The following is a 115,343-nucleotide window of genomic DNA, read 5'->3' as shown; positions in this document are numbered from 1 at the left end:
CGGCGCGCCGGCCCTGTTGCGTCGTCGCTGCCTGCCGCGACTTGGTGGTGAGCTTGCTCAGAGTCTCGGCCTTCGGCTTCGAGATTCGCTGGCGTCCCTCGGCGGCAACCCAGCGTTCCACCGTACGACGTGAGACTCCGAGATCGCGCGCAGCTGCGGCAGTGTTCACCCCGCCCCGAGTGCCCGGGCCGTACGCGGCGAGGAGCATCCCACGCATGTCAGGGGTGGTGCCGGCCTTGCCGGAGACATCGGCACCACGCCTGCCCGTCAAGCCCTGGAACAGTGAGCTGCGTCGGCGTTCGTCTGCTTCCAGGTTCTCTTTGAAGCCAGCATGCTTGCGCCCGGCCATTGGCTATTCCCCCTTGCCTGTCGTGGCATCCCAGTTCATCGTCAGCGCTTCCTTGCCCTTGTAGCGGCCACCGACGAGGAACTCGAGATGATCGCCGAGTCGAGCGGAGCCCTCCCACTTGTATTGGCCGAACCCTCGACCGAGCTGCTTGTCCTCCCCAGGCCAGGACGCGATCGGATCCGGATCGTTGCTGGTGTAGAGAACCGTGTCGTTCGTGATGGCCACCGGCCACCGGTCGGAGACGGTGCCGATCTTGACGATGCGACGAGTGATGTTCGCCCGCGCTTTGGCGATGATGTGATGGCGTCGCTCAGGCGAGAAACCTGCTCGTCCGGTCATATGAACCGAGGACCCCATCTGGCCGATCGTGCGCGTGTAGACGCCCTTGAGCAGATCTCTGGCCAACTGAGCGTCGACGTCGTCGACGTCCAAAGCTGTTCGTGCGTCCCGGATTCGCTCGTACCACGGATCGAGTACTCGGCCATGTTCGTTCCACACGTAGGCCTCGACAGGTTCGAGCTCGTAGCCGAGTTCTCCGGCGACCTGCAGACTCGGTGTGGTCACCCACAGCAGGCCCGGCCGGCCGCCGAGAGGCATCAATGGATGTGGGATGCGCCAGTCCCCTGCCTCGGGAACCTCTACCCGCCAATAGCCCGGCAGCTTCTTGTCGAACGCTCGCCCGTCTGGATGATGAGTGGCCGATCCGATCGGCATCTCCAAACCGGCGATTCCCGCAGCATGCGAGCCTCCTCGGTCGTACGCGTGGACGTAGATCATCGATGTCTCGTCGCTGGTCGGTTTGCGGGACCATGCGTAATCGTCCTCGAGGGAGCTGATGGTGGCCGGGCCGACGGGAGTCTGTGCCCCGAACATCCGCTCGCGGTCCTTGAATCGAGTCGAGATCATCAGGTCGAAACCTGTGGACTGCGGGGTGATCACCCACGGCATCTTCAACGCGCTGGCGAACAGCGACAATCGACGCGCGAGTTTGCTCGGGGACGGTCGGTCTCCGAGAATAGGGATATCGCGTGGATCGGCGTTCATGCCGGCAGCCAGGACGACCCACACACCGCGGTGCTCGCCCTGGGTGCGCCACACACGGGTCCACGCACCGAGCCGGTCACCGGGCTTGCCCAGGGTCCAACCGTCGGCGATTGCATCTGTGACGAACGCTGTGCCGGCAGTGGCCTCGCCGACGTCTTTGCGTCGCTGCGACGGATCGTCGCTCAGCGTGCTCAGATCCACCCCGAACTTCTCGGTCATCGCCGCGGTCACCCAGATCTGTCCCGGTTCGCTCTGCCACGACGAAGTCTGAGTGCCCAGACGCAGCTCCTGCACCAGCGCGGCGACATGACCGACGTGAGAGATGTTCTGTGGCAAATTGATTCGACTTCCGTCGGGCATCCAAATGCCATCGACGTCCAGGACGGCGGCAGGGGCAGCGAACGGGTTGGCCGCGGTCTTCGCGGGAGCTGAACGCCGAGGCTGCGTGGTCTCGAGCGGCGCACTGGGTTGCGCAACCGTAGGAGCACTCGACTCGGCGGCCTCGGAAGCAGCTCGACGAGCAGGTTCGTTCGACGGCCGCGGGCCAGTGGAGGCGGGTGCAGGCGGCTTCGCTGCGGCTGCGGTATCGGCAACCAGTGCAGCGCGGGAGGCAGCTGTGCTTCCGAACCAGCACTGCGCGTGCAGAACGTGGCCATCGAAGCGAAGGCCCGAGCCCACTCCGCACTTCACGCACGGGACGCTCGGCGAAATATGTTCTGCCACAGCGATATGGCCCTCGGCATCGGGGTAGCTTCCCACTGGAATGTCCTCCTGTTCGGAGTTGTCAGACGTAGCTTCCGCGTCGTTGGCACGAGAGCTGCCCGTCGTCGATGAGGTGTCGCTGTTCGATACCGAGAACAACGTCGCGAGGTCGGCCACTGCGGAGGTCGAACCCGGAACGTCGCTCGGTGTCGTACCGTCCGGTGCATCGTCGGGTCCGCCATCAGCGTCGAAGATGCCGATCTGACCGTCGTCGGGGCCGTCGCCGAGGATCGCCCACAGACGGAGAGCGGTCATCCGCTGCCGCCGTTCCTCACAATGGATGGTGCGTTGGACGGTGTAACGGGGTGTCTTGCCTGCGCGTTCCTCGGCGATCAGAACTCCCTCGTCGTAGAGGGCCCGCAGCGCCGTGCCTCGATCGATCTGTGGAGCATCGGACATCGTCGATGCCGCGGCTTTCAGAACCTGTTCGAGGGCAGTCGATTCGATCAACAGCTGCGCTTCACCGTCGCGTGGTCCGGGGTCGGTGAGCACGTACCCCAACCGGATCCCGCGTGCGTCTTCGCGGTACTTCTTGACGTCCTGATAGTCCGAGACCAACGTCCGTCGCCACCCCAACCGGCCGGCGAGCGGGCGGTCGGGTGCTTCACCGGTACGAACGTCGTCGACGTAGGCCAACCCGGTACGCAGTGCGTGCGCAAGGAGCTCGCGCACCCGCGCCCCGGTACGTGAAGGCAGATCGGGATCGGCCGCAGCGACGACCGCGTCGTGCAATCCGCCGTCGACGACGTCGAGAACTTGCTCGACCTCATCGGCATCGAGCGCGCCGACATCGAGCAGAAAAGCGGTGAACGCCTGCCACCCTGCCCACACTGCACCGACCGCTTCGGCCTGGCGCACGGTCTCACCCTGCTCACGTAAGCCCTCGGCGTAGTGCGCGCCCTCGTTGAAGACCTTTTCCCGCAGTTCCTCGAGGCGGGGGCACAACCACTGCAGGAACGAGGCCATCAGCAGGGCGCGTCCATGTCGAGACTGCTCACTGTCGAGTCGAATCAGCTCGTCGAGTTCGATCTCGTCGGACTGCAACGGCACCACCAACATGCGCTGAGCGCCGGACCCTGGTCGAGGCATGACCTCGGAGGTCACCATCGCGGACGATCGGGGGGCGGTGCCGTCGAGGATGCTCAACCCGTCGCGACTGGAACGGCTCCGTTGTTCGCCGTTGTGGACCATGCGCGCGAACTCTTCGAGCGCTTTCTGTGCAGCCCCCCAGTCTCGTGTGGGAGCGACATCATCGGCCCAGTACAGCGCATCTTTCGACGAATTCAGTTTGATGCGAAGCGCATTGAGAGTGTCACCGTTACCTGACATCGACGATGCCGGCCGCCGACGATCCCACAGCTCACCGAAGTGATGCATCGCGATCGACGCGATCGAGGTCTTGTACGAACCGGGCGAACCAATGAGCGAAAGAACCCAGGGGTTGGGTCCCAAGGCCGCGCGAAAGACGTGCCCGAGCAACGGAGCAGCGATTCGCACCGGCAGACGCGTCAGCATCGATCCCGAATCGACCATGAAGGCATCACGCAATCGAGGTGCATCGGCGATCGGGCACGGCAGGTCGTAACGCGAGAGCGGTCCACTGAGCAGAACCGGCGCAACACGGGCACCGGCAGCACTGATAGCGCCACCCGCGTGCACGTAGAACCACTCGTCGTTTCGGTCCTTACGCCAACCGGTGGAACGGAATCGAACCGTCCGGGCAATCGTCACTCCACCCGCCACTTTCAGGGCGTCGCGAAGTTTGGCGATTCCAGAGGGTTTGGAGTCGTACGTCGGCGGCCCGGGAAGAGAATCCGCCCAGGTGCAGTCCCGATAGTCCTGTGCGTCCACCCGCATACGCATGAACTCGCCCGTATCGGGATGGGTGTACCCGATGACGACAGCGGAAAGCTGTTCGGGCGACGGCGGATTGGCTTCCCGCTGCCCGACGATATCTTCGCGTCCGAGCAGGGTCGGTGCGTCGACGTCGAGGCCGTCGTCCTGCGATTCGAGGTATTCCATCTCCACGATCCGAGCATCGATGCTGAGCACCATTTTGGCGGTCTGCTCGCCATCTCGGTTGGTGACGATTTCGACGAGGCTTCCCTCTACGACCCGATACGTCGGTGCAGATATCTGAGCGCCGCGGGTGGCCGCCCCGACCAGGTGCAGTCGGGGTCCGTCAGGGAGCGGATGTGTCGATTCACCGGCGTCGATGTGGCTGGATCCGGTCGCCGGCGGCACCGCGTCGTGCTCGTCCTCGTCGTGCAGCAGCGGTGGAATCGGAGTGCGCGAAATATCGTGTGCGGCACGGGCAGCCGTGCGGGCAGTACGCCACACAGCGGTAGCGGCATCGACCGCTTCTTGCGACCACTTCGTGCCCTCAGCGGCAGCGAAACTACGCACCGCATCGACGGCTTCGCTCAACGGCTCGAACAGGCGCTCCGCCTCGACGGCCCAGCGCCCAGCGAGGCGGATCTCGTCTGCGCACTCATCCTGGTGACCTGATACTCGCCCGCGCTCGGCACGCGCAGCCGCTTCCTGAGCCGCCTTTTCGACCTCGGCGGCCTTGCCGCGCAGCTTGGCCAGCGCAGCATGTGCCGCAACCTCACCGACATGGACGGGAATCAACCCGTTCCACATATCGTCCGGATCCCACAGCTGGGCCTCGACGTGATCTGTGAAGTCTGATTTGTCATCTGTTGTGCCGGGTAGCAGCAGTTGTACCTCGGCATCAACTGCGCCGAGCAGCGACGCCAGTTCGATGCCGCGCTCGTATCCTGCGGCGTCACGATCGAGCACAACGCGCACTGCGGCACCGGCGAACACCTCGGCGAGCTGTGGCGGAAAGTTCAGGCCACCCTGGGCATTCGTGGTCGCGCACAGACCGAGACGCATCGCGGTCTCGACATCCTTTTCGCCCTCGAGCAGCCACACCGGCTGGCCGGCCGACAGCGCCGCTTGCAGCTGCGGCATCGCGAACAGGACCGGAGTGAACACCGCAGGCTTACGTTTGACGTACGTGCGATTCGGACCGACGAACAACTGCCGGAATCGTTTGTGTTTGACGCCGCACGAGGTGCACTCCTCGCGGATGACCTCCTGCACCAATACGCTGTCGGCATCGGTGTAGGGATAGCGCGCAACTTCCGACCAAGAGTGCTCGACCTCGGGCTCCGGCATCGGACCGGCAATCCGAGCAGGCAGACGCCCCAGACGCCCACGTCGTTTGCCCGCTGCCCGTTGCTGCGGGGATCTACCGACACGCGGTGCGCTCGGATCCCGACTCGGCAAGGGTTCGTCGAACAGATCGGACACACCGATATCGAGACGCTCGGCGATTTCTGCGGCCGTCGCTGAGCAGCCATGGCACCGCAGCAGCACCATTCCAGAACCGTGGTGGCCCGGAGTCCAGGTGACAGACAGCGAAGCGTGACGGTCGTCGTGAACGGGGCATCTCGCCTGAAACTGGGTACTCGATGTGGCTTTGAAGCCGCCGAGCTGCTCGAGGCGTGGACGGATGTTGTCCATCGACCACATGTGGCCGCGGTTGGGAGTCGGTGACGTCACGACTCACCGCCGACACGTAGATGTACGACGCGCGCTGGGTTCGGAGCGCAAATCACGGCGAGGCAGGGGTACTGAGCTATGATGTCAATACACCTCCTGTCGTGTTCGTGGTTGTTCCCGGTGGGTGGTTGGAGCGGAGCGATTCGCTCACTTGTGAATCCGGAAGACCCCCCTTCTCGCCGCCAAGCACGAGGGGGGTTTTTCACTGTCTAGGGGTAGGTCATCACGCGCCCAGCTTGTACTGTGCGGGATCGATTCGATCTTGGATGTAATGCGGCATGGGTAGATCATGGTGCAGCGCCATGACATAGACGTAGTAGTCGCTGAGGTCGAGGCCAAGGGCGTCGGCCTCGTTTTTGTAATGCGCATACTGCGTGTCGGGCGTGCGCACCATTGCGGGTATGCGAGGGCCCTTCGACTCTCTCCCAGGTTTGCTTCCAGCCATGCGATCACATTAAACGGATTCGGTAACAGAAACAGGGAGGCCGCGACATCCGGTGTGTCGCCTGCCTGTCGTGCCACGTTCACATGTTCCTCCGCACCTCGTCCGTACCCGCCCTCGCACCACACATGACAGGTAGATCCGTCTCGATCTACCTCTGTGACAGAAGTGGCGAAATCTCTCGACATTGTCTCTGCGGCACCGGACACGACGAACACCCCAGCTCGTCGAACCGACCCGCTGCGCAAGCCCCTTCATCGATATACGCGTGACCTTGGCTCTTTTATGTGGGGAGCATGGGGAGCATGGAGATAAGGGCAGCTCAAAGGCAAAAAAACGCTCCCCACCGGAGTGGGGAGCATGGTGGGGAGCACGGTGGGGAGCCAGGAGCAAGACGCTCTGGCCCGGCGGATCAAGAGATCAGATAGTCCTCAACGACCGCAGCAATCAGCGCGCTTCGTGAGGGGATGAGCGGACTTGCTTCTACCTGCTCGTCTATCCATCGGGTCTGGGCTACCCACAGATGTGGACGCACCTCCACTCCCCCGCTCGCGACCTTCGGGCGGGCCAGACGCGGCATGCCACCGCGTGGCGATTCGACGGCGCGAGGGGCGAAGAGGCGAACCAAGGTTTCCGGGGTGTGCGCGGCGAAGGCATCCTCGACGATCTCGCCGTAGGACTTCTTCTCCCGCTGAGATCGCGTCTTCCAGGCCTCTTTGACCGTCGCGGGAACGTAGACCGCGATCGGGCGCACATCTTCATCACCGACAATCGCAGCCAACGGCTCCGCTGTAGCGGTGTCGGCCCCGGTTTCGGGTGTGGTGGCTACGTCCTCGGTTGCGGCAGTGCTGCCCCCGGAGGGCGAGGCAGATGTAGCAACCTCGGTCGGAGGCTCTGGTGCAGGTGCTGCAGGAGCATCCGGTGCAGATGTCACGTCCGGAGCCTGTACGTGCGGCTCGTCGACGGCTCTTTCGGCAGCCACGTCGGTCGAGCGTGGTTCCACTGCGGCAGGCCTGGCGAGGGAACCCGTTCCATTGCGAGGGAAAATGTTGGCGAGGCCAGATCCACGGGGAGCGGGCTTGTCGAATTGGTCCGCCAGGCTGGGTCGCTTCTTGCGATCAGTGGTGCTCATGCGGGTGCTACCTCTTCTGCGTGATCGGCTTCGGCAGCAAGCTCGGCCAAGCGTTGCAAGACCTCAGCTGCTAGGGCCTCGTAGTCATCCGCCAACCCGGTTGCATCCCGAGAGAGCAGAAGGCTGGGTGGTTTCACCTTGTCCCTCAGCGCTTTCAACCGAGCCTTCTTTGCGCTAGCAGTAGCGCCTTCGAGTTCGTGAGCTAGGAGCCCATGCCGCCGCGCGTCGGCAGCGGCGCTCTCCATGTAGCGGATTGTCGTGCCGAAGATGGGGGCAATGGTGTCAGGAATGGCTTGCGTAATACTTTCCCTCACCTGGTCCTGGAGCCGTTGTGACCTACTGCCGACCGCAAACAGAAGCATGCCAGCCAATCTCAGTTGCGGATTGTGCTCCCGGGCACGCGCGAAGCGCTCGGCGACGCGGTCGAGGCCGTCGAGGCTGCCATCGTCGGCGCGAGTAGGGATGAGAACGGACGACGTGCAGTACAGCACCGCATCACCGATGATCACGTCGCCTGGCGGGGTATCGAAGAGAACAATGTCGTAGTCGGGAACGATCGGGGCAAGGACTTTGTGGAGGATCTGCCCCAGCGATTCGCCCCCGCGGCTGAGCCTGGAGAGCATCATGCCAGCAACGTCGACGAGCGCAGGACCAGCGGGAATGACGTCTAGACCGGGTCGGACGTCTTTGATGATCGGGGGTTGTCCGCCTGACATCAACGACATCAGAAGTTCTTCACCGGACTGCTTTTCGTAACCGAAATCGCGGGCCAGGTTGCCCTGAGGGTCGAACTCCCCGACGAGAACACGGTAGCCGGCAGCGGCGAACAGGCCTGCGAGGTTGGCAACAACCGTCGTCTTGCCCACTCCCCCTTTACCTTGGGTGACTGCGAGGGAATTTGATATTGCCATCGATAGAACCTTCCTTCCAGAGTCCTGGATCCGCGTGCATCTATTCGAGCGCTGCCGTGGAGAAGCGTGACCGGGAGGCGTTCACGGTGCCGAATCGGTACGTGCGAGCGGCTCGACTTGTCCCGCACGCTCTTGTGCGGGCGGATGCGCAGGTTGTCGTGCGTGGTTGTGTGCGCGAGAGTACGCCCAGTCACGCACGTCAGTCAACACGGTCTAAGTCGCGTAACACCATGCGTATCAATGCTCGCACTCTTACGCGGCAAAACACGCGCAATAAAACATGTAGTGCTGCGCCCTAGTAACAGCGTACCAATACGCACGTTAAGTCGCATATCAACACCCTTGTTAACACGTGAAGAAACACGGGCATTGATGTGCTGACCAAAACGGTATTTAACCCGCGTGTTGACGTGCGGAGTTCTACCCGGTATTGCATGCGTAGTATTACGCGTATTAACCAACGGTGTAACAAGCGTATTTGTACGCCCTCAAACACGCGGTTTAGTACGCGATGAAACCAACGCTTTACTGCGCGAGGAGTACTACGAAGTGCTACGCCCATTGTGTTGGGATGATTGCCCGGTAGACGGTAACGGAGGTAGGGGAGCAGAGCACTGGGATGATGAACGGGATCGAGAGTGGGTAGTTATGTCGGATCAACAAAGCGTCGATATGTGCGAATCAGCGTGCGATTCGAGCTGCGATCATGGCCGCGACTCCCAATCCGCAGGCTCTGCTGGCTTCGCGAAGGCTCAAGCGAAGTGTTGAGGGGAGAGGTATCGGTAGGGGAGTGCGAGGATTGCTACGTAGTTCGACGCGAGCCTGGCACGAATTTCACATAAGACGCCAGGTCAACGGGGGACTGTTCGCGTTCCAATCAGCGTAGATCCGAATAGCTCTGACGCAGTCGGCGGCGGGGATCGCCAGGCTCTCCGCGGGTCGTTCGCTGTTCGGCTATCCGTTGTTCCAGACCGATCTTCGACGCCATTTGGGTGGCCCACAGCAGGGTGGCGTCAGGGACTGATTCTGAGAGTTCAACGGTGAGATCTACAAGGGTGTCTTCGAGCAGTGTCTCGGCGGCTCGGTAGAGGCTCCACAGGTGGCTCAATTCCCAACTAAGAATGAGGGGATTTCCGAACATCATGCGCTCACAGGAACGTTGAATGCGCCGGACTTGAGGGTTGCTCAGAGCTGTCGGATCGTGCGGGTCGGCCCAGGTCGCAAGGTAGCTGCTCTGCTCGCATGTCCACGGCAACAGCAGGAGCGCATCAGTCGCGAAAGTCCAGCTCTGCGTGTCGAGAACGTGTTGTGACTGTTTGAGGGCGCGGCCCAGGGCTCGCTGGCAGGTCGTGGTGTAGTCGGCGAGCGCTAGCCGACATCGCTCCAGTTGTGCCAGGTCGTGCACTGTGTGGAACTGGTCCTGTCCACGAGTGAATTCGGTGGCAACGAGCGCGGCCTCGGTGTCCCACCAGCGAAACTGGGACTGACGATGGAACTCGCGGTGCCATCGTAGGTCGTCGAGCGTTCGGGCTGCGACGCCGCTGCCTGGCGCGGTGGCGGTGTCGGAGAAGCTCATCGTTCAATGGTTGCAGGTAAATGGTGGTGTGTCACCACCCCTCTGGCATCAGTTCTATGACTGTGCCCACGGCCGAAGAGGTAGATGTGGTGGTTTTCCTGGTGAGCTCTGCATGGCGATCGGTTCAAGATCGTCGGTGAACGACGCTGCGTTGAAGAAACATTGGCGGCAGATTGTGGACACACATGAAAGCCATCAAATCAAATAGCACTGAGTCACGAGAACCACATCAGTCCGACATGAGTGTCAAACGATAACAAAATCGTGTTGTGATCACGTGGCAGTGATCATAATCCAACTTGTCTTGGAGTCAAGAGGCAGCGCCGAGTGCAGTTCGGTTGAGAGTCAGTCAACGGCCCGTAGAAGTTGCAGAGGACATTGCTTGCGGCACGGACCGTCAGGGGTCGGTGCCGCGCCGCGTTTGCTTCGGAACTGAACGAGTGCGCGATCGACTACCTTGTTACTGAAATGTTATGTACCGCGTGTTGATCACCACTGTTGTTGAGGTGGAGATAGCCTTTGTCCTGGTGGGGAGGGGATGGGGTCCTCTTGCGGGACGAACACGGGGTTCGTTTTGCAGGGTTCGGTTCGGATCGACGCTGTTCGCGGTGTCCGGGAGACCCGGTATATCTCGTACGTCGCACTCAAGCCTGCGACTCAGGTACACGGGGACATCGGAAGGATCGTGAGTGAGGACCGACAGCGCTGAGAGTGCGAACGTGCCGACATCTCCGCCTGCGCGACAGTCGCTCGGGGCAGCCTTCATGCCACCGCCGCCGGCCGGATCGATAAGTGCTATGTCAGCGGAGGTGGTGCAGTTGAGTTCAAACGAGGAGGAGACATCCTCTGGTGCAGCTGAATTGGGGCACGACGACACGATTGTGCCGTCGACGGTTCATCTTGCTGTCGGGGTTGCACACGGTCTGGCGAAGGAGAGCAAACGGACAGGGAGAACCCACGGCGAGGTGGTCATCACTGCTATCGAGGATGTCCACAGCGATCTCGAAAGCCTTCTGTTTCCGGGAGGCAAGGTCGGCGGAGGTCTGTTCCGCGCCAGGGGAGTAGGTGGGAAGCCGTCTGAGGGTAAGGCGGAGAAGAAGGGAGTCACGGTCGGGTTGTACGCCGATGACTGGGTGATCATCGATCAACTGAAAGACCAGTTCAAGGCCCGTTCCCGCAGCCACCTCATCGGAACTGCCCTCAAAGCACATCTCGGCCTCGACGCCACGACACAAACGGAAAGTGACTGAGCTATGCCCATGTTCGGCAATCTCAAAGAAAAGACATCGACCGCCACAGTGGGGGAGCCGCGCAGCGCAAGAGAGGCATCTCCTAAGCCGGGCCATGACTTCACCGAAGTCGTATCCACCACCAAAGTGCGCCGTCGACGGTCGTACTGGATCGCGGGAGTCGCCTTGATGACCGTCGCAATCGTAGGAGCGGTCTTTTTGGTGAACGCCATGCGCGCCACCACGACAATTCTGGTGCTCGCCCGCGACGTGCCACAGGGGGAGACGATCACCACCGACGACCTCAAAACCGCAGAGGTCAACAGCGATGCGACCATCGCGACCGTTCCTGCCACAGACAAAGCATCGGTCGTGGGCCAGAGCGCAGCAGTTCCGCTCCTGAGCGGATCGGCACTGAACCCATCGTCGTTCACCAACGCCGTAATCCCCAGCGGGGACAACACTTTGGTCGGCATCACCGTCGCAATCGGCAAACTTCCCGCAGAGCCACTGCTCGCAGGCGACAACGTCCGGATCGTCGACACTCCCCGAGATCAAGACGATTCCCCGGTGCAGGGTCCGGTCACCGCGAACGCACAGGTCGTTGCCGTGAAGGACATCCCCGAGACCGGACAGACGACAGTGGACGTTCTGGTCAAGAAAGACGAGGCCAGCTGGATCGCCGCCCGAGCCGCCACCAACCGCGTCGCCATCGTCCTCGACTCCCGGGAGCGCTGAGCCATGCTCGTCACCCTGACCTCGATCTCCGGCTCGCCAGGCGTCTCGACGACCGGCCTGGGCATCGCTCTCACCGCAGACTCCCGCAAGCTGCTGTACATCGAGGCCGATCCGATCGGATCGTCCCCGACGCTGGCCGGGTACTTTCACGCGCGCCGCCGGCACGACCGATCGATCATCCAACTGGTCGAGCCGAACAGGCACGGCCGAATAGGCCCAGCCTTCCAGCACCAAATAGTTAGAATCGGGCCGTTCGATCCAGAGGAGCCGACCAAGGCGCAAGGATGGTTCGTCCCCGGCCTGGTCAATGCAGCTCAAACGGAATCGATGAAGTCGACGTGGGGCCCGTTGGGGGCACATCTGGCGTTGTTGTCGAAACAGGGCGGCGGTGACCTGCTCGTCGACGCCGGTCGCCTCAATCTACGGTCCGGACATCAAGACCTGATCCGTCACAGTGACGTTATCGCCATAATGCTCAGACCGACCAGGACCGCAGTGGCAGCGGTTCGTGCTGGCTTGGGCCCACTACAGCAGCATCTGGAGAATACGAAGTCGCCGGCCAGCATCGGCCTCATTGTCAGGGGTACCGAGCCCTACAGCGCAGCCGAGACCGCCGCGGCGACCGGCCTCGACGTCATCGCAGTCCTTCCCGAATCACCGGTACACGCGCAAGTTTTTTCCGAAGGTGCCTCGCTCAGTAATTGGCGGCGACGTCGATCAAGCTATCTACGCGCAATCGACGGAACCTGGCAAAAGATCGAGCGCTTCCACGAAACGCACCAGCCCGTATGGATCGCCAACTCGCCATACAGCTCACAGCCCGCGTAACGAGCCGACAAGGCCAAAGGGAGAACACCCGCATGACCAACAACGCCCCCGACTTCGACTACGACGAGCGACCAGCCCTACCCGACCTACCGATGTTTGCCGCCGATCCGATCATCCTCGACGATGGCGACAACGAGATAACTCGTTACAGGAGCGGGCAATACGGCTCCTCATCTGCAGGTCTGCTCGCCGCAGCCGGCAAGGACGGTCGCCACTCCCACCCGGAACCCGAGCGACTCGAGACGGTCCCGTTCACATCGCCATCACCATTTCCAGCTGAGCGGTCGGACGTCGCGAGGACCAACCACCAATTGGTCAAGCAACTGACCAAAGAAGCATCCGAAATCCTCTCTCTCCGTAAGACCCAACGAGCAGATCAGGCCCTCAACCCTGAGCTGGGCGTCACTGCCATGACCCCGGACGAGGAGCGTGAGTCGGGCAGGCAGATCGTCATAGATCTCGTCAGCAAAGAAGTGCAGTCCGCGATCGACACCGGTCACGAACAGCTGAGCGTCCAAGAGGAACAGACGCTGGTCAAAGCGGTCTTCGACACGCTGTTCGGACTCGGCCCACTTCAGCCGCTCGTCGACGACCCGAACGTCGAGAACATCCTCATCAACGGCGACAGCGTCATTGTGATGTACCCCGACGGGAGTCTGCAGGCACGACCGCCGATCGCGGACAGCGACGAAGAGCTCTACGACTGGCTCACCAACCTCGCGCAGCGCGCACCCGGTGGTGGACGACCGTTCTCGCAGGTCAACCCCAACCTCCGCCTCAATCTGCCCGGCGACATCCGCTTGTCCGCGATGGGCTACTCGGTCCGCCATCCCAGTATCGCCATCCGCATGCACCGCCACAAGGATGTGACCATCGACAAGATGGTCGAAATGGGTGTTATGCCCCAACTGTTGTCCGAGATCCTCAGCGCCGCAGTCATCGGTGGTGCCTCCATCGTGATCTCCGGGCCCATGGGATCAGGTAAAACAACCAACCTTCGTGCGCTCGCCAACTGCCTTCCCCTGCAAACACGGATCGGCACAGCAGAGACAGAGTACGAACTGTTCCTCGACAAACTCGACGGTCGCAGACCGTATGTTGTTGCAGCCGAGGCAATCACCGGCGGCGGCGAACGAAACGAGCTGACCGGAGCGCTACGCGGCGCGACGACGCTGTCCGACATCCTTTACCAGTTCGTGCGAATGCAGCTCGACCGTGTCATCGTCGGAGAGGTAGCCGGCGGCGAGATCATCGACATGTTCAAAGCAATGCAGATGGCCAAAGGCTCCCTGAGTACCACGCACGCCGAGCATGCCGCCGGCGCGATCGACCGCCTCGTCACCTGCGCCCTCGAAGCAGGAGTGCCGGTCGAGTACGCCTACCGCCAAGTGGCACACCACATCAATCTGATCATTCAGCTGCAGACGGACTACGAATTTACCGACACCGGCGAGAGGCGTCAGGTCCGATTCGTCAGCGAGGTCATCCATATCGAGGCCGGCGAAAACGCCATGCCCGCAGTAACCAAAATTTACGAAGGAAAGCCGGGCGGGACCGGCGAATACGGAACTTTGCCCCCAGCTTTGCTCCGCAAGCTCTACGCAGGCGGTTTCAGTCCGAACCAAATCCCCATCAACACGATCACAGGTGGTGGGCTCTGATGTACACGTTCACGGCCGTCGGTATCGTCCTTGTCTTTGCCGCCGGGATGTGGTTTTTTGCCAACGGAATTCGCGATCGCCGCGACCCGACTGCGCCGACACGCCACCGCACCTCACGTGCGCGGATTGCCCGGCGGACAAAATTACTCCTCGCCATCGGAACTGCCGTCGGCCTTGCTGCATGGCTCCTCAGTGGATGGTTCGTACTCTTCCCCATCATTCCGATCGCAGCAGTAGGCGTCCCCTACCTACTCGGATCGTCAGCCGCCGCCGACGACATCGAACGCCTCAATGCCCTCGAAGAATGGGTGCGCAACCTGACTGGAGTGCTCGCAGCAGGATCCGGCCTCGAACAGGCCATCATCGCAACGCACAGGGGAATGCCTCAAGCATTGCGTCCGGAAATTACGAGCCTCATCACGCGCCTGCGTGGCAATGTGTCGATCGACGAAGCGTTGCTTCGGTTCGCAGACGATCTCGACGATTCCACCGGCGACTACGTGGTCGGTGCACTGCGGCAGGCAGCTCGCCTGCGCGGCTCCGGACTCACCGCAGCCTTGAAGCGACTTTCAGAATCGGTGGCAGAGAACGTGCGCAACCGCAGAACGGCCGAAGCGGAACGGCAAGGGCCCCGCACGACCGCTCGCGGGGTCACCGTCATCACCGTCGTTGTCATCGTTGGGTTGTTCCTGTTCACCAACTACATGGACCCGTACAAACAGCCCCTCCTCCAGCCCGTTCTGTTCCTCGAATTCATCGGTTTCGGCCTGGTGCTCGGGTGGATGAAGCGATACACCTTGCCAGTGAAATACCCCAGGTTCATCGGCACCAAGGACCGCGACGCAGCAAACACCGCACGTGAGAGGAGCGCAGTATGAACAACTTCGAGCTCTGGGCGATCGCCCTTGCCGCTCTCGCCGCTCTCGGCTTGATCCTCCTCGTTCTCCGCATACTGCCGGCCGACCCAGCACTCGGCGATGCCATGGAACGACTGTCCGGTGCAGCCCCGGACCCGTACACCGTCGACACCCGCGGCGGTGACGACCTCACCGGTTCGGATGCCCTGTCCTACAAGGTCGGTGCCCGCTTCTACCCGCGGCTGCGATCGCAGGCGTGGTTCAGGATCCCGACCGCGGACCTGGCGATCCTCCGAGAAACTCCACAAAAGTTCATCGGAGACAAAATCCTTTCCGCTGCAATAGGTCTGATCATCGCGCCGATTTCGATCGCACTCCTGGCGCTGTTCGGCATGGCAGTGCCCCTGACTTTTCCCGTAGCCGGTTCCCTCGTCCTGGCGCTGGTGGGATTCTTCGCGCCCGACGCCGACGTCAAGACTCGCGCCGCTAGTGCCCGACTCGAATTCACCCGAGCATTGGCGGCGTTCATCGACTTCGTTTCGTTGAACCGAAGTGGCGGCGTCGCTGCATTCCAAAGTCTCGAACGCGCTGCCGCAGTGGGCGATAGCTGGGTGTTTCTACGTCTGGATGCCGAGCTTCAGAAAGCGTCCCTCGCCGGACAGGCACCATGGGCTGCTCTGTCCAATCTTGCAGCCGAACTGGCGCTGCCGGAGTTGGGAGATCTCGCGGACATCATGACCTATACCGGCGACCAGGGAGCGAGCGTGGCCGACACTCTTGCCGCGCGGGCCGGAGCGCTCCGCAGTGCCCTGCTCTCGAAAGAACAAGGCGAAGCAGGAGCCAAAACGAAGAAGATGGACGCACCTCTCGGCACCTTGGCCGTGCTGTTCATGATCATGCTGATCGTGCCGGCCGGAGTGAACATCATGGGCGGCGTCTAGACCGAACAACCCGAATGCGTTGTCATTCAACGATCAACTACCAAGTTTGAGCTGTGCAAACACCGATCCGTGCACTTCACCTGCTCGAAGTGTCCGGTCTTGGCGATAGTCTGACCGGCATCCAGAACCGTCATAACCAGGGCTTTTACATATCGAAGGGAAACGTCACATGGCAGCATCGCGCACAATCGCAAACCGGATCGCAGCAACCACCGCAACACTGTTCGCATTGGCACTGTTCTCCTATACCCGGATGACCGAGCGCGCCGGCGGACGCAAAAGCGACAAGGGCTACAGCATGGAGACCGTCGTCATCACCGCCGGCCTCGTCATCCTCGCCATCGCTATCGTCGCCGGAATCACCGTGGTTGCACAGCGCTACCTCAACCGAATCCAGTAACCCCACCACTCGCCCAACGAGACAGGGGAGGACCAGCGTTGCTCACCGACACACATGTACCACTACGCGAATGGCTCACCCGCATACGTCGAGACGACCGCGGCGCAGCCCTCGAAACAGTCGTGGTATTCGGCGTCGTCCTACTGCTCTTCCTCATCGCAATCCAGGCAGCTCTCTACGCTCACGCACGGACCGTAGCGATTTCGACCGGTGAAGAAGCTCTACGACAAGCGCGATCGCAATTCGGCAGCGCTGCGGCCGGAACAGCGGCGGGCTACGCCTTCGCATCCACCGCCGGCCCGACGACCCTTCGAGCACCCGTCATTGTCGTCAACCGAGGCTTGCGAGAAGCAACTGTCCAGATCACCGGACAACCCATCCGCCTCATCCCCTTCTTCTCCCTCGACATCAATGTCAGCGAGACGCTTCCCGTTGAACGAGTCACTGCCCCAGGAACCAGATGAACACCGCGAACAAACTGCGCCAGCTGGCAGCCGCAGCCAGAGCCGACGACCGAGGATCGGCCCTGCAGACTGTCATCGTCGCCCCCGCCACACTGTTCCTGATCGCACTGATCGTCACCTTCGGCGTTCTCGCGCAAGCGCACCAGAAAGTAGTCCACGCCGCGAACGAGGCCGCGCGTACCGCCTCCATCGCGCGAACGGCGTTCTCCGCAGCCCCCGATGCGCAAGCAGCCGCGCGAAACGACCTGGCAGCACGAGGGCTCACCTGTTCCGCTCTCAACGTCAACACCGACCTCGGCGGATTCAGAACTCGCCCCGGCGTCACGGCTTCCGTCTCGGCCACCGTCACGTGCGTCATCTCCCTCGACGCACTCGGATTCCCGCAAGTCATGGGCTCACGGACCATCACAGCAACCGCGACTTCACCCGTCGACACCTACCGGGAGCGCGCCTGATGACCGAAGCACTACGCCGGGCGGTGGCCGCCTGCACACGGCGAGACGCGCACAACGACGCCGGAACCATCGCCATGTGGAGCGTCATCACAGCCATGGCGTTGCTGATCATGATGGGTCTCGTCGTCGACGGCGGCGGCAAAGTTTACGCCAAGCAGCGCGCCGAGCAAGTCGCTGAAGAAGCAGCCCGCGGGGCAGGACAAGCCATCATCGAACCACTCGCAGTCCGCGGTACCAACGTCGTCGTCAACCCGCTGACAGCCCAAGCCAAAGCCACCAAATACCTTGCCGCAGCAGGAATCCCCGGCGTCGTCGTGCAGACCGGACCGACAACACTGCTGATCACCACCACAACGACCTACCAACCCCGTGTCCTCGGTTTGATCGGCGTCGGGCCACAGCAGATCATCGGAACAGCCACCGTCAACCTGAACCGCACCAACCTCGGAATCCCCGGCACACCATGACCAATCGACCGCAGAGCAGACGAGTCGCAGAACTCCACGAGAAGACGGAGGACGTGATTCGACAGCTCGCGGCGCAACGCTGCACGACCCCGGCCACCCTGCAGCCATCGGAAAGGACACCCGCATGACCACCATCCGACGGCGCTTGACTGGTTTGCTCTACCTGATCGTCCTACTCGTCCTCGTCGTCGGAATTCCGCTCGCACTGTGGACATTCCGCGGCAACCCAATACCGACGACGCTGCCCGATCTCGACCAGATCAAAACAGCTCTGACCACCCAAGACGACGGATCACTCTTCCTCGGATTCGTGACCTGGATCGGCTGGCTCGCCTGGGCCACCTTCACCTTCAGCACCGTCATCGAACTCGTCGCAGCACTACGCGGCATCAAAGCACCTCAACTCCGAGGCCTCGGCTTCCAGCAGCGAAGCGCCTCCGTTCTCATAGGCGGAGCGCTCATGCTGGTAACAGCGGGCACCGCCACAGCCCAACCCCTCACCGCCACAGCACTACCGCTCTTCGACGCCCCTGCCCACTCGGCACCGATCCAAGTAACGCAACAAAGCCAACCGCATCCAGCAGAAGCCCCCGCCCGCCCCATCAACGGGGAAACCATCACGGTGCAGCAGGGCGACAGCCTATGGAAACTCGCAGAACGCCACCTTGGCGATGGCTTTCGATACACCGAGATCAAGCAACTCAACGCCGACGTCCTGACCGTCGACGGATGGCTGCAACCAGGATGGAAACTTCAGCTCCCCGCCGCCGCACCCACAACCGTCGACGGGGCCTACACAGTTCGAGAAGGCGACAGTCTCTGGAGCATCGCCGAGCAACATCTGGGTGACGGACACCGCTACAAAGAAATCATCAACGCCGACGGAACTGCACCGTCGACAATCATCCACGTCGGCCAGCAGCTCACCGTCAACGATCAAACCGCCGAGACCGTCACGCCCGAACCGGGTCCGGTTGCTTCCCCCGACCCGGCCCCGGTTGCTGCCGCTCCTGTACCTGCTGCTGTGCCCGAACCGACCGTCGCTCCTGAACCGGCCCCGGTCGCTGCCGCTCCCGAACCGGCTCCGGCTGCCGCTCCTGAACCGGCCCCCGCAGCAGCGCCTGAACTGTCCTCCGCTGCACCTCTCCTGGGTGGCACCGACGTTCCGGAACAAGCGGAGATGGTTCCGGGCGGTGACGAACAGGCTCAGGCAGAAGCGCAGGCCGCTGCCGCCGCCGCTGCGAAGATTTTCGGCATCGAACTCAACAGCGCTTCGTCACAGCTACCTGCTCCGACAGCGGCGGCTCCTGAGCCAGCGCCTGCTCCAGCAGCCCCTGAGCAGGCAGAGGCCCCCGCCCCGTCGGCGGTTCCTGAGCCAGCGCCTGCTCCGGTGGCCGCCCCTGAGCCAGCAGAGGCTCCCGCCCCGGTGGCAGCTTCCGAACCTGCTGCTGAGTCCGCGGGCGCAGATGTTGTGGCACCCGGGCCGGCACCCGCTCAAATGCCTGCTCCAGCGCAGACGTCGTCACCCAGTCCTGCTGCAGCTCCCGCCCCGACTCAGCCAGCCACCCAGATCCCACTGAATACATCGACGACAGACCCGGTATATATCGCCGCCACTGCGCAGCCAAGCGATGTCTCCGAGGATCAGAACAGCACATTGTGGCTCGGTATCTCAGCCCTAGCGGCCATCGGACTGGCTGGGGCCTTCGGGCTGCGCCGGCACCGTCAACAGCACGATCGCCGCAGAGGCGAGACCCTCCCTCAAACCTGGGGCGCTGCAGCAGTTGTGGAAGAACAGATTCATTCTGCAGCGGACAACAACGTCCTCACGCGGCTCGACGAAGCACTGAGGACTATCGCCGAACACGCTCGGACACAGGGCAACGCACTGCCGGCATTACTCGGCGCATTCATCGGTCCCGATGCGGTGGAGCTAGTAATCCTTGATGACTCCGTACTGCCGGACCAGTGGCTCAGATCAGAGACCGGCACCTGGACCCTCCCCGCCGACGTCCGGATCGCCCCAGCACCCACCACAATCAGCCCGTACCCCACGCTCGTGACACTCGGTTCCACAGACGACCGAACCCAAGTTCTTCTCAACCTGGAAGAACTCGGCTACCTCGGCGTCTCAGCTTCACCAGAGCACGCCCGCGGCACTCTCCAGGCCCTGGCCCTCGAACTCGTCGAATCCCCGCTCGCCGACAATCTGCACCTGACGCTGATCGGTTTCGGACAGGAGCTCCCCGAACTGTTCGGCAACGGTCGAATCGAGCACACCGACCAACCAGGCGAAGTGCTGGCCAGACTCGCCCGACAAGCCGAACGTGACCAAGACACCCTCGTCGAACAACACATCGACAGCATTGCAGCGGCCCGTTCGATCTACGACACAAGCGAAATGACCGCCCCCGAAGTAGTTCTCATCGCGAGTCAGTTGACGGCCGACCAACAGCAATCACTCGATCAGATCCTGGCCGCCACACCGCGCGTGGCGTTCGCTGCCGCCAGCACCGCCAGCACCGCCAGCGAGAACACCCAGGCCGCGTGGACACTCGACATCGTCGACCGCAACACCGCAAGCCTTGTCAAACGAGACACCGACGGCGGCTTCGCATTCCAGCCAGCATTTCTCGAGCCGGACCAATATGAAGGCATTACCGCCTACCTCGCGACCGCCACACAGCCAGCTATCCCCACAGAGTCGTCCATGCACGACCCCTGGGCTGCAGCCGAAATCGACGCACACCTCACCGACGCCGAAAGCGCTGAGACCTTCCTCGACTCCGTCACCACGATCGACCCCACCGACCAGCTGCTGCTGAACGGAACTACCGCATCGGAGACCGCCCCCGACGTCACAAACGTTCCGACCTACAGCCCGGACGCCGCGCAGTGGACATCCCCAGAAGCGATCAGGTACGACGACCAGGCCCCACCCATCGCTCCTGTCGCTGGTGACGTACCGGCCCCGGGACATCTCTGGCTCCATCTTCTCGGGAAACCAGCAGTCACCACCCCGACCGGGGAGCCACCCAAGGACGGCCGTGAAGTACTCCTAACCGAGATCGCCGCTCTTCTCTCCATCCACCCGGGAATCAAACACGACTCCATCGACAAAAAGATCTGGCCTGCAGACAATTTCGACAAACTCCCTCTGGAGGATCAGCCGAAAAAGAAGGCGACACGACGCCAGAACTACCTCTCGAGACTGCGAAATTGGTTGGGAGAGACAGAGAACGGTGAGCAGGCATTTCCGAAGCACGGCGACCGCACCGGCCGCACCGGCTACCGACTGCACCCCGATGTCCGATCGGACTGGGACTACTGGCAACAACTGATCGACACCACTCCGGCCGCCGCCACCGATGCGGAATTGCGGACGGCTGCAGAACTGGTAAACGATCAACCATTCGCCGGGACACGGTCAGACCGTTACGGGTGGGCACGAAACCTACAGCAGCACATGATCTCGACCCTCGCGGATGCCCTCGAAGAGCTCGCCACCAGACAAATAAAGACCGGAGATCTTTCCGCCGCGCTCACCACCGCAAACCGCGGCGTCACCGTCGAACCGTTCCGAGAAGGTCTCTGGAGACTGGCGATCATCGCTACCCACGGGAGCGACGAGATCAGCAAGACCCAGGAGCTGATCGACCAACTGCTCGCGAACCTCGCCGACATCGATGTCGACCCAGAACCCGAAACCGACGAACTCTTGCGCGCCCTCGCGCAATTCCACAATGGCGGCAACGCCCTCTACCGGATCGGAGCAATAGCCAGTTGATAGCAGTCGCGTCAATCGAGGTGTCTGAAGTGTCCGGTAAGCACGTTACGGTCCAAACAGCCGCACCATTATCGTTATCGCAGTACAACGCACAGAACAACGTAGGGGGTCCACGATGATCAGCACACGACGTCGCACAGGCGCGGCAATCCTCGCAGTAGCAGCCGCTGCAAGCATCAGCGTCGCATGCGGGAGCGGTGACATTGAGGCGACCCCCGTAACGACCACCACGCAGCCGGTCCTCACGGGACCAGAGGGCGTCGAAAAGTCCCCGGAACAACAGGCGACCGAGCAGGCAACAGCAAAGGTGAATGAGTTCTTCGCCGTTCTCGCGAAGGTCGAGAGCGATCCTGCTGTAGACATCAACATGCTGGACTCTGTTGCGAGTGGAAAGATCCTCGATCAGTTGAAGGCAAACGTGAACCTGCGCCGATCTCAAGGAATTGTCTCCACGGGTGCTGCGACTGTCGCAGATGCATTCGTGACGGAACTGCAGGCACCAAAGGATGCTGACGGGAACCCAATTAAGGAAGAAGCGTCGGCAACATTGCGAGTCTGCATCGACAGCTCGAACTATGACCAGATCCGTCCGGACGGCACGAGTGTGCTCCCTCCTGACCGAGTCCGGCGGGAGCTGGGCAAGCCGACTCTGGAGAACGTGGCGTGGCCAGATTCATCAGGCTGGCGCATTGTTTCCGATGCAGTGACTTCTTCGGGTACCCCATGCGACGCACCATGATCGACGGTTTGGCAAGTAGGCAACTGGAATCCATAAGGGCGGTGGGTCATGCGTAAGCCGCTTGGGGTTATCGCATCAGTGCTTCTAGTTGGAGTGTTCAACGCGAACCCAGTATTTGCGCAGCCGGGGATCGGCACCGGAACTGGCGGTGCCTTCGGCGGAGGCTTGGGTGGTTCGACAGTTGTGGTCGAAGGTACGTACACGAGTGTGCCGTCAGGGGGTGGAACGACTGGATCCGCGCCAGCTGCTGTGGGCGGGGGAGGTGGTGGGAGCGCCGCGCCGTCCGGACCGCCGCTCGAGTTCGTTCCGTCGACTGACGCCGCCAATATGACGCTTGTTCGAAATGCTGATAGTGGTGCCCCGATGGCAGTGAACGTCGTTAATGATGACGGCACAACATGGTCCTGCGAAGCGGCCGGTCCGTGTGTTCAAATTCCGGACGTTGGGGTGCCGGCTACGCCTCCGGTGGTCGACGTTATGACCGTTGTCGGCCAAGCGGTTACGGCAATGCAGTTGGATCCGCCCGGAATAGGCATCACCCCGAACCCCGCAAACACAGGTGCTGTCGGCCTGGTTGGTCTACCCGGCTGGTTCTGGGTCGCTGACCCACGGGAATCGACAGTCGGCCCCGTGACCAGAACTGCAGCAGGACCGGGTGTCATAGTTTCTGCTACAGGGGTCAATACGTCCGTGGTCGTCAATTGGGGGGACGGATCCGTGCCGTCGGTGTGCCCAGGTGCGTTACTGCCCTTCACGCCGTATACCGATGTTGCACAAGGGCTTCCAAGTCCGACGTGCGGCAATATCGTTTATCACAAGACGTCCACTACCGAGCCCGGTGGGACATTCAAGGTCTCCGCGACATCGAATTGGCTCGTCACGTGGACAGCGACGACACCCAACGGGACGGTCGGTGGAGTCATACCCACGCCGCTGACTTCGCGTACTGAAGTTCGGATTGGTGAACTGCAGGTCCTGGTCACAAATTAGAGCCGTGCGCCCCCGCTCCTCGGGTGCGAAATTGAGTCACTCCAGGCTTACCGGTTTGTAGGCTGGTGGAATGCCTGAACGGTTGACTGTCAACGTCACGATGCCACCGGAATTGGCTGGGGGGCAAGTGCAGGCCTACCTGGAAGAGTTGGGGTTCGAGGTCGCCCACACGTCCGCGCCCGATGTGTGGGCGTTAACCGAGCCGGCTGCCAGCATGGACTGTGTCGATTTTATGACCGTTCGCACCCTGTCGGGTTCGGAAGCGGACGTCGATGACGAGCTCGTCGACCTCCCGCAAGACCCTTACGTCTCCAGGCTGGACCATGGGCGAGTCGTTGAGGAGCGCCTTCGCGCGATCAGACAGATGAGCGCGGGTGCGGTGGGATCGTTCCTGTACGGACTCCAGCTACCTGTCATCACCGCCAGCGATCGAGCCTTGTCCGCGGCAGTACAGGACGCGAGTAGGGAGTTGGCCGGAACTTCGGACGACGATGACGAGCATCCGTTCGACCGGCATGCTGTCCACGTTGTTCGCTATGGCAACGCCACGCACCGTCGGATCAGGTTTCCTGGTTTCGTGTTACGTCTGAATCAGGACCCCGAACTTCTCGACGACATACGACGCGGGCCGATCGACGTCGATGAGACCATTTTCGCGTCGGGATCGTCGATCCTGAGCAGTGTCTTGATTCCCGCGAGCCATCTCGGTCCGTTGTTGGCCGCACGGTCTCCATGGGTATGGGCGTTTCAAGCGAACAGGGTGTCGGGTGCGGTGATTTTCACTCTCGGCACAGATATTGTCGGGAGGTCTCCTGTTCCGTACGAAGCGCATCAGGTACTTCCCCGATCACCAGTGGGTCGCCTTCCCCAGCGGCAGGAGCCGCCGGCACCGGAGGCGTGGGGTGCGGCCGTCGCTTGGTGGGTTGCTCAGATGAACTCTGTTCTCGGGCATCTCCTGAACCCATGCCTGTTCGCAGATGCTGACGGTGACTACCTCCCCTATGCGCAGCAGAACCGGTTGATGGAATTTGCGGATCTTCTGCAACGAGTTACCTCGACGCTGCTATCGCTGCACGACGACTACGCAGCCGGAGTTCTGATGTGGTCAGCAATGGACCTGATCGAGGCGACCTGGCTTTCATGGGATCTCACGGCACTGTGCAAGCCCTCGGTTGCGGCGAAAGCGCTGCAGCAAGTTCGAGAACGTATGCCTGCTGATGTTCAGTCCGTCCTGCTTCCGTACGCGGCTTTTGGTGTGGAAGCGTTGACCGAAGTGGGGGACGGGTTCTTCATCAAGAATTACCGTAGGTCGGAGAAGGTAATTCTGAAGCTGCCCGGTGGAGCGGACAAATCCCTGTCACTCGATGACGCAGTGAGTCAGTTCATGCGTTTGCGCAGGAACACTACACACGGGTTCGACAAACCTGATCCCGTCCGTGACCGACTTTTCGCGCAACACAACGGCCGGCTGCCGGCGACACTGATGTACCTGCCGCTGCTGTACTTGATGTACATCATGTCCGATCCTGATGACCTGAGACGTCGTCTGCTCCGTCGATCCGCTCGAAGACGCAGGACGCAGTGAGAGGTGTTCACACACGTTGCCGGTGGTGTGCTGAGACAATATTGCGGTGAGTGTCATGGTGCGCCGGCTGATGGGTGCGGTGTGGCCGACGAGGTTCGGCGCAGCCGAAATTGATGTCGAAAAGGGGGCGCTAGCAGTGGAATCGAACGACCGGGGTGGGCGCGAAAATGCTTCACCGGACTCCGCTGCTGGCGAAGAGATGGCGTCCGAGCTCAACCCGGTGAGTGTCGAGCTGAATCCGGCGGCAATCGAGATGGTGCACGCGAGCATCGAACGGACGCTGGATTCTCAGGAACGCCGAGTGACGAGCATCGATCAGCGCGGGGGTGTGCTGCTGGGATTCGCGGGCATTCTGGTGGGGATCGTGTTGCGCAATCCCGCGGGGATCGGTGTGTGGGAGGTTGCGGGTGCTGCCCTGGCCGGTGCGGCGGCAATCATGGCGGCATTCGTGATTGCACCCAATACCGCGTCGGGGCTCAATCCGGAAGTGGTGTTGGAGGAGTATTCGACAGTCGATGAGACGACGGGCCGGTTCGAGATCGCGTCGACACTGGTGTCGATTTATCAGGTGACAGAGATGCGGCTTCGGAGCAAGCTGATGCGGTTGCGGATCACGACGGGTCTGTTGGCTGGATCTGTGCTGGTGTTGCTCGTGACGGCTATCATTCGGATGTAGGAGGACATCATGGCTACGGTGAACGAGCAGCAGAAACCTGATCGACCGGTGGGCTCGGCGAGCCCGGCGACGGCGTCGCGGCGTCGCAAGGTGGCCTTGCGTCCCAATCCTCGGCTGGTGGGCAACTACGAGGGCAGTTCCCGCACGATCGACGAAGTGCGACGCCAGATAGAGAAGCAGCAGGGGGCGTCGGCGTGACGGCCTCGAAAGATCAGAATCCGCCGGCGGGGTCGTCGGCTCCACGTGCCAGCGCGCGCCCTGTGGTGGTGGTCCCGACATCGGCTGCGGGTGATCGCACCATTGTTCGGGCAGCACCCAACGAGAGAGCTATCCGCAGCATCACTGCGGGGGCTGCACCTCAAAATGTGCGGTCCGCTGTCCGCCGCGAGCACTAATTTCGCGCGCACGCCTTTGCGCTGTGTCGTAGATGATCCAAAATTGGGCTAGCAGACGGTGCCAAACGTGTTCGTCCAGGTCGCCGATCTGCAGCGTCGACTGTGTCTGCTCCCGATCACGCTTGGCCGTTACCTGGGCAGCTGTGGTGATCGATGCAGCAGCGGGGGAGGGCTTACGATGCGGCCACCGACCCGCGTCGAGTGCTCGATGTAGTAGTCGAGCATCGGGTGAAACTCGGCAGGGTAATCCCTTAGCCAAAAGCTTGCACGGTGTTCGACGAATTTCGACGCAAACCCCGCGACACTCAGACAGCGGTGGTGTGGGCAACCGGACCGCATGTATGGATCTCATAGCGATACTCCATTGCCGCGTGTCCGAACGGCGAGGACCAAACGTGGCACAACCAGCCATTGCTTACGACTTTGCGACGGACTCCTGTCACGGGCGGCGAAGTAGCCCTGCAGGTGTGGAAGCGTACGCGGGGTCGTTGAACACGGCGCTGTCTTCGCCGACATGCTCCGCAACGCCAGCGGGGGGTGGCCCGAGGATTTCAGTTTTGATGCAGCCTTTGGTCGAGTCGAGCCAGGTACGGGAATCGGCCCCAAGTCGAAATGGATGGGCCATGTCGTTGGAAATGATGTTGCGCATGATGTTGTACACCGCCGAATTGGGTTGCCGGGCCAGGAGCTGATTCATCAGCGATTGCCGGGTGGGCACCAGGTATTGCGGTTTCTTTCCTGTTGGGGACATGCACTCGAGCATCACGTTGGTCGATGCAATCAACTTCACGAGCTGGATAGCCGTTGCTCGCTTTTCCTGGGCGATGGCCACATTGACGGAAAGTGCGTCGGTATAAAGCGGTATCCCCACTTTTTCGATAGGTTCGGAGCTCAGCGGCATGACTGAATAGGTCGAGGCGTCGACGTTGTCGATGAAGTGGAAGATTTCGGTCAAGCCTACGAAGGCTCGACCGATCCGCTGGTTCCATTTCGTGATTCGGTCGTAGCCCGAGTCGGGATATGTCGCCTGGGCGTACCCGGCGATGTTTCGCAGCACCTGCATGTCGGCGAGGCCTTGCTGATCGAGTCCTGGACAGGGGGGAAGGGCGGGAGTGAGCGGAAACTGGCCCGACTCCTCCATGACGGCCTGCTCGTACATGCACGCGACGGTCGTTCCCCCAGTAAAATCCAACAGCATGCCTTGACCCTGCGCGGGCCAGACTGCTTTCGGATCCCCGTCGCCGAGGATTTTGTGTAATTCTTCGACAGTCATCCCCGGCGCACCCAGTGCTGCGTCAGTGAGACGGCGAATCAAAATTTGCATGCACCCTAAATACGGTATTCCTTGATACTCCGAGGATTCCGTTTTCAGCGATGCGAGAGACCACGGGTAAAAGTCTGCGGTGCCGTCGATATCGAACTCGACACAGAACTGACGCATGTGATCAGCGAAGATGCAGTCGTAGGCAAAAACGTCCACAGTGGACGGCGGATCGCCTTTGTAACAGTCGTAGGTGTAGACGAAATTGAGAGCGACATCCGGTTGGACGCTGTGCCACGCGGCTCTGATGGTGGACTCGAACCATTTCGGTTCGGGCGTGTACGGGTACAAGGCGACGTTCAACGTGGATGCGTCGCTGGCTGGAGGTGGCTGGTTGGTGGGGCCGGAATCCTTGTTCAAACTGCGTCCGAACTCGGTACTGGTCACTGCACACTTCCCGTCATCACACTGTCTGCAGGGGAACGGCGATTGCCTCATACAGTCGCATGATTTTCCGAAAGTGGCAAGGATCACATTTACTTACCCTCGATCCACGGACTGAGGTGACCCACTGTGGTCGATGACCGAATTGTGGGGTCGGGACTGGTTGGGCGTGTTTCGTCCGCTGGTCTACCCAGCATTTCCACGATTGTCGTTGCTCGGGCCGAGTCGGCGGGTCGGGTGAGGATCAGGCGGGTGTGGGTGGGCTGATGCCAATGATGTTGCGCCATAATTGAAGCCACGCATCGAGCCACGGCCAGTGTCGCGGCAGGTGCAGTGTGGGTGTGCGTTGTGGCCGCACGAAACGCGCGGCAATGTTGACGATTTGCGCCGTAGCGTTATTCCGCGAGCTTTCGCGTGACGCCCGCCGGAGACGGTTCCGGCGGCGCGCAGCAGGTTGTGGGCGATCGCTGCGCACTGCACCCAGGCAGAGCTCGCGCCAAACGATCCTGACGGCATGTGCGCGAGCGGTCCGTCGATCAGATCCGAGAACACAGTCTCGATGACCGCGTGTGCACGGTGGACGACATCTGCGGTCGTCGTCGGCAGGGTGCTGTTGGTAAAAAACGGGTGATACCGCCACACCGGAAACAATGCATCGCGGTAGCGGGCGTCTTTGACCCGCCGCACGATCAACCGTGCAGAAACAGGATACGCGGTGGAAGAGAAAGCGGTGAACGATGTTTCGGCGACCTCGGCGTCGGAGATCCAGCCGTCGGTGTCGGGGTCGCGGACCGCTCCCGGGTAGCGCACGGGCGTCCACGCGGTGTCAGGGATGGAGGCGATCGCTCGTTGGACGATTCGGTTCTTGATCAGTACGAACGAGAACTTGATGCAGGCGCGTACGACGCGGCTGTTGCCGTAGGCGGAGTCGCCGCGGACCATGATTTTCCCGCTGGCGAGACTGGATGTCGCAGCTCAGCCCTAGTCATCCGGGCGAGCACGGGTGGCCCATTCTAAGTCGACTCTCAGCCCGGTCGCCTGCCCTCCGTACGATCAAGGGGGTGCTGACCGATCCACTGCCGAATTCCGGCTCACTTGAGCGCTATGAGGCTTTGCCCACGATTCTCCAGCTGAGGAGCTACCTCTCGGAGATCCAGGCGGAGCCGACCGAGTGGATCTCGGTTCTACGGAATCGAGGGAGCGGAATCAAGTACAGCTCGCTTCAACCTCTTCTGGTGGCGACATCGGACCAGCGCAAATTCCTCGCCACTACCGATTGGTCCATCAACGACCTCGGCGAGCCCAGTTACAGCTCTGATCGCCTCCCGGCCTTCCGCGACGGCTTGACCTCCAACCCTGATGGCTACGACCTTCATCTGTTCGTCAACGTGTCCTGGGTGCCATCGGCAACCACAGAACCCGTTATCGAATTCACGCCGTCGTTCGTATGGTGGTTGGGCCTGATCACGCGATCGAACGAGACAATGTATCGAACTAATCACGCGGGCCGCGATGAGGAGGTCGTCGAGATCGTCAGACCGAATCCTGGTGAATACGAGGTTCGAGTCAATGCACGGCACCTCCGAAAGTATCTCGCGGCCCGGAGCATGAGCCTGGTGATCCAGCACGCCCATTCTCGGGCTGACGACAGCGTGCATGAAGCTCGGATCGACCTTGAGATTCGCACCAAAGACGCAGCGTTCGCCTACACGGCGTGGGACGCGTATCGGGGGCCTGGTTTCGTAGCGCAGTTGGTTGGGAAACAGGCAGTTTTGCCGTTCGCGTCCGCTGGCGAGCACCCCGACGATCTGCAAAGGCCTGAGCGGTTTCAATCGTTCATCGTTGACATCGACCCCTCGACCGGCGACGAGGTTCGTTTGAGTTGCGAGCGCGATGAAGCGAACTACCTCACCCCAGTCTTCTTCGACACGGATGTTCTGACCCGATACCGCGACAACCCAGACCGCTACACGGTGCTGCGGACCGATGTCTCGTGCCACGGTCGGTGGGCCATCGATGTCGACATCAACGGTGCCAACCTCGTCCAGGTGTGGCTGGGACACCTCATCCGGCTACCCGAGACCGAGCGAGAGCACTGGCTCACACACAACGTCCCGCCGAACGGTGGAATAACCATCACACGTAGCGTGCGGGACCTAGCGGGCCAGTGGGTAGAGGACGAACGCCCTGACCCTGCTCGGCTGAGACGAGCTAAGGCAGAACTCATCGAGGCGTTCACTGGCTACTTCGGTGAGTCGTTGTACAAGCAACTCGGCCCGGCTGACCTCCGTGCGTTCGATGCCTTGGCATTGTGTACCAATCCAACCGAAGGCCAAAGCGACAACGGTGTCATGGTTCTGTCGAAAGGGATCGTGGATGCACTCGATGTCAAGACTCTTCGAGAGTCCTCGGGCGCGGACACGAATAGTCCTTCGCTTGCCTGCCTACAGCTACTCGTCGAGAACTTGGGTGCCGACCCGAATGGTCTCGTCGGACCCCTACGCCAGCTTCAGGGAATCCGATCGGCAGGCTCGGCCCACATGAAGGGCACGAAATTTACGACTGCGCTGTCGGCCGCAGGACTGAATTCTCTTCAGCCGGACAAACAATTCGAGACAATCGTAGATCGGGTTACGATGGCTCTGCAGGGCTTGTCCGAGCTGTTCCGAAGGACGCCCCCGCAAGTGTGATGGTGCCGGTCATTTTGTTCCAGTCTCGCTCTGATCATGGGTTCGCATTGATCTCACCCCACGCGTCTAACGCGTGTTGGTAGGTCGCCACAGCACCCGATTCAGTCGGAGCATCGCAGAGCGCGATCGCAGCCCTGGCAAGCGACGCGAGCGCAAGATCTCCCAGATCCAAGATCGCGTCGTCGCCATGACTGAGCAGAGTAAGCATCGTGGTAGCCATCATCTTCGGATGTTCCAGGACTTCAGCGGGCTGAGGCTGGCCCAACTCGATCAAGGCCAGCGCTTCGAGAAACATCGGTACAGCGAACGCCACCCTCGGATTGATTGCGCTCATAGCGTGAAGGTTAGCAATCGGCCGAATACCGGATGTTCTGGAGAATCTCTGAGACGGTGGAGGTATGACATCGAAACGTACCTCCGCCGGCGACAAACGCGCCCGCAAGGTCCAGCAACGTCGAAAGCGACTTGCACAGCAAGGGGTCTCACGTGAGCAGCACGCTGCGCTGGTGCTCGAGCGCAGCGGTGATCCCTCGTTCGTGCAACGGCGCACCAACGCCGACGGTGGGCGCACTCTGTCGTGGAGCAAGGACATGGTGGGTGGTGCGGAGCTCAACGACTCTCTCGAAGAGCAGCGACAGGCGTTTCGGGACAAGTTCGGCCGAGATCTCGGGCCGAACGATCCATTGTTCTTCGACCCAGCTGCTGACACGCCGCAGGAGATCAGTGAGGAGAACTTGTTGGCGGACGTGGACTCCCTGATCGACAAGGCCCGCGAAGCAGGGGAGAACCCCGCCTACTTCCAAGCATGGCGCGACACCGGGTTCTTGCTCACCGAACACAACATGCATCTGTTCTCCGCGTCGGATATCGACGAATGGAACGCGGCGCTCGAACGGCATTGGGACGAAGCGGCATTCGGGCCGTTCGACGATGCATCTTAGGACCTACGGCATGTTCGGGCGGCTGCAGCGAGTCCGAGAGCGGTGGTGAAATTCCCACGCCGCTGACCGCGCGCACTGAAGTCGGATGGGCGAACTTCGGGTTTTGGTCACCAGTTAGTGCTGTGTCGCGTCGAACGGCAATTGCACCCTCGCACTATTTGCGCTCTAATTATGTACATGACTACTTTGCCGGTCGCGGATGCGCGTGCGCGTCTGTCCAAGATTGTGGACGATGCAGAACAAACCCACGCCCGGTATGAGATCACCCGTAATGGGCACCGGGCTGCTGTGTTGCTCGCTGCCGACGATTTCGATGCGCTGCAGGAGACCATTGCAGTGCTATCGGATCAGGAACTGCTGACATCTCATCTTCGGGGCGTGGCGGAGCTGCCTGAGGGTGACAGTCTCGATGCGAAGGAGTTGGCCGAGGTCATGCGGGTCGCTGGCCGGTCTACCCGCGCGTGAGTGAGCCTGAAGCGCCGTATCGGCTTGTGATTGCTCGATCAGCGTCTCGCGCTATCAGTCACACTCTTCCCGAGAAGGTCGCCGCTGCGGTGTACGAGTTCATCACCGGAGCATTGCTGGAGAATCCGCAGCGGGTCGGGAAGCCCCTGGCCCCGCCGCTTTCGCCCGCCTACAGCGCCCGCAGAGGCACCTACCGGGTTCTCTATCTGATCGACGCCGGGCAGCGCATCGTGCAGGTCACCGCGATCTCACACCGGTCAGATGCCTACCGCTGAGAAGATTGCGTAGCTACCGGATTATGTTGCGGAGATCAAGCCTCGTAGGCGTAAGGCTTCCACCAATGGTGGGTGGGTCGCGGTCTCCATCCAACCAGATTTTCGGTCCGCCTTGCTGCCGAGTGAGTCGGATACTGCGCTTCGCAGAATTCGGAGGGCATCTTCGATCGCCTCGCGATCGGCGTGATCGCGATCGAACCAACTCATGTCCGCGCCGATGACTCGTTCGTACTGCACCAGGGCACCATCCTTGTTCACTCCCGCTGTCTCCATCAGATCTAGTGAACCGATCGAGAAGACCAGAGCCCGAGTGATCGTTGTCGGCATTCCGCGCCGGTTTGCTTGGTAGACGGTCGGATCGACAATCCGGCCCATTGCCGGAATCCACAACACTAGGTGTCCTGTCCACCATGTGTCCGACTCCCATTTCGGTGTGCGGCTTCCCAGCTCCACCCACTGCTCGTCCGACCACGCCACCTGCCCGTACACGACCAACGGCTCAGCCTCGATCCCGTAGTCACGCAATGCCGGAATCAGGCAACGCACCGCAGCAATGCAGGTGCCGGAAAAACCGCCCTCGGTGTAGGCCTGCCAAATCTGGCAATGCCGGTCGATGATCTGCACTTCTGCCGGTGCAGTCACGCCAGGATTCGCAGGGGGACGGATCCCCGCTACCGGTGGTGTGACGTACCCGGCCCGCTGCGCCCATTCTGGCAATGCAGCGGCTCCCGGACCGCTACGCGATCGCCCTGACCCCTTGCCTGCACCCTTGCGTTTCTTGCTCACCGGTGACATTTAGACGCTCCCAACCCACCTCGACTCTCTGCCCCGTCGCAGGAGTTTCGCGTCCCGACCGTACCGGCCAGGTACGACACTTCCCGCACGCTAACGATCACATCCCTGTATTCAGGTTGACATGGTTGACATGACGCGAACAGCCGGGGATGATCAGGGTATGTCCACTGTCGAGAAGGATTTCGAGGTCATGGCGCACCGGCTGGTCGAGGCCAGTGGCGCGCCGGACGAGCGTGATCTGGCGTATGCAATAGCGGGCCTCGGCGGCATCGTCAACGGCCTCAAGGCGCGTCGCGCGTGGAGTGAGCACGTAGGGGAAATCTTGACCCCCAGTCAGGCCCTCGACGTTGCGGGTTGGACGCGTGCTGCCTTGAGCAAGGCTGTGAAAGAGAACCGCGTTCTTCGGTTGACCGGCAGCAACGGCAAATACGGCTACGCCGCCGCAGGCTTCACCGATGCCCAACCGGCGAAGCCGATTCTCGGCATCCAAGAGGTGCTGCGTGTGTGGGCGGGGCAGGACCCGCGTGGATGGTTGGCGGTCGCGTGGCTGACTACCGAACAGCCAGAGCTCGACGGCCGTACACCTCGGCAAGCACTTCTCGACGGGGACGTTCCTACGGCTGCTCGCGCTGCCCGGGCTGCGGTCAGTCGGCTTGCGGCGTGAGCGCTGAACGCGCCGTCGTTCATCTGTTCGAGCCCAAGCCCGTCGGTGAATTGGCGGAGCGATTTCCGTCGTGCGTCTACCCGGCTGGGGCCGAGCTGTTTCGATCGCATCAGGCCAGTCTGGGACCGTGGTGGTACTCATCGAATGGCGGCGGCAGGTTCGACCTCGAAGCCCCTGATGGGACTTGCTACCTGGCCGAAGACGAAGTGGTCACTCTCCTGGAGATTTTCGGTGGCCAACAGGTCGTGCCGAGATACGAGGTCGATGCGCGTGCAGCGTCGACGATCACGTTGGATGCTGATATCAGGCTCGCTGATCTGACTGCGAACACCGGTGTCGCGCTCGGAGTCACGGCAGAAATCTTTACTACCGCCGACTATCCGCTGACGCAGCGGTGGGCGGCCGCGTTACGGGAGGCCGGGTTCGAGGGTCTGCGGTACTGGGCCCGCCACGACCTCGAACATGCCCGGCGGTGCATTGCACTGTTCGGGCAAGCGGGGGTGGCAGGCGAGGAGCATCGTCATACCGTCCAGGCCACGGTCACCCTGTCTGAGCGAGCGGACCTGCTGGAGCGGTGGCGTGAAGAAACTGGTGTCGCGATCTTGGACGTACCAGATCTGTTGTAGCGATCGTGGTCAACCGCCCGCAAGGTATTGCTAACGAAACTTACAGTAAGTACTGTAAGTCTCATGAAGATCAGCGCACGTCCTCTGCTCGACAATTCCGTCGACGCCGAACTGTTCGTCGGCCGGCGAGACGAACTCGCCGCGATATGGGACGGATTGAACGCTGAGCTCAACGTTCTGGTGACGGGGGACCGCGGCACAGGCCGAACGTCGCTGCTTAGACAGCTGCAGCTCGACAGCCGAGAGCCGTTCACCGGTGCCCGCCGCGAAGGCGACTTCCCGATGAGCTTCGTTCGGGTCGAGGGGATCTCGGACGGCCGTGACGTGCTCGCCCGCGTCGTAGAACAGGTCACCGGCGAACCGGCAGTCGACAGTGACGGGCCCGACGTCTTGCTGCGGCGATTGAGTGACTTTCGCCTGCAGTTCATCGACGCCACGCTTCGGAGGTGGGCAGCAGAAAGCGACGACGGCACTGCTCCGCTTGGGACGCGGCTGTATCCGGTGATCATCGTCGACGACGTCACCGCATCGGCCGGGCACGCACTGTTCGGGCGGTACCGCGATGAGGTGTGGGCGACGGGATACCTGTGGGCGGTGTCGGTGCGTGAAAGTGACCGTCAAGGTCTCCTGACTCCGCCTGCAGATGCATTCTTCGAGAAGATCGTCGACGTACCCCCGCTCTCGAGAACGGAAAGCATCAAGTTGATCACTCGCCGCGCGGGAATCGACATGGAACCGCAAGCCAGCACCCTCGCTGATGCGGTAGGGCGAAACCCCCGAGATCTGGTAAGTGCTCTGCGGGGATTCCTGCAGGACCCCGGGTCGTACGAGGACAACTACCTGGCCCTCGCCGATAGAGACAATGCGCTCTGGGCTTTGGGTCGCCCAGCGTCGATGCTGGCGGCCGAAATGAAGGTGCGGGGCCCGGTCAGCGCATCGGATGAAGACTTGCTGGCCGCGTTGGGGTGGACGCGTCCTCGTGCTGTACAAGTCTTCAAGCAACTTTACGAGAAGGGGCTGGTCCGGAGCAGCGAAGTCTCGTCAGGTCCCGGGCGGCCGCGGCGGGTGTACGAGTTGACTCCGCCGGCGGAATGGCTGCGGACCGAACACGCTGATCCGGAGGACCAGAAATGAGTGACGCCCTACTGCGTCAATTGCGGGACTCGAAGGCCTTCGACCCGTCGCCGGATCCGGATCGTATGTGGCAGGTCCATGTGCCGTTCGACGTCCTCACTGGCCCCGTGAGTGGTGACTACGAGCAGCGCTTCATGGACGCTGTTCGGCGGCGTGAGCGTGTGGCTCTGATCGGTGCCAGTGGCTCGGGTAAGTCCTCGATCACCGAGTACGTGATGGACGCTCTTCACTCCGAAAACGTTGCAGCACTGAGGATCAGGATGGGATTTCAGACCGACTCCCTCGTCTCCGATCCGGCTGAATTCCCGCGTCTGTTGGTCAACACCATCGCCAAACAGCTCGACGAGAACCGGGCAGTCCAGAAGATTGCTCGGGAAATGCGTGGAGGTTCCCCACATCGACCGGTCAAATTCTCGGTTGGTCTCCCATGGTTGGCCGGCAATCTCGCGATCGAGCTCGGCAGCGTGGTGAACGAACCATCGCAAGGTGAGGATGTCGTGGATCAGGCCATCAGGGTCCTGGAACTGATTTCGCGCAGTGGCTTGATTCCGACGCTCGTGCTCGATGACACGGACCAGTGGATACGTCGTCCAGGTATCGGCGTCGATCCGGAGCCGCGGATCGCAATGTTCTTCGGCTTGACTCTGAGGATGATCGCCGAGCGACTTCCGGCAGCATGTGTCGTCGCCGTCCATAACGACTACATCGACAGCCCCCACTACAAACAGGCTCGCGAATACCTGAACACGCGAATCACCCTGCCCGCCTTAGCTAATTCAGCCGCGCTGGGGTCGATCATCGGTAGGCGGGCCCGCCAGGCCGCGGGAAATCCGAATCTCGGCGCGGTCGACGTCATCGACGCTGACGCCCTCCAGCATCTCTTCGACCACTACGGGGCCGGTCGCAGTGTCCGCCGGGAGCTGGTCGTATTGCAGGATGCGTTGGTACGAGCGTGTTCTGCAGTAAGTGAGACCATCGCCGCAGCTCACGTCGTCGCTGCGATCGCTGCAGGCTAGGACACGACTACCGTCGTAGGTAGTTCGCAAAATGCATCGCCTGAACTGCAATTCGGGTTTACCAACCCCTTTGCAGCTTCAGTAGTAGGTGTGAAACTGCTTGGCCCTGTCCACCGCATCGAGGACCTCAGCGTCGAGGCCTTGAGCTTCTCGTTCGATCGCGTTTACCCGTCGCTTCATGCCTGCTCTGGCGAGCCACGGCGACCACATCAGTCGACTGAGCTGCGCTGCTGTCGACGGTCGCGTAATTCCCCAGGGGTCGTTGTCACGTAATTCCCCAGGTCCGGAGCTGCTGTGGTGAGGATATCGGTGACGGGCTCGGTTGTCAGGTGGTCTTGGTGCCGGGTCGTTTGCGGGGTCGATACGACGGTCCGTCCATGAGGACTTGGTGGCTGGTGTTGATGAGCCTGTCGAGGAGGGATTCGGCGACGACGGGGTTGGGGAAGAGTGGGTACCAGTCTTTCGGGGCTCTGTTGCTGGTCAGGATCAGGGGTTTGCCGGCGATGGCGCGGTCGGAGACCAGGTCGTAGAGGTCATCGGATTGTGTGGTGGTGTGCTCTCGCATCGCGAAGTCGTCGATGATGAGCACGTTGGGACGGGTGTATTCGCGCATGCGTTGTCCTATGGTGCGGTCGGCGTGGCCGCCCGCGAGGTCGGCGAGCATGCGTGAGCATTTGACGAACCGGATGTCCCCTCCGCGTCGGGCTACCTGATGGCCGAGCGCCTGTGCGACATGGGTTTTCCCGACACCGACGGGCCCGTAGAGGATGACCGATTCCCCGGCGTCGAGCCACCGCAACGCGGCGAGGTCGCGGAGCATCGCAGCAGGGAGTTTCGGGCTGACGGTGAAGTCGAAGTCCTCGAAAGTGTTGGCCTGCTCGAACTTCGCTCGGCGCACTCGTCGGGTGAGGGCGGCGGATTCTCGGCGTGCGATTTCGTCTTCGCAGAGCACTTGCAGGAACTCGAGGTGTCCGAGTTGCCCGTCTCGGGTTTGCGCGAGCCGAGCGTCGAGGGTGTCGAGCATGCCGGTGAGTTTCAATGTCTTGAGTGCGGTCCGCAGGGATGGGTCGTGAATGGTCATAGTGATGTCCTTGGATTCGAATGTGGTTGTGGTGCAGCGTGAATAGATGCTGTCGAGTTCAGGCGCTCTGTTGAGTGTCGAACGCGTCGGGTCCGCGGAGTAGGGCCGGCGGCGCAGGTACCGAGGGGTGATCGTCGGTCTGCTCTCCTCGTTCGGTGCCGGCGACGAGGAGTCCTTTGATGGTGCGGTAGTGCACGTCGTCGAGTTCGAGTGCCCGGGTGCAGGCCGCATCGAGTCGGGTGTCGGGGTATTTCTCGCGGAGTCGGATGATCGCCTGGATGGCGCGCAGGCGGTGGATGGCGTTGACCGTCGACAGCTCCTCGATGACTTTCGTTGCCCCGGAACCGATCTGCTCGGCTTGGCTGCGGCACCACGTGACGGTGCGCAACGTGTGTGCGACTTTGTGCGGTGGGTAGTGCTCGAAATTCGTCGACCGCCCACTCAGATGAAGAACGTGAGTGGCAGCGACAGTATCGTCGTGAAAGACCTGGACCATGTCTCCGGCGGTGCGGACGGTGACCTTCTGCCCGAGCAGTCGCCACGGCACCGAGTAGAACGCTGCGCCTGCTTTGACGTGGCAGTCCGGTGCGACAGTGCCGATCGAATATCGGACGGTCTCGAACGGGCGCACGGGGAGCGGGGCGAGGGCGGATTGTTCGATCGCCTCGAACATCGCCGACGGCGTCACGCCGTCGAGCCCGCGGTGTCGATGTTGCCCGTATACCTCGCTTGCCCAATGCAATGCCGCGGTCTGCATCTGTACGAGTGAGGTGAAGTCGCGGCCCGCCCAGAACGAGTCACGAATGTAGGGCATGGGCCGCTCGACGCGGGGTTTGTCCTTGGGTTTGCGGGCCCGGGCGGGATCGATGAGGGTGCCGTAGAAGCTCGCCAGCTCCTGATAGGCGGGGTTGATCATCGGGTCATAGAGATCGGGTCGCTCCACACCGGTTTTGAGGTTGTCGCACACCAGCCGGGCCGGGACGCCGCCGAAGAACTCGAATGCAGCGACGTGCGAGGCGTTCCACGATGTCTGGTCCATCCGGAAGACAGGTTGGACGAACATCTTTCGTGAGCACGCGAGGATCATCACGAATGCCCACACGGTCACTCGTCGGCCGAGGTTCGGGTCGAACCACATGCCGAGTTTGCCGTAGTCGATCTGTGCTTCGCTGCCCGGTTCGACGGCCCCGCGTGGGACGGTGACTTTCTCTTCGAGCCGTTGCTCGGCGAATGCCGTTGCGATGTAACGTCGTACGGTCGATTCGGAGACATCGACGTGGTGATCATCGCGAAGACGCTGCGCGATGGTAGCGACGGTGACCGGCACATCGAGTTGTTCGGTGATCCACTCGTGGTGCGGTGCGATGTGTTCCCACGTCAAGGCGCGGGCCGCGGGATCGGTCAATGCGGGGAACCACTGGCCGATGCGTTCACGCCAGAGCTGTTCGTCGAACACCTCTGCCGGTGCCGGTTCGATACCGTCGCGCACTGCTGGTTGGAGGTACTTGCGGATGGTTTTGCGGTCGATGCCCAGCGCCTGATGGATCTCGACTTGGGATCGGCCGGCGTTCCAGTGTCGGAACATCTCGATGAGATCGTTCACGGTGAATGACTTCCTTGCCACCTCAGGCCCCTTCCACGAGCCCTTGGCAGGACCACGTGTCAGGAGCGAACCTGAGCAGCACCCGAACCCCGCACCGACACGCCCCAGGGTGGGGAATTACGTGACAGCGGGTGAGGAATTACGTGACGGACAACCCCTCACACCTGGGGAATTACATGACCGCTGACACGCTGCTGACAAGCGCACACATCGCCCCAGCGCAGTGTTGATTCCCCCGGCTTCTTCCTGACCGTCTTTCTGCTTTACGTCGTCGTCGCTCGTCAGGCGCGCCACAGTGGCCAGTTGGATGTACAAACGCAGTGGCCGTCGCGGAACCCGTGCAATGATCGCGGCCGTCTCAAGCTCGCGGACACTGTCCTTGAAGTGCTGAAACGACGGATCAGTGGACGACGACCCTGCCCATCGGGTGCGTTCGGTGCTCGCCAAGTGCCGGAGAACCTCGCTACGCAGTTGACGGCGTTGCTGACTGCCGATCAGGTACTGGCCCGCAAAGGATCCGATACCGAGAGCTCCGATAATCGAGGCCACACCACTGATATCCATTTCGTAACAGTATTCGGATCCAGAACTTGGGGTCGGTTGACGCAACGTGAGTGGTGAAAAAGGAGAGATTTTTCCGTACCTATTGCGCCTCACGCGGCAGCAGATGTTCCGACTCCCGAATATTTGCCGGTGCTCGAAGTGTCCACCTCCGCAGGCATAATCGTGGACTGTTGGAGCCGATCGACTTTGGAATGGCGAAATTCCTCGCCTAGGGACGGTAGTGCTTCGGTCGCCGACAGATGGTCGGATCCGCGCGTGCGAATCGGAGTAGAAGGCAGTCCTATGTGGCGATGGACCGGAGAGAGTGTGACATGACGGTTGCCGATCAGAAGGTTTCGGAGCGGGAGAATGCCGAGCATCGCGCGCGTCCTCCGCAGAAACGTGCGCAACGGACCCGTGACGCGTTGATTACCGGTGCGGCTCGAACCATCGCATGTGGGGGAAGCGGCGTCACGGTCAACGACCTGATACAGGCTGCAGGGGTGACCAAAGGGGGCATGTACTTCCACTTCCCATCGAAGGACGCTGTTGTTCATGCAGTGGTCGACCAGGCTGCTCGACAATGCGAGTTCCTCCGGGCGCATCGCCCGTCTACAGGAGACACTGTGGCCGATGTTCAGGACTTGCTCGGCGGCTACTTCACTCATGCGAAACGGTATTGGTCTCTGAGGGCAGCAGCGGTGTTGTGGACCGACCTCCACTACGAGGACGTCGCACGGGCCGCGACCTACCACCCTCTCAGGGCCGCGGTCCTGGCCCTTCTGACCAGCAACGGCAGGCTGCCGACGATATCGGTGGACACTGCCGATGCTGTCATGGCCATCGTGTGCGGCGTGACGACCACCGCCGGGCCGGGGGGCTTCGGTGACGGCGGCGATCTCGACACCGTCCTGCGGTTGACGGGGCCCGTGATCGCGGCTGCCGGTGCAGTGGCGGTATGAACAGCGGTGGCGGGGACTCCGGGAAGCCTTGATCTCCGCCGGTTACCCGCGGCCGGTAGTGGGCGACGAGCCGGGCCAGCTCACGTTGTCGTGGGGCACCGGTGTCGGCGTACGAGAGATGTGTGTGAGCCCTTCAGGGGTGGTCGCCCGGACACCGGACGCGGTCTTTGCCTTGGGCCTGTTACGTCAGTCGGCAGCAGACTGGGTATCGCCGCTGCACCCGCTGATCGCAGAGCCGATCGTGCGCACATCCGAATCGCCCTTTCGGGTAGTCGAGCCGGTGACCAACATCGTTCGGAGCGCGTCGGTGATCCGGCGTTCGATGACGTGCCAGGTGAGTTTCCTGGGCTGTCAGTGTGCGGCGTTGTACGCCTCTTCGATGTCGGTGGGGATGCGGCCTCGATCGCCGATCTCGTGACCGTTGTCCGCCGCCCACTGCCGAATTGCGCGAGTCTGCGCCGGGTCACGCTTGGCCGGTGTCCCGGCTGTCGAAGGCGTCGACGCGGTTGCGGGGAAGGGTTTACGTTTGCGTCCGCCAACCCGCGCGGCGTGCTTGATGTAGTAGTCGAGCTTTCTGTGAAACTCGCTGGCGTTCTTTGCTTTCAAGTCGATCACGTACTCGACGCCCTGGACCGCGAACTCGATCGTTTCACCGGAGTCGTCGATGACCGATCCGTCGATGTCGTCGACCAATTGAATCGTTTCTAGCTTGGCCACAGTGAAGAAACCCTCTCGCAAAAATGTATGGAAGACAGCTAAGTGAGCGTATAACGGGTCTGCGTGGTCGTGACAACTGTGGGTGCGGCGCGCGTGGTTCGGATGCAGGATCGAGAGAGTGCGATTATGGGCAGCGCTCCATTCGTGGTCGGCGATGAAGCCCAAGTTACTAGTCGGGCGATGACGTCGACGCCGTCGAATGTCTGGTTGTGCTGTTCTGACGACCGTTCGATCAGGGAAATGAGGCGGACCAGCCCTTCCGCGTATCGGGCCAGGGTCCGCGGCGAGAGGTCGTAAAATCGGTACACCCATATCGTCCCGGAAGTGGCCTCGTTGAGAACGCGCGCGGCCGTGCGCGGATCGATGACAACGCTGCCGCCTACATCAGAGGGGTCGTATTCGCCCGTGTCGGCGGGTCCTTCGACATTCTGCGCGTAGTAGCCCACAACGTTGGTCGCGTCTGTGTAGCGGTACCTCTTCGCTTTCAGTGCGCGGAGCAGGAAGCCCTCGTAGATGTAGTTGTCACCACGCTTGGTGGGGTAGACCGTGCCGTCGTTGTATCCCTGATACGCACTACGCTGATCATCAGCGACATCGACGCCGCCGAACCCCCTGATCAGGATTAACGGTCGGCATTTTATTTCGCCCATCTGAACCTCCACGAGTGTTCGTCGCAGCAGGCACATGCCCCCGCTGTAACTCGTCGTCCTTGACTCAAATCGACGGGTGGAGATACCTGAGGTGCAACCGCGAACCCGCTGAGCTGGTCGTTGCGGCCAGGCCGCTTCTGATGGTCCTCGTGTTGGGGGGCGATGTCACTGGTAGTTAGGGCTGACAACCGTTTGAACGGCAGACCCGTTGGCCTGCGGATGAGAATTCGAGCTGTTCGTGGTGTCCGGTCCTGACGCTAGTGTGCATCGACAGAGACAGCCAACAGGGGCCTTGGCCTATCGGTGGGGGTGAATGATCATGCGAGACAAGAGCGGTGGAGATGTGAACGTCGACGGAAGCGGGGACGCCGTAGGACACGTCGTGGACAGGTTCGCCGCGGTGATGACCGAATTCGACGTCGATACTGCCGGCGTGGGTGTGCCGTGTATCGATTCGGTGTGGCAGGGGGAGTTGCGGGGATGAGGGGCCGGCAGCTCGTCGTTGTTGACGTCCACACCACGGGGCCGTCGTTCGAGGCTCACGAGGCCTTCGAGCTCGCCGCGATCGACGGTGCATCCGGGAGGGTGTGGGATCTCGCGCTGCCTTTGACATCGGCACAGCTCGAACGGGCGGATTCAACATTCCTGCAGCTCAGCGGATACCACCGTCGACGGCTGGTGGAAAAGGCGCAGCATGACGCGTTGACCATTGGAACGGAGCTCGCGGCGCTCAGTGATGTGTTGGCTGGAAACACGCTCGGCGGCGCAGATCCGGAGATCCATGCGGCATTTTTGAGCAAGGTCTTTCACCGGCATGGTGTCCGGTCGCGTTGGCACCACCTGCCCGCAGATATCGCGGCGTTGACCGCCGGTGCCCATGGGATCCCCGCAACCAACATTCCGCGGCTGGAGGTGTGCTGCGAATTGTGGAATGTGCAGCTCGCGGAATTTCCTTCGGCGCTGGATCGGGCGCACGCTGTCGCCGATTGCTTCGCGGCGTTCGACCGCAGAAGCGGACGGGAATCGGTGTCGGCAACGCTCAGAGGCGAGTAGGTGTTGAAGCAGCCGCTTATTGCGCTGGGCCACACCTGAGCCCCGCAGTTCTGTCTCGGTAGTCACGCTATCGCAGGCGGCGAATCCAGACGAATGGTATTCTACGAGTTAATACTCGTATTTGATGGCAGCGGCCGTCACCGTTGGACGTGGGGATCTGATGGATCTGTTCATCGATGTCATAGCCTCAATCGCTTCCTGGTGTGCTCCGATGGTTCTGCTCGTGGCTGCCGCAATCCTCTTGGTGGAATCCGGCTTGCTCGTCGGGTTTCTCCTCCCGGGTACTGGCACGGTTCTGGCGGTCGGTGCTCTCGTGGGGCTGGGCGAACTTGATCCCGTCGTGACGGCGATCGTCCTGATCGCTTCGTCGACAGCAGGGGCTCAGCTGGCCTTTCGGTCCATCAGGCGTGGATCGTGTCGCGCTGATATCGCCGGCGCAGGCCGCTTTGCGCGCCTGATCAACAGGGTGCTTGCTCGGGCACGTCAGTTGTTTTCGGGGGATGCGCGCGTCGGGACAGTGACCACGCATTTCGTCGGAGGCGCGAGGACCTTGGGGCCACGTCTCGCTGCGGGTTCCTCGTTGTCGTTCTCGAGGTTCGCGGTGTTGAATATCGTCGCCGCAACCGTGTGGGTCACTCTTCTGTTGACCACGGGAAGCGTGTTGGGAGCCAACCCCGCGTGGATCCCCTGGGCCACTGGCGCTTTCGTCGTGGCCGTAGTTGGAGTCATCGCAATTCGGGCATTTCGGCGCAGTGACGCTCCGGTTCCCGGCGGCACAATTCCCGCCCGTCGATCTGATCGACGGGGCGGGAATGCGGCTGTGCCGTGCAGTTGTGCCCGTGTCATTCGCGGCCGGCTGATACCCAACTCATGTCGGGTGCTCGGGTTCCGGTGACGGCGTCGGCGAGGGTGTCGAGGACGGCGAGCTGGTCCGCGGTGAGTTCGATGTGCACCGAGCCCGCGTTTTCGGTGACCCGATCCGCATTCCGAGTGCCGGGTATCGGAACGACGGGCAGCGCGAACTGTGTACCTTTCACCCGTAGCCACGCCAATGCGATCTGGGCGGGCGTGGATCCGTGCTGTGACGCGATGTCTGTCAATGGGGCGAGGGCGTCGGTGTTCGTTTCGAATGCGTCGAGTTGAAAGCGGGGTAGATACCGCCGAAAGTCGTTGTCGCCGAGCTGTTCCTGTTTCACTTTTCCGGTGAGCATTCCGCGTCCCAGTGGGGAGTAGGGAACGAATCCGATGCCGAGTCGAGCTGCGGTCGGGACGATGGCGTTCTCGACGTCGCGGCTGAACAAGCTCCATTCGGACTGGACCGCGGCGAGCGGATGGGTCCGGTGCGCTCGTTCTAGTTCGGGGGCGGTTACTTCCGATACTCCGATGTGCCGGACTTTTCCGTCGGCGATGAGCTCGGCCATCGCTCCGATGGTGTCGTCGATCGGGATGTGTGGGTCGACCCGGTGAAGGTAGTAGAGGTCGACGACGTCCACGTCGAGGCGACGCAGGCTGTTGTCGATGCACTGGCGGACGTAAGCCCTGTCTCCGCGGCTTCTGCGGCCGGGTTCGGTTACGGAGGTATCGATACCGAATTTGGTGGCGACGGTGACCTCGTCGCGACGGTCGGCGAGGAGTCTGCCGATCAGTTCCTCGTTGGTCCCGAGGCCGTACACATCTGCGGTGTCGATGAAGTCGATGCCGAGGTTGACGGCGTGATGCAGGGTCTTCAGTGCTTGGTCGGGGTCGGATTCGCCGTACATCGAGGTCAATGCCATGCCGCCGAATCCGAGTGCGGATACTTCGAGGCCTGTTCCGAGGTTCACGTGTGGGAAGTCGGTCATGATGCTGTCTCCTTGGAGGCGCTCGTTTCGGGTCGACCGCGTTCGACTGCCTGTGTGTCCGCGGGTCCGGCCACTGCGGTGAGGTAGGTCCGTATGGCTGCAGGGTTCTGCAGCGAGCCGGTCATGCCCACTATGCGGTCGGGACGCACGACAGCGACACCGCCCTGTCCGAGCTCGCTCGAAACGATCTCGTGGGTGTCGATCACGGTGGGAGTTGCGCTCAGAAGTGTGGTGGGGGAGTGGACCACGACCACGACGTGCAGCCGCGACCCCCACGAGTCGAGGATGGCATGTAAGGCCCGGAGTTCGTCGATACTGGTGATGGTGGCCAGCGCCAGGACTCGTCGGTCATCGAGGAGGTCGGGCAGCAACTTGTCGACCTCTCCGTCGAACTGGACGGGATGCGGGGGCAGGAACTTGCCCGGCGAGATGGTTCGACCGCGCCCGCCCCCGCGGGCCACTGACGGGCCGTAGGCCGTATCGATCTGCGCCAGTTGAGGAACGACACGCCGGGTGAGGAGCCCTGTCGCCGAGAGGATTCCGAGGATTCGGTCGCGGATCCACCGCGAAACGGCAGCACGAGTTGTCCACAGTTTCGTCTGAAGATCGGTCATCGCGGCGACCGATTCTGCGACGGGTCGTCGTTCGAGTTCATATGTTTCGAGTAGTGCTGCATCGGCTCCGTCGACCGCTACTGCTGCAAGTTTCCACGCGAGATTCGCCGCGTCCTGTATTCCGGTGTTCATACCTTGACCTCCCGCAGGACTGTGAATATGTGCAGCGTCGCCGGCAAGGATGAATCGGCCCGACACGTAGCGCGAGGACAGTCTCCGGTGTACTCGAAAGTCGCTCTGCCAAAGCACATTACTGACCCGGAAGCGGCCGAGGCCGCGTTGGCCGAGCATGATGTTGGCGCGATCGGTGATCTGAGTCGGCGGTATGAGCGCAGGGGAAGCGGACTGACGGTGTCCGAGAAATACCCGGTGTCCACCACCTGGGAGCGGGACGACGACCGTCACCCCGTCCGGGTGGAGATGGTACTGAGCCTCCCCGACCGACCCATCGGTTTCTAGGGTGCCGTCCACCAGCAGAAAAGCGTCGTCGTAGCTGTCGCCGTCGAAGTCGATGGCCGCTGTTTTCCGCACGGTGCTGTGTGCACCGTCGGTGCCCACGATCCACTCTGCTGTTGTGGTGAAGCGGATTCCGCTCGGACCGACCAATGACGCCCTCGCCCCGTCGCTGGGCCCGGCAGGGTCCGGATCGAGGGCACCGAGGAACTTGTGCCGCCAGCGGACCGTACCTCCCAGCGCCTGGTAGAGCTCGAGGAGAGCTGCCTCGACGAGGGGCTGCGGAAGGGACAGTGGTTTGTGCAGGCCGGGCTGGTCGAGGCCGGTGAAGTCGACGTGGCCGATCTGTGACCCTTTCGACCAGTACGACGCTCGGTCGAGAGTGACGCCGGCATCGAATACCGCGGGATCGACACCGAGGATGCGCAGGCTCTCCTGGGCGGCACTCCAGAGTACGAGGGCTTTCGGTTCGGTCGAGGGCCCCGACTTGCCGTCGATAATCATGTGGTCGACGTTCCTGCGGGCGAGCTCGCAAGCAAGCGTCAGACCTGTGGGGCCCGCGCCGACGATGAGGACGGTGTGCTCGGTCATGTCCGGACTCCTGACGGGCGAGGCGGGGCGAGGCTGGATTGTTCGGCCGAGATCACGTCCTCGTATCCGGTGGACGGCGCGTCGCGGGGTAGGGGAGAGGCCGCTGCGTGCGGGTCTGCTGCCGCGGGGTCGACGAGGAAGTCCTTGCGTCTGATGAGGGTGAATGCCGCGATCGCACCGATGAGGGTGACGATTCCCGCGATCGTCGTGACCTGATGCAGCGCCGAGATGAACGCGATTTCTGCTGCCACCCCAACGTCCTGCCCGGTCTCTTGCAGCGCCGCGACGGCCCCGGAGGCCACGGCGTCGACGGTGGCGTCGAGCTGGGCCGGAGTCAGGGCGGATCCGTACGCGGTGTCGAGTTCGGATTCGATGGTGCGATGAGCCAAAGCTCCGAGTACCGCCACGCCCAATGCCGCACCGACCTGCTGGAATGTCTCGTTGATCCCAGCTCCCATCCCTGAGTCTTCGGCCCGAACGAGAGCCACTGCCGCGCTCGCACGGGGTGGATTGTGTAGTCCCATACCGAGTCCCGCGATCACAAACCCCGGTAACAACGCCGTCCAGCTGTCACCGACGTCCGCGAATCGAAACAACAGAAACCCGATTCCTGTGCACAACAGCGAGATTCCGATCAGAATCGATGTCGAGATCCGGGCGCTCAGTATTCCGCCCACGGCACCGGATATCAGCAGGACGCCGGTAAGCGGCAGGAACCTCAATCCGGTCTCGATAGCCGAGTAGCCCAGCACGCCTTGCATCCACAGCACCGAGAACAAGATGGTGGCCGTGACGGCGAAGTTGATCGCAAACGTTGCCGCGGACAGGCCGTTGAAGGAACGGTTTCCGAACAGGACCATGTCGAGCATGGGATTGCGGACGCGGCGCTCGACCACAGCGAAGCCGAGGAGGGCGAGCACACCGACCGCCAACGCTACCGCGGTACGTGGGTCGGTCCATCCCACGACGGGTGCCCGGATGATTGCAAAGATCAACGCGAACAGACCTGCGGAGAACAGTGCCAGACCGAGGGGGTCGAGACCGCGGCGCGCGGTCGATGTCTGGTGGTCCCGGACTTTCAGAGCGACGACGGCCAGAATGATCAGTCCCACAGGGATATTGAGGTAGAACACCCATCGCCAGTCCACTTCGGTGAGGATGCCTCCGATCAACGGTCCCGCAGCGATGGCGATGCCCGAGGTGGCCCCGAAGATGCCGAAGGCGGTTCCTCGTTGGCGGCCGTGGAACGTCGCTGCGATCATCGCTGGGCCGACGGCGTACATGATGGCCGCGCCGAGGCCTTGAACTCCACGTGCTGCGTTGAGCAGAGTTGCTGACCCAGCGAGACCGCAAGCCACGGACGCGAGGGTGAAGGCCAGCGCGCCGACGGCGAAGATCCGGGTGCGGCCCAGTCTGTCCGCGATCGAGCCGGCGGTGAGCAGAAACGCGGCCAGTGCCAGGGCGTAGGCGTCGATCACCCATTGCAACTGCTCGAAGCTGGCCGAGAGGTCTCGTTGTATCGCGGGCAGTGCGACGTTGACGACGGTGAGGTCCAAGAACAGCATGAATGTTCCGAGGCAGACCGCTGTCAGCGTCCACCAGCGTTCGGGGGCCGACTGCAGCGGTTCGGGGGTGCTCATGCGGACTCCTCGAGGAGCGCGTCCGCGGTGGGTTGCGCGGCCGGCTGCTGGCGTCCGAACCAGGCGTCGATTGCCTCGATGGCTCCCGCGGTGTCGGTGAAGTGATGTATCTGCATTCCGTGCGCTCGGGCGGCTTGGCAATTGCGTAGGTCGTCGTCGACGAACAGGCATCGAGCGGCAGGGACGCCGAGTCGTTCGGTCGTCCGGCGGTAGATTTCGGGTTCGGGTTTGCGGACACCTTCGTTCGCGGAGACGACCTCGACGCTGAACAGGCCTGTGGGGACGATTCCTCGCCACTCGGGTTCCCATTCTCGGACGTTGTTGGTCAACAGTCCCAGAGTTCGTCCTTCGGATTTCAGCGTGTGCAAGTAGTCGAGAAGTTCCGAGTTGGGGACCCGGCCGGAGAACCATGCCGGCCGGAACTGTGACAGGTCGATAGCGCGTCCGGTCATGGTTTCCAGTGCCGATCCGACTCGGTCGAGGAAGGCCGCTTCGGTGATTTCGCCGCGTTCGAGCGGGGCCATGATCGTTTCGTCCGGGTCATCGTGCGCGGTGAACAGGGCACCCATCAGGTCCTCCGGTTGCACGGACATGTACTCGGTGAACGCCGCGATGGTGTCGGCGATGGGGTTGGTCAGGACGCCGCCGTAGTCGACGACGAGAACGAGGGGACCGGTGTCGATACTGTTGTCGGACATCGTCATCCCACCTCGACCTGCGAGCGGACGATGACGACGTCACCCTGGACGAGTTCGAAAGATGCGACGATCCCAGTCCCGGACTCGGTGGGTGCGGTGTCGATCAAGCGGCAGTAGACAGGAAGCTCGTGTTCGGCGAAGTCGAGGAACTGGATGTCGTAGCGCACCGGGGAACCGACCGACGATTCCGGCAGTGAGTGGGTGTCGAGGACGGCGCACACCGATGCCTGCCTGCACGCTTCGGTCAAGAGCATCCCCGAGACGTGGTCGACCTTGTGATCGGAGAGCGACGGGTGGTTGTTGTCGACGACGACCTCGTACGTCGTGTCGGGGTGTTCGGTGCCGGTGGAGGCGATGACGACGTTCTTCGAGTCCCGCCGGGCAACGCGTGCAGGCGGAAGCGGAACGGCGGCAGAGGTATACGGCTGATCGGGGGTGTTCTTCGCTGCCCGCCCGGCCGCGCGCATCTCGGCGAACATCTGCTTGGGCATGAAGCTCAGGGATCCGACGAATTCGCCGACAGGCACGCCGTCGAGAACGGTCTGGTACCTACCGACTGCCCCGGTCAGGTACCCCTCGACGTGGAACCGCTTCTCGAATTCGACTCGGATGACCAACCGGCCCGGTGTTTCCCCGACCTGGAGGGCAGCGAGGTCGGTCACCGACACCGAGGCCTTGCGGAAGACGAACGCCCAGTCCTTGGGTACTCCGTAGAACTGGTGACTGATCAGGATCGAGGCCTGCCTGCATGCCTCCACGAGGATCATGGGGTCGTACCGGTCGTCGAGTCGGTCGCTGTAGAGGGCATGCCCTCGCGGTAGCTGCGCGGCGACGACGAATCGGTTCTCGCCCGTCGCAGCAGCGTCGGTGAGGAAGACCTCGCTGACAGCTGCGCGGTGGACGAGGCTTCGCGGCACAGTGCGATCGAATGTCAGTTCACTGGCGATATCGAACGGTGGTGTGGTGACAGTCATTTCTTCCCCCAGGAAGGTGGTCGCAGATTTTCTGCTTTGTGCGAAACGCACCGATCGGTACGTGGTTTCAAGTACAGCGCCACGTTTTCGATAAGTCAATTCTTTTCACGTTAATTCCAAATGTTCGGAAAGTGATTCCCGTAACAATATAATTTCAGTTCGAGCGCAGATATACCGCCAGTAATTCGAGCACTATTGTGAGCCTGTGCACACGGTTAAGTGCACAGGCTCGCAATAGTGCGTTCAGCTATTTGATGCCGATCTGATGCGGTCAGTGGGGTTGTCGGGCGTCGAGCCACTGGTCGAGCGAGTCGAAGACGATGGCGGCGTTCCGTGCGTGGCCCATGTAATGGCCTGCGTGAGGAATCGTGATCGCCTTTCTGTCCGATGTTCCGGTGAACGATGCAATATGTTCGTCACCGAATTGCACGCGTGCGTCGTCCTGTCCGTAGAGGCCGAGAACTGGAATGTCTATGCTCGACATTTTGGCCAGGTCGAGAAGAATTCCGGGGCCTTGTGAAAGCATGTCGCCGCACGGGTGTTGGTTCTGATAGGGCGCTGCTGTATCGATTACTTGTTGTTCGGTATCGGCATAGTTTCCTGTCACGAATTCAGTGGTTCCTTGGTCGTAAAAGGTGTAGCCCTTGGCGGCGGGATTGTTTTCCGATGCCGAGCCTCCGGTGAGGCAGCGTGGTGTGGCGGCGAAGAATCTGACGTAGGCCTCGGGTGTCAGTCCGCGATCGGCCCAGTCCATGACGACGAGAGCGTCGACGTCGTCGAAGGTGTAGGCCTCGATCTGGACGATCTGCCCGCCGTTCGACTGGCCGGCGAGGGTGATGTGCCCGAAGGTGGGGGCCGTTCCGGATGCATCCCATTGATAGGTGCCGGTACGCAGCGCTTGGACGATCTGATGGGCCATCGTTGCTTGGGACCCCACGCACATGGCCCCGCCTGCCGGAGCGTCGCTCGTGTCGTATCCGAGTCTGTCGATCGTCAGTGAGGTCTGTCCGCGAGCGGCCATTTCGTAGGTGTGGTGGTATCCCTCGACTGGAAGACGCCAGTACCATTCGCCGGCTGCGATGCCGTGTTCGTAGAGGGTGATGGCGTTGCCGAAACCCTCTGCGGGAGCGGTGAGATGGCCACGGATGGTGTAGGTTCCGCCGTCGGCGGTGCACGGGACGGCTGTGTCGTTGGTGTTGCGGACTGTGAAGGACACCGGTACGTCGATCACGTCCGATCGGGTCGGCTGCGCGGAGGCGATGGCCGTTCCACCGAGAAAGATGGCGGTCGACGCGACGGTTATCGCAATCGCGGCGAGGAGCCGTGAGAGGGGGTGATGGCGGCTGTCGAGCATGGGGTACTCCGATCGGGGCGGGGATGTGGTGGCTGGGAGCGTGCGAGTGCAGTGCTCATACAGGGGTTTTGGGTCTTCCAGGGTCGACTTCGGTACCAGGTGTATCGACGCGTGGAGCATCGGTGATGCCGATGAGCTGGTGCAGGCGTGCCAGTGGGCGCGGTGCCCACCAGTTCCAGCGGCCGGTCAGGGCCATGATGGAGGGGACGAGGATCGCTCGGATGACGGTGGCGTCGATCAGGACCGCCAGTGCCATGCCGATTCCGAGTTGCTGAAGGAAGGTCACCCCGGAAGTGGCGTAGGTGGCGAAGGATGCGGCCAGGATGAGAGCTGCTGCGGTGACGACGGGTGCGGAGCGTGAGATGCCATCGATGATGGATTGGCGATTGTCTCCGGTACGGTCGAATTCTTCTTTGATGCGCGAGAGCAGGAAGACTTCGTAGTCCATCGACAGGCCGTAGGCGATGCAGAACATCAGGATGGGGATGCTCGGCTCGATGGCACCGGTAGGGGTGAAACCCAGCAGCCCAGCAAGATTGCCGTTCTGAAAACCCCACACCAGGACACCGAACATGACCGTCAGTGACAGCAGATTCAGAATGGTGGCTTTGATGGGGGCGATGATCGATCCGGTCATCACGAACAGAATGGCGAAGGTGATCAGTGCAATGAGCACGGCCACGAGCGGGAGCCGGGCGGTGACGCCGTCGGTGTAGTCGTCGAGCATCGCGGGTGAGCCGCCGACGAGTACCTGGCCGGGAGGCTCCACCGACCGTACCGCGGAGACGAATCCGGCTCTGTCGTCCAGTGATTCGCGAGTCGGTACCACCGAGAGGTAGCTGCCTGCGGTGTCGGGAGTGAAACGGACGGCGCCGTTCGGTGGAGCAGTGAGCGCCCTGTCGGGTTCGACGGTGCCCAGTGCGCTGTCCACTCGTAGCACCTGGGGCAGTGCTGCGAGATCGGAGGCGTACCGAGCGAGGCCGTCCGGTGCGATGGTCGGTGCGACGAGCAGAATTGCGTCTGCATCCTCGCTGGCGTAGTCGTCGCGGATGGTGTCGTACAGGGCGCGGACCGGAACCGACTGCGGCAGGATGCGATCGTCCGGTGCGCCGAACCGAACGCCTAGTACCGGCGCTCCGAGCAGTATCAAGATCACCACACCGGCGATCGCGAACACTGCAGGTCGGCCGGTCGTGGCCACGGTGATCCGCCGCCACACGGTACTTCCGTCGGTGTCCGGTTCCTTGCGCCGTAAGGCGCGGTGCCCGAGCAGCACCAATGCGGCCGGGAGTACGACCGTAGCGGCGAGCACGGCGGTGGCGACGACGGCTATCCCGGCGTAGGCGAACGAGGCCAGGAACGGGAACGGGAAGACCAGCAGAACGGCCAGTGACGCGGCGACGGTGGCGCCGGAGAACATGATGGTGCGTCCGGCTGCCTGCGCTGCTCGCTGCACGGCCAACGTCAGGTCAGCGGTGCGGCGGGCTTCCTCTCGGAAGCGGTAGATCAGGAACAGTCCGTAATCGACGCCGAGTGCAATGCCCATCACCAGCGCGATGTTCGCCGCGAAGGTCGATACTTCGGTGAAGGCTGCCACCACGCGCATGATGGCCAGGGTGCCGACGACGGAGAACAGTCCGGTTGCGAAGACCACTGCGGCGAGACGGAGCCGCCGTAGGACGGCCCACAACAGTGCGATCACCAGCGGGGCGATGATCAGCTCTGCTCGGAGAAAGTCGGTCCTGGATTGTTCTGCGACGGAGCGGAACACCTCGTCGCTGCCGCCGAGAGCGATGTCGATGTTCGAGGTAGCCGACCGGCTGAGTGCCTCGTCGAGAGCGGGAAGGACCTGTTGCCGGATTTCGGTGGCGTCGCCCGGTGCCCACGCCTGGATCAGCGCCGAGCTGCCGTCCCCGGCGGCGAGGGTCGGAACCTCTTCGGTCCAGTAGGACCATGTGTCGTCGATGCCGGGGAAGGTGTCGACGAACTCGGTCAGACGTAACCCGTCCGCGGCGACGGCCGAGCTGTCGACGTCGCCGGTCTTCGCGGTGACGAGGATGGTGATGTTGGGTGTGCCGGTCTGAAAGGTGTCGTTGAGCAGCGCCTCGGCTGCCGCAGACGGGGCGTTGGTCGCCTCGAACCTGTTCAGGGACAGTGCATTCATCGCACCGGCAGCGACTGCTGCGAGCACGAGGAAGAGGACGCCGGCCACTACGAGGGTGAGGCCGGGTCGAGTTGTGGCGAATCGGGTGGGCATCGCGGGTCCCCCTGCTACCGTGGATACGAGCGATTGCTCGTGATTTGCGAGAATACGAGCGAAAGCTCGTCTTGTCTACCGGAAAGCCTGGAGTTCACATGCCGAATACCTCGACGCCAACTACCTCTCCTGCACCCAAGCGTCAGGATCGCGGACTCAAGCGCATCGCTGCGATCCTCGACGGTGCGGAGGAGTTGTTCGGAGAAGTCGGGTTCGACGCAGCGACCACGAACGCTATCGCCAGCAAATCGGGCATGTCACCGGGTTCGCTGTACCAGTTCTTCAGAAACAAGGAAGACATCGCCGCAGCATTGGCGGAACGCTACGTCGTGGAGTTGACCGACGCCCAATCGGCCGCGGTCGATCCGCGACCGGACGGCTTCGTGGAATCTCTACCGCAGTTCATCGACCGGGCCGTCGACAATATGGTCGCCTTCAATGCGGCCAATCCGGCTTTCCTGCAACTGTTCTCGCGAGCAGATACCCAGCCTGCCCTGTATACCGCAGTCGTACCATTGCAGAGCGAACTCTCCCAGAGGGTCGCCCAGACCTTGGCCGCACTCGCACCGACCCTGTCCAGCGAACGCATCGACCTCCACGCGCTGGTGGCCTTGCAGATCACCCGCGGAATGATGCCCGTCATCGCCGCAGAAAAAACTAACAAGAAGGACCAGCTCGTGACCGAGCTCAAGGCGGCACTGATTCGTTACCTGTCCGAGGCACTCGCCTCACCCTGACGGAACAGAGACCCGCGCCGCCGCAGGCCGTGCGTACTCCCAGTCTGAAAAAAGCTGCAGCAGTAGCTGTTTTGACGTTTTTCAGTTGTGCTGCCAGCAATCACTGCTTTTCGTACACTATGGGATCCGCGCCGATCGATACTTCGATGCGTGGTGGAGCATTCGGTCGAGGCTCAACGCCCCGCGTCGTATGCTCGGTCAGCGATCGGCGACCTTAGGCGCGCACCCGGCGGCGGACCATGCGACCGGCGTGCATCGCCGCAACTTTGGTCCAATCAGGGTGTGCAATTAGCCGTCACAGCTGGACCGATGACCGCCGGACTCACGCAGGTTCCGGTGTTGCCGCGCCGGTCACCGCATGACCTGGGGGACGGTTCGCTGTTTTTCGTTCTTTGGGTGTGTCGATCAATGCGTTATGTGCAGCATCGCGTACCCAGCCTGTGATTCTGTCGAGGGTTTCGGATGGCAGGTGCCATCGTTGCCAATACAGGGGAATGGTGACGTTGTGGTCGGGGTCGAGGTGAACGAGTGTCCCGTCGGCGAGGTCGCGTGCGATTTGTCCTTCCGGTAGCACGCCCCACCCGAGTCCGAGTCGAGCTGCAGTCAGGAATTCGCGGTTCGATGGGAGGTAGTGGATCGGGGGCTCACGGTGCGCCTTGATCTTGCGTAGATAGGCGTGTTGCAGGTCGTCCTTTTTGTCGAATCGCAGCATCGGGAGGCGGCTGGGATCGCAACCGTCGGAGTCGGCGTCGCGAATGAGTGAGGGTGCGCACGCGGGCCAATAGACCATGGCTCCGAGCGGTTCGACCGTACAGCCAGGTGCTGCGGTGCGTGAGGTCGTCACGGCGGCCATGACCGCGCCTTGACGCAGTAGAGCGTCTGTATGGTCCTGATCTTCGATGTGGAGGTCCAGCAGTATCCGTCGGTCGACGGCTATCGCTTTCATCACCGGTTGGAACCACGTCGAGACCGAATCGGCATTGATAGCAAGTGAAAAGCGCAGCGGTGCAGCAGTATTCGTTGTCGTTGAGCCGCCGCGTAGCTCAGCGTCGGCGTCGACGGTGAGGACTTCGATCTGCCGCGCGAGTCGGAGCAGGGCTTGCCCGTTTCTGGTGGGTAGTACCGGCCTGGTTCGCTGTAGCAGCGCGGCCCCCGACGCTCGTTCGAGCGCGGTAATGCGTTGGCTGACTGCAGAAGACGAGATGTGCAACGCCGTTGCAGCTCCCTCGAACGACCCTGAATCGCAGATCGCGGCAAGTGTGGCGAGCTGATCGTGGTTGTACATCCACAAATACTAAACCTAGATCAGCGATACTTAGGAAACGTGCATCGATGCTGGAGCGGTCGTACCGTTCTTGCCGTGAACAACCCCGTTCTGGCCTATCTCCCCGTCGCTATCGTCTTCGGAATAATCCCAGGTCCTGACGTCATGTTGGCGGTCAAGCACTCGCTTACCGGCGGTGTGCGTCACGGCATCGCCGTAGCTTTGGGTGCGGCGACGGGGTCGATGGCCTGGGGCATCGCTGCGGCCGTGGGGTTGGCGTCCTTGCTCACCAGCGTCCCCGGGGCATTCGACGCGGTACGTATCGCAGGTGCCGCCTACCTGGTGTTTCTAGGAATTCAGAGTATCTGGCAGCGCAAGGGCAGCTTCACCGACGTCGATGCCGCGACTTACAACGCGCACCAGCCGAAGTGGTCGCGAGCGTTCATGACCGGTTTCGTCGCGGACCTGTTGAATCCGAAAATGGGTGCGTTCTACCTGGCGGTGCTGCCGCAGTTCATTCCGCGCGACGGGAACGTTTTCGTTTGGTCCATGCTGCTCATGTCGATCGAGTTCGTGGTGGCGCTGATATGTCTGTCCTCGTACGCACTTCTTGCCTCGTCCGCTCGCCGGTTCTTGGAGAAGGGCCGCTTGGGGGCGTGGCTCGAGCGTGGACTGGGTGTTGTTCTGGTGGGATTCGGCGTCCGGCTGGCCTTCGAGTAAACACCCCCGCCGTCCGAGCCCTTCTCCCTTCGCTCTTTCAACTACTCGACCCGAGCCCGACCTGACTTGATTGTGTAACGACGCCTTGGCCCGGGTCCGCGCCCCGGGCCGTCCAATCCCGCCAGGTCTTGGCTTTGCCGTGCCCTAACCCGAACTTTCCTGTACCGAAACCGAACCATCACGCACACAGAGGGGTACCGATCAATGAGCGAAAAGCTCTGGGGTGGAAGATTCTCCACCGATATCACCGACGATGTACTTCGCTACACAGAGACAGCATCGGTAGACAGCAGAATGCTCGAACACGACCTGTGGCAGAACATCGCTCATGTTCTGATGCTCGGTCGCGCGGGAATCAACACCGAACCCGACACCAAAGCGCTTCTCGCTGGGCTGCTCGACATGGAGAGCAGCCGAGCCGACGGTGGATTGCAGCTCGACGTCCGACAAGAAGATGTGCACCTCAACACCGAATTCATGCTCATCGAACGGATCGGACCCGTCGGCGGCCGCATGCACACCGCACGGTCCCGAAACGATCAGGTGCAGACCGACGCACGCATGGTCACCCGCGAGTGGCTGCTCGATGCCAGCGAAGAACTGCTCATGTTCGTGCAGGATCTGCTCGGGTGCCCCGAGTCGGAACGAGAAGCAGTTCTACCCGGCTACACGCATTCGCAGGCAGCGCAACCGATTTCGGTAGCATTTTGGAAGGCTGCGCACGCACAGGCCTTGCTGCGTGATGCCTCCCGACTGATGGATGCCTGGAAGCGCATCAACATCAATCCGCTCGGCGCGTGTGCGCTCGCCGGAACTACATTCGCCCTGGACCGCGATTACACCTCCCGGCTTCTCGGGTTCGATGCACCGATGGTCAATGCGCTCGATGCGACGTCGACGAGGGACTGGACAGTCGAAGTAGCGGGCGCAGCTGCCAGCGGTGCTGTGAATCTATCTCGCATGCAGGAAGAGATCGTCACCTGGAGCTCGAACGAATACGCTCTCGCCGAAGTGCACGATTCGTTCGCGACCGGTAGCTCGATCATGCCGCAGAAGAAGAATCCGGTGGTTGCAGAACTGGCGCGAGGGAAGTCCGGTCGCGCGGTGGGTGCGCTGGTGCAACTGCTGGTGATGGAGAAGTCGGTCGGTCTCGGGTACAGCTGCGACCTGCAGGAGGACAAACCGGTTTACTGGGGCGCCCTCGATACGTACCTCGACACCATTCGCCTGTGCCGACGCCAGAACCTGCACACCGCGTTCGACGGTGCTCGCGGCAGAGCCCTGTGCTGGGACAACTTCTCGACCGCGACAGAGATCGCCAACATCTTGGTCTCTCGGTTCGACGTTCCTTTCCGCACAGCCCACCGCATCACCGGTGACCTCGTCAACGCCGCCCTCGCAGCCGGTCACACCCTGCGCAACGTCGCGTTCACCACCACTTTCCTCCGCGAGGAACACGACATCGACATCAGTGAGGTCGACATGAAGCAGATATGCGATCCGCTCCACACACTGCGCAGCTACATCTCTGCCGGATCCACCGGACCGACGCGGGTCTCCGAACAGCAGGAGCAAGGCCTGGCCGACGTGACCGACAGACTCGCCGAAATCCGGCAAGCCAGAACCCGCCTCTGGGAGGCGAAGGCGGAATGCCTACGAGCAGCGCGATCCGTCGTCGGCGGCGTGAGCGTGCCCGAACTCGCGATGGAGGTCGGGGTATGAGCATCGTCCTGGCATATTCCGGCGGATTGGACACATCCGTTGCCGTGCACTGGCTCAAAGAGCGCTATCAGACCGAGGTCATCGCGTACTGCGCGAACCTCGGCCAAATCGAGGACCTCGAGGCCGTCTCGAAGCGCGCAACCGCGGCCGGCGCGTCGGAAGTTATCGTCGAAGACGTCCGAGACCTGTTCCTCCACGACTATGCAATCCCGGCTCTCGCCGCCGGCGCTGCATACGAGGGAAAATATCTTCTGGCTGCACCGTTGTCTCGACCGTTGATCGCCGAGCGGCTGGTCAGCATCGCTCGCGAACGCGGTGCATCCGCAGTCGCTCACGGTGCCACGGGCAAGGGAAACGATCAGGTCCGGTTCTACACCTCCGTGCGGGCGTTGGCTCCCGAGCTCGACATCCTCGCACCTGTCATCGATTGGGAAATGACCTCCCGCGGTAGCGAAATTGCCTACGCCGATCGTCACGGTATCGATGTGGGTGTCAGCAAGACGACGCCGTACAGCATCGACACCAATATCTGGGGCACCAGCATCGAGTGCGGGGATCTCGACCTCATCGACCACGCTCCACCGCCCGATGCATGGCAGATCACGACCGCGCCGGTGCAGGCACCGGATCGTCCAACAACGATCACGATCGAGTTCGAAGCAGGCATCCCCGTCGCTCTCGACGGCCGCAAGCTCGACCTGATCGACCTGGTCAGCGAACTCGGGGACACAGCGGCCGCGAACGGTATCGGGCGTACCGAAATTCTCGAGAGCCGCATCGTCGGATTCAAGAGCCGCGGAATCTACGAAGCACCCGCTGCAACAGTTCTTCTCGCTGCACGAACCGATCTCGAAGCACTCGTACTGGACCGAGAGACGCTCCACCACAAGCGGTCCATCGCCGACCAGTACGCAGAGTTGGTCTACTACGGCTACTGGTTCACCGATCTGCGTGCAGCACTCGATGCTTACTGCGCCCGTCTGGCTCACCGCGTGACGGGCACAGTGACCGTCGAGCTGTACAAGGGCTCCGCTCGATGCATCGGCCGGACGTCCCCGAAATACGGCCGATACAGCTCGGCTCTGGCCGATTACGAAGAGGCAGACACCTTTCTACACGAAGCAGGTGCCGGATTCGCGTACTGCTGGGCTCTCCCACTCACCGAAGGAGTTGTCACTCGATGAAAGACACCCGCTCTGTTCTGCTCATCTCCGACGGATCACGGTGGGGCGAACTCGCCCACGACTTTCTCCGCCGCAGATTCGCCGACGTCGACTGGTTTGCCTGGGACTACGGCGATCCAGTAACTCGATCGTTCGATCAGTGGCACGGGTGCGACCTGCTTCTGTCCTTCAAATCGGACTTCATCCTGTCCGAGGCCACACTCGATCGAGTGCGGGAACTGGCCGTGAACTTCCACCCGGCGACCCCGAACTACCGAGGGATCGGCGGATATCGCTACGCGATCGACGACAACCAGACGCAATTCGGGGCCACCTGCCACATCATCACCCCGAAGGTAGATGGCGGTCCGATCATCGCAGTCGACCGATTCGACATCGTCCCAGGCGAATCCGAGACGAGCTTGAGCGAACGCACCGCCGCCGCCGCACTGGCTCAATTCCATCGAATCGTCACCACAATATGCAACGGCACCGCTATCAGCGCCGATCACAGCGAACAATGGGGACAACGTCTCTACACACGCCGCGCCCTCGACGCAGACCGCCGAAAGCGTGGGGAGCTGGTCGAAGCGTGAGAACACTGCACTCACCCTCCGCCACCCACGAGCCCCACGATCGGCCCAGGTCGCCCGAAGCCCATGGCGGTACTGCAGTTCGCAACGGCCCCTTGGCGATCATCGAATTCGACGGTGAAGGACACAACACGTTCTCCACAGACAAGATGCGCGGCATCACCGAGTTGGTCTGGCAGCTAGGGGACACCCCGGATGTCGAGGGGCTGGTTCTGTACGGGGGAGACGGTCGATCCTTCGGTGTCGGCGGTGACTTCAACGAAGTCAAGGACTTCACGGGAGGCTCCGAGGTCAACCGATGGATCGACGCCTGCGTGGACATGTATCGAGCAGTTCTGTCGATCTCGAAACCGACCGTGGCAGTCATCGACAAATACTGCATCGGCATCGGTCTTCAGTTGGCACTGTGCGCCGACTGGCGCATCGGAACGTCGACGTCGGACCTCCGTATGCCCGAGCTCAAGTTGGGTATCTCCTGCATACTCGGAGCTCCGCTCCTGCAACGCCGAGTAGGGCCTGCCGTGGCGAATCGAATGATCATCGGGTGCGATCGATGGCTCGGTACCACCGCACTCTCCGACGGCCTCCTCGATGAACTCGTTGCAGCCCATAGTGACCCGCTCGCTGCAGGATGCACCCGAGCACAGGCACTGGCCGAGTACCAATCGGTGCCGTTTGCCCGCACCAAGGCGTTCGTCAACCACGATCTGCTGCTCGACATGGAACGAGCCCGTATTGCAGCAATAGCCGGCCACCGAGCGGGGTTCGCTGCAGGCGATGCGGCCCAACAGAAGATGCGCACAATTGTCGGAGACAACCCATGACCCCAACCGATCATGGGTGGGTCGTCTTTTCGCACAGCGGCCGCATCCGCCGTGTTGGCGGACATACCGGCCCCGTTCTGAACCGCAACGACGGAACAGTCATGATCACGACGCCGCTGCACGGCGAATGCCGAGTCTTTCTCTCCCGCACCGATGATGCACGGACATGGGCGGTGGGAGCGCAATTCGCGGCGACCGCCGCGAGTGTCGGTCACCGCGCAGGAACCACCACGGCACTTCGCCCCGGGACGACTCTGGTCTGCTCCGCCGACGGAGAGTTGTCGGTGCACCGCGCTGTCCCCCGATCGTCGCCGTCGGGCGGTGTCCCAGGGTGTTCGCTCGAACAGGCCATGGGGTGGCTCGACCATGGATTACGCACTGCAGCAACGGAAATCGCATCGTCGGGTCGTCCCATTCGCTTACTGCTCTCCGGTGGTGTCGACTCCGGACTCCTCGCCTCCTACTTGTGGAGGGCCGGTGCCGACGTCCGTGCACTGACCCTCCGCACACCCTGGGGTGACGAAATCGACGGTGCCTCTCGAACAGCGCGCCACGTCGGTCTGCCGCTCGACGTCATCGACGTCACCGCACAGGAATCGACAGCGGCGATCTACCCGTGCATGCAGCACACTCAATCCGATGATGCAGAAGTCATCACCGTGCATCTGCTGGTGACAGTGGCCTTCGAGTTGGCGCGAGCATGTGGTGCCGACCTCGTGACCGGACTCGGCAGCGATCTGCTCAACGCCGGAAGCGATTTCGGTATGGGCGCAGTCGCCGGCGATCTGAACGAACGTATCGACGACGCCAGCGCATCAGGAATGATGGTGACCGGCCAATTCACCCCAGGGCCGCGCATGTACCACCCGTACTGGAGTCCTGCTCTACTGCACCTTCAACAGAGTGTCCCCGCTCAGCTGAAGACCGTCGACGGCATCGAAAAGTACTACCTCCGCGAGCTCGCGGCCTACCAACTGCCCCGTGAGACTGCGTTCGGGAGAAAAGTCGCAATCCACCAAGGGGCGGGTTTGTCAGCAGGGTTGGACGGCGCGCTCGGAGAACAACTGGCTGCCGTCTGTGCCCAAATCCGGGCACAGACCCTCGATGAGGTCCCTCTGGGAAACCACGATGTTGCGGTCGGCGGTGAGCAGCGGTGACGGCCACCGATCCCGGAGATCTCGCGGCAGTGGCCACCCGGGATGGATTCGCTCTGGTCGGCGACGTCGACTTCGGCAGAAGCGACTTCGAGGTCTTCGTGCAGGGGCTCGGGACTCTCGCCACACATCGGTTCGGCACCGGAAGCGCAGGTCTGCTCGATCTCGACGCAAGCCCGCTACCGGACCGCGTCGTCACCGGGCGCAGTGCCCTGCCTCTGCACACCGACGGCACACTTGTCGGGACCTGTCCCAAATACATTGCGCTGTATTGCAATGCAGTCGATCAGCCCACAGGATCCGGACGCACAGAACTCTGTCTGCAATCGGATCTACTCGATGCAACACTCCCACCGGACCTGAGCACGGTGACCGACGTGGATTGGGAGTACTACGTCACCGACCAATCCCACTTTCCCGACGTCGCGCACCGCTGGCTGTCGATTCCACCTGCAGTGCGATCAGCAACGGGGACAACGCGGTTGAACGTGGCACTCCCGTTCACCGAGGAACGGACCACCCCCGCAGGATGGTCGGTCCGTCTGGCGGGCTCGACCGAAGAAGACAGCCGGGCCGTCTTCGCACGGCTCGACTCCTACCTGCGGGGCAGTACCAGCTTCTACTCGCACGACTGGGCCCCGGGTGATCTTCTCGTCCTCGACAACGAACAGGTTCTGCACGGGCGGACAACGATCGAACCGGGCAGCGTCAGACACTTGTTCCGAGGACAGATCAATGTCTGACGCGCGAGGGTTCCTCGCCGCACTGAACAGCATGCCCCAACAGGATCAGGACGCACTTCACCAGGGACGACGCCATACGACGTTCGGGGAGCTGTCGGCCGCGGCGATGGCATGGCGTGATGCACTGGCACCGGTGATCGACGAAGGCGACGTGGTCGTCGTCGATCATCACCCCGGGGCCGCAGACTTCGTTGCAGCACTACTGGGAACGATGGCCGCCGGCGGCGTGCACCTGGCGAGCCGGACGCGGCATCCAGCATGGGACCGACTGAGCGCACTGGGCCGCCGCTGGCACGCCATTACCGACCACGACATCGACCCCGACCTGCCCGAACTGGCCTCCGTGTTCGATGCAGCAACCCGAAAGCTCCGATACTGCAACCCAACGCGTCAATGCGACGTGACCGAGCACGACACCGTGCGAGGAAGAATCCTCGAAACATCCGGATCGAGTGGTGAGCCGAAATGGGTGTACTGGACCGAGGAATCGCTGTTCGCCGACCGCACCGACTGGTGCCAGCAGCTCGGTCTGACAGCCGACGATGTGATCATCAACATCCACCCCCTCGATTTCGCGCACGGGATGGACGTTCACGTTCTCGCGGGCTTGCTCTCGGGAGCACCCACGGTGCACCTCGACGCCGGTCTCCCGGCCTCTGCCCACGCGAGAGCGATTTGCGACTGGAACGGTACCTATATGAGCGCCCTTCCCTCGCACTACGACGCGATCGCAGCGTCACCGGCGGCATCGGAGCGAATGGGTGAACACCTGACCACCGCACTGACGGGCGGGGCTCTCCTGACGCCGACCACTGCGCGACTGATCCACCAGCGGTGCGGGGTCCACCTACGCAGGCTCTACGGGGCCACCGAGTGCGGCATCATGTGCGCAGATCTGCGGCCACAGTTGCAGAGCGCGGCCGAACTGCGGCCCCTACCCGGGGTGGAGATGCGAGTGCGCCCCATCCACGGAATCGACGCAGATACCTATCGAGTGGGCGAGCCCGAATTCCGCCGAGCGCACCGAGCCGAAGGCTACTGGGGACACCCGGACCGTACACAGAGCGCATTCACGGACGGCTGGTATCGAAGCGGGGACGCGGTGATGGTCCACGACAACGGTGCCATCAACGTCCTGGGCCGCATCGATGACGTATGGACAAACAACCACGGTCAACTCTGTTCGGCAGGCGTCCTGGTCGACGAGATCACCGCACTCGACGAGGTCGACGAGGTCGTCGTCTTCGCCCCAACGGCCACAGGAGCAGACACACCGACGACAGTACTGTGCCGCCTGGCACCCACCGGGGCAGACCTCGGACGAATCCACCTTCGCGTCACCGAAGTGATGAACAGCTGCGGTCTCATCGGAAAGATCACTCTGATGTCCGACTGGCCGAAAACGTCTGTCGGCAAGCCCGACCGGCGCGCATTGCTGGCATGGTGCAGAGCGTCCTGAGTTCGACATCACACGGATCAGAAAGGGCAGACATGAGCGCCGCGTCCCCACAAGGGTTTCACTGCTGGACAACCCATTTAGGACTGGCAGACGAAGGTAAAGACGACTTCTCCATGGTCATCTCCGACAGGCCGTGCACCTCGTCGGTCGTTTTCACGAAGTCACTGTTCGCGGGCCCCTGCGTCACCTTGAGCAAGACCTCGATCGAGCAGACCAGTCCGCGCGGGGTCCTCGTGTTGGCGAAGAACGCCAACGTCGCGACCGGCGCGGAAGGGCTCCGCAACGCCAGCGAGATACGCGCATCCGTCGCACGAACCGTAGGAATCGAACCCGATGCCCTGATAATGGCCTCCACCGGAGTCATCGGAGTGCAATATCCGATGGACACCATCCGCGCCGGACTCGACGGGCTCGGCCAGGGAACACCACTCGACGCGCACGCGGTGGCCCGAGCGATCATGACCACCGACACCCGCGCCAAGGTCTCCGAACGAGCCGTCGGCACCAGCACCATCGTTGGAATCGCGAAGGGCGTCGGGATGATAGAACCGGACATGGCGACCATGCTGTCGTTTGTCTTCACCGACGCCGACGTCCCCCAGGACACGCTCAACCGAATCTTTCGTGACGTTGTCGACCGCACCTACAACTCGGTCTCGATCGACACCGACACCTCCACCAGCGACACAGCGGCGGTCTTCGCCAATGGTGCCGCCGGCCCGGTACCCGATACCGAGTTCGAGCAGGCTCTCGAGGAAGTGTGCACGGATCTGGTGAAAATGATTGCCAGCGACGGCGAAGGTGCGACCAAGCTGATCGTCACTACGGTCTCGGGTGCATCGAGCGAGCGCCAAGCGCGCGTGGTCGGGAAGTCGATCATCAACTCTCCCTTGGTCAAGACGATGATCCACGGTGAAGACCCCAACTGGGGTCGAGTTCTCATGGCTATCGGAAAATGTAGCAACGAGGTGGACATAGAACCCGACAGAATCCGAGTCGCATTCGCGGACATCGATGTGTATCCGAGCTCGTCACTCGACCAGCACGACACCGTCGAGGTGGTTCGTGAACACCTTGCAACTGCCACCGTCGAGATCAACGTAGACCTCGGAATCGGCACCGACACCTGGAGAGTGTTCGGTTGCGACCTCACCGATGAATACATTCGAATAAACGCGGACTACACCACATAGAGATCACTCCAATCACTTCACCAACAGGCCGCAGTAACGTGGAGTGGGCATCCGGCCTCGACGCCTCGACCTGTCGAAGCCGTTACAGCACGTCGCCTGTGGCCGTTGATGTTGCCGGTTCTGCCGGACTCTGGACATGAGCAAATTAAAGACCGAACACGATTCGCGCCGGGGGGCGAAAATGGCTGCAACCGATAGAGAACCTTCAAAAAGGTTCCGAGACAATGCCCATAACGACCGCAATGCCACAACTCTGATCAAAACTTCCGACCACGCATCTAGCGAAGAGCGTAGTCACGAGCTGTACACCGTGTACGGAACCGCGTGTCACGCGCCTGAACGACAGTGTATGACACGACTCACTGCGCGAATAGTCGATGGGGACAGCTTAGCGTCGATTCGGTGCGGACCAGGAGAAATTACTCGTCGACAGGTTGATCTCGAAGCCGATCCACGATTCTCCGTGAGGATTCAATACGTCTTATCGGGCGAAGTAATTCTGTCGCAGAACGGCGTCCAAATATCGCTGAAGAGTGGAGGCATTGGCCTATACTATAGCGATTACAGTTATACAATGACTGTAACCCGTGCCAGCTGTTTAGCGGTAGTCACGTTACGGCAGAGGGTGGGCTCAAGAGAAGACTTCGACGCCGCCTCGGGTCGAGGTCTTCGCGTTGTGCCAAACGCTGAAGGTACGGGGAAAATACTCTCAGATACTTTACATTCTACTTCGAGAGAAATTGGAATGCTGAACACGTTCACGGCTCATAATGTCATCTCAGCCGTTCGATTACTGGCGTGGGAAGGAATGCACCCGCCCCATGGCCACGCACCGCCTGACCAGCAATCCGGCCTCGTAGCGACGGCGCGCTTGATGATCGAGAAGAATCTTTCTGATCCCACGCTCAATCCCGACCTACTCGCGCGCAAACTACATGTATCGGTTCGTCAGCTGCATCGCGCTTTCGAGCGAGAGGAGCGAACTCTGTCCGCTTATATAGCATATGAGCGCATTGAAAGGTGCGCTGCCGATTTGATCGACCCAAGCTTACAACAGATACCGATAGGCGACATCAGTGCGCGGTGGGGGCTTAGTGACCAGTCGAGACTTTCTCGGCTATTTCGCGAGTTGAAGGGTTGCTCGCCTTCGGAATTCAGAAGGTTTTACGCGGAACCCAGCTAATTCGAGAACACATCCACCGATCAATTCCGAGTGGTCAAGACCGGAACGAAGGTTCTCGTACCGGCGCGCCGCGTCGACGTGATCGAACTCGCTGGGCAACAAGTACACGACCGGGTGACGGATTCATCAAGACAAAATTCTTGACCTTGCTCGAGGTAGTGACGGTCCGGCTATCCGTCCACGGTAGCTACCACGCAACTCCGTCACGTCCGCGCGCACTCGCGCCGATCGGGGCATCGCCTTCACGGCATAAGACGATTGATCTGCGGGTTCTCGCGGTAGACGTGGCTGTAGTCGTTGTCGACTTTGGAGGGCCCGACTCCGAGGACTTGATCGTTGGCCGGTTGCGGCTTCCATGGTCTCCTCACGGCCGGCGCAGATGGGTGCCTACCTGCACTGGACCCCGTAGGGGACTTCGACCCCACTTGTCGCACGGTGCCAAAGTTTTGTCGCTTCGCGACGAAGAGCTGTGGAGGTATTTCCGCAATTAATTTCGATAAGTAGCGTCGAAGACATCATCAAGTCGCCGACCTTGCAGGTCGCAATGGTTCATTCGACATGTCGACTTGAGATACAGAAATGATGGGGAGAACCGAAGAAGGAGACTGTGATGATCTCGGCAGATCAATATGCGCGCGATAGCTATGAACGTGAGTTGAAAGCTCACTGGGACGCTAAAACAACCGATGACATCAATCTCCTACTGGGCGCTGATGATGATCTTTACCACCATCACTACGCGATTGGCGATTTCGACCGCTCTATTCTGGATTCCGTAGGTGAGGAGCGAGAGAACGCGATTTTGCGAGAGTTGCATCGAATGGAGAATGATCAAGTCGGACTGATCCTCGACGCCCTCGGTCCTTTGCCGCCCAACTCTCGCGGCATGGATGCCGGGTCAGGTCGCGGGGGAACATCTTTTCGTCTCGCTGGAGCGACGGAGAGCCGAATCGACGGCGTCAATTTTTGCGAACATCACGTCGCGTTCGCCGAGCAGATCGCACGCAAACGCGGTTGGGATAGCCGCGTTCAATTCCACCTCGGGAACATGCTGCAGGCACCATTTCCTGATCACACTTTCGATTTCGTGGTCTCAAACGAGACGACGATGTACGCCGACGCGTACGAAGCAATGGCCGAGTTCTCCCGCCTACTGCGACGGGGCGGTCGCTACGTAATGACCACCTGGTGCCGCAACGACGCAGTCGACCCACGCTCGGACGCGACAAGGCAGATCGATGAACATTACGTATGCCGAATGCACCGCCGAAGCACTTACTTCAAGGCCTTCGCGGCAAACGGCCTGATTCCGTACCGCGTGGCTCAGTACACACACGAAGCTATGCCGTACTGGGAGCTACGCAACAACAGCAAACTCCGCACCGGCGTTGAGGATGCGTTCCTCAGCGGCTACAGCGACGGTTCACTGAACTACCTAGTGATTGCGGCCGAACGCATCTGAGACATCCACCCGGAAACCACAAACTTGAAGGAGCCTGAAATGCCGAACCTCGACGTGGCAGTCCTCGGCCAGCATGACGTACAGCAGCGCCGCTACTGGGATGCCAAAAAATCCGACGATATCAACCTGCTGCTGGGCACTGAAGACGGCTTGTACCACCACCACTACGGAATCGGTGACTACGATCACTCTGTACTCGCTGCACCTGCGGAGCTGCGGGAGTCACTGATCCTGCGCGAACTTCACCGGATGGAGTCGCTGGAAATCAACCTTATCGTCGATGCATTAGGGGAGGTCTCACCGAGCTCTCGTGTCATGGACGCGGGATCGGGGCGAGGCGGAACGACCTTCACAATCGCTGATCGATTCGGCTGCCGGGTAGACGGGGTGAACTACTGCGCTCACCATGTCGAGTTCGCAGAGAAGTTGGCCCGTGAACGCGGGAGCTCGGACCGTGTGCAATTCCACTTCGCAAACATGGTTCAGGCCCCCTTCGAGGACAACACCTTCGATTACATCGTCTCCAACGAAACCACGATGTGTGTCGACCTAGGGGAGGCGTTCACCGAGTTCGCCCGGTTGCTGCGCCCCGGCGGCCGCTATGTCGCAGTCACCTGGTGCCGCAACGACGTAGTTGCTGAGCGTTCCGAGGCATCACGGTTGATCGACGAAGAATATCAGTGCGCTATGCACACCCGCAGTACTTATTTCCAAACTCTGGCAGCAAATGGTCTGGTGCCGTATCACGTTCAGCGATACACCGACGAAGCCATCCCGTACTGGGACCTGCGCAACCAGGCAGCGTTGCGCACAGGTGTCGAGGAACCATTCCTCCAGGGCTTCCGCGAACGCAGCATCGACTACTTGGTTATCGCGTGCGAGCGTCTGTAGCGGTGGCCTGAGATATCCGAGTTATCCACGCGCCAGCGATCCTCGGCATCGGCGCGCCACTTCGTCCTTCTACAAACAATCGAAGGGATTCCGGTATGGCCGGAACGGCTGATTTACCTTTAGAAATGCGACGCAACGGCCTGAACCCGACCGAAGAGCTCGCCCAGGTCCGTGACCGCGACGGTGTTATCCCAGTAGGAGAACTCTACGGGGCCCCGGCTTTTCTCGTCTGCCGTTACGAAGACGTCCGGCGAATCTTCGCAGACTCAAACCGGTTCAGCAACGCCCACACGCCAATGTTCGCAATACCCAGCGGCGGCGATGTGATTGAAGATGAACTAGCCGCCATGCGCGCCGGTAACCTCATCGGACTCGATCCCCCCGACCACACCCGCTTGCGTCATATCCTTGCTGCGGAGTTCTCAGTGCACCGGCTCAGTCGCCTGCAGCCGCGCATCGCAGAGATAGTGGACAGTGCATTGGATGGTCTCGAGCAAGCCGGGCAACCCGCCGACCTTATGGACCGTTACGCGCTACCAGTCTCTTTGCTCGTACTGTGTGAGCTGTTGGGAGTGCCCTATGCCGATCGCGACGAATTGCGAGATCGAACAGCACGCCTCCTGGATCTGTCGGCATCTGCAGAACAACGAGCGGTTGCCCAGCGAGAAGACCGTCGATACATGGCCACCCTGGTTACCCGTGCGCAGGAACAACCCGGTGACGACTTGTTGGGAATTCTGGCGCGCAAGATTGGCGACAACCTCAGCACCGACGAACTTATCAGCATCATCAGTCTGATCATGCTCGGTGGACACGAGACCACAGCAAGCATGATCGGCCTCAGTGTACTGGCCCTTTTGCATCACCCGGAACAAGCCGCCATGATGATCGAGGACCCGAACTGCGTCAATTCCGGAATTGAGGAATTATTGCGGTGGTTGTCGGTCGCCCATTCGCAGCCACCGCGCATGGCAGTAACCGAGGTGCAAATCGCCGGGGTGACCATTCCGGCAGGATCTTTCGTCATCCCGTCCCTATTGGCCGCTAATCGCGACAGCAATCTGACGGACAGACCCGACGACCTCGATATCACCAGGGGAGTAGCCGGTCACCTCGCCTTCGGGCATGGCGTCCATTTCTGTCTTGGGCATTCACTCGCTCGGATGACCCTGCGCACGGCCGTGCCGGCGGTACTGAGGCGCTTTCCCGACCTAGCCCTCTCACCCTCGCACGACGTTCGGCTCCGCTCCGCCAGCATTGTTCTCGGCCTCGAAGAACTACAGCTGACGTGGTGAGAAGCGAGCGGTCATGAAAGTCGTCGTGAACGAGCGGAGGTGTTTCGGCTCCGGTCAGTGCGTGCTCGTCGCGCCCGAGGTCTTCGAGCAGAGTAACGACGGCACAGTCACATTGCTCGTGGACAAACCTTCCCCAGACAACCATTCGCTGGTACGCGCGGCTGCACGTTCCTGCCCAGCTACTGCTATCCGCTTCGAAGAGAATGCGATGCGACAAGAGCCAACCGAATTCAGCTATGACGATCTGCCTGCTCTGATCTCCCGTATGCGGGGAGACGAAAGGCACTCGTTCTCATCCTCATCGACGATGGACGTGCTGTGGGTACTCTACGACGAAATCCTCAACGTATCCCCCGAGAGCCCCGACGACGACGACAGGGACCGCTTCTTGCTGTCCAAAGGTCACGGCCCGATGGCCTACTACGCGGTACTTGCGGCCAAAGGGTTCCTCCGACCAGAGCTCCTCGATACCTGGGCGACAAAGAACTCACCACTCGGCTTCGCGCCGGATCGAACCAAAATCTCGGGTGTAGAAATGTCGGGTGGCTCGCTCGGCCATGGCTTGCCGCTCGCAGTGGGCGTCGCGATGGGACTCCGTATACAAAATCGTCACGCACCGAGAGTCTTCGTGCTCATCGGCGATGGAGAGTTCGATGAGGGCAGCAACCACGAGGCGATGGCTTTTGCAGGACGCGCGCGCTTGAACCAACTGACGGTCATCGTCCTGGACAACGGCACGGCAAGTATGGGTTGGCCGCATGGAATCGATAAACGGTTCGACGGTGAGGGTTGGGACACAATCAACATCAACGGTGCTGACCATGAGGAGATCGCTGCGGCACTGAATCGAGATCACAACGACAGACCGCTCGCGGTGGTCGCCACCGTGACTCGGCAATCGGCCCGTTCGTCCATTCAGCAGAGATGAATCGCCATGAATTCCGCAGACACGCAAGAACCAAAGTCCTTCAACCACACTGACATGTGGACCGCATTCGGAACGACCATGTCTGGTGCATTGGAAACAGACCCCCGCGCCGTAGTTGTGCTGGCCGACATCGGAGCCCACCTCTTCAAAGCGGCCGCGATCGCAGATCCCAACCGCGTGATCAACGTAGGGATCAGGGAACAGCTGATGATGGGGGTAGCCGGCGGGCTCGCCATGTGTGGCATGCGACCCGTGGTACACACAGTCGCCGCCTTTCTCGTCGAGCGGCCTCTTGAACAAATAAAGCTGAACTTCGCCCAGCAAGATGTCGGCGCAGTCCTGGTCAGTTGGGGAGCCTCCTACGACTTGTCGGAGTTCGCCTTCTCCCATTTCACCCCGGGCGATATCACCGTCATCGATTCGATGCCCAACTGGACAGTTCACGTGCCAGGCCATCCACAGGAGGCCGCCGATCTTCTCCTCGAATCGCTACCAGGCGATGGACGGGTCTACCTACGGCTGTCGAGTCAGGTCAACCGTTACCCCCATGCGGTCCGAGGGACATCGTTCACACCTATCAAGTACGGCACCCGCGGAGTCGTCCTCGCAGTCGGGCCCTGTTTAGATGCGGTGCTGTCGGCAACCTCCATGCTCGACGTAACCATCCTCTACGCGGCGACGATTCGCCCCTTCGACGCCACGGGCCTGTGTGCCGCGGTGCAAGCCGTGAACCGTCCGAACGTCGTGTTGGTCGAGCCCTATCTGGCAGGCACCTCGGCGCACCAAGTCTCGTCCAGTCTCGTCAGCCATCCCCATCGGCTGCTCTCCCTGGGCGTTCGACGTGAGATGGAAGATCGCCACTACGGAACCCCCGACGACCACGACCACATTCACGGACTTGACGCCCGTTCCCTGAGTAATTCGATCAATTCCTTCCTCGGCTGAGCACGACCCGCGAGAGAAAGGAATCGGGATGAAGGAATCAACCATGGCACAGACGCAAGCAAGGTTTGATCGGGTGCGATGGGAACCCGGCGTATACGCAATCGTCGGTGCCACCGGAATTGGAAAGAGCGCCGAAGCGAGCAAGTTGGCATTGAGTCACTCGGCTCCGATTGTTGTTGCCGACCGTATCCAGTGTTACTCCGATCTCCTGGTCACCAGTGGTCGAGCGTTCGACGCGAAAGTGGAAGGGCTCAACCGCGTTTGGCTCGACAACCGGACCATACATCAGGGCAACTTCGATCCGGACGAGGCCTTTGACCGGCTGATAAAAGTACTGACCTCGTACGTTGATCGCGGCGAAGCGGTGGTAATGGAGGGCGGTTCGATATCGCTCATTCTTCGATTCGCGCAAACGATATCCAACCTACCGTTCCCAGCTGTCGTGAATGTTATGCCTATTCCTGATAGGCAACACTACTTTGCCCAGCAGTGCGCAAGGGCACGACAAATGTTACGGGGAGATTCAACGGGCAGGAATTTACTCACCGAACTGGCGGAAGCGTGGGTTCTAGGCGATCAGCACAACTTCATAGCCTCGGTTGCGGGTCTGGACTGTGTACTCGACTGGTGCGCCACGCATTCCGTAACACCAGAGGAGTTGGCCAACCGAGACCTCACCACGGAGGTGCTCGACGAACTGGCGGCATCAATGGGTGGCCGGTATGTCGAGCACGGCGTCCTTCAGCAGGAAATATTTTTAAGAACCTTCGGTGCCCCAGGTGTGACCGCCAGATGAGCGGGATCTGGCACACCGACGACGTGCACCTGACATCCGCCGGGGCTGATTTCGGAAACTGCATCCATGCGAAACCGTCCGTCGTTGTCGTGCCACGGACCGTGGCCGACGTGCAGGAAGCCCTGCGCTACACCGCGGCGCGGAACCTATCGCTCGCGGTGCGCGGATCCGGACACTCGACTTACGGGCAATGCCAGGCAGATGGCGGAGTCGTGCTGGACATGAAAAGGTTCAACACCGTCCACGACGTTCGATCGGGGCAGGCCACGATCGATGCGGGTGTGCGATGGAGCGACGTGGTCGCTGCCACGCTCAGCCGCCAGCAAACCCCTCCGGTACTCACCGACTATCTCGGGACCACCGTCGGCGGAACGCTTTCGGTCGGCGGCTTCGGGGGATCGAGTCACGGCTTTGGCTTGCAAACCGACAACGTGGACTCTCTTGCTGTAGTTACCGGATCGGGAGATTTTCGGGAATGCTCCGCCGTATCGAACAGTGAACTTTTCGACGCCGTGCGCGGCGGCCTCGGTCAATTCGGCGTAATCGTCAACGCGACAATCCGTCTGACCGCTGCTCACGAGTCGGTTCGACAGTACAAATTGCAGTATTCCAACCTCGGCGTATTCCTTGGCGACCAACTCCGCGCCATGTCCAACAGACTATTCGACCATGTACAAGGACGAATTCGTGTCGATGCCGACGGCCACTTACGTTATCGACTGGACCTAGCCAAGTACTTCACCCCACCACGAAGGCCAGACGACGATGCGCTGTTGTCATCGCTCCAATACGATTCGTGCGCCGAATACAACTCGGACGTAGATTATGGTGACTTTATCAACCGTATGGCGGATCAGGAGCTTGATCTTCGGCACACAGGTGAGTGGTTCTATCCACATCCATGGGCCAGCCTGCTGATCCCGGCAGACAAGATCGAGCAGTTCATCGAAACTACCAGCTCCTCATTGACGGATGACCTAGGAAACTCCGGGCTGATCATGGTTTACCCGATTCCAACAACACCGATCACCGCACCGTTCATTCCGATTCCTCACTGCGACACATTCTTCATGTTGGCCGTACTTCGAACAGCATCCCCAGGGGCCGAAGCCCGAATGATTGCCAGCAACCGCCTGCTCTATGAACAGGCTCGGGATGTAGGCGGGGTGGCCTACGCAGTCAATGCTGTCCCCATGTCACCGGGAGATTGGTGTACGCACTTCGGTTCGCGATGGCAGGCCATCGCACGGGCTAAGCGTCGCTTCGACCCATACAGGATCCTCGCCCCTGGATACAGAATGTCATTCGACTGATGAACCTTCGACCAATGCCCGCGACTACGGTCTCGGCACAGGCCCGCCCGACCCCCAAGAGCGTCACGGTCTTCTGCGGAGCTATGCCAGGGCGCGGGACCAAATATGGACAGCTCGCAGAGGGGATGGGGCGTGCGATTGCTAGATCGAAGCTGCGCCTCGTTTATGGTGGCGCCCGAGTCGGCCTCATGGGCACCCTCGCGAACGCGGCCTTGGACTCCGGCGGAACCGTCGTTGGCGTGATCCCTGAGAGCTTCACTGCGATACCCGAGGCTGCGCATCATGGACTGACAGAACTACACGTCGTCCATGACATGCACCAACGCAAAGCTCTCATGGCCGAACTCGGTGACGCATTCATTGCCCTCCCCGGCGGTGTCGGAACCGCAGAAGAGTTCTTCGAGGTCCTTACGTGGTCACACCTGGGGCTTCACAATAAACCCTGTGTACTGCTGAACGACAACGAGTATTACCGCCCCTTGCTCTCCTACATCGAGCACGCTGCCGTCGAAGGATTTATCACCCCCGCAACCCGGTCTCGCGTAATCGTCTGCAAAGACATCGAGGGGGCTATCGCGGCCATTCGCTCACCCTAATTAGTGGGACTTCTGCCTGGCCGGTAGATCTGCTCCGTCCTCGGTGCATTCTATATCGCTCACGTTCCACCCAGTTCGTCCGTATACGAAATTTGGAGGCACGTCGATGTCTGTACGAAAATTTCACCTAGGCTGGTTTGTCGGTTTCTTTGCTAACGATTTCACCGGCGACTTCTCGCCGCCTGAAGAGCCATGGGATGGCCGATTCTATGTCGAGATGGCGAAGTCGCTAGAGCGCGCAGGATTCGACTACATGATGTTCGAGGACACGGTGTCGGTACCCGATGCATACGGGCGATCCTTCGATGCGTACCTGAAACACGCCCTGTGGGTGCCGAAACACGACCCAGTGCCGTTGGCGTCGGTGATCGCGGCCGCGACCGACCGCATAGGCGTAATCGCTACGATGTCGACGGCCTTCTATCCCCCATACATGCTGGCACGCACTGTCTCTACGGTCGACCACATCGCTGGTGGGCGCTTTGGATGGAACATCGTCACCACCGGTCAAGATCAGGCCGCGCGCAACTTCGGCATGGATCGTCTGCTGCCGCACGACAAGCGCTACGAGGTAGCACATGAGTACGTCGACCTTGTCCGAGATCTATGGAATTCCTGGGATCGAGACAACATCGTCCGTGACCGCGAGTCAGGGACTTATGTTGCGCCCGGCACTGTTCGGGCAGTGAACCACACTGGGGAGCATTTCCGTTCGGCGGGTCCGCTCAACACGGTGCACCCACCCAATGGGCAACCAGTTTTCGTCCAAGCTGGCGGATCCCCCAAGGGCCGCGACTTCGCCGCGAAGTACGCCGACTCGATTGTTGCCAACGTCAACACCGTGGAGACGATGCGGGAGTTTCGTGACGATGTCCGTAACCGGGCGCAGGCACACGGTCGAGACCCTGACGACATCAAGGTTCTCTTCATCGCGATGCCAGTACTCGGTGCCACTATGGATGAGGCTCAGGCCGCGAATAAACGGAGAATGACCAGCGACCGGGCCATCGAAAACATTCTTTTGCAACTGTCTTTCGTCACCGACATCGACTTCTCTCAGTTTCCGCTCGACGAAGTACCTCCGCAAGACTTGACAACCAATGGCGAGCAGTCATCACTGGAGAGCTTCCTGCAGCACGGTAGCGGTAAAACTCTGCGCGAGCTGACCATTGATTACCTCGCTCCGTCTATCGAACTGGTGGGGACGCCTGATCACGTAGCGGAGCGCATGGGGGAGATCGTCGACGAGGTAGGCGGTGACGGATTCTTGATTTATACCGGGTCGAACTCGCTCACCCGCCGATTCATCGCTGAGATTACCGACGGCCTCGTGCCAGCTTTACAACGAATTGGGCGAACGCGGGTGGGATATTCGTCGGTGTATCTACGTGACAACCTTCGTGAGTTCTAGTTTTGGTGCTCGTTCGCGCCATCTCCCGAGGCCATCCCATGATCAGAAACGCTCCTGGTGGTGCCGGGCTCGTGATCATCGAGCTGCACGTCCCCTATCGAACAGCAATTTAAGTGACAGGAATTTGTGGTGACTGTGGATTACTCTATTCGGGGGCTCGCTCCCAGTGAGGCGCTCTACGTCGACTTGGGAGTTTTCATCGGGTATTCGGTGCGGGCTCGCGGCGATTTGAACATATCGGGGCTCTCGGCGGCATTTGCGACATTGCGACGCTCGTATCCTGTGTTGGCTGCGCACGTGGAGACGATCGATGGAGACCATATGATCGTCAAACCATCCGGTCCGCTGCCCGGCCTCAGCGTGCACACAGGGGATCCCGGTCAGCCGCTGAGCGGGGTGAACCTCAGTGCGGGCCGCGCCCTTTCCGGGCTACACGTCGTCGGCGATTCCGCCTGCGCGAGTGTGACTTTACTAACCCACCACTGCATAGCCGACGGTCGCCATTCTGTAGATTTGCTCAGCGATCTGTGGTCTTTCTACACCGACATTGTGGAAGGAAAGACCCCTGACGCGGTTGTTCATGGCTATCCCGAGTCGCTGGAAAAGCTGTTCTCCGAGAGAGGAATCGACACACCCGATGTCGGCAATGACGAACCATTAGAGTCGGCATTAAACAGGCCGCCGACGGCTGGCTATACCGAGCCACATCGTGCGATGACCCAACTGCGTTGTCGTTTGAGCAGGCGAGTCACGACCGGGCTCATCGACTTCGGACGTCACCATGGAGTTACGGTAAACGGCCTAGTATCTGCCGCTATCATGCGGACCGAGTCAGATCTGAGAAGTGTTCGGCTCGCCGACATCGCCTACCATTTTATTGTGGACCTCAGGCCTCACGTCACACCTGCAGTGGATTCCACCGCGGGAACAAATATTGTCGGCTTCCCCGTCTATCGGGCTACGGCCGAGTCCGTAGAAATCGTGGATCTGGCTCGCAGTTTAAATGAGGAATTGCACATCGATCTCGCCGCCGGCCACCTCCAAAGTGAAGCCCTGACAGCCGCGAAGATGGCAGTGCTGTTGCCTGAACCCAACGAGGTTCGTTGCACCAATGGAGGCACGGTTCCACCATTGCGATCGCCCGCAGGACTCAAACTCGAGGACTGCCGGCCCGCGCCAGCTGGGTTTTCCTTTCCTGTTTACATCGTCCATGGGTATGGCGGTCGACTGAACATCGAGTTTGCTTTGCCGCACGGAGCTTCCCGCTACGACATCGGCCGAGGCCGGGAACGGATCAGAACGCTCGAATCCCACCTTCGTTCCGTGGCGTGATTGACCAGGCACCGGTTCCGTGAGGCCGCGCCACGCAAGGTCAGCGGATCAACCGTTATTCAGACAGTCCCGGTCTCGCAGACGAGGCTCAGCGAAATTCCGCAACGCTTCGGAGATGCGTGGGGCGTTGAGATCGGTGATCGTGGCGAGGTAGACGTTGGCGCGGTGTCCGCGGTGAGCGAGGACGGACAGGAGTTGGAGACTGCGGTTGCAGGTGAGGCGGAGGGTGTCTACGACGCCTTCGAGGGAGTCGATGACGAGGTATGCGGGGGTGAAGTCGTGGGTTGTGGCTTGACCGTTGTCGATCAGAGTTTTGCGTTGGGTTGTGAATCGCCAAACGGAATCCATGATGTCGACAGGGTCCGGGTCGGTGTCCGCGGTGGTCGAGAACGTGGGGGTTCTGGACGGGCCAGTGATCATCCATACGTGCGGAGAGTGGCCGCTGAGGGTGTCGGCGAGGGTGTGTGCGAGGTGCGTCGACGCCGCGGGATCGGCGTTCAGGAGGAGATGACCGTCGCGCTGGGGGTGCCACGTTTTGGTACCCCCAGCGTCGTGCACGTCGATGCGGACAGCGATGTCGGTGTCGGGGTCGTCCAGCTCTGTCAGCATCGTGACGGTTCCTTGTGTTCGAGTAGGGAGGTGGGTCGGCTACGAAGCAATCTGTGCCGTGGGGTTGGTGATGCGGGTGCGGAAGAGGTTGGTGAGCTCGTCCGCTCCGGTTCGACCGTTGTCGGCCATCGGTTCGTTCGCGTAGGAGTTGTGCGAATCGGTGGCGAGCGAGGTGGCGTAGTTGAGCACCTCGTCGAGCACGCGGCCTGGGGTGAGATTATCGGCCAGCCGGTTCAAAAGGGGGAACTCGTCGAGGGGGAGTGCGCGGAGGGTCTTGCGGACCGCGTTGTTGACCTGGCCCACGAGTTTGCCGAGATCGGCCGGTAGAGCCACATAGTTCTGGGCCGCGGCGTTGGTGGAGATCCGCGCTGCGGTGGTGCCGATCGCGATGTACTCGTTGATAGGCAGCTTGGACACCACGGTCCCGATCATCGAACTGAATTGGCTCGCGAAGCTGATGACTTGGGGTGTGAGGGTCGCCAGCAGTGCCGGAACGGCGAACATGTCACCGCGGTGGATTGCATCGGTGAGCTGCGAGACGGTGGTGGCCATCGGGGCGATGTCTGCCCCGGGGATGGTCATTTCTGCGACCTTTGCGCTCAGTGTTGAGACGTTGCCGGCGAGGTCGAGTGCGAGCTGCGGCACGGTGAGCATGTTGCCTGTGGTCACTGCGGTGTTCAGTTTGCCGAGCGTGTCGGTCAGGGGTTGGCCGTCGAGACCGAGAAGCGTGGTGACGACTCCGGCGACCGAAGACGCGGGATCGGTGGCGTCGATCTTCGATCCGAGTTGCCCGATGAACTGTGTGGCGATGGCGTCGTCGGGGGTGTTGCAGTACGTGTCGTCGGGATCGCACACGCTGGCGGTGACGTTGTTGAGAGCTCCGAATCCCTTGGGTCGCGCACCGACGAAGCCGTTGCCGGTGGTCTTGGTTCCGAGTTGAACGCCGGCGGTCGGGCTCTGGCCGGGGTCGGCCATCAGGCCCACGGCAAAGATGCGATCGGCGCTCACCGGGCCCTCGCCGTTTCCGATCTTGCTGGCTAGATCTCCCGCGGCGTCGGCCCCTTGGGAGAAGCCGGTCAGCCCGAACTTGGTGCTCGGGCATTCGGCTGCCTTCTCGGAGATGTGTTGCGATGCGCGATCGATCGCTTCCTTCTTACTGGTTCCGTAGGTCTGGGCCTTGTCGTTCACGATCGTCGCGACGTAGGGAACTGTGTATGTCTGCAGTTCCTGGGATGAGAACTCGGAGTCGAGTGGGTCCACGACGTTGCGGAGCATTCCGACCGGCACATTCGGATCGGCCTGCTCGTTGGTTTCCGTGGTGCCGGGTATGGCCACCAAGATGTTGTCCGGGCATGCCGGAGCACCGGCTTGCGGATCGGCAATGGCGGAGGGAATGACGACGATGCTGGCAGCGACGGCGAGCCCGACTGCGCTGACAACGATCCTCTTGCGTGTACGAGATGCGGTCATGATGTGCGTCCTTTGTAGGTGAGAGCGGGGTTGGTGCAGGTGGACTTCAGCTCGCCAAGGCGGACTCATGGTGTGATCGGGTGTAGAAGAACGTCCGCTTTCCCGGCGAGGGAGTGTTGCCGGTGCGTGCTGCTACTCCGTCGCGGACTCGCGCGACAGCGCGGCTCAAGCGCTGTCGAAGGGCTGCCGGTGAGCAGTTCTCCTCGACGGCGAGCGATGCGAGATCGGCACCTTCGGTGACGAGATATGCACGGATCAGAAGTGAGTGCTCGTCGGCAGTGATGGTCTTGGACTGCACTGCCCATGCAAGAACCGAATGCAATTCCCGTGCCGATACCTCCCCCGGATTGCTGGTCGTGCGGTCATCGGATCCGTCGGCAACCCGGTGGAGCTGGTCGGGTTCGGCCGGCGTTTCCACCGCAGATTCGCAGGTCTTGGTGATCAGACCCAGCGTCCGAAGCGAGAGTGCCCCGGCAATCCCAGTGCCGCCGGGACGGTGCGAAGCGATCACCTCGTAGAACGCGGCGATGGTACGCGAGGCACGTTCTTCGCGGCTGTGATCGGTTCCGTCCAGCCGCGCGTAGCGATGGATTCGGACCAGCTTGGGGAGCATCAACCGGACCAAAACTGTGCCGGCGAGGGCGCTGCCTGCACTGTGCTCGGTGAGCAGAAGGGACAGGGTGGCGTCACTGTCCTGAGCGGCAAGCTCAGCGATGTCGGCCACGGAGCGAGCGGACGACCATGCGGGGTGTCGATCGGCCCACGTGCGGACTTCGCGGCCTGCGAGAGCGTCGACACAGAGATTGGTCCACTCGGCGTTGATCGTCGTAAACAGCGATGTGCTGTATCCGAGTGGGGTGGAGGAATGCGAGGAAGGCTGCGGCGAGGTCACTGGGGCGCTCCTGATAGAGGCAACTGAAGTTCGATCGCCTCTGACACAAACAGCGCCTTATATCCGCTGAGCTGCGGATTCTTACTCGAAAAGGCGGAGCTGTTATACCCGCCGGGTCCGGCGGAACCAGAAAACGGCAGCGCCCCGCGTTCGACATAGACCGCTGTGACCTGCGGTTACACGGCGACGGTGATAACAGCCCGACGAATCGCAGCGGGGCGGTGAAAAAAAGTTCGAGAAATTTCCGGTCGCCTCTGTCACAGACCCGCCCGCGAAGGGATCTACCTGTTCTCAGAAGCCCGTACACGGCGGGCTACCGACAGGAGGACCCCGGATGGACGACCACGATCCGTCGGCCGCATTGCTCTCGGACACCGCTCGCGTGCACTCGGTGTCCGAAGAGATCCGCGGCCTCGCGGCGCAACTCGGCGACAATCCGCTCAGCGCAGAGATCGCCAGCCGCGTCCGCGAGGTCGTGCTCGGTGAGCCGGCCGAGCAGGCGCGGGCAGCGCTCGAACGGATGATGGCGACCCGGGGTCGAGGCGCTCTGCGATTGGTCGACGAGGGCTTCGTACCCGCCACGGTCGAGCCGTCTCGGCACGAGGAGATCTCATGAAGATCCATCTCCGTAAGAAGGGCTCGAACAAGCCGACAGAAGCTGCGCCGGCCACCGAGCTTCATCAGTGGGCCGGCAAGCAAGCGGTCGCGACCAAGGCGATGAAGTGGGGTCTGTTCGCGGCGATCGGCTCCGGAGTGGTGGCACTGGTTCTCGTCTTGGCCGGCGTCGGGTCCACGACGCCGATCCAGAGCAAGGCAAACCCTCAGACGGTCATCGACACAGCCCGCGAAGCAGCAGCGACCGACCTCGCGCAGGACTTCGTGTTGACGTGGTTGCAATCCAAGCGAGGAGACGAGAAAGCCCTCGCGCGCTTCGTCCGCACCGACGGCATGTCGCTTCCGGCTCAGGCGAGCTATACCGCGTCCGAACCTCGAATCGCGAGCGTGAAAGCAATCGACCCGCCGGCGCGAAATCAGGGTCCCACAGGATCGACATCGCAAGGAGGACCGCTACAGGCGGCCGGCCAGAACTACGCGATCGTTGTGTCGGTCTCGGTGGTTCCGATCGGGGCAGACCCGGCGACGAAGCCGGAACGTCGATACTTCTCGGTCCCTGTCGTGTTCGTGGGAGACGACGCGCGGGCTGCAGCAGTCCCTGCTGCTGTGGCGGCCCCGGCAACCGGCGGTGACCTCACACTCGGCTACCGATTCCGAGTCGGCCTCGATCACTCGCTCACCCAGTCGATCAGCCAGTTCCTCTCGGCAATGGTTGCCGGTGCCGGAGAAATTTCTCGCTACACCTCACCCGGCACACCGATCCGTGCCGTCACCCCCGCGCCGTACACCAGTGTCCAGATCACCGACCTCGTCTCGGACACCGACTTCTCGGCGGGTGCGTCCGGATCCCCGGCAGATGGTGCGACGGTACGGGTGCTCGCCACCGCGACCGTCACAGCCACGGACCGAGCGCAGACCTCGACCGTGCAATACCCGCTGACAGCGATCGCCCGGGGTGGCCGGTGGGAAGTATCCGCGCTCGACCCGATGCCGTTGCTCGCGAACTCGACCGGACTCAGCGCAGCAACCCCAACCATTGCGGTGCCGACCTCGACTGGTGCCAGCACTACCTCCTCCGTTCCCGCAGCGCCCGTTCAACCGAACTGACGCTCTGCTCCCCCTATCCGAAAGGTACGAACAATGACCATTACCTCGATCCTGGCCGATCCGTCGTCGACCGTCGTCGCCGAAGGAATCATCGAATGGGCCAACAACAAAGGTGCGGAGGTGCAGGGCCTCATCCGCACTCTCGTGGGCGTCGGCGTCGCCGGGTTCATCGCCGCGATTGCTTTCAAAAGTCACTTCGCCATTGCCAAAACACTGGTGGCGATCGTGGTCGGCGGGGCACTGATCTGGGTGATGTGGAACATCACCGCCGTCAAAGACAGTGTCGGCGACGAGCTTCCCGGCTCCGCCTCGCCACAAAGCAGCGAGGTCGTCGTGGTGCCCGATCCGATCGCGGCGTTCATCTGACACTGCTCGGCCAACTCACGAACACCTCGATTCAACGACCCCCGCAGGAGTGTGACCGACCATGACCGAACAGCAGGCCTCCTCGCGGAGCGTGGTCAAGATGTTCACCAAAGCGCGCAATTTTCCGCAGCTGATCGGCAAAGCGCCAGACGGCCGAAAGATCCCCGGTGGCCCCTACACCCTGACCCAGTTCGTCGGCGCGGGTATTGCAGGCGGACTGCTGTGGCTGACCCAGTCGCTGTGGGCGCAGGGCAGTGTCATCACCAACGGTGTCATCTTCCTCGGTGTCACCGGCGGCACCCTGTGGGCGTTGGGGAGGCTGCCGCAGGGAGCACGGAATCCGATCTCAGTAGTCCGGGGTGTCGGGCGCGCGGCTACCGGGGCGATGTCACCGTCGAGGATCAATGGCGAGCCGATCCGGATCAAACGCCCTCACGCGGTACTGGGGTCGGTGATCATCCTCGACACCCCGCCAAGCCACGACGCTGCTATCAGTGAACCAGCAGTCATCAGAGCATCCAGCGATCGAGTAGAGAACGCCGCGGCACCGGTGGAGCTCGACGACAACGCAGCGCCGGCCGCACCAGCATTCAGACCTCTGACCCAACCGCGGCCGGAGCGAAAGATCGCACCAGCGCCAGCCCGGCCGCGATCGGACGGCGAACGCCAGCGCTCGCAGAGTCCAGCCCTGGCCGAAGCGTTCGGCGTCGCCAACCTGGCACCGGCGAGCAGCGTTCAGCAGCTGCTTGCCATGGCTGCAGCGGCCCCCACCCCGACCCGAGAGAAGGCGTAATGCAACAACCGAACCGGCTCGTCACCTCGAACTTGCGCTGGACCCGCTCCGGAGTCGTCTGGGCGGACTACGTCCTGACCGGAATCCCGTACGGGTACCGGCCGATCGAAGACCGACAGACCGCGCGGGCGATGCACAAGATGTTGCTGCGCGCTCTTCCTGGCGAATCTCTCCTGCTCAGTGTCGCGGTCAGTCTGGACCCAATGACCATCGTCGAGCGCATGGAACGGGGTGTCGATCTCGATCTCCATCCCGCGTGGGCAGACGAATGCGACGCCACGATCGACCGCCTGGAGGAGATCCGACCCGGCCAGCGAATCTACTGGCTGTCCATCCCCCTGGCCAACCACGGCTTCGGTGACACCGTCAAGGCCGCAACGTCCGCCGCATGGTCCTCGGTGGCCGATCTGCTGGGGATGCCGCCCTCGTCGATTCCCGTCGAGGAGAGAGAACGCCGCGCAGCTCAGGCCGCGCAGATCGCCGCGGCCATCCCTGCCTTCTACGATGCGACCCCCGCAACCCCCTCCCAGATGGTGTGGCTGCACCAACATGCTCTGCAGCGCGGCCTCGGCCTCGATACCGACATGCCCACCGCTCTAGATCATCCGGCAGGCACTGCTCGAGGATCCTTCACTGCCGCGCGGCTCGACGAAGGGGCTCAAAGCGATCGCCCCGAATCGGGCTGGCGGGCCAAGGCGCCGACCTTGTCGCGTGTGCTCAAAGTCGACCAGCCGTGGGAGGTAACGCCACCGCCGGCCAGCTATCAGTGCTTCCTGGTGCTCGCCGCCACTCCTTCGGGCGGCACGCTGTTTCCAGGCTCGGAGTACCTGACCCTCGCGGACAACCTGGGCGGCGTCGATGTCGACTGGGCAATTCGGTTCAAGAACTCCGCTGCATCGGAGGTTCTGAAGAAGAACCGCCGCGCCTTGGTGCAGATGAACGATCAATACACCCAGCGAGAAGACGAATTGAGCACCGGCAGCGTCCTCGACGACGCTGCCGTCGCCCTCGCGGAATACAACGCGCTTCTGGAGGCGGACGCAATGGAGATGGAAGTGCAATCCACCACCGTCTTCTGTGTCGCCGCCGCGGACGAAGAGACGGCCATCGCATATCAGCGCGAGCTGGCGAAGGAGTTCGAGGGTTCGACCTACAGGTTGCAGTCACCGATCGGATTCCAGGAGGAGCTGTTCTGGGCAATGACACCCGGCGTGCCGACGCCGGCGATCTGCAACGAGTTCGCGCAGATCACCACATCCGAACATTTCGCCGCGTACGTACCGGTCACCCGCAACGATCTCGGCGACGGAGACGGCCCGCTGATCGCACTCAACATTTCCTCGGCCCGCACTGGCGTCGTGCACCACGACATCGCCAAGAAAGCGTCACGTGACGTTTCGGGTTCGGTGGGAGTGTGTGGCAACTTGGGATCAGGCAAGTCCGGCTACTTGAAAACAACCGGTAACCAGGTCGTCGACCGCGGCGGCCAAGTCATCGTGGTCGACCGGACCCCTCTGGGCGAATACGCACTGTGGGCCGAAGCGATCACCGACGCGGTGGTCGTCGATACCGCAGCACCGGACGTCACGATGGACCCTCTTCGGCTGTTCTCGCCCGCACGAGGAGGGGAAGTTGCGGTGTCTATTCTGTTGCCGCTGTTGCAACTTCAGCCCGACGACCGTTTGGGGGTACTGCTGTCTCAAGTGCTCGAGCCGGAATACCGCGCTCGCTTCGGCAATTTCACTACCCCAGGCCTGGTTTCGCACCTCGAGAAGGACTGCACCCTCGACGGAGCTGCCGAGCTTGCCGGAAAGTTGAAGGTCTACGCGACCAAATCCTATGCAGCAGCGCTGTTTCGGCCGGACCTAGAGCCGTTCAATCCACGCGCAGGAGCCATCGTCTTCCGCACTCACACACTGGAATTGCCCTCGGAGCGAGAAGTGGAGAACGAGCATCTGTTCAAGCAGATGTCGCTCCAGAAGCGGGTAGGGCGAATGATGTACACCCTCATCGCGCAGATCGCCCGCGGCATTTGCTTCGCGGACCCCAACACCCTCGCGGTCTTCCTGCTCGACGAATGCCATCACCTGACGCGCTCGAGCGAAGGTGTCGAGATCATCATCGACTTCATTCGAGACGGCCGCAAACACGACGCCGCGGTGATGCTCGGATCGCACGACCCCGAAGCAGACTTCGGCTCCGAGACGCTGCGAGGGCTCATCCCCACCCGGCTCGTGTTCCGGCAGACGGATCGACGACTAGCGCAAAAATCGTTGAAGTGGCTCGGCGTCGGGGAAGACGATCTCGGACTGCTCAAAGAGCTGATGGAGAACACATCGCCCGTCGAAGGCAAAGACGGATACGTCGCACCGCATCGCCGCGGAGAGGGCTACATGCGCGATCCCGCCGGCAACGTCGGCCGCATCAAGGTCTTACTTCCGGCATCGGAAGCGAGATACCAAGCGGCGAGTACGACTCCGAAAGAATCGACTACCGAGCGCGCTGCGGAGTTGGCGACATGGTGATGTCGAAACGAGTTGTGCGCCGGCCAGGTTCGATTGGCGGCGGCGTCAAGATGGTTCTCGAGCTCGTGCTGTGGTCGTGGATCCCGCGGTCGTGGTGCAGTGTTCTCGCTCGCTTCCTCGGCCCTGTCTTCAAGTGGGTAGTGGCATCTCGAATCCGCCGCGCGATCGTCACAGGTGTCGCTGTCTGGCACATGATCGGTCTGCTGGCGATCGCCCTGGCGTCACCGGCTCATGCCGACCCGGGTGAAACCCTGCCCACCAACAGCACATTCAGCTGGATGGAAGTCCGTGACTCTCACGGAATTCTGGTCTGGGACTACTTCATGTCCATCGACGAAGGCTCGGTCGGGCACCCGATGTACACCGTGTTCTCCACCTTCATCATGCTCGAGTACGAGGTGTACCGCGGGGTGACCGGCTTCGCGATTTGGTTCGTCACCTACGCCTTGCGGTTCGAGTGGCTCGAATTGTTGACTGCGCCGTTCCGTTCGATCGGCGATGCCATGCAAACGGTCACCGATCAGTTCCAGCTCACGGGCCTTCTTCTCACCGCTGCTGCAGGCATCGGAGCGTGGTGGGTCATTCGCGGACGGTGGACGACGGGAGTGTACGAACTCCTGATGGCAGCAGCGATCGCCGCTGCGGCAGTGGGGATCCTGTCCAATCCAGTCGAACGGGTCGCAGGACAAGACGGCCTGATCATGCAGGCGCGCGACGCCGGCGTGCAGCTTGCGGCAGGCCTGGCCAACAAGGGAGACACGACGTCGAGTTCCGACGAACTCATCGACCAGATCTCGGAACAGATGGCCGACACGTTCATCAGGCAACCCACCCAACTGCTGAACTTCGGCCGAGTCATCGACGGCTCGCCCGACGGAGAACGTTGCACTCAAGCCTGGGACGCCGGCCACGAAAAAGCAGACGGCAACACACGAGACACCCTCAAAGACAACATCAAAGGCTGCGGCGGCGAAGGCGCAAAACAGATGAAGGACTTCGCCGATCACCCCGGACCGGGACAGGTCGGGTCCGGGGTCGCGATGCTACTGGCCGGTGTCATCCTGCTCGGATTCGCCACAATTCTGGCGTTCACCCTCATCCTCGCGGTACTCACCGCCCTCGCATCGGCCGTCAAGGGAATTGTGGTGACCGTCGTTGGAATTCTGCCCGGATCCGGCCGCGGAGCATTGTGGAAAACCCTCGCCGCGGTGCTGATGTCGATGGTCATCGTTATCTTCGCGGTGGTGTTCCTCGTCGGATACATGATCGTGATCGGACAGTTGTTCAGAGGAGACGGCGACTCTCCGCTGATGATGAAATTCATCCTGACCGACATCGTTCTGATCGCGGGCATCATTCTCTACCGCCGCGCAGTGAAAGGACTACGCAAAGCTTCCGACGCCCTCGCACGCAAGCTCGGAAGCAGACCAGGAGCCGCGCCCACCGCGATATCGACCAAGACACCGACCAGCCCCCTCGCCCAAGCTGCCTACGCCGGACAAGTGGCCCGCCAGGCCTATCAAGGTGGAAAGGGACTGGCCAAGACAGCCAGCCATGCAACGGCCCGAACCGCCAAGGCGAGTAAAGCTCTCGTCGACGGGACGGCAGCCGCCAGCAGCGCAGCCACACTTGGAACTGCTGCCGTGGTCTACTCGGCCGGGAAGATTGCAACCGCGGGCGTCAAGAAGGTCGTCGGTCGACGGAGCGACGCCAAAGCTACCCAGGCGGCCACCGACACCACCAATGCTTCCGAAACCCACCCCAGCCTTCGCAAACCGATCAACATCGACCTTCCCCCGACGCAGTCGGTCGTCGGCTCCGGTCACTCCCACACTCCGGTCTCCAGCCCCGTCGGAGACCGATCGGCGGTCCGCTCTCACGGCGACAAGACAACGAACGCACCCGGTATCAAGCGGCCGGTGGCCACCGCTCCCGCACTGTCGACTCCAGGAAACCGAGAAGTTCGGGCCAGCCGCGCCACGGTGACCGGCCCTGGAGGCGGACGATTCCGTGAGTACTCCACCGATGAGGGCTCGCCGCTTCTGCTTCCCGACCGGTCCACGCGGCCGTCGAGTGCTCCGCGTCGTGCCCGACCGACCGTCCAACCAGGTGCCACCACGAATCCGACGGAAATCCTCCATCGAGCTGCGTCAGGCGCACGGCGATGACCTTGGTGGCCCCGCCTGAGACAGCGGTGTCGCCGAACTCGAAAGCGCCACGTCGATGGTGGAAACTCGCCCTGGCGGTCGGTATCGCCGCTCTCGGTGTACTCGTCGTCATTCCATTGATGGTCGTCGTACTCGTCACATCGTCAGGTTCCAGCGGTTGTGCCCCCACGGTCTCGTCCGGTACCGGTGGTGATGATGCATCGCCGTTGACCCCGTCCGGTCCCATCGGCAAGCCGACCCGCGATGGCACGACCACGATGACGTCCCCCTTCGGGCAGCGGTGGGGCACGATGCACCAAGGCGTCGACTTCGCGGGCCCGATCGGCACCCCGATCTACGCAGCCCTCGACGGCACTGTGGTCAAAGCCGGACCCGCTCAAGGCTTCGGAATGTGGATCGTCCTCGACTCGATCGTCGACGGAAAACCGGTCTCCACCGTGTACGGGCACATGTATCCCAACGGCGTCCTCGTCAAGGAGGGACAACAGGTCAAGGTCGGCGACCACATCGCCGACATCGGCAACGCCGGCGGCTCCACCGGACCACATCTGCACTTCGAGTACTGGGAAGGCGGCCGTTTACAGGGCGGAACCGCTATCGACCCGATGAGCAAACTCGGTCAGGCGGGAAGCCCCCAATCGTCCGGCGCTGATTCACCGACCGGCGCCGGTACCGCTGTCGATTGTGGCTTCGGCACGGCCGGCGGAGATCTCCGAACCGGATCCGTGCCGCCGGAGTTCGAGCCGTGGATCCGCAAAGCAGGAGCCGTGTGCCCAGGCGTGGGTGCTCCCCTGATCGCATCCCAACTCTCCGCCGAGAACGGTTTCCGCTACGGCCCGTCCGCTCCGGTATCGAGCACCGGAGCGTTGGGGCCCGCACAATTCATGCCGGGAACCTGGGCAACGTGGGGCAAGGATTACGACGGAGACGGGCGAGCCGACCCGAACTCCATCGGAGATGCAGTGATCTCACAAGCCCACTTCATGTGCGCCATCAACGGAGATATCACCGCAGCCATCGCCGCGAGAAAAGTGAAGGGCGACCCAACTGCACTGACGATTGCCGCCTACAACGCGGGCCCCGCCGCGGTGCTCGCAGCCGGTGGAATGCCATCCGGCGGTGACTACACCACACAAACACAGCCCTATGTGGCGAAGATTCTGGCCGGCCAAGCGCAGTACACATCCGAAGGTTCCACAGGCCGGTTCGTGCCGACCGGAGCTGACGGAGACAATGTCGTCGAGGCTGCACGCCAGTACCTCGGAACCCCCTACGTCTGGGGCGGCGGAGATATCAACGGCCCCTCCCGAGGAGGATTCGACTGCTCAGGACTGACCAGTTTCGCCTACTTCGCGGGCAAGCACATCACCCTGCCCCGCACATCCGAGGCCCAATGGGGAGTGGGTTCGGAGATCCCGATCGATCAAGCGATGCCCGGTGATCTCGTCTTCGGATCATTCGAGGCGAACGGCCCTGGGCACGTCGGTATCTACATCGGCGGCGGTCAGATGATCCACGCCCCCACCACCGGAGACGTCGTCAAACAAGCTCCACTCATGGCTGGAATGAAAGCCCGGAGGATCTGATGTCCCTTGCCGGCCGACGTCTTATAGCCGTCCTCCTCGTCGTTGTAGCCGTGGTGACCATCGCCTGGTCCTGCAGCTCACCCGCCACCGATGAGCCGGAATCGGCACCGGAGACAACGAGCGCGCCAACCGCGCCGTCGCTACCCGAAATCAACACACAGCCAACCGAGACAACCGCTGTACCCGCTCCGATCAGCAGCGCCGCCACAGACGCGGAGACCGCAATCCGTCAAGCACTGACGACCGCCTTCACCTGGTACCCCAGCACCGACACGAGCTCGACCGACGCGTTTCTACGCGCCCGCCGATGGTTCACCGACAACCTCGCTGCAAAACTCTCCACCCCTGCAACGACCGAGCGAGGCCCCGGTGCCCAGTGGGAACAGTGGAAGAAAGAAGACGCCGAAATCACCGCAACCGTCTCGATCGGCTGCTCCGGATGCCCGGCAGATACCGCCGAGCGCATCTATCGAGTCGCGGAGATAACGCAATCGGCCGTCACCTCGGATGCCACGGTCCCCGTCGACTCCACCACGACCGTGTGGGTATCGGCAGTGCCGACCGCAGCCGGGTGGAGTGTGGACACTCTCGATTTCTGACCCTCGCCGCACATGACCCGGAGAGGGTCGCCGGCCACTGAACCGATCGCCCTGTACAGGCAACATGGAACGCACTATTTCCCGTGATCGGTGCCGCCGTTCATAGCCCTGTCGCGCTACGTGACAACCGGCTTCCGTCGGCCCTTAGCTCGCGGATCCGCGAGGAGGAGCCCCACCCCAGGCCGGTCGGGGTGGCTTGCGTATACCGAATCTCGTGGCAGTCACGCCGACGCTGGGGTTGGCGGATGGACGTTGCCCGAGGGTGCGTAAGAGAGGAATCGAACCGCATCCGATGAGCAGTTGATGAGGCGCCGATGCTGCCGCGAATTGGTGGTTATATGCCCCGGATGTGGGAAGGTCGCTGCAAGCCTTACTCGCTTCGCATCGCCGTTTGCAGCGTACCCCCCATGTCAAGGGGTGTCGAGCGCACATAGCTGTTCCCGCGACGGTCAGTCGCAACACGGAACGCGACTTGCCCGTCCCCAATCGCACCCTCACCGATAGAGCACTGGTGACCGATCGGTGCGCCACTGATGGGGCCATGAACGCATGCGCTGCAGCGCGAGATGAAAGGTTGTCGGAAAAAGATTCACCGCGGCTGTCACAGAAGTCGACGCACCTGGATCTACCTGTTCTCGAGAAGGCACGACGAGACAGGGAGTCCCCATGAGCGCACCGACACGACTACACGTAGCGAGGGCACGTTCGAGGAGCAGTCGATCTACGGCCGGCCCCCTGAGTCCTGTCATCGATCGAGGAGCGCTGCCGAACTTCGCTCGGATCGAGACCCTCAGGCTCGACGATCCCACCAACCGGATCGTGACCCTCGCAACCACCGACGAGGTCTGGTCGCTCGTCGTCGAGTGGAATTCGAGCAACCTGCTCGTCGACACCGAAGACGAACGATTGATCAGACTTGTCGATGCGGCTCTCCGCGCTGCGCACTGCCAGCCTCACGCCGCGTGCCGTTTCACCCTCGACTACAACCCGACCCATCTCAACAACGAAGTCGGCCGACGCAGCGTGGCCTTGACCGCAACGATGCGCCCAACTTCCGGTGACGGGATCCTGATCACGATCACCCGGGATGCATGATGTGCGCGCTACCCAACCCGACTCAGGCACCCCTCGACGGATACCGGTCGCTACGTGATGCACCCTCGCTCGACCCCCAGAACAATCCGTGGATCCGCAACTGTGTGCTCTACGTTGCCGGTGGAGTCGTGTCGGCAGCACTGGGCCCGATCCTGAACCTCGACACAGCGATCGCATGGGGTGGAGCAGCACTCGGCGTCGGCGCGGGCGCGGCCGTCAGCTACAACGGCTATCGCGCCACGATCCGAGCCGAAGAGACCGATCGTGCGATCGAGCAGCTCTGCCGGCTGACCGCGTCACCGCCGACCCGTGATGTCCTGACGGCGACTCGGTGGAGCGGCCAGTGGCCCGGCCGTCCGGGCAGAATCACCGTCCGCTACCAGTCGGCCGCGCTCCTTCTCGACGAACAGTGGGAGCCCCGCGTCGTCGAATTGCTCTCCCAGCAGAGCTGGGGCCGGTACCGGATCCAGAAGCACAACACACGCAAACGCCGTCTCGTTCTCGTCCCGGACACACGGTCCGTCTCCGAGACGCATGTCTCGCCCGAACTCGTCAAAGCCACGCGCACGATTCTCGCGCTGCTAGGGCCGACCGGAAAGATCACCAGACACGAGACGGACCCGAGCACCGGGGATCTTGTAGCTGTCGAAGCCACCCATGAGGTCGGACATCGACTCGAGTCCGAGGGCTATCGGGCCCGAGTACAACGAGTAGTGAGCGTCAATCTGCCCGGTCGGTGGCGTGCTCGCTGGAACCTCGAAACGGACTGGGTGCGTTTCGAGGTGCGCCCGACCTTTCCGAAGAAGCTCTACAACCCGGCCGGCCTCGGCGACGCGGAATCCACGACCGATCTCGGCGACCTCGCGCACTCCGACTACGACTCGGTCGCGATTTCGTACGGCGAGGACGAGGACGGCAACCCCATGGTGTGGCGGCCGGCGATCGACCCACACTTCATGCTCGTCGGTGCATCCGGAACCGGAAAGACCGTCACCGCACACACCCTGCTGACACAGCTCACCGCGCACGGTTGGCCGGTATGGGTCGTCGACGGAAAAGGGGTCGAGTTCTTGGGCTTCCAGGACTGGCCGAATGTACAGATCGTCGCCAGCCACATGGAGCACCAGGTCGCGGTCATCTATCGGTTCTGGAATCTCATGGAAACCCGGTACTCGCTGATCGTCAACGGAGAAGCTACCGAGGCCGACTTTGAGCCCGTCGTTCTGTTCATCGACGAGTACGCCGACTTCCGAGGCAACCTGCTCAACTGGTACTCGAGCATCAAAGGTAAGGGTGATCCCACCAAGCCGAAGACCCTCCAGGAAGTGGCGTCGATCGGACGAAAAGGCCGCACAGCGAAGTGCCACATGGTGCTGGGAACGCAGCGACCCGATGCCGAGTACTTCGGCGGCGACATGCGAGACAACTTTCGCCAGCGCGTATCGATGGGCCGTCTGAGTCCGCAGGGCGCGTTGATGATGTGGGAATCGGCAACCACTGGAGTCGGTATCCCGCGCGGATGTCGTGGGCGGGCGACCAGTGTCAACGACCACAACCAAGCGGTCGAAATTCAGACCTACTTCACTCCCGACCCCCGCAAGACTGAGCCCGGGGCCGACGACGCAGCGGTGCTGGACCGCCTGCGTCCTCTCGAAGTGCGGCACGAGCGGTTGGTGATCCTCGACCCGGATCCCGGCGGCACCGTGGACGGCGACGAAGAGATCCGTTTCCATCACGTCTCCGGCGCGCCCTGGGCGCGCGCGTCGGACCATCCCAATCTCGATCCCGTCGCCAGGCGAAAGACGCGCGCGGACAGTGATTCAGCTCGTCGCGCATCGTCGCCGATGGCAATGCTCAATCTCGACACCCCCACCGTTCGCCAGCCCAAGCCCGACGCGCAGACGCCGAAAGAAAAAGCCGTGTCCGGCGTCCCGGGCTCTCCGATGCACAAGGACCGCCCGCACCTGCAGGTGGTCCCCGACGCCGGTACCGACGTCGACGACTGGGAGGGCTACGGCGAATCCGAAGACACTGCTCCGGTCGACCTCGTTGCCGGCGACCTAGTTCTCCTCGACGAGGACGCCGGGATCTGGGTCGTCGTCGACAACGAACCCGACATCTACGGAGACGAGTCGGGTGACGACATGGTCGGGCTGACCTGGCGTGGCGACGGCGACGACGAGGGGGTGCTCGACATTCCTCTCGACGCGACTGTTCAAGTTCGTCGCCCCCTTGCCCTCGCCACCTGAATCACTCTGCGACACACACGATCAGAAGAGGAACAACCACATGTCCCAACACGGCAACAACAGCAAAGCCCTCTCCGACGACGATCAGATGGCGCTGATCTGGATCGCCCCACTCGCAGCCACCATGGCTCTCGGATCCGCAGGCCTGTGGTGGTCGACGGCAATCGCCTGGCTGGTCGAGCACTCCATTCTGATCGCCAGCGAGGCATCCCCGATGGTGCAGATCCCAGCATCGGACGGTGCCGGGCTCGACGGTCGACGACTGATCATCGCTCTCGCCGTCGTCGTCGCCCTCGGTGCCGTCGCGATCAGCGCCGGCCGCTCGGCCTACTCAGCCCGACAGGCTCGACTGCACCGAGGAGACCGGGGATGAGAACGAAAGCCACCAGTGGTCGCCGCGCAGAACTACGCGCGATCGCGAGCAGAGAATCGTTCACGATGCCGCTCGGTCAGTGTGTCCGAGACAGCAACTGGGCCGCCCGCGAAACGGCGGTCGCAGAGCTGCTGCAGTCACGGATCCCACGTCTCGAACGGCGCCGGAAAGCAACCGTCGCTGCAGCGCATCTCCTCGAATCGTGCGAGACCTGCCCGCTCGCGGCCTTCGTCGCATGCCGCACAAGAGCCGAGGCAGATAGCTATACCGGCGTCGCGGCAGGCGGACTGTACGACCGAGGAACTCTCATCACCGAAGAAAAACGACCCGACGGTCTGGACGCGATGCACTCCCGCGAGGTAGTGTCCCCAACATCTGATGTGCGGTCTGACCAACCGCATCAACTGAAAAGGGATGCACCATGACTGACGTCGACGTGGTTTCGCGTACGCAAAACAATCTTTCCCCCGCACTGTGTGATGCAGTGCCCGATAGCAATACAATGAATCCTGACCGGAATACCGGTTCATGGAGTCGCTCGACGACGTCGAGGGGTGGTTCCTTCGGCCCGACGAGCGACGGCAGTGACGCTGCGCGTGCGCGACGTCGCTCCACTCCCGCGGCGGGATCTAACAGAACATCCCGCCGCGGGAGTGCCTCGTCGGTACCCTCCGGACCCGCCCGCCGCCACCTGCTGTCGTTGCGGCTCGGCGGTATGCCCGACCAAATGATCCTCGATCTCACGAAGCTCAGCCTCAGTGATGTGGAGACAGTCGCCAACCACAAATGCTTCGAGACCACCGCAAGCATCTCGAAAGCTATTCTCGACGTCACCTTCCACCCCACCCGGGGACGGGCGATGACCTTAGGTGTCGGAGCTCAGCGACGGATCCGGGCCCTCGTCGCGATGGGCTACTCGGTGCAAGCGCTGTCCGAACTGACCGGGCTGTCGGTGCCCAAGCTTTCGACGTTGCCATCGGATCAAGTTGTCCCCAGTGAACTCTGGTCCGTCATCAACGACGTCTACGACCAGATCTCCATGACACCCGGCCCCGACGAGCAGGTCCGGAATGCAGCCCGTGAGCAGGGATGGGCGACGCCTCTTGCTTGGGACGATGACGAAATCGACGACCCCCGAGCACGTCCACATTCGCCCCGAGGCATCCGCGGCGTGGACGAGGCGGCCGTCTACCGTCGCCTGTGCGGCGAATGGAGACTGCCGCTCACTCTTGCAGAGCAAGCCGAGATCGTAGGAATTTCGCTCCGTCGGCGGTGGTCAACCGAGCACCTGGCCGACGTACTCGGAATCGATCTCGACTCAGCGGTGAAAAAGAAGGTCCGCTACCGTGCCCGGATGGCCGTGCACGCCGCTCGCTCCGATGGTGAACGAGAAGCCGATGTTGCGTAGCGACTACGTCAGAAGTGTCGTGGTCGCTCTGGCGGCAGGCGTCCTATGGGCCTTGATCGAGGCGTCGTCGGCATCCTGGGCCAGCACTCAGGCATCAACTGCTGCGACTGTCGGCCGCGTCTCGATTGTCGCGATAGCAGTGATCGTCGGGGTAGCTCTGTCGGCCGCGCTGCGGACCACCGTCATCGCGGTGTGTGCACGGGTCGAGATCTCCGTCGACGAGGCGGCGCTGGGGACGAAAATTCCCGTCATCGTCTCCGGTGTCGTGTGGGGCGTCATCTCCGCTTTCGTCAGTACTCCGACGAGTGCGCCGCCGGCGGCAATGCTGTTCTTGGCTCTGGTAGTGCCCTGGATTGCGTGGATCGACCAACGCGTGCAACGGATTCCGACTGCTCTTGCGTATCTGGCCGCCAGCGGAACTGCAGCAATGATCTTGCTCACCGGTGTCGTTCACGGCACCTGGGGCGCGGTCGGTCGCGCCCTTCTGGCCGGCCTGGCCGCCGGCATATTGTTCTTCGCGCTTGCAGTGCTTCTGCGCGGCGGAATCGGTATCGGCGATGCGCGACTGGTGGTCTCGCTCGCGATGGTCCTAGGCTACGTCGGCTGGACATCCCTCGGTGCGGCGCTGGTGTTCTCGATCCTGACGGCTTTCGTCGGAGTGATAGTCGTGCGGGTCCTTCGAGCGATCAGATCCGAGCCTGCACGGTCGCATATCGCGCTGGGCCCGTACCTCGCACTCGGCACCGCGCTCACTCTCGTCGCATCCTGATCCGCCTGCGCGCAGTTGCGTCCTGCTTTTTCTTCCCTCCCCGAACTCGACAGCTCCCGAAGAGGTGATTGCCATCATGGCGAAGACACATCAGACCGCATGGACAGCCATTGCCGCAGCCGTGATGGTCGCTGTGGCGGCCGCGGCTGCCGTGGTGATCACGACGGATCACCACGAGGCCGACACTGCGCCACCACCACCCCAGGTCTTCCACGACGTCATCACCGTTGCGAGCCTTCTCGACGCCCTGCCCGTCGTCGACGATATCGACAGCACGGCCAGGTGGCCCGACGGTCAGCGCTTGGCGGAACTTCTCGTGCGGCCGCCAGGCAGCGATCACGGATGCGACACCAGGAACATCGCATTGGCAGCGGAGCTCGAGGCCGTCACATTCGCTGCCGGAACGGACAATTGCGTTGTGGCACAGGGCGTGTTGAATGATCCATACACCGGTGTCACCGTCGAATTCGATGCAGCATCTGAGAAAGATGCTGCAGCAAGCGATTACGTCTACCCGCTGGACGCGGCGTGGGCGTTGGGTGCTGCTGCATGGGCACCCGAACAGCAGCAACGCTTTGTCAGCGACGTACAGACCAACATCATCGTCGCCAGCGCGCAGGCAGTTGAACATCGAGCCCAACGTGGGCTTTCTCAGTGGCATCCGAGCAACGACGACCTCGCATGTGCATTTGCGGCGAAATATCTTCGTGTGGCGCAGACATACGCCTTGCCCATCACCCGCGGTGATGCTGTCGCGGCCACGCAACTCTGCGGTCTCGGCAACACCGCGGTGACAACTGCGGGCGAGACCGAACCGGCGAACTGACCACACGATCGGCCACACAAATCTCCTCCCCAAGAGGAAATGAAAGTCCCTCGCACACAACATGAAAGAAGGAATCTCATGCCCAAGACCGCCGACCAGGCCGATGCAACCACCCGCGAGATCCTCGGCCCGCAGTTCACCGCAATGCGCAACCTTGTCGAAGCAGCCGAGAACAGCCGGCAGAAGGCCGAAGCAGTCGCCAAAGCGCAGGCCGAACATGTCGACTCGACCGCCGAATTCATCGTGGCCTACGACGCCGCCAAAGCTGCAGGCTTCACCACCGCCCAACTGAAGAAGGGCGGCTACGTCCGGCCATCACTGAAGGGAGTCGCAAAACCGGCCACCAGCAAGAAAGAACCCACGCAGACCCCGCCGGCAGAAACCGCCGCCACCGGCGGCGAACCCCACGGGCACGACAGTGGGCAGCAGAACCATGCCGCACCGGCGTCGGAGGAACACCGGAGTGATCACCACAACGAGCACGGCGAGCACGACGCCATGGCGAGCTGACATGACATCCCGTCGACAACCAGAGGGGGCTGTGCGATGAGCACCGACCGAACCGACGCGATCACCCATATCGAGCTGGCCTGCGACGTCTGCGCGCTGGAACCCAGGGACGGGGGAGCGGGACCGCGGGGCGCATGGTGGGCGGTGGCCATGAAAGATTGCTGCGCCGGCGGACAGCTCATGGCCCACCTCGCGTGCGACGAGCACTTCTTCGATCTGATTTCACAGAAGCTGCCCGGCGTATGCACGAGTTGTGGCCACCTGAGCCGGACCCTGTCCGACGTCGTCGATGTCGCATGGACGATAGGAACCGGAACCGACCTGCCCGGCCGGCCGGGACGATGACCCAAGCTGTCGCACTGCTCGGTGGAGGCGTCCGCCGAGCGTGCACTTGCTGCAGCGCTGTCGAATACTTCGGCGGCGCTGCAGGTCGAGTCGGTACCGCCGCCCCCCGCGGGGCCGCAGTACCGACTCTGTATCCGGGACCGCAAGACCCCCTCCGGGTGAGGTCCGATGTCCTCCGCGCGCCGTAGTCGTAACCGCGTCACCCCAGACGGGGGCGCGTTCGACCCCGATCGAGGATCCAGCGGAGAGCTGGAGAAGAAGCAAGGGGTGGTGCTCCCGCACGCATCCTTCGCCGACCGAGCCGCGAATCGCGAGCATGCCCGCGGCCTCGATACCGACATCGAAGGACTGCCCGGTCTGACACGCGCGCGCCGCGACCTCGAACGCGCCTTCCCCCGCAACACCGCCGCGCCGATCACGAACGAACGAAAAAGACGTTCGCTGCCGGCCGCGATCGAACTCCGTCGAAGCCTCAGCGCCCGCCAGCGCAATGCGCGATCAGCCACCAAAAGGACTGTCGAGCAGAGCGTTCCCCGAGCCCAGCACCGTGCGATGAGCACACTGATCGGAGATCCAGAAAATTGGAAACGCACCAACGACGCATTGTCCGATGTCAACGGTGATGCAGTTCGGCTCGACGACGACCAGCGCCGCCACATCCAGAGAGTCGACCGCGCAATCCAGCGATACGAGCGTGAGTCCGGACGTGGACACCTGGTCTACACCGTTGTGAGCTTGCCCCACGCCGTCATCCATCCATCCGAGCTACCCGAGACCCTCTCACCCGGCTCGGTCATAGCTTTCGACCGCTTCACCGGCGCCCGCCACTCGATCCACGAACTCGACGCACACAGCCATCCGACGGACGCCGTATTCGAGATCCAAACAACACGAGGGCTGTACCTCGGAGCATCGGACAAGGGCGACGACACGAGCCACCTCCTCCCACGGGGCACCCGCTACCGAGTCGTCAACTCGCACTTCGTCCCCTACGAGCGACCAGGTCAGAGGGTCAGGGAAAGGCTCGTCGTGCAACTCGAAGACATCGACACGGACTGACCATCAGCGAAAGGAACAAACAGACATGCCCACCGAAAAGGCCTCACCGCCACCACACCGACGAGAACGCCGCGCACCATGGCAATTTCATCCAGACATCATGCCGCGCGCCGACTTTCGCGCCGTCCAAGCCGAAGACCCCCAGACCGGACCCATCGACGGAGCCATCGACACCGGCGAAGAATCGGAATAGAGACGGTCACTTGTCATGGGCCCTGCGCGATCGGATGCTCTCGTCGAGCCACTCCGCACCATGATGACGGCCACAAAACGTGATACGCGCCCAAAACAAACCTCATCGGTTGCTTCTAACGTAGCCAGGGTGGAGCATACGAGTCATGCCTGTCTCTGAACTTCTGCGCCTCGGCAATGCTCGACCAATCGTCCGATGGGGCGACCCTGTCCTGCACACATCGGCTCGACCGGTGACCGACTTCGGTCCTGATCTGCAAAGTCTGCTTGCCGATATGTTCGCGACCAATACTGCTGCGGACGGTGCCGGCCTCGCCGCTCAGCAGGTAGGCATCGACCTTGCGGTGTTCATCTACGATTGCAGTGACGAGACCGGGACACGGCGAACTGGTGTCGTCTGCAATCCGGTAGTCGAACTCGCCGAAGGAAACGATCGACACCTCATCGATTTCGGTGAAGGATGCTTGTCCCTCCCCGGCGCATACACCGACCTCGCACGGCCAGAGTTCTCTATCTGTCGAGGACAGGACCAGTACGGTAACCAGATCGAACTCAACGCAGGCGGCACGCTCGGGCGTTGTTTCCAACACGAAACCGATCACATCAACGGTATCGTTTTCGGCGACCGCCTCTCGAAGCGCAAACGTAAACAGCTCTATCGTGACCACGAGACGGTCTCTGAGCAGTACAGCAACGATTGGCCAACACGATAGATTCTGCTCCGGAAGCAGTGACCGCTCTGCTCCGCCTACCCACCCGGTGACGTCAAGACCTTCACGAAGCCTGACATTCATCTACACGAAACAGTAGGTCGAACCCTCAACGCATCCATGGCTCGCTATTGCACGGCAACGGACCATATGGTCTTGTATCCTGGGCTAGGGAACAGGAGTTCGGGGAACATATGCCTTACGCAATGGCTGCGGCGTCGCTACGGGCCGCGATTCCAGAGGTAGTGACGGCGTACAGAACCACTTTGCTACGCGAGAATAGTCCCCTCGGGATCAATCCGGGGGTGTGGTCACAGTGCCGCCGCCAAGCACTGGCAATCCTCAACGAGTGCGTAGATGCATTAGGCCTTCCCACGTCTTCGACTACTCGGTCGGCGATTCCAGACGAGTACACCCGGTTGCTCGGCTCGCATCGAGCCCTACAGGCAATACCGGCTTCGGAGTCCGTGCGAGCTGTGGAGATTCTGTGGTCATCCCTTGAGCCTGCAATAGAGCTGGCCGCCAAAGAGGCACCCTTGACACACCGACCTGGGGTCTGGAGACGCATCAACGCCGCTTTTCGCCTTGCTGCCGGTGGCCGCCTTCACACGGGCATGCTCAGCTACGAGGAGACCCGAGGCCATTTGAGGGACAGGCAACTTCGAGTGCTTGAGGCCGCGTCAGACGCATCTTTGACCAACCGGGAGCTTGAAGTCTTGGAGGCTGTGGCGTTCGCGATGACCAACCGGCAGATCGCTCGCACTCTGAATATTTCAGAGCTCACAGTCAAGCGGCATCTGTCCAACGCCTATCTGAAACTTGGGGCGTCGTCCCGTATGGACGCGTTGCACAGGCTATTCGGCAGCCGCATCTAGCGGCCCGCAATTTCATACCGCGCGCACCAGGAGGGTGCCGAGCATCGCGAGGTTTGCTGCGTACTGGGTGGCCATGAAAGCGCGGTACCCGCAGCGCCGTGCCTTCAGGTCATAGTCGTTCGCCCGCGCGCATAGCGCCATCACCCAGAGAGCTCCAGCAGTCAACGGCAATGTTCCGAACAGTGCGAGCGGTGCCCATAGCAGTGAGGCGATCGGTGCGCATACTCCAACGACAGTCGTTCCGAATATGGCCAGCCGCCGTGCAGAGCTGAGTCCACGTTGCGCTGCCAGAGTGCGCCTCCCACCAATGGCGTCCCCGTGGGCATCGGATAGGTCCTTCACGACCGCTCCCACCAACGCCATCCATGTTGCCATCGATGCGCAGAAGACTTGTTCCGTACGCCCAAATCCTCCGCCGCCGGCGGCCGCTCCGGCAGCATAACTTGCCCAGCCGAGGCCGAATATCACTACAGAAGAAGACAAACTCCAACGCTTGGCAGCCAGTGGCGGTGCCGAGTACACCCACCCAAGCGTCAGGAAGGCGAAGGTCCAGCACCACATCTCGCGCCCCGCAACTGCAGCCATCAGCAGGGCTGTGATCGCCGTAGCCACGCTGACCCACCGGGCTGTACGGACTGCCAGTTCCCCCCGCGCAATCGGTCGCTGCGACGCGTTTGCCACATCCTCAAGGACGTCAGTCACACCATTGAACAAGTACGTCGATATCACGACGGCCCACCAGGTCAACGCGCCGGCCGCTAATTGTCCGACACCGACAGGCCCTGCAGTCGCTGATACGCCGGCAATTCCAACCGCGAATCGAAGCAGATAGACACCTTGGACCTGCGGTCTGGCCTCCACGAAGCACAACCATGCATTTCTTGCGGGACTCGACGCGCCCCCAGGACGACCTACCTGTGTGCCGTGCTTGACCGACTCACACCGATACGACCACCCATCTGACACAGCCGGAGCCTAGCTGTCGCAGTGCACGAAGGTTTCTGCCCGGACTTGTCTTCGCTAAAACTACATCCAAAGTTGTAGTTTTCTGAGGTATTACCTACTCCCTTCGTGCCACAAAGGGGACCAACGTATTCGCTGCTAGGCAGACTCGACTGGTACCGAAATGCACAGCAGGCGTACTGCAACTCTCCGAGTAAGCGAGGACCATGAGCAATCCGTTCGACGATGAAGACGGCAGCTATTTCGTTCTCACCAACGAGGAGGGGCAGCACTCTCTCTGGCCGGTCTTTATCGACGTCCCGGCCGGTTGGTCAAGAGTGTTCGGCGAGGCCAAGCGGACTGCTTGTCTGGAGTACGTCGACACCCACTGGACCGATTTGCGCCCCAAGTCACTCGCCATTGCTCAGGCCGAAAACCGCAGCCAGACAACTAATGTCGGACCAACTATGCGGCCGGGAACGACCAATTCGGTTGAGGGCATCCCAGCCGATGCCTACCACAACGAAATTAGGTCGTAGCTCGATGGGAGCACAGTCAGGCTCGTCCGTCGCGGACGTTGTTGGGGTCGGTTTTGGACCCTCCAACCTCGCTCTCGCGATAGCTCTTCAAGAGTCCATCCAGCCCGGACCGGTGCCGGCAAAGTTCAGCATGAAGTTCTACGAGCTCCAGCCTCGTTTCGGCTGGCACCGTGGGATGCTCATGGAGGATGCGACCATGCAGGTCTCTTTTCTCAAAGACCTTGCCACCATGCGCAATCCGATGAGTCGGTATACGTTTGTGTCCTACCTCCGAGAGAAAGAGAGAATTGCTGAGTTCATCAACAGCAAAACTCTCTACCCACTGCGGGTGGAGTTTCATGACTACCTGGAGTGGGCAGCTAGCCAATTTCAGTCAAACGTCTCGTACGGGTCCGAGATCAAAGACATCCGACCAGTAGTCGAGAATGGCGTGGTGGAGTACGTCGATGTAGTCGGCCCAGATGACGTTGTTCAGCGGGCGCGGAACATCGTGATCGGAATGGGTTTGACGCCTCGACTTCCCGATGGTGTCAACAGATCTGAGCGGATCTGGCACAGCTCCCAACTGCTGGGCAGAGCAGCCGCAGTTACATACGTCCCTCAAAATTTTGTCGTCGTGGGCTCTGGCCAAAGTGCCGCCGAAGTTGCTGACTACCTTCATCGGACTTTCCCTCGCGCCAATGTGCACACCGTCCTGTCCCGCTACGGCTACAGCGTCGCCGATGACAGCCCGTATGCGAATGGAATTTTCGATCCGGAGGGAGTTGACCGGTTCTTCTCCGCTCCGACCGACGAGAAGCAGAGGCTCCTCGAATACCACGCCAACACCAATTACTCAGTGGTCGATCTCGATATTTCACAGTCGCTGTATCTCAAGAGCTACCAGGAGAAGGTCCTGGGCAAACAGCGGTTACGGATGATCAACACCTCGCGCGTCACATCCGTCGACGAGGACACAGACGGCGTACGGGTCGAGGTCACATCCTCGGCCACCGGTCTGACCCATACCATCGAAGCAGACGTGATCGTCTACGCCACCGGCTACCGGCCAAGTGACCCGGCACCGCTACTCCAGGGCCTGATGCGCGAATGTAAGCACGACGAGCAGGGACGGCTCAGCGTGGGACGCGACTACCGAGTGACGACGTCGGATGCGGTGCGCGCCGGTATCTATGTGCACGGTGCCAGTACCGAACACAGCCATGGACTTTCTGCTGGTCTCCTGTCCAACACTGCAGTCAGATCCGGTGAAATCGCCCAATCCATTCTCAGGAGATGACCATGTACGTCCCCCGGATCTACAAGGCAAGTGATCGGACATGGCTGCGCCGCGTGGTTGCGCAGTACCCTTTTGCGGCTCTGATCTCAAACGGCCCCAAGGCCCCGTACGCCACCCATTTGCCAGTCATCTGTGCTCCCTGCGCCCCTTCAGAGAGCGAGGACTTAGAAGGATCGACACTGTTTGGGCACATGAACCGGGCCAATCCCCACTGGGACTCGCTCGTCGACGGTGCGGATGCCCAACTTATTTTCACCGGGCCTCATGGGTATGTCACCCCAAGTGTCTACCAACGCGATTCTGTAGCACCGACCTGGAACTACGTCTCGGTACATCTCCGAGGAAAGCTGCAACCTGTTGCCGATTTCGAGGAGACGCTCAAGGTCGTTCAATTGACAGTCAGTACGTACGAGCAGAAATTCGGCAGCGGGTGGGAGATGGACAGTTCGCTGGACCACTACCGAAGGATCGGTCCGGCTGTGGGTGCATTCAGTTTTGAGGTGGAATCGGCGGATGGCATGTTCAAGCTCAGCCAGGAGCAGAACCTCGAGACCAGGCGACGGGTGGCGGACCACTTCAGCGCGAACCACGCCGGGCGAGGCAAAGAACTAGCTTCGTTCATGCGGGAGTACAGCCATGGTGACTACAACAACTTCTGATGGGGACATGTCGGACGCACCGACGGAACCCACGGCCCGGGAGCCTTTTGCGCCAAAAGAGCATTCCGTGCCCGCCATTTGTAAACCTTCAATTTCGCACCGGCTCAGCCATTTCGGCCTGGTCTGTTCATCGGTTTACGGATGCAAGCGGAGTTTATAAATTGTGCTACTGCTCTCACGCACCTTGTCCGCCGCCATTCCGACTCGTCGAGCAGGTCAATCGTTCTACCTTCGGAATGAAGTTGGGATTCCGGGGGATTGCTTCCGGACCAAAATCCGGCAAAAGAGCCGACCGGCGAACGTGACCAAGTCGGTGTCATCGCCAGAGAAAGCCAGAAGGTTGGTAATGGATTACGACGTTGTTGTTGTTGGGGCGCGATGTGCCGGCGCTTCGGTGGCACTGCTGTTAGCCAGACAGGGGCGAAGTGTTCTGCTGGTCGATAGGGCCTCCTTTCCGGCGGACACCATGTCCACGTTGTATATCCAGCACCCTGGGGTCGTGAGACTCGCACAGTGGGGGATGCTCGATGATGTTGTGGCCTCCGGTTGTCCGCCTTTGGGCACTATTAGTCACGATGTGGATGGACTGAGTCTGATCGCTGCTACCCCGGCGAAGGACGGTGTTAATGCCGCTTACGCACCACGGCGGTACATACTCGACGATCTACTCATTCGAGCTGCCGTGTCAGCGGGCGCGGAGTTCTCGGATCGGACGTCGGTCCTAGAATTGATTTGGCACGACGAACGCGTCGCCGGAGTTCGCCTCCGGAGTGGAAATTCGACCACATCGGTGTCTGCTCGATTGGTTATTGGGGCCGACGGTATGCGATCAAAGGTCGCGGAACTTGTTCAGGCACCGATCCTCCGATCGGCACCCATAGCAAGCTGCGTGTACTACACCTTCTGGCAAGGCTTGCGAACAGGATTCGGATTCCATGAGCGAGTCGGCCGCTGGATAGCCCGTATTCCAACACATGACGACCTGACAATTGTGGCAGCTTACCTGCCGCAGAGCGAATTCTCGGTCGTTCGGCGGGACCCGCAGAGGGCGTACTTGTCCGCGATCGAATCGACAGCGCCGGATTTATACGAACAAATTATGGCACTCGACCGAGTGGATCGGTGGTGGGGTACGGGGGACCAACGCAACTATTTCCGTAAATCGCACGGTCCGGGCTGGGCATTGACGGGGGATGCGGCTCACCACCTTGACTCGATCAGCGCCCGCGGCATCACCAATGCGCTGATTCAAGCCGACCTGCTCACCGATTCTATTTCCGGGGTGGATGTCGGGAACTCGGTCGCAGTAGATGAGGCGATGGTGCACTTTGCACTGTCGACAGGAGCTGTTCTAGAGGAGCCGTACATGAGTACTCTCGCCCTGGCGAAGCTTCAACCGACGAAGTCCCGGTTGCGCATGCTGCATGCCATTGCCAATTCGCCCGAACTTACATCTCGGTACTTCGGTTTGGTTTCGGGGGCCATCGGGATGCGCGAATTTATGTCGGCCGAGCTCGTCGACTTGTTGTAGCTTGCTGATGAAATATTTCGGGTCTGAATCTAACGCTGAGGGTGGTCACCCGAGTGGTTCGCAAGGAAGTGTTTTGCTGGGCGCTGAAAGGGTTGAGCATTGATCCCGTTGTCTTTTGCGCAGCGTAGGCTGTGGTTTATCCACCAGTTGGAGGGATTGTCGTCAACTTACAATATTCCTCTGGTCTTACGCCTGACTGGTGAGCTCAGTGTTCATTCGCTGGGCAGGGCAATCGGCGATGTCGTGAGTCGACACGAAAGTTTGCGGACTGTTTTCCCCTCCCATGAGGGTGTGCCGGAGCAGCGTGTTCTTGGCTCGGCCGACGCAGACTTCGGCTGGGACGTAGTCGAAGCGTCAGGGTGGTCGACAGACGCGTTGAACGATGCAGTCGCACAGGCAGTGGGATACAAATTCGACCTCAGCTTTGAGATTCCGTTCCGAGCGCAGCTCTTCAGACTATCGGCCGATCAGCATGTATTGGTGCTCCTGATGCATCACATCGCGTCAGACGGCCAGTCCCTCACGCCCCTCGTACGCGACGTCGGGCTGGCGTACAGGGCCCATGTGGGCGTAGAGGTGCCTGCCTGGGTGCCGTTGCCATTGCGATATCGGGATTACACGCTCCGTCAGCGTGAGTCGCTCGGCGACGAGTCCGACCCCGACAGTGCGCTGAGCCGGCACCTCCTTTACTGGAAGAACACGCTAGCCGGATACGAGGGGCGGCTTGAGCTCCCAACCGACCGCCCTTATCCGGTCGTGGCCGACTATCGAGGCAATCGAATCCCCATCGAATGGCCCGTGTCGATGCAAGAGCAGGTGCGACAGTTGGCCCGGGAGCATCGTTCTACCGGCTTCATGGTGATTTCGACGGCGCTGGCGGTGCTGTTGTCCGAACTAAGCGGCACCTCCGATGTCGCTTTCGGTGTTCCAACTACGGGCCGACGTGACGCTGATCTTGCGGAGATGGTCGGTTTCTTCGCCAACACAGTAGTGCTCCGCGTTGATGTGTCTGCCAGTTCGACGTTCCGTCGCCTCTTGCAAAAAGTACGGGACGCGGTTTTGGACGCATTGGCCCACCAGGATGTCCCGTTCGACGCGCTGGTGGATCTCGTCAAACCTGCTCGGTCACAATCGCATCACCCACTGGTCCAGGTCATGCTCGGATGGCAGAACCAGATCTCCACGGAGTTGGACTTGCCGGGGGTGCTGGCAGAGGCGGTACCCACCATTTCTCGACAGGCCCGGATGGACTTGACCTTCAGTCTCCGGGAGCGGTACTCCGAGTTCGGCGAGCCGCAGGGAATCGACGGAGTGGTCGAGTACCGCTCTGATGTCTACGACGCTGCATCGGTCGAGACCATGATCGTCAGGCTTGGGCGAATCATCGCCGAGATGATCGCCGTGATCGACCAGCCAGTCATCTCGATCGACGTACTAGACAGAAACGAACACACTCATCTTGACCGCCTGGGCAATCGTTCTGCGCACTCTCAGACTGCCGCCAGTATATCCATAGCCGAACTGTTTGCAGCACAGGCGAATCGAGCGCCGGAAGCGCACGCCATGGTTTTCGAGGATCAGGTATGGACTTACAGGGAAGTTGACGAGGCCTCCACGCAACTGGCACATCTACTAGCCGTTCGTGGGGTACGCGGAGGAGAAGTTGTTGCTCTCATGCTCCCGCGTTCCAACAAGACAGTAATCGCGATCCTGGCAGTGTTGAAACTGGGCGCAACCTATGTACCCATTGACATCAAGCACCCCGATGAGCGGGTGGCGTTCATCTTGGGCGATGCCGCTCCAGCTGCCCTCGTGACCACTGCCGAACTGACTTGCCGGGTAGACTGTTTTGGTATCGAAGTTGTGGATGTCGACGACGACGCGATTGCCGTGCAGCCGGTTACGGCTCTGCCTGCGCCAGAGGCCGGCCAAGTCGCGTACATCATCTACACCTCCGGTACCACCGGTGTCCCCAAAGGGGTTGCCGTTACCCAGGCGAGCGTCACGCGATTGTTCAGCTCGACGGCTCCGGGGTTCGTGCCGTCCTCAAACCAGGTGTGGTCACTCTTCCACTCCTACGCGTTCGATGTGTCGGTATGGGAGATGTGGGGCGCGCTGCTACACGGTGGCCGACTGGTTGTCGTACCTGGAGAAATTGCCCAGTCCGCCAACGACTTTCATCAACTACTGCGAGACCAGAACGTATCCGTTCTGAGTCAGACACCGTCAGCATTTTATGCTCTGCAGGCAGTCGACATGCGCCGGCCGGGCGAGTCTCGGCTGAGCGGTCTAGAAGCGATTGTCTTCGCAGGCGAAGCTCTCGAACCGTCGAAGTTGCGACCTTGGCTAGATCAGCTGGATTCCTGGCCGCACCTGATCAACATGTACGGCACCACAGAGACCACCGTCCACGCATCGTTCCGGAGGATCGTTTCTTCTGACCTCGACAGCCATGTCAGTCCCGTGGGCGGTCCGCTTGCTGACCTTGCCTTCTTCGTATTGAATACCGGTCTCCGCCGCGTGCCGGTAGGAGTAGTCGGAGAGTTGTATGTGGCAGGTCATGGTGTCGGCCTGGGCTACTTGAAACGCATGGGGCTGACGGCGTCGCGGTTTGTTGCTTCTCCGCTCGGCCCGCCGGGCTCGCGGATGTACCGGACGGGTGACGTAGTGCGGTGGAACCGCGAGGGCGAGCTGGAGTATGTGGGCCGCTCGGACGACCAGGTGAAGATCCGTGGTTTTCGTGTTGAACCGGGTGAGGTCGAGGCTGCTCTTTCCCGTGTCGCGGGGGTGGAGCGCGCCGCGGTCGTGGTGAGGTCTTCGAGTTCGGGCAAGCAGCTGATCGGCTACGTCGTACCTGCGGAGACCGGTCCAAAAGTAAATGGTGCTGTGGTGCGTGGTGATGTGGCCGCGCACCTACCGGAGTACATGGTCCCCACAGTGGTGATGATCGTCGATGACCTACCGCTTACGGTCAACGGCAAGTTAGACAAGCAGGCATTGCCGAATCCAGAGTTCGCAGGCGGATCCTACCGAAATCCGTCGACCTTGGTTGAGGGAATTTTGGCTGAAATCTTTGCGCGTGTGCTGGACCTACCGCGGGTAGGGGTGGACGACTCGTTCTTCGACCTCGGCGGAAATTCGCTATCGGCGATGCGAGTGATCGCGGCCGTGCAGGAGTCGTTTGATTCATCGATCGGCGTGAAGGCGCTCTGGGAAGCCTCAACGGTATCGGGGTTCGCACGGTTGGTGGGTGGATCGCCGGGTGGCGGCGTGGCATGGGTCCCAGTAGCTCGTCCCAAGCGATTGCCGTTGTCGTTCGCTCAGCGTCGGCTGTGGTTCATCCACCAGATGGAAGGGCAGTCGGCGACGTACAACATACCGCTACTGATTCAGATTACCGGTTCTTTGGATGTCTGTGCGCTGCGCGCGGCGATCGCTGATGTTGTGGAGCGGCACGAGAGTCTGCGGACAGTGTTTCCAGCGGTGGCTGGTGTGCCGGAGCAGCGTGTCCTTGCAGCTGAGACTGACTTCGACTGGGACATCATTGACGCCACCACCTGGACGGAACTTCAAATATCCGACGCAGCGCGTGTTCGGGGTCAGCATGCTTTCGACCTAGCCGAAGACCTTCCTTTCCGCGCGGCGCTGTTTGTCGTGTCTGCCACTGACCATCGTCTGGTCGTGGTCATGCACCACATTGCAGTCGACGGGGGGTCACTTCCTCCGCTCCTGCGTGACCTATGGAGCGCCTACGGAGTCCGCGCTGCGGGCGAGTCGCCTTCCTGGTCGCCACTTCCCGTCCAGTACGCCGACTACACGCTTTGGCAACACGCTCTGCTGGGTGACGAAGCGGATTCGCAAAGCGTGCTCGCCGGGCAGTTGAAATTCTGGGAACACGCCCTGAAAGATCTACCCAGCAGGTTGGAGCTTCCCACGGACCGGTCGTACCCGGCGGAGACCGACACGAATGGGGGTCGAGTCGTCGTCGACCTGCCCGCGGATTTCCATGAATTGGCGCAGCGGATCGCGCGGGAACGCAATGCGACGACGTTCATGGTGATGTCGGCGGCGCTTTCGGTGCTGTTGGCGCGTTTGAGCGGGAGCGCGGATGTGGCGTTCGGGGTGCCGACGGCGGGGCGGGGGCGAACCGAGTTTGACGGCATGGTCGGGTTTTTCGTCAACACGCTGGTGTTGCGTACGCGGGTTTCAGCCGAGATGAACTTCGGTGATTTGTTGGAGGAGGTACGGGAGCGGAGCCTGGACGCGTTCGCGAACCAAGATGTGCCGTTCGATGCGCTTGTCGAGCGCCTCAATCCGGTCCGTACGCAGGCTCACCATCCGTTGATCCAAATCCTGTTCGCCTGGCAGAACGACCCGGTCCCCGACATCTCGGTGCCGGGTCTCGACGTGGAGACGGCGTCAGTCGACATCGGAGCCGCTCGAATGGACCTGGCATTCAGCCTGCGCGAGCGGTTCACTGCGGACGGTCAGCCCGATGGGATCAGCGGAATCGTCGAGTACCGCACCGACATCTTCAACGCCGAGACCGTAAAGCGCATGGCGGCTCGGTGGCAGCAGCTATTGATTGCGATGGCGGCGGGCCCGGATCGTCCTTTGGCTTCGTTCGACATCCTGGGTGAGGATGAGCTGACGCAGCTGGACGTACTGGGTAACAGGTCGGCTGTGACGGAGTCCGTTGCTGGCGTGTCGATTCCGGAGTTGTTCGCCGAGCAGGTGAGGGTGCGGCCGGACGTCATAGCGGTGGTGTTCGAGGGTCGGTCGTGGACGTATCAGGAGTTGGACGACACATCGACGCAGTTGGCTCATTTGTTGGCTGGGCGTGGGGTGGGAGTAGAGGACGTTGTTGCACTGTTGCTGCCACGTTCGGAACACACTGTGATAGCCATACTTTCGGTGCTGAAGCTGGGTTCTGCTTACTTGCCGATCGACATCAACACCCCTGACGAGCGCCTGGCATTCGTTCTACAAGACGCTGCGCCGGCCGCGATTTTGACCACGGTGAGCCTCGCTGGTCGCGTCAGTAAGTCCGGGGTCCCACTGATAGATGTCGAGGATCCCAAGGTCGCTGAACAGCCGACGACGACGTTGCCGGTGCCGAATGCTGACCTCCTCGCGTACATCATCTACACCTCAGGAACGACAGGCACACCCAAAGGCGTCTCGGTCACCCACCGCGGCGTCAATGACCTCATCGCTACCCACATCGCGCGCCTCGCCAATGTCGAGGACCCGACCACCGGCACTCTGGAACCCCACCACCACGTATGGACGCTGTTCCATTCATACGCATTCGACTTCGCGGTCTGGGAGATGTGCGGCGCGCTTCTGCACGGGGGACGGCTGGTCGTGGTTCCCGAAGAGGTTGCCTACTCTCCTTCCGATTTCCATAACCTGCTCGTAAACGAAGAAGTAACGGTGCTGACCCAGACACCGTCGGCGTTGGCACGGCTGTCTCCCGAGGGGCTACCGTCGATCGCGCTACTTCTACTCGGGGGAGAGACGTGCCCAGCCCAGCTAATCGAGCGATGGGTGACGCCTGAGCGAGCCGTGATCAATGCTTATGGCCCGACCGAGTGCACCGTCTACGTTTCGATGACCGAACCGCTAGTCCCTACAGGGGCAGTGCCGATCGGTGCCGCTGGCTCCGGCACTGCGTTGTTTGTGTTGGATTCCGGTTTGCGGCGGGTTCCGATCGGTGTGGTTGGTGAGTTGTATGTCGCGGGGCGGGGTGTGGCACGCGGTTATGTGCGACGGCCGGGCTTGACGGCATCGCGATTCGTCGCGTGTCCGCTCGGCCCTTTGGGTTCGCGGATGTATCGCACCGGCGATCTGGTTCGTTGGAATCACGACGGCGAGCTGGAGTATGTGGGTCGCTCTGACGATCAGGTGAAGATTCGTGGTTACCGCATCGAAATCGGTGAGATCGAATCGGTGCTCCGGACGGCCCCCGGAGTAGGACAGGCTGCGGTCGTCGTCCATGAGGACCACCCAGGGTACAAACGGCTGATCGGCTACGTCGTTCCCCACACAGACTGGGCGGGCGAGTTGGATGGCAACCAATTGCGCCGCTTGACCGACGCGTGGCTGCCCGAATATATGTCGCTTGCGGCGGTCGTGGTCCTCGATGCATTGCCCATGACGAGTAACGGCAAGCTTGACAAAAAGAGGCTTCCGGTACCTCAACTAGGACAATCGAACCAATACCGAGCACCGACTACTCCACTCGAGGAGAGCCTGGTTGACATCTACGCGCGCGTACTGAATGTGGAGAAAGTTGGAGTCGACGATTCGTTCTTCGATCTAGGCGGCGACAGCATCTCGTCCATTCAGGTGGTGTCCCGGGCCCGGCAAGTCGGTTTGTACTGCAAGCCCCGCGACATCCTGGTGGAGCGAACCGTGGCACGACTTGCCCACGCTCTCCAGCTCTCGGTCCCGGAGCAGTCTCTCCTTCGGCCGGCTGAGGCTGGGCCCGTCACGGCAACGCCGATCATGCGGTGGCTGGCATCTCTCACGGCACCGACAGACGAGTTCAACCAAACCATGTTGTTCCAGGGGCCGCAGCAGGCGAAGTACAGCGACGTGGTGTTGTTACTACAGGCATTGGTCGATCGGCACGCCATGCTCCGGTTGCAGGTGGACAACGCCCCGACTGAGGACGCGGACAACTGCATCGTCCTACCAACAGGCTCGATCAGCGCAGCCGACTGTGTAACCCCCGTCGTGGACTTCTCCGATACCACGTTTGCCAATGCCTTGAGCCGTCTTGACCCGCGTCGAGGAGCCATGGTGCATGGGCTGTGGGCTGAGCGCACCCGCCAGCTGTTGCTCATCGTCCACCACCTCGCGGTCGACGCGGTCTCCTGGGGAATCATCCAAAGGGATCTCGCAACGGGTTGGCGCTGCCTCACCGAGCGGCGAGAAATTACCCTGGATGCCAGCGGCACCTCGTTCCGTGAGTGGTCAACGATGTTGGCGCAGTACGCTGCCGAGCGGAAAGTCACTGACCAGCTTCCGCATTGGCAGCGCATTGAAGCCGTTGCCACCCTGCTGCCCAGCCCGCACCCGACTCCTGGTATCTGGCGCGATGTGGAGCATCTGTCGGTCAGCATCGACACGGAGCTAACCGAAGTGCTGGTAACCGACGTGACTGCGGCTCTGCACATCAACGTTCAGGATCTGCTGCTCATCGCACTCGGTTCTGCCCTCGCTGAACAGCACCAGCACTTCGACGTCCCTTTCCGCATCGACGTGGAGAGCCACGGACGTCGCGATGAAATCGGCAGTGGGATCGATTTGACCAACACCGTCGGATGGTTCACCGCAAAGCACCCGGTCGCTTTGAACGTCGTACCCATGGACCGTGACACTGTTCTGACCGGGGGCTCGGACATGGGTATCTGGATAAAGGACGCCAAGGAACAGCTGCGTGCCCACCCCGACGGAATCACCTACGGTCTTCTCAAGTATCTAGGCACCAACAATCTGTCTGGCGTAGATCCCGCCATCGGCTTCAACTACCTCGGCCGGCGCAGCGTGAGCCAGCTCGACGCACCCCTCGAAGATTGGCGGATCCTCGGACCGACTGAATCGCCTGATGCTCGACGCTTTGGTTCCCGCTCGATGCTGTTGCCGCACACAGTCGGCATCAATGCAGCCGTGCTAGCCGAAGGTTCGCAGTCAGAACTACACGTGTCCTGGAGTTGGACGAGCACACAGGTGGATCGCTCCTATATCACCGAGCTGTACGCGCGCTGGTATGACGTTCTAGCTGGAATTGCGGCGTACGTGCAGAACGGCGGCGGAGGACTGACTCCCTCCGACGTCCTGCCGGCGGTGGTCAATCAGCGGCAGATCGATCAACTCGCACAAATCGTGGAACCAGCAGACCTTCTCCCGCTGACTCCGCTTCAAACCGGGCTGCTTTTCCATCGCCGTTCCGGCAGTAATGAACCCGTAGAGCTGTACACCGTGCAACTGGGTATCGAGATTGCTGGCGTACTCGACGTGCCGCGCTTGCGCGAGGCCGCTCATACAGTCGTCGGACGCCACCCCAACCTAATGGCTCGGTTCGTCTCCGAGGGTTTCCCCGAGCCGGTGCAGATCATTCCGACACGCCCAGACATACCGTGGACGGTAGTTAACGGCTACGAGTGCGATCAGAGGCTGCTGGATGCAGAGCTCGCCGCCTGCGGCAACCTCGTAGATGAGGCACCGCTACGGATTCTCCTTCATCAGACTGGGACGAATAAGCACACGCTGGTGCTATCCGTCCATCACATCGTGGTGGACGGTTGGTCAATCCAGATTCTGCTCAAAGAGATGTTCGCCGTCTACGAACGGGAGACTCTGGCACCCGCGCCCACCTTCCGAAATTACGTCGAGTGGCTATCCGCCCAGGACTGGAGCGCGGCGCGGCGGCATTGGCAGAAGCTGCTGGCGGGACTTCAAACGCCGACCTTGTTAGATCCAGGAGATCGCTTCACTGATGCGCGATCGCTGTTGCGAGTCGACCTCCCTATCGACGTCACGCGTTCTGTTGAGCAGTTGGCTCGCTCGCAAAACACGACCATGAACATCGTGCTACAGGCCGCCTGGGGCCGTCTGCTGGGCGCATTGACTGGCAGCGGAGACGTCGTCTTCGGCACTACCGTATCGGGGCGGCCAGCAGAACTGTTCGGCAGCGAGTCGGCGGTGGGCATGTTCATCAACACCGTCCCGGTAAGAGCATCCCTGACCGCGACGACGACCACGGCTGAACTGATCGGCATGCTGCGGGACGACTACCACGATGGGCTAGACCACCAGTTCGTGGCCCTGGCCGATATCCAGCGCGCCGCGGGACATCAACAACTGTTCGACACCCTCTTCGTCTACGAGAACTACCCACTGAGGATGTCCGGCGGGCAGCTCGAGACAAACGGACTGAGCGTACGCATAGCCTCAAGTCGCGAGTTCACTCACTATCCAATCGCCTTACAGATCTGGCCCGGTCCACAGCTGAGGGTGCGGCTGGAATACCGCATGGCGGTCCTCGACGAGCGGTTGGCCAAGCAAATCCTGGTATGGCTCCAGACACTATTGATTGCGATGGCGGCGGGCCCGGATCGTCCTTTGGCTTCGTTCGACATCCTGGGTGAGGATGAGCTGACGCAGCTGGACGTACTGGGTAACAGGTCGGCTGTGACGGAGTCCGTTGCTGGCGTGTCGATTCCGGAGTTGTTCGCCGAGCAGGTGAGGGTGCGGCCGGACGTCATAGCGGTGGTGTTCGAGGGTCGGTCGTGGACGTATCAGGAGTTGGACGACACATCGACGCAGTTGGCTCATTTGTTGGCTGGGCGTGGGGTGGGAGTAGAGGACGTTGTTGCACTGTTGCTGCCACGTTCGGAACACACTGTGATAGCCATACTTTCGGTGCTGAAGCTGGGTTCTGCTTACTTGCCGATCGACATCAACACCCCTGACGAGCGCCTGGCATTCGTTCTACAAGACGCCAAACCAGCAGCAATAGTGACAACGGTAGCGCAATTGCACCGGGTCGATGAGAGCAAAGTGGCAGTCGTGACCCTCGGGGGCAGGGTCACCGTCGAACCTCCCACTGTCACCTTTCCATTCCCCCATCCAGAACTGACGGCCTATGTCATCTACACCTCAGGAACGACAGGCACACCCAAAGGCGTCTCGGTCACCCACCAGAACGTGACGCAACTGTTCACCAGACCCGCACGGACGTCCGAATTGTCGCCAGGACAGGTGTGGTCGATGTTCCATTCGTACTCGTTCGATGTGTCGGTGTGGGAGATGTGGGGCGCTCTGCTGCACGGTGGCCGCTTAGTCATAGCCTCTGAGGACACGGCCAACTCTGCCACCGACTTTCATGACCTACTTGTGAACGAAAGTGTTTCGGTTCTGACCCAGACCCCGTCCGCCCTCGGCCGGCTGTCACCGCAGCGGCTGAGCGCATTGAGGACCATTTTTGTGGGGGGTGAGGCGTGCTCGCCCGAACTTGTCGATCGGTGGGCTTCAGGCCGAGAAATGATCAACTCCTACGGTCCTACCGAAAGCACCGTTTACGCCTCTATGAGTGCGCCCATGAAGCCTGGTCATGGAGCTCCTATCGGTACGCCGGTGCCGGGTGATGCGTTGTTTGTGTTGGATTCCGGTTTGCGG

General features: G+C 61.5%; 97 protein-coding genes and 1 pseudogene (1 of these 98 running past the window's edge). 72 read left to right on the top strand and 26 right to left on the bottom strand.

What is annotated here, in order from left to right:
- The 6 genes from CH251_RS25015 to CH251_RS24995 all read right to left on the bottom strand — a co-directional run.
- A protein-coding gene (locus CH251_RS25015) for a helix-turn-helix domain-containing protein (RefSeq protein ID WP_015586063.1) crosses the window boundary here: on the bottom strand, window positions 1–349 show its 5' portion. Its footprint begins 302 nt before the window's first position; the window shows 349 of its 651 coding nt (coding positions 1–349); the start codon lies at window positions 347–349; its stop codon lies beyond the left edge, outside the window.
- A 3-nt stretch (window positions 350–352) separates the two neighbouring features.
- Window positions 353–5,725, bottom strand: a complete 5,373-nt coding sequence (locus tag CH251_RS25010; RefSeq protein ID WP_032364989.1) for a telomere-binding protein — start codon at window positions 5,723–5,725, stop codon at window positions 353–355.
- Between the two features lie 223 nt (window positions 5,726–5,948).
- Complete coding sequence (locus tag CH251_RS27660; RefSeq protein ID WP_015586065.1) at window positions 5,949–6,119, bottom strand: hypothetical protein; 171 nt, start codon at window positions 6,117–6,119, stop codon at window positions 5,949–5,951.
- 460 nt (window positions 6,120–6,579) lie between these two features.
- Entirely contained in the window at window positions 6,580–7,299 is a 720-nt protein-coding gene (locus CH251_RS25005; RefSeq protein ID WP_015586066.1) for a hypothetical protein, read from the bottom strand.
- Window positions 7,296–8,210, bottom strand: a complete 915-nt coding sequence (locus tag CH251_RS25000; protein ID WP_015586067.1) for a ParA family protein — start codon at window positions 8,208–8,210, stop codon at window positions 7,296–7,298. Before CH251_RS25000 ends, CH251_RS25005 begins: the two co-directional genes overlap by 4 nt.
- A gap of 877 nt (window positions 8,211–9,087) precedes the next feature.
- Entirely contained in the window at window positions 9,088–9,786 is a 699-nt protein-coding gene (locus tag CH251_RS24995) for a hypothetical protein (RefSeq protein WP_015586069.1), read from the bottom strand.
- A gap of 689 nt (window positions 9,787–10,475) precedes the next feature.
- On the opposite strand from CH251_RS24995, the gene CH251_RS24990 reads away from it, so the two are divergent.
- From CH251_RS24990 to CH251_RS24920, 15 genes are all read left to right on the top strand, one after another.
- Entirely contained in the window at window positions 10,476–11,036 is a 561-nt protein-coding gene (locus CH251_RS24990; protein WP_139278540.1) for a hypothetical protein, read from the top strand.
- A 168-nt stretch (window positions 11,037–11,204) separates the two neighbouring features.
- Entirely contained in the window at window positions 11,205–11,753 is a 549-nt protein-coding gene (locus CH251_RS24985; protein WP_230591630.1) for an SAF domain-containing protein, read from the top strand.
- A gap of 3 nt (window positions 11,754–11,756) precedes the next feature.
- Window positions 11,757–12,581 carry a hypothetical protein gene (locus CH251_RS28065; RefSeq protein WP_015586073.1) on the top strand — a complete coding sequence of 275 codons (825 nt, stop codon included), beginning with the start codon at window positions 11,757–11,759 and terminating at the stop codon, window positions 12,579–12,581.
- Complete coding sequence (locus CH251_RS28185) at window positions 12,542–14,242, top strand: CpaF family protein (RefSeq protein WP_080730058.1); 1,701 nt, start codon at window positions 12,542–12,544, stop codon at window positions 14,240–14,242. The genes CH251_RS28065 and CH251_RS28185 overlap by 40 nt, the downstream gene beginning before the upstream one ends.
- Window positions 14,242–15,120 carry a type II secretion system F family protein gene (locus tag CH251_RS24970; protein WP_052047795.1) on the top strand — a complete coding sequence of 293 codons (879 nt, stop codon included), beginning with the start codon at window positions 14,242–14,244 and terminating at the stop codon, window positions 15,118–15,120. Before CH251_RS28185 ends, CH251_RS24970 begins: the two co-directional genes overlap by 1 nt.
- Window positions 15,117–16,040, top strand: coding sequence for a type II secretion system F family protein (locus CH251_RS24965; RefSeq protein ID WP_032364991.1), 924 nt, complete (start codon window positions 15,117–15,119; stop codon window positions 16,038–16,040). Before CH251_RS24970 ends, CH251_RS24965 begins: the two co-directional genes overlap by 4 nt.
- 169 nt (window positions 16,041–16,209) lie before the next feature.
- The gene (locus tag CH251_RS24960; RefSeq protein ID WP_015586077.1) at window positions 16,210–16,440 is read left to right on the top strand and encodes a hypothetical protein; all 231 of its coding nucleotides are present in this window, start codon (window positions 16,210–16,212) and stop codon (window positions 16,438–16,440) included.
- Window positions 16,441–16,478: 38 nt separating this feature from the next.
- Entirely contained in the window at window positions 16,479–16,904 is a 426-nt protein-coding gene (locus CH251_RS24955; protein WP_015586078.1) for a type II secretion system protein, read from the top strand.
- Window positions 16,901–17,359 carry a TadE family protein gene (locus tag CH251_RS24950; RefSeq protein WP_015586079.1) on the top strand — a complete coding sequence of 153 codons (459 nt, stop codon included), beginning with the start codon at window positions 16,901–16,903 and terminating at the stop codon, window positions 17,357–17,359. The genes CH251_RS24955 and CH251_RS24950 overlap by 4 nt, the downstream gene beginning before the upstream one ends.
- Complete coding sequence (locus tag CH251_RS24945) at window positions 17,359–17,826, top strand: pilus assembly protein TadG-related protein (protein ID WP_015586080.1); 468 nt, start codon at window positions 17,359–17,361, stop codon at window positions 17,824–17,826. The genes CH251_RS24950 and CH251_RS24945 overlap by 1 nt, the downstream gene beginning before the upstream one ends.
- A 124-nt stretch (window positions 17,827–17,950) precedes the next feature.
- Complete coding sequence (locus tag CH251_RS28180) at window positions 17,951–21,613, top strand: LysM peptidoglycan-binding domain-containing protein (RefSeq protein ID WP_015586082.1); 3,663 nt, start codon at window positions 17,951–17,953, stop codon at window positions 21,611–21,613.
- 115 nt (window positions 21,614–21,728) lie between these two features.
- Complete coding sequence (locus CH251_RS24935) at window positions 21,729–22,352, top strand: hypothetical protein (RefSeq protein ID WP_015586083.1); 624 nt, start codon at window positions 21,729–21,731, stop codon at window positions 22,350–22,352.
- A gap of 1,060 nt (window positions 22,353–23,412) precedes the next feature.
- Window positions 23,413–24,927, top strand: coding sequence for a hypothetical protein (locus CH251_RS24930; RefSeq protein ID WP_015586085.1), 1,515 nt, complete (start codon window positions 23,413–23,415; stop codon window positions 24,925–24,927).
- Window positions 24,928–24,982: 55 nt separating this feature from the next.
- Window positions 24,983–25,603 carry a hypothetical protein gene (locus tag CH251_RS24925; RefSeq protein WP_015586086.1) on the top strand — a complete coding sequence of 207 codons (621 nt, stop codon included), beginning with the start codon at window positions 24,983–24,985 and terminating at the stop codon, window positions 25,601–25,603.
- Window positions 25,604–25,612: 9 nt separating this feature from the next.
- Complete coding sequence (locus CH251_RS24920) at window positions 25,613–25,801, top strand: hypothetical protein (RefSeq protein ID WP_015586087.1); 189 nt, start codon at window positions 25,613–25,615, stop codon at window positions 25,799–25,801.
- Between the two features lie 636 nt (window positions 25,802–26,437).
- Here CH251_RS24920 and bcmE read toward each other — a convergent pair.
- Together bcmE and CH251_RS24910 are read right to left on the bottom strand one after the other, a co-directional pair.
- Window positions 26,438–27,706 carry a thiamine pyridinylase gene (gene bcmE / locus CH251_RS24915; RefSeq protein WP_032364993.1) on the bottom strand — a complete coding sequence of 423 codons (1,269 nt, stop codon included), beginning with the start codon at window positions 27,704–27,706 and terminating at the stop codon, window positions 26,438–26,440.
- A 241-nt stretch (window positions 27,707–27,947) separates the two neighbouring features.
- Window positions 27,948–28,654: pseudogene (locus tag CH251_RS24910) on the bottom strand (transposase); the annotation flags it as partial.
- 110 nt (window positions 28,655–28,764) lie between these two features.
- Here CH251_RS24910 and CH251_RS24905 point away from each other — a divergent pair.
- Window positions 28,765–30,393, top strand: a complete 1,629-nt coding sequence (locus CH251_RS24905) for a hypothetical protein (RefSeq protein ID WP_052049375.1) — start codon at window positions 28,765–28,767, stop codon at window positions 30,391–30,393.
- A gap of 34 nt (window positions 30,394–30,427) precedes the next feature.
- On the opposite strand, the gene CH251_RS24900 is transcribed toward CH251_RS24905, so the two are convergent.
- Window positions 30,428–30,727: a hypothetical protein gene (locus CH251_RS24900; RefSeq protein ID WP_015586093.1), complete on the bottom strand. Its 300-nt coding sequence runs from the start codon at window positions 30,725–30,727 to the stop codon at window positions 30,428–30,430.
- Between the two features lie 64 nt (window positions 30,728–30,791).
- Here CH251_RS24900 and CH251_RS24895 point away from each other — a divergent pair, with 64 nt between their 5' ends.
- From CH251_RS24895 to CH251_RS24885, 3 genes are all read left to right on the top strand, one after another.
- Entirely contained in the window at window positions 30,792–31,334 is a 543-nt protein-coding gene (locus CH251_RS24895) for a hypothetical protein (RefSeq protein ID WP_015586094.1), read from the top strand.
- A 177-nt stretch (window positions 31,335–31,511) separates the two neighbouring features.
- A complete protein-coding gene (locus CH251_RS24890) occupies window positions 31,512–31,799 on the top strand; it encodes a type II toxin-antitoxin system Phd/YefM family antitoxin (RefSeq protein WP_230591632.1) in 288 nt (95 codons plus the stop codon).
- Window positions 31,800–31,825: 26 nt separating this feature from the next.
- The gene (locus CH251_RS24885) at window positions 31,826–32,074 is read left to right on the top strand and encodes a type II toxin-antitoxin system RelE/ParE family toxin (RefSeq protein ID WP_371828030.1); all 249 of its coding nucleotides are present in this window, start codon (window positions 31,826–31,828) and stop codon (window positions 32,072–32,074) included.
- 21 nt (window positions 32,075–32,095) lie between these two features.
- On the opposite strand, the gene CH251_RS24880 is transcribed toward CH251_RS24885, so the two are convergent.
- Entirely contained in the window at window positions 32,096–32,716 is a 621-nt protein-coding gene (locus CH251_RS24880; protein WP_032364994.1) for a hypothetical protein, read from the bottom strand.
- 313 nt (window positions 32,717–33,029) lie between these two features.
- Between CH251_RS24880 and CH251_RS24875 the strand changes: the two genes are divergently transcribed.
- The 4 genes from CH251_RS24875 to CH251_RS24860 all read left to right on the top strand — a co-directional run bounded on the left by CH251_RS24875 (window position 33,030) and on the right by CH251_RS24860 (window position 36,309).
- A complete protein-coding gene (locus CH251_RS24875) occupies window positions 33,030–33,533 on the top strand; it encodes a hypothetical protein (protein ID WP_015586098.1) in 504 nt (167 codons plus the stop codon).
- Window positions 33,530–34,159, top strand: coding sequence for an RES family NAD+ phosphorylase (locus tag CH251_RS24870; protein ID WP_015586099.1), 630 nt, complete (start codon window positions 33,530–33,532; stop codon window positions 34,157–34,159). The genes CH251_RS24875 and CH251_RS24870 overlap by 4 nt, the downstream gene beginning before the upstream one ends.
- Window positions 34,160–34,222: 63 nt before the next feature.
- A complete protein-coding gene (locus tag CH251_RS24865; RefSeq protein WP_015586100.1) occupies window positions 34,223–35,293 on the top strand; it encodes an ATPase AAA in 1,071 nt (356 codons plus the stop codon).
- Window positions 35,290–36,309, top strand: a complete 1,020-nt coding sequence (locus CH251_RS24860; protein WP_032364995.1) for an ATP-binding protein — start codon at window positions 35,290–35,292, stop codon at window positions 36,307–36,309. The genes CH251_RS24865 and CH251_RS24860 overlap by 4 nt, the downstream gene beginning before the upstream one ends.
- Before the next feature lie 325 nt (window positions 36,310–36,634).
- Here CH251_RS24860 and istB read toward each other — a convergent pair whose 3' ends face one another.
- Together istB and istA are read right to left on the bottom strand one after the other, a co-directional pair.
- Window positions 36,635–37,390 carry an IS21-like element helper ATPase IstB gene (istB, locus tag CH251_RS24855; protein WP_032407552.1) on the bottom strand — a complete coding sequence of 252 codons (756 nt, stop codon included), beginning with the start codon at window positions 37,388–37,390 and terminating at the stop codon, window positions 36,635–36,637.
- Window positions 37,391–37,448: 58 nt separating this feature from the next.
- A complete protein-coding gene (gene istA / locus CH251_RS24850) occupies window positions 37,449–38,993 on the bottom strand; it encodes an IS21 family transposase (RefSeq protein ID WP_037185688.1) in 1,545 nt (514 codons plus the stop codon).
- Between the two features lie 875 nt (window positions 38,994–39,868).
- Between istA and CH251_RS24845 the strand changes: the two genes are divergently transcribed.
- A complete protein-coding gene (locus CH251_RS24845) occupies window positions 39,869–40,498 on the top strand; it encodes a TetR/AcrR family transcriptional regulator (RefSeq protein WP_015586103.1) in 630 nt (209 codons plus the stop codon).
- Between the two features lie 351 nt (window positions 40,499–40,849).
- On the opposite strand, the gene CH251_RS28040 is transcribed toward CH251_RS24845, so the two are convergent.
- The gene (locus CH251_RS28040; protein ID WP_015586104.1) at window positions 40,850–41,215 is read right to left on the bottom strand and encodes an Lsr2 family protein; all 366 of its coding nucleotides are present in this window, start codon (window positions 41,213–41,215) and stop codon (window positions 40,850–40,852) included.
- Window positions 41,216–41,253: 38 nt separating this feature from the next.
- A complete protein-coding gene (locus CH251_RS28035) occupies window positions 41,254–41,877 on the bottom strand; it encodes a hypothetical protein (RefSeq protein ID WP_230591901.1) in 624 nt (207 codons plus the stop codon).
- 307 nt (window positions 41,878–42,184) lie between these two features.
- Between CH251_RS28035 and CH251_RS27655 the strand changes: the two genes are divergently transcribed.
- Entirely contained in the window at window positions 42,185–42,349 is a 165-nt protein-coding gene (locus tag CH251_RS27655) for a hypothetical protein (protein ID WP_155289035.1), read from the top strand.
- Window positions 42,325–42,918, top strand: a complete 594-nt coding sequence (locus tag CH251_RS24835; protein ID WP_141214635.1) for a hypothetical protein — start codon at window positions 42,325–42,327, stop codon at window positions 42,916–42,918. Before CH251_RS27655 ends, CH251_RS24835 begins: the two co-directional genes overlap by 25 nt.
- Before the next feature lie 842 nt (window positions 42,919–43,760).
- On the opposite strand, the gene CH251_RS24825 is transcribed toward CH251_RS24835, so the two are convergent.
- The 7 genes from CH251_RS24825 to CH251_RS24795 all read right to left on the bottom strand — a co-directional run bounded on the left by CH251_RS24825 (window position 43,761) and on the right by CH251_RS24795 (window position 53,340).
- Window positions 43,761–44,759, bottom strand: coding sequence for an aldo/keto reductase (locus CH251_RS24825; RefSeq protein ID WP_015586110.1), 999 nt, complete (start codon window positions 44,757–44,759; stop codon window positions 43,761–43,763).
- Complete coding sequence (locus CH251_RS24820; protein WP_015586111.1) at window positions 44,756–46,417, bottom strand: FAD-dependent monooxygenase; 1,662 nt, start codon at window positions 46,415–46,417, stop codon at window positions 44,756–44,758. Before CH251_RS24820 ends, CH251_RS24825 begins: the two co-directional genes overlap by 4 nt.
- A complete protein-coding gene (locus tag CH251_RS24815) occupies window positions 46,414–48,057 on the bottom strand; it encodes an MFS transporter (protein ID WP_015586112.1) in 1,644 nt (547 codons plus the stop codon). The genes CH251_RS24820 and CH251_RS24815 overlap by 4 nt, the downstream gene beginning before the upstream one ends.
- Complete coding sequence (locus tag CH251_RS24810; protein ID WP_052047793.1) at window positions 48,054–48,755, bottom strand: HAD family phosphatase; 702 nt, start codon at window positions 48,753–48,755, stop codon at window positions 48,054–48,056. Before CH251_RS24810 ends, CH251_RS24815 begins: the two co-directional genes overlap by 4 nt.
- Window positions 48,756–48,757: 2 nt before the next feature.
- Entirely contained in the window at window positions 48,758–49,729 is a 972-nt protein-coding gene (locus tag CH251_RS24805; protein ID WP_015586114.1) for a ScbA/BarX family gamma-butyrolactone biosynthesis protein, read from the bottom strand.
- A 271-nt stretch (window positions 49,730–50,000) separates the two neighbouring features.
- Window positions 50,001–51,083, bottom strand: coding sequence for an alpha/beta hydrolase (locus CH251_RS24800; protein WP_015586115.1), 1,083 nt, complete (start codon window positions 51,081–51,083; stop codon window positions 50,001–50,003).
- 55 nt (window positions 51,084–51,138) lie between these two features.
- Window positions 51,139–53,340 (bottom strand): MMPL family transporter, encoded by a 2,202-nt coding sequence (locus tag CH251_RS24795; RefSeq protein WP_052069823.1) that lies wholly within the window; start codon window positions 53,338–53,340, stop codon window positions 51,139–51,141.
- A gap of 98 nt (window positions 53,341–53,438) precedes the next feature.
- Here CH251_RS24795 and CH251_RS24790 point away from each other — a divergent pair, with 98 nt between their 5' ends.
- Window positions 53,439–54,077: a TetR/AcrR family transcriptional regulator gene (locus CH251_RS24790; RefSeq protein WP_015586117.1), complete on the top strand. Its 639-nt coding sequence runs from the start codon at window positions 53,439–53,441 to the stop codon at window positions 54,075–54,077.
- Window positions 54,078–54,399: 322 nt separating this feature from the next.
- Here CH251_RS24790 and CH251_RS24785 read toward each other — a convergent pair whose 3' ends face one another.
- The gene (locus CH251_RS24785; RefSeq protein ID WP_015586118.1) at window positions 54,400–55,362 is read right to left on the bottom strand and encodes a LysR family transcriptional regulator ArgP; all 963 of its coding nucleotides are present in this window, start codon (window positions 55,360–55,362) and stop codon (window positions 54,400–54,402) included.
- 75 nt (window positions 55,363–55,437) lie between these two features.
- On the opposite strand from CH251_RS24785, the gene CH251_RS24780 reads away from it, so the two are divergent.
- The 20 genes from CH251_RS24780 (at window position 55,438) to CH251_RS24685 (ending at window position 77,064) form a co-directional block, all read left to right on the top strand.
- Window positions 55,438–56,061 (top strand): LysE family translocator, encoded by a 624-nt coding sequence (locus tag CH251_RS24780; RefSeq protein WP_032364998.1) that lies wholly within the window; start codon window positions 55,438–55,440, stop codon window positions 56,059–56,061.
- A gap of 204 nt (window positions 56,062–56,265) precedes the next feature.
- Window positions 56,266–57,783, top strand: a complete 1,518-nt coding sequence (gene argH / locus CH251_RS24775) for an argininosuccinate lyase (protein ID WP_052047792.1) — start codon at window positions 56,266–56,268, stop codon at window positions 57,781–57,783.
- A complete protein-coding gene (locus tag CH251_RS24770) occupies window positions 57,780–58,967 on the top strand; it encodes an argininosuccinate synthase (RefSeq protein WP_015586121.1) in 1,188 nt (395 codons plus the stop codon). The genes argH and CH251_RS24770 overlap by 4 nt, the downstream gene beginning before the upstream one ends.
- Window positions 58,964–59,542 carry a formyltransferase family protein gene (locus tag CH251_RS24765; protein ID WP_032364999.1) on the top strand — a complete coding sequence of 193 codons (579 nt, stop codon included), beginning with the start codon at window positions 58,964–58,966 and terminating at the stop codon, window positions 59,540–59,542. The genes CH251_RS24770 and CH251_RS24765 overlap by 4 nt, the downstream gene beginning before the upstream one ends.
- Window positions 59,539–60,363 (top strand): enoyl-CoA hydratase/isomerase family protein, encoded by an 825-nt coding sequence (locus tag CH251_RS24760; RefSeq protein ID WP_052047791.1) that lies wholly within the window; start codon window positions 59,539–59,541, stop codon window positions 60,361–60,363. The genes CH251_RS24765 and CH251_RS24760 overlap by 4 nt, the downstream gene beginning before the upstream one ends.
- 101 nt (window positions 60,364–60,464) lie before the next feature.
- Window positions 60,465–61,520: an asparagine synthase C-terminal domain-containing protein gene (locus CH251_RS24755; RefSeq protein ID WP_033188359.1), complete on the top strand. Its 1,056-nt coding sequence runs from the start codon at window positions 60,465–60,467 to the stop codon at window positions 61,518–61,520.
- Entirely contained in the window at window positions 61,517–62,260 is a 744-nt protein-coding gene (locus CH251_RS24750; RefSeq protein ID WP_015586125.1) for a TauD/TfdA family dioxygenase, read from the top strand. Before CH251_RS24755 ends, CH251_RS24750 begins: the two co-directional genes overlap by 4 nt.
- Window positions 62,253–63,719: a class I adenylate-forming enzyme family protein gene (locus CH251_RS24745; RefSeq protein ID WP_032365002.1), complete on the top strand. Its 1,467-nt coding sequence runs from the start codon at window positions 62,253–62,255 to the stop codon at window positions 63,717–63,719. The genes CH251_RS24750 and CH251_RS24745 overlap by 8 nt, the downstream gene beginning before the upstream one ends.
- On the top strand, window positions 63,701–64,912 hold the full coding sequence (argJ, locus tag CH251_RS24740) for a bifunctional glutamate N-acetyltransferase/amino-acid acetyltransferase ArgJ (RefSeq protein WP_306430905.1): 1,212 nt from the start codon (window positions 63,701–63,703) through the stop codon (window positions 64,910–64,912). The genes CH251_RS24745 and argJ overlap by 19 nt, the downstream gene beginning before the upstream one ends.
- 136 nt (window positions 64,913–65,048) lie before the next feature.
- Window positions 65,049–66,095 (top strand): helix-turn-helix domain-containing protein, encoded by a 1,047-nt coding sequence (locus CH251_RS28320; RefSeq protein WP_080730062.1) that lies wholly within the window; start codon window positions 65,049–65,051, stop codon window positions 66,093–66,095.
- A 610-nt stretch (window positions 66,096–66,705) separates the two neighbouring features.
- On the top strand, window positions 66,706–67,557 hold the full coding sequence (locus tag CH251_RS24730) for a cyclopropane-fatty-acyl-phospholipid synthase family protein (protein ID WP_015586129.1): 852 nt from the start codon (window positions 66,706–66,708) through the stop codon (window positions 67,555–67,557).
- A gap of 39 nt (window positions 67,558–67,596) precedes the next feature.
- Window positions 67,597–68,448 carry a cyclopropane-fatty-acyl-phospholipid synthase family protein gene (locus tag CH251_RS24725; protein WP_032365004.1) on the top strand — a complete coding sequence of 284 codons (852 nt, stop codon included), beginning with the start codon at window positions 67,597–67,599 and terminating at the stop codon, window positions 68,446–68,448.
- A gap of 95 nt (window positions 68,449–68,543) precedes the next feature.
- The gene (locus CH251_RS24720) at window positions 68,544–69,743 is read left to right on the top strand and encodes a cytochrome P450 (RefSeq protein WP_015586131.1); all 1,200 of its coding nucleotides are present in this window, start codon (window positions 68,544–68,546) and stop codon (window positions 69,741–69,743) included.
- A 13-nt stretch (window positions 69,744–69,756) separates the two neighbouring features.
- Complete coding sequence (locus CH251_RS24715; RefSeq protein WP_080730063.1) at window positions 69,757–70,671, top strand: 4Fe-4S domain-containing protein; 915 nt, start codon at window positions 69,757–69,759, stop codon at window positions 70,669–70,671.
- A 6-nt stretch (window positions 70,672–70,677) separates the two neighbouring features.
- Complete coding sequence (locus CH251_RS24710; RefSeq protein WP_015586133.1) at window positions 70,678–71,616, top strand: transketolase family protein; 939 nt, start codon at window positions 70,678–70,680, stop codon at window positions 71,614–71,616.
- A 28-nt stretch (window positions 71,617–71,644) separates the two neighbouring features.
- Window positions 71,645–72,412 carry an adenylate dimethylallyltransferase Fas4 gene (gene fas4, locus CH251_RS24705; protein WP_015586134.1) on the top strand — a complete coding sequence of 256 codons (768 nt, stop codon included), beginning with the start codon at window positions 71,645–71,647 and terminating at the stop codon, window positions 72,410–72,412.
- Entirely contained in the window at window positions 72,409–73,725 is a 1,317-nt protein-coding gene (locus CH251_RS24700) for an FAD-binding protein (RefSeq protein WP_032365005.1), read from the top strand. The genes fas4 and CH251_RS24700 overlap by 4 nt, the downstream gene beginning before the upstream one ends.
- Window positions 73,725–74,321: a TIGR00730 family Rossman fold protein gene (locus CH251_RS24695; RefSeq protein ID WP_015586136.1), complete on the top strand. Its 597-nt coding sequence runs from the start codon at window positions 73,725–73,727 to the stop codon at window positions 74,319–74,321. The genes CH251_RS24700 and CH251_RS24695 overlap by 1 nt, the downstream gene beginning before the upstream one ends.
- Window positions 74,322–74,427: 106 nt before the next feature.
- Window positions 74,428–75,732 (top strand): NtaA/DmoA family FMN-dependent monooxygenase, encoded by a 1,305-nt coding sequence (locus tag CH251_RS24690; protein ID WP_015586137.1) that lies wholly within the window; start codon window positions 74,428–74,430, stop codon window positions 75,730–75,732.
- Between the two features lie 129 nt (window positions 75,733–75,861).
- A complete protein-coding gene (locus CH251_RS24685; protein ID WP_032365006.1) occupies window positions 75,862–77,064 on the top strand; it encodes a hypothetical protein in 1,203 nt (400 codons plus the stop codon).
- A gap of 48 nt (window positions 77,065–77,112) precedes the next feature.
- Here the strand turns inward: CH251_RS24685 and CH251_RS24680 are convergent, their stop codons facing one another.
- The 3 genes from CH251_RS24680 to CH251_RS24670 are packed head-to-tail and all read right to left on the bottom strand — an operon-like array spanning window position 77,113 to window position 80,035.
- Window positions 77,113–77,673, bottom strand: coding sequence for a hypothetical protein (locus CH251_RS24680; RefSeq protein WP_015586139.1), 561 nt, complete (start codon window positions 77,671–77,673; stop codon window positions 77,113–77,115).
- Window positions 77,674–77,712: 39 nt separating this feature from the next.
- The gene (locus tag CH251_RS24675) at window positions 77,713–79,143 is read right to left on the bottom strand and encodes a cutinase family protein (RefSeq protein WP_015586140.1); all 1,431 of its coding nucleotides are present in this window, start codon (window positions 79,141–79,143) and stop codon (window positions 77,713–77,715) included.
- A 46-nt stretch (window positions 79,144–79,189) separates the two neighbouring features.
- A complete protein-coding gene (locus CH251_RS24670; RefSeq protein ID WP_015586141.1) occupies window positions 79,190–80,035 on the bottom strand; it encodes a hypothetical protein in 846 nt (281 codons plus the stop codon).
- 334 nt (window positions 80,036–80,369) lie between these two features.
- Between CH251_RS24670 and CH251_RS24665 the strand changes: the two genes are divergently transcribed.
- The 20 genes from CH251_RS24665 to CH251_RS28175 all read left to right on the top strand — a co-directional run bounded on the left by CH251_RS24665 (window position 80,370) and on the right by CH251_RS28175 (window position 100,205).
- Window positions 80,370–80,651 carry a hypothetical protein gene (locus CH251_RS24665; protein WP_015586142.1) on the top strand — a complete coding sequence of 94 codons (282 nt, stop codon included), beginning with the start codon at window positions 80,370–80,372 and terminating at the stop codon, window positions 80,649–80,651.
- Complete coding sequence (locus tag CH251_RS24660; RefSeq protein WP_015586143.1) at window positions 80,648–81,757, top strand: conjugal transfer protein; 1,110 nt, start codon at window positions 80,648–80,650, stop codon at window positions 81,755–81,757. The genes CH251_RS24665 and CH251_RS24660 overlap by 4 nt, the downstream gene beginning before the upstream one ends.
- Window positions 81,758–81,790: 33 nt before the next feature.
- Window positions 81,791–82,123, top strand: coding sequence for a hypothetical protein (locus tag CH251_RS24655; RefSeq protein WP_015586144.1), 333 nt, complete (start codon window positions 81,791–81,793; stop codon window positions 82,121–82,123).
- Window positions 82,124–82,184: 61 nt separating this feature from the next.
- Window positions 82,185–82,916: a hypothetical protein gene (locus CH251_RS24650; protein WP_015586145.1), complete on the top strand. Its 732-nt coding sequence runs from the start codon at window positions 82,185–82,187 to the stop codon at window positions 82,914–82,916.
- Window positions 82,916–85,441: an ATP-binding protein gene (locus CH251_RS24645; RefSeq protein ID WP_015586146.1), complete on the top strand. Its 2,526-nt coding sequence runs from the start codon at window positions 82,916–82,918 to the stop codon at window positions 85,439–85,441. Before CH251_RS24650 ends, CH251_RS24645 begins: the two co-directional genes overlap by 1 nt.
- A 50-nt stretch (window positions 85,442–85,491) precedes the next feature.
- Entirely contained in the window at window positions 85,492–87,609 is a 2,118-nt protein-coding gene (locus CH251_RS24640; RefSeq protein ID WP_141214634.1) for a hypothetical protein, read from the top strand.
- 119 nt (window positions 87,610–87,728) lie between these two features.
- Complete coding sequence (locus tag CH251_RS24635; RefSeq protein WP_072692242.1) at window positions 87,729–89,195, top strand: peptidoglycan DD-metalloendopeptidase family protein; 1,467 nt, start codon at window positions 87,729–87,731, stop codon at window positions 89,193–89,195.
- Entirely contained in the window at window positions 89,195–89,794 is a 600-nt protein-coding gene (locus tag CH251_RS28030; protein ID WP_015586149.1) for a hypothetical protein, read from the top strand. The genes CH251_RS24635 and CH251_RS28030 overlap by 1 nt, the downstream gene beginning before the upstream one ends.
- A gap of 666 nt (window positions 89,795–90,460) precedes the next feature.
- Window positions 90,461–90,889, top strand: a complete 429-nt coding sequence (locus CH251_RS24625) for a hypothetical protein (RefSeq protein ID WP_015586151.1) — start codon at window positions 90,461–90,463, stop codon at window positions 90,887–90,889.
- Window positions 90,886–93,138: an FtsK/SpoIIIE domain-containing protein gene (locus CH251_RS24620; protein WP_015586152.1), complete on the top strand. Its 2,253-nt coding sequence runs from the start codon at window positions 90,886–90,888 to the stop codon at window positions 93,136–93,138. Before CH251_RS24625 ends, CH251_RS24620 begins: the two co-directional genes overlap by 4 nt.
- A 40-nt stretch (window positions 93,139–93,178) precedes the next feature.
- The gene (locus CH251_RS24615) at window positions 93,179–93,511 is read left to right on the top strand and encodes a hypothetical protein (RefSeq protein ID WP_015586153.1); all 333 of its coding nucleotides are present in this window, start codon (window positions 93,179–93,181) and stop codon (window positions 93,509–93,511) included.
- 859 nt (window positions 93,512–94,370) lie between these two features.
- Window positions 94,371–94,919: a hypothetical protein gene (locus CH251_RS24605; protein ID WP_141215466.1), complete on the top strand. Its 549-nt coding sequence runs from the start codon at window positions 94,371–94,373 to the stop codon at window positions 94,917–94,919.
- Window positions 94,909–95,688, top strand: coding sequence for a hypothetical protein (locus tag CH251_RS24600; protein WP_015586156.1), 780 nt, complete (start codon window positions 94,909–94,911; stop codon window positions 95,686–95,688). The genes CH251_RS24605 and CH251_RS24600 overlap by 11 nt, the downstream gene beginning before the upstream one ends.
- 76 nt (window positions 95,689–95,764) lie before the next feature.
- The gene (locus tag CH251_RS24595; RefSeq protein WP_015586157.1) at window positions 95,765–96,514 is read left to right on the top strand and encodes a hypothetical protein; all 750 of its coding nucleotides are present in this window, start codon (window positions 95,765–95,767) and stop codon (window positions 96,512–96,514) included.
- A gap of 78 nt (window positions 96,515–96,592) precedes the next feature.
- Complete coding sequence (locus CH251_RS24590) at window positions 96,593–97,024, top strand: hypothetical protein (protein ID WP_015586158.1); 432 nt, start codon at window positions 96,593–96,595, stop codon at window positions 97,022–97,024.
- Between the two features lie 36 nt (window positions 97,025–97,060).
- Complete coding sequence (locus CH251_RS24585; protein ID WP_015586159.1) at window positions 97,061–97,369, top strand: hypothetical protein; 309 nt, start codon at window positions 97,061–97,063, stop codon at window positions 97,367–97,369.
- Between the two features lie 168 nt (window positions 97,370–97,537).
- On the top strand, window positions 97,538–98,428 hold the full coding sequence (locus CH251_RS24580; RefSeq protein WP_015586160.1) for a hypothetical protein: 891 nt from the start codon (window positions 97,538–97,540) through the stop codon (window positions 98,426–98,428).
- A 25-nt stretch (window positions 98,429–98,453) separates the two neighbouring features.
- Window positions 98,454–98,621, top strand: coding sequence for a hypothetical protein (locus CH251_RS27730; RefSeq protein WP_155289036.1), 168 nt, complete (start codon window positions 98,454–98,456; stop codon window positions 98,619–98,621).
- Between the two features lie 145 nt (window positions 98,622–98,766).
- Window positions 98,767–99,333, top strand: coding sequence for a peptide deformylase (def, locus tag CH251_RS24575; protein ID WP_015586162.1), 567 nt, complete (start codon window positions 98,767–98,769; stop codon window positions 99,331–99,333).
- Between the two features lie 191 nt (window positions 99,334–99,524).
- Complete coding sequence (locus CH251_RS28175) at window positions 99,525–100,205, top strand: LuxR C-terminal-related transcriptional regulator (protein ID WP_015586163.1); 681 nt, start codon at window positions 99,525–99,527, stop codon at window positions 100,203–100,205.
- A gap of 12 nt (window positions 100,206–100,217) precedes the next feature.
- On the opposite strand, the gene CH251_RS24565 is transcribed toward CH251_RS28175, so the two are convergent.
- A complete protein-coding gene (locus CH251_RS24565; RefSeq protein WP_015586164.1) occupies window positions 100,218–101,066 on the bottom strand; it encodes a UbiA family prenyltransferase in 849 nt (282 codons plus the stop codon).
- A gap of 308 nt (window positions 101,067–101,374) precedes the next feature.
- Here CH251_RS24565 and CH251_RS24560 point away from each other — a divergent pair, with 308 nt between their 5' ends.
- From CH251_RS24560 to CH251_RS24540, 5 genes are all read left to right on the top strand, one after another.
- Complete coding sequence (locus CH251_RS24560; RefSeq protein WP_015586165.1) at window positions 101,375–101,686, top strand: MbtH family protein; 312 nt, start codon at window positions 101,375–101,377, stop codon at window positions 101,684–101,686.
- A gap of 4 nt (window positions 101,687–101,690) precedes the next feature.
- Window positions 101,691–102,965, top strand: a complete 1,275-nt coding sequence (locus CH251_RS24555; RefSeq protein ID WP_015586166.1) for a lysine N(6)-hydroxylase/L-ornithine N(5)-oxygenase family protein — start codon at window positions 101,691–101,693, stop codon at window positions 102,963–102,965.
- Window positions 102,962–103,624: an FMN-binding negative transcriptional regulator gene (locus tag CH251_RS24550; protein ID WP_202902192.1), complete on the top strand. Its 663-nt coding sequence runs from the start codon at window positions 102,962–102,964 to the stop codon at window positions 103,622–103,624. Before CH251_RS24555 ends, CH251_RS24550 begins: the two co-directional genes overlap by 4 nt.
- A 301-nt stretch (window positions 103,625–103,925) precedes the next feature.
- Window positions 103,926–105,155, top strand: coding sequence for an NAD(P)/FAD-dependent oxidoreductase (locus tag CH251_RS24545; RefSeq protein WP_202902191.1), 1,230 nt, complete (start codon window positions 103,926–103,928; stop codon window positions 105,153–105,155).
- Between the two features lie 99 nt (window positions 105,156–105,254).
- Window positions 105,255–115,343, top strand: a 10,089-nt coding sequence (locus tag CH251_RS24540; protein WP_141214992.1) for a non-ribosomal peptide synthetase, incomplete at its 3' end; no start/stop codon positions are given.

This window comes from Rhodococcus sp. 06-462-5, from assembly GCF_002258315.1.
Classification (GTDB): Bacteria; Actinomycetota; Actinomycetes; order Mycobacteriales; family Mycobacteriaceae; genus Rhodococcoides.
The sequence above is the reverse complement of the archived record's forward strand: the minus strand, read 5'-3'. Positions and strand labels throughout refer to the sequence as shown.

What these genes read in the sequence shown, in the direction of transcription:
- CH251_RS24595 (WP_015586157.1), top strand. Translation starts at nt 95,765, where the DNA reads ATGGCGAAGACACATCAGACCGCATGGACAGCCATTGCCGCAGCCGTG.
- CH251_RS24700 (WP_032365005.1), top strand. Translation starts at nt 72,409, where the DNA reads ATGAGCGGGATCTGGCACACCGACGACGTGCACCTGACATCCGCCGGG.
- CH251_RS24695 (WP_015586136.1), top strand. Translation starts at nt 73,725, where the DNA reads ATGAACCTTCGACCAATGCCCGCGACTACGGTCTCGGCACAGGCCCGC.
- fas4 (WP_015586134.1), top strand. Translation starts at nt 71,645, where the DNA reads ATGAAGGAATCAACCATGGCACAGACGCAAGCAAGGTTTGATCGGGTG.
- CH251_RS24970 (WP_052047795.1), top strand. Translation starts at nt 14,242, where the DNA reads ATGTACACGTTCACGGCCGTCGGTATCGTCCTTGTCTTTGCCGCCGGG.
- CH251_RS28030 (WP_015586149.1), top strand. Translation starts at nt 89,195, where the DNA reads ATGTCCCTTGCCGGCCGACGTCTTATAGCCGTCCTCCTCGTCGTTGTA.
- istB (WP_032407552.1), bottom strand. Translation starts at nt 37,390, where the DNA reads ATGACCATTCACGACCCATCCCTGCGGACCGCACTCAAGACATTGAAA.
- CH251_RS24805 (WP_015586114.1), bottom strand. Translation starts at nt 49,729, where the DNA reads ATGACTGTCACCACACCACCGTTCGATATCGCCAGTGAACTGACATTC.
- CH251_RS24605 (WP_141215466.1), top strand. Translation starts at nt 94,371, where the DNA reads ATGACCTTAGGTGTCGGAGCTCAGCGACGGATCCGGGCCCTCGTCGCG.
- CH251_RS24560 (WP_015586165.1), top strand. Translation starts at nt 101,375, where the DNA reads ATGAGCAATCCGTTCGACGATGAAGACGGCAGCTATTTCGTTCTCACC.
- CH251_RS24925 (WP_015586086.1), top strand. Translation starts at nt 24,983, where the DNA reads ATGGTGCGCCGGCTGATGGGTGCGGTGTGGCCGACGAGGTTCGGCGCA.
- CH251_RS24845 (WP_015586103.1), top strand. Translation starts at nt 39,869, where the DNA reads ATGACGGTTGCCGATCAGAAGGTTTCGGAGCGGGAGAATGCCGAGCAT.
- CH251_RS28065 (WP_015586073.1), top strand. Translation starts at nt 11,757, where the DNA reads ATGCTCGTCACCCTGACCTCGATCTCCGGCTCGCCAGGCGTCTCGACG.
- CH251_RS24590 (WP_015586158.1), top strand. Translation starts at nt 96,593, where the DNA reads ATGCCCAAGACCGCCGACCAGGCCGATGCAACCACCCGCGAGATCCTC.
- CH251_RS24655 (WP_015586144.1), top strand. Translation starts at nt 81,791, where the DNA reads ATGACCATTACCTCGATCCTGGCCGATCCGTCGTCGACCGTCGTCGCC.
- CH251_RS27730 (WP_155289036.1), top strand. Translation starts at nt 98,454, where the DNA reads ATGCCCACCGAAAAGGCCTCACCGCCACCACACCGACGAGAACGCCGC.
- CH251_RS24865 (WP_015586100.1), top strand. Translation starts at nt 34,223, where the DNA reads ATGAAGATCAGCGCACGTCCTCTGCTCGACAATTCCGTCGACGCCGAA.
- CH251_RS24725 (WP_032365004.1), top strand. Translation starts at nt 67,597, where the DNA reads ATGCCGAACCTCGACGTGGCAGTCCTCGGCCAGCATGACGTACAGCAG.
- CH251_RS24785 (WP_015586118.1), bottom strand. Translation starts at nt 55,362, where the DNA reads ATGTACAACCACGATCAGCTCGCCACACTTGCCGCGATCTGCGATTCA.
- def (WP_015586162.1), top strand. Translation starts at nt 98,767, where the DNA reads ATGCCTGTCTCTGAACTTCTGCGCCTCGGCAATGCTCGACCAATCGTC.
- CH251_RS24665 (WP_015586142.1), top strand. Translation starts at nt 80,370, where the DNA reads ATGGACGACCACGATCCGTCGGCCGCATTGCTCTCGGACACCGCTCGC.
- CH251_RS24680 (WP_015586139.1), bottom strand. Translation starts at nt 77,673, where the DNA reads ATGCTGACAGAGCTGGACGACCCCGACACCGACATCGCTGTCCGCATC.
- CH251_RS24555 (WP_015586166.1), top strand. Translation starts at nt 101,691, where the DNA reads ATGGGAGCACAGTCAGGCTCGTCCGTCGCGGACGTTGTTGGGGTCGGT.
- CH251_RS24710 (WP_015586133.1), top strand. Translation starts at nt 70,678, where the DNA reads ATGAATTCCGCAGACACGCAAGAACCAAAGTCCTTCAACCACACTGAC.
- CH251_RS24790 (WP_015586117.1), top strand. Translation starts at nt 53,439, where the DNA reads ATGCCGAATACCTCGACGCCAACTACCTCTCCTGCACCCAAGCGTCAG.
- CH251_RS24900 (WP_015586093.1), bottom strand. Translation starts at nt 30,727, where the DNA reads ATGAGCGCAATCAATCCGAGGGTGGCGTTCGCTGTACCGATGTTTCTC.
- CH251_RS24875 (WP_015586098.1), top strand. Translation starts at nt 33,030, where the DNA reads ATGTCCACTGTCGAGAAGGATTTCGAGGTCATGGCGCACCGGCTGGTC.
- CH251_RS27655 (WP_155289035.1), top strand. Translation starts at nt 42,185, where the DNA reads ATGCGAGACAAGAGCGGTGGAGATGTGAACGTCGACGGAAGCGGGGAC.
- CH251_RS24550 (WP_202902192.1), top strand. Translation starts at nt 102,962, where the DNA reads ATGACCATGTACGTCCCCCGGATCTACAAGGCAAGTGATCGGACATGG.
- CH251_RS24765 (WP_032364999.1), top strand. Translation starts at nt 58,964, where the DNA reads ATGAAAGACACCCGCTCTGTTCTGCTCATCTCCGACGGATCACGGTGG.
- CH251_RS24650 (WP_015586145.1), top strand. Translation starts at nt 82,185, where the DNA reads ATGACCGAACAGCAGGCCTCCTCGCGGAGCGTGGTCAAGATGTTCACC.
- CH251_RS24640 (WP_141214634.1), top strand. Translation starts at nt 85,492, where the DNA reads ATGGTTCTCGAGCTCGTGCTGTGGTCGTGGATCCCGCGGTCGTGGTGC.
- CH251_RS24615 (WP_015586153.1), top strand. Translation starts at nt 93,179, where the DNA reads ATGTCCCAACACGGCAACAACAGCAAAGCCCTCTCCGACGACGATCAG.
- CH251_RS24795 (WP_052069823.1), bottom strand. Translation starts at nt 53,340, where the DNA reads ATGCCCACCCGATTCGCCACAACTCGACCCGGCCTCACCCTCGTAGTG.
- CH251_RS24635 (WP_072692242.1), top strand. Translation starts at nt 87,729, where the DNA reads ATGGTCGTCGTACTCGTCACATCGTCAGGTTCCAGCGGTTGTGCCCCC.
- CH251_RS24720 (WP_015586131.1), top strand. Translation starts at nt 68,544, where the DNA reads ATGGCCGGAACGGCTGATTTACCTTTAGAAATGCGACGCAACGGCCTG.
- CH251_RS24660 (WP_015586143.1), top strand. Translation starts at nt 80,648, where the DNA reads ATGAAGATCCATCTCCGTAAGAAGGGCTCGAACAAGCCGACAGAAGCT.
- CH251_RS24950 (WP_015586079.1), top strand. Translation starts at nt 16,901, where the DNA reads ATGAACACCGCGAACAAACTGCGCCAGCTGGCAGCCGCAGCCAGAGCC.
- CH251_RS24770 (WP_015586121.1), top strand. Translation starts at nt 57,780, where the DNA reads ATGAGCATCGTCCTGGCATATTCCGGCGGATTGGACACATCCGTTGCC.
- CH251_RS24895 (WP_015586094.1), top strand. Translation starts at nt 30,792, where the DNA reads ATGACATCGAAACGTACCTCCGCCGGCGACAAACGCGCCCGCAAGGTC.
- CH251_RS25000 (WP_015586067.1), bottom strand. Translation starts at nt 8,210, where the DNA reads ATGGCAATATCAAATTCCCTCGCAGTCACCCAAGGTAAAGGGGGAGTG.
- CH251_RS24985 (WP_230591630.1), top strand. Translation starts at nt 11,205, where the DNA reads ATGACCGTCGCAATCGTAGGAGCGGTCTTTTTGGTGAACGCCATGCGC.
- CH251_RS24810 (WP_052047793.1), bottom strand. Translation starts at nt 48,755, where the DNA reads ATGTCCGACAACAGTATCGACACCGGTCCCCTCGTTCTCGTCGTCGAC.
- CH251_RS24690 (WP_015586137.1), top strand. Translation starts at nt 74,428, where the DNA reads ATGTCTGTACGAAAATTTCACCTAGGCTGGTTTGTCGGTTTCTTTGCT.
- CH251_RS24860 (WP_032364995.1), top strand. Translation starts at nt 35,290, where the DNA reads ATGAGTGACGCCCTACTGCGTCAATTGCGGGACTCGAAGGCCTTCGAC.
- argJ (WP_306430905.1), top strand. Translation starts at nt 63,701, where the DNA reads ATGGTGCAGAGCGTCCTGAGTTCGACATCACACGGATCAGAAAGGGCA.
- CH251_RS24585 (WP_015586159.1), top strand. Translation starts at nt 97,061, where the DNA reads ATGAGCACCGACCGAACCGACGCGATCACCCATATCGAGCTGGCCTGC.
- CH251_RS24675 (WP_015586140.1), bottom strand. Translation starts at nt 79,143, where the DNA reads ATGACCGCATCTCGTACACGCAAGAGGATCGTTGTCAGCGCAGTCGGG.
- CH251_RS24825 (WP_015586110.1), bottom strand. Translation starts at nt 44,759, where the DNA reads ATGACCGACTTCCCACACGTGAACCTCGGAACAGGCCTCGAAGTATCC.
- CH251_RS28185 (WP_080730058.1), top strand. Translation starts at nt 12,542, where the DNA reads ATGGATCGCCAACTCGCCATACAGCTCACAGCCCGCGTAACGAGCCGA.
- CH251_RS24730 (WP_015586129.1), top strand. Translation starts at nt 66,706, where the DNA reads ATGATCTCGGCAGATCAATATGCGCGCGATAGCTATGAACGTGAGTTG.
- CH251_RS24935 (WP_015586083.1), top strand. Translation starts at nt 21,729, where the DNA reads ATGATCAGCACACGACGTCGCACAGGCGCGGCAATCCTCGCAGTAGCA.
- CH251_RS27660 (WP_015586065.1), bottom strand. Translation starts at nt 6,119, where the DNA reads ATGGTGCGCACGCCCGACACGCAGTATGCGCATTACAAAAACGAGGCC.
- CH251_RS24815 (WP_015586112.1), bottom strand. Translation starts at nt 48,057, where the DNA reads ATGAGCACCCCCGAACCGCTGCAGTCGGCCCCCGAACGCTGGTGGACG.
- argH (WP_052047792.1), top strand. Translation starts at nt 56,266, where the DNA reads ATGAGCGAAAAGCTCTGGGGTGGAAGATTCTCCACCGATATCACCGAC.
- CH251_RS24800 (WP_015586115.1), bottom strand. Translation starts at nt 51,083, where the DNA reads ATGCTCGACAGCCGCCATCACCCCCTCTCACGGCTCCTCGCCGCGATT.
- CH251_RS24620 (WP_015586152.1), top strand. Translation starts at nt 90,886, where the DNA reads ATGATGTGCGCGCTACCCAACCCGACTCAGGCACCCCTCGACGGATAC.
- CH251_RS24600 (WP_015586156.1), top strand. Translation starts at nt 94,909, where the DNA reads ATGTTGCGTAGCGACTACGTCAGAAGTGTCGTGGTCGCTCTGGCGGCA.
- CH251_RS24890 (WP_230591632.1), top strand. Translation starts at nt 31,512, where the DNA reads ATGACTACTTTGCCGGTCGCGGATGCGCGTGCGCGTCTGTCCAAGATT.
- CH251_RS24995 (WP_015586069.1), bottom strand. Translation starts at nt 9,786, where the DNA reads ATGAGCTTCTCCGACACCGCCACCGCGCCAGGCAGCGGCGTCGCAGCC.
- CH251_RS25005 (WP_015586066.1), bottom strand. Translation starts at nt 7,299, where the DNA reads ATGAGCACCACTGATCGCAAGAAGCGACCCAGCCTGGCGGACCAATTC.
- CH251_RS24920 (WP_015586087.1), top strand. Translation starts at nt 25,613, where the DNA reads ATGGCTACGGTGAACGAGCAGCAGAAACCTGATCGACCGGTGGGCTCG.
- CH251_RS24930 (WP_015586085.1), top strand. Translation starts at nt 23,413, where the DNA reads ATGCCTGAACGGTTGACTGTCAACGTCACGATGCCACCGGAATTGGCT.
- CH251_RS28180 (WP_015586082.1), top strand. Translation starts at nt 17,951, where the DNA reads ATGACCACCATCCGACGGCGCTTGACTGGTTTGCTCTACCTGATCGTC.
- CH251_RS28175 (WP_015586163.1), top strand. Translation starts at nt 99,525, where the DNA reads ATGCCTTACGCAATGGCTGCGGCGTCGCTACGGGCCGCGATTCCAGAG.
- CH251_RS24965 (WP_032364991.1), top strand. Translation starts at nt 15,117, where the DNA reads ATGAACAACTTCGAGCTCTGGGCGATCGCCCTTGCCGCTCTCGCCGCT.
- CH251_RS24745 (WP_032365002.1), top strand. Translation starts at nt 62,253, where the DNA reads ATGTCTGACGCGCGAGGGTTCCTCGCCGCACTGAACAGCATGCCCCAA.
- CH251_RS24960 (WP_015586077.1), top strand. Translation starts at nt 16,210, where the DNA reads ATGGCAGCATCGCGCACAATCGCAAACCGGATCGCAGCAACCACCGCA.
- CH251_RS24580 (WP_015586160.1), top strand. Translation starts at nt 97,538, where the DNA reads ATGTCCTCCGCGCGCCGTAGTCGTAACCGCGTCACCCCAGACGGGGGC.
- CH251_RS24645 (WP_015586146.1), top strand. Translation starts at nt 82,916, where the DNA reads ATGCAACAACCGAACCGGCTCGTCACCTCGAACTTGCGCTGGACCCGC.
- CH251_RS24820 (WP_015586111.1), bottom strand. Translation starts at nt 46,417, where the DNA reads ATGACCGAGCACACCGTCCTCATCGTCGGCGCGGGCCCCACAGGTCTG.
- CH251_RS24625 (WP_015586151.1), top strand. Translation starts at nt 90,461, where the DNA reads ATGAGCGCACCGACACGACTACACGTAGCGAGGGCACGTTCGAGGAGC.
- CH251_RS24755 (WP_033188359.1), top strand. Translation starts at nt 60,465, where the DNA reads ATGATCACGACGCCGCTGCACGGCGAATGCCGAGTCTTTCTCTCCCGC.
- CH251_RS24715 (WP_080730063.1), top strand. Translation starts at nt 69,757, where the DNA reads ATGAAAGTCGTCGTGAACGAGCGGAGGTGTTTCGGCTCCGGTCAGTGC.
- CH251_RS28320 (WP_080730062.1), top strand. Translation starts at nt 65,049, where the DNA reads ATGAGCAAATTAAAGACCGAACACGATTCGCGCCGGGGGGCGAAAATG.
- CH251_RS24945 (WP_015586080.1), top strand. Translation starts at nt 17,359, where the DNA reads ATGACCGAAGCACTACGCCGGGCGGTGGCCGCCTGCACACGGCGAGAC.